This is a genomic window from Pseudomonas sp. QE6 (assembly GCF_041379005.1).
Taxonomy (GTDB): domain Bacteria; phylum Pseudomonadota; class Gammaproteobacteria; order Pseudomonadales; family Pseudomonadaceae; genus Pseudomonas.
The window spans coordinates 3,452,315-3,565,041 of the sequence record NZ_CP166873.1 but is presented as its reverse complement, the minus strand read 5'-3'; the positions used below and the strand labels follow the sequence as shown (position 1 = coordinate 3,565,041).

Annotated in this window: 102 protein-coding genes and 3 tRNA genes (1 of these 105 cut by a window edge); 60 read left to right on the top strand and 45 right to left on the bottom strand. The window is 66.6% G+C overall.

Annotated features, from left to right (window positions below):
* The 4 genes from ACAW63_RS16550 to ACAW63_RS16535 all read right to left on the bottom strand — a co-directional run.
* A protein-coding gene (locus tag ACAW63_RS16550; RefSeq protein WP_371226891.1) for a non-ribosomal peptide synthase/polyketide synthase crosses the window boundary here: on the bottom strand, positions 1-12,697 show its 5' portion. It extends 77 nt beyond the left edge of the window; only the first 12,697 of its 12,774 coding nucleotides appear in the window; the start codon lies at positions 12,695-12,697; the stop codon falls past the left edge of the window.
* Positions 12,698-12,829: 132 nt separating this feature from the next.
* Positions 12,830-13,816 carry a TauD/TfdA family dioxygenase gene (locus ACAW63_RS16545; RefSeq protein WP_371226889.1) on the bottom strand — a complete coding sequence of 329 codons (987 nt, stop codon included), beginning with the start codon at positions 13,814-13,816 and terminating at the stop codon, positions 12,830-12,832.
* Positions 13,817-13,837: 21 nt separating this feature from the next.
* Complete coding sequence (locus ACAW63_RS16540; RefSeq protein WP_371226887.1) at positions 13,838-14,560, bottom strand: thioesterase II family protein; 723 nt, start codon at positions 14,558-14,560, stop codon at positions 13,838-13,840.
* Positions 14,561-14,563: 3 nt separating this feature from the next.
* Entirely contained in the window at positions 14,564-14,773 is a 210-nt protein-coding gene (locus ACAW63_RS16535; protein ID WP_371226885.1) for an MbtH family protein, read from the bottom strand.
* A gap of 346 nt (positions 14,774-15,119) precedes the next feature.
* On the opposite strand from ACAW63_RS16535, the gene ACAW63_RS16530 reads away from it, so the two are divergent.
* Complete coding sequence (locus ACAW63_RS16530) at positions 15,120-15,656, top strand: RNA polymerase factor sigma-70 (RefSeq protein WP_371226883.1); 537 nt, start codon at positions 15,120-15,122, stop codon at positions 15,654-15,656.
* 139 nt (positions 15,657-15,795) lie between these two features.
* Here the strand turns inward: ACAW63_RS16530 and codA are convergent, their stop codons facing one another.
* The 4 genes from codA to ACAW63_RS16510 all read right to left on the bottom strand — a co-directional run bounded on the left by codA (position 15,796) and on the right by ACAW63_RS16510 (position 20,057).
* Positions 15,796-17,037, bottom strand: coding sequence for a cytosine deaminase (gene codA / locus ACAW63_RS16525; protein ID WP_371226881.1), 1,242 nt, complete (start codon positions 17,035-17,037; stop codon positions 15,796-15,798).
* 21 nt (positions 17,038-17,058) lie between these two features.
* Positions 17,059-18,270 carry a PucR family transcriptional regulator gene (locus tag ACAW63_RS16520; RefSeq protein ID WP_371226879.1) on the bottom strand — a complete coding sequence of 404 codons (1,212 nt, stop codon included), beginning with the start codon at positions 18,268-18,270 and terminating at the stop codon, positions 17,059-17,061.
* On the bottom strand, positions 18,267-19,526 hold the full coding sequence (codB, locus tag ACAW63_RS16515) for a cytosine permease (RefSeq protein WP_371226877.1): 1,260 nt from the start codon (positions 19,524-19,526) through the stop codon (positions 18,267-18,269). The genes ACAW63_RS16520 and codB overlap by 4 nt, the downstream gene beginning before the upstream one ends.
* A gap of 288 nt (positions 19,527-19,814) precedes the next feature.
* A complete protein-coding gene (locus ACAW63_RS16510; protein WP_371226875.1) occupies positions 19,815-20,057 on the bottom strand; it encodes a DUF2790 domain-containing protein in 243 nt (80 codons plus the stop codon).
* A gap of 261 nt (positions 20,058-20,318) precedes the next feature.
* Between ACAW63_RS16510 and ACAW63_RS16505 the strand changes: the two genes are divergently transcribed.
* The gene (locus ACAW63_RS16505; protein WP_371226873.1) at positions 20,319-21,281 is read left to right on the top strand and encodes a GlxA family transcriptional regulator; all 963 of its coding nucleotides are present in this window, start codon (positions 20,319-20,321) and stop codon (positions 21,279-21,281) included.
* Between the two features lie 142 nt (positions 21,282-21,423).
* Here the strand turns inward: ACAW63_RS16505 and ACAW63_RS16500 are convergent, their stop codons facing one another.
* The gene (locus tag ACAW63_RS16500; protein WP_152222911.1) at positions 21,424-21,885 is read right to left on the bottom strand and encodes an Lrp/AsnC family transcriptional regulator; all 462 of its coding nucleotides are present in this window, start codon (positions 21,883-21,885) and stop codon (positions 21,424-21,426) included.
* Between the two features lie 272 nt (positions 21,886-22,157).
* Here ACAW63_RS16500 and ACAW63_RS16495 point away from each other — a divergent pair, with 272 nt between their 5' ends.
* From ACAW63_RS16495 to ACAW63_RS16470, 6 genes are all read left to right on the top strand, one after another.
* On the top strand, positions 22,158-23,390 hold the full coding sequence (locus ACAW63_RS16495) for a 3-methyl-2-oxobutanoate dehydrogenase (2-methylpropanoyl-transferring) subunit alpha (protein ID WP_371226870.1): 1,233 nt from the start codon (positions 22,158-22,160) through the stop codon (positions 23,388-23,390).
* Positions 23,387-24,439, top strand: coding sequence for an alpha-ketoacid dehydrogenase subunit beta (locus ACAW63_RS16490; RefSeq protein ID WP_275607486.1), 1,053 nt, complete (start codon positions 23,387-23,389; stop codon positions 24,437-24,439). The genes ACAW63_RS16495 and ACAW63_RS16490 overlap by 4 nt, the downstream gene beginning before the upstream one ends.
* A complete protein-coding gene (locus ACAW63_RS16485; protein ID WP_371226868.1) occupies positions 24,440-25,723 on the top strand; it encodes a dihydrolipoamide acetyltransferase family protein in 1,284 nt (427 codons plus the stop codon).
* Between the two features lie 16 nt (positions 25,724-25,739).
* Positions 25,740-27,146 carry a dihydrolipoyl dehydrogenase gene (gene lpdA / locus ACAW63_RS16480; protein WP_371226866.1) on the top strand — a complete coding sequence of 469 codons (1,407 nt, stop codon included), beginning with the start codon at positions 25,740-25,742 and terminating at the stop codon, positions 27,144-27,146.
* 603 nt (positions 27,147-27,749) lie between these two features.
* Entirely contained in the window at positions 27,750-28,190 is a 441-nt protein-coding gene (gene aroQ, locus ACAW63_RS16475) for a type II 3-dehydroquinate dehydratase (protein WP_371226864.1), read from the top strand.
* Between the two features lie 5 nt (positions 28,191-28,195).
* On the top strand, positions 28,196-29,044 hold the full coding sequence (locus ACAW63_RS16470; protein WP_371226862.1) for a shikimate dehydrogenase: 849 nt from the start codon (positions 28,196-28,198) through the stop codon (positions 29,042-29,044).
* 302 nt (positions 29,045-29,346) lie between these two features.
* Here ACAW63_RS16470 and ACAW63_RS16465 read toward each other — a convergent pair whose 3' ends face one another.
* Together ACAW63_RS16465 and quiC are read right to left on the bottom strand one after the other, a co-directional pair.
* Complete coding sequence (locus ACAW63_RS16465; protein WP_371226859.1) at positions 29,347-30,012, bottom strand: TetR/AcrR family transcriptional regulator; 666 nt, start codon at positions 30,010-30,012, stop codon at positions 29,347-29,349.
* 103 nt (positions 30,013-30,115) lie between these two features.
* Positions 30,116-32,026: a 3-dehydroshikimate dehydratase QuiC gene (gene quiC / locus ACAW63_RS16460; RefSeq protein WP_371226857.1), complete on the bottom strand. Its 1,911-nt coding sequence runs from the start codon at positions 32,024-32,026 to the stop codon at positions 30,116-30,118.
* Between the two features lie 535 nt (positions 32,027-32,561).
* Here quiC and ACAW63_RS16455 point away from each other — a divergent pair.
* Positions 32,562-33,896, top strand: a complete 1,335-nt coding sequence (locus tag ACAW63_RS16455; protein ID WP_371226855.1) for an MFS transporter — start codon at positions 32,562-32,564, stop codon at positions 33,894-33,896.
* Positions 33,897-33,950: 54 nt separating this feature from the next.
* Here ACAW63_RS16455 and ACAW63_RS16450 read toward each other — a convergent pair whose 3' ends face one another.
* From ACAW63_RS16450 to ACAW63_RS16440, 3 genes are all read right to left on the bottom strand, one after another.
* Complete coding sequence (locus ACAW63_RS16450) at positions 33,951-34,364, bottom strand: cupin domain-containing protein (RefSeq protein ID WP_371226853.1); 414 nt, start codon at positions 34,362-34,364, stop codon at positions 33,951-33,953.
* Between the two features lie 249 nt (positions 34,365-34,613).
* Positions 34,614-35,498 (bottom strand): Dyp-type peroxidase, encoded by an 885-nt coding sequence (locus ACAW63_RS16445; RefSeq protein ID WP_371226852.1) that lies wholly within the window; start codon positions 35,496-35,498, stop codon positions 34,614-34,616.
* 79 nt (positions 35,499-35,577) lie between these two features.
* Entirely contained in the window at positions 35,578-36,174 is a 597-nt protein-coding gene (locus ACAW63_RS16440) for a DedA family protein (protein WP_275607496.1), read from the bottom strand.
* A gap of 383 nt (positions 36,175-36,557) precedes the next feature.
* Between ACAW63_RS16440 and ACAW63_RS16435 the strand changes: the two genes are divergently transcribed.
* Together ACAW63_RS16435 and ACAW63_RS16430 are read left to right on the top strand one after the other, a co-directional pair.
* Positions 36,558-38,015, top strand: coding sequence for a sodium:solute symporter family protein (locus ACAW63_RS16435; RefSeq protein ID WP_331314330.1), 1,458 nt, complete (start codon positions 36,558-36,560; stop codon positions 38,013-38,015).
* A gap of 256 nt (positions 38,016-38,271) precedes the next feature.
* On the top strand, positions 38,272-38,604 hold the full coding sequence (locus ACAW63_RS16430) for a DUF1508 domain-containing protein (protein WP_331314328.1): 333 nt from the start codon (positions 38,272-38,274) through the stop codon (positions 38,602-38,604).
* 552 nt (positions 38,605-39,156) lie between these two features.
* Here ACAW63_RS16430 and ACAW63_RS16425 read toward each other — a convergent pair.
* Positions 39,157-39,525 (bottom strand): GFA family protein, encoded by a 369-nt coding sequence (locus ACAW63_RS16425; RefSeq protein WP_371226849.1) that lies wholly within the window; start codon positions 39,523-39,525, stop codon positions 39,157-39,159.
* A gap of 152 nt (positions 39,526-39,677) precedes the next feature.
* Between ACAW63_RS16425 and ACAW63_RS16420 the strand changes: the two genes are divergently transcribed.
* The 11 genes from ACAW63_RS16420 (at position 39,678) to ACAW63_RS16370 (ending at position 51,402) form a co-directional block, all read left to right on the top strand.
* Entirely contained in the window at positions 39,678-40,877 is a 1,200-nt protein-coding gene (locus tag ACAW63_RS16420) for an MFS transporter (protein ID WP_371226847.1), read from the top strand.
* 21 nt (positions 40,878-40,898) lie between these two features.
* Positions 40,899-41,702: a 2,5-didehydrogluconate reductase DkgB gene (gene dkgB, locus ACAW63_RS16415; protein WP_371226845.1), complete on the top strand. Its 804-nt coding sequence runs from the start codon at positions 40,899-40,901 to the stop codon at positions 41,700-41,702.
* A 59-nt stretch (positions 41,703-41,761) separates the two neighbouring features.
* A complete protein-coding gene (locus tag ACAW63_RS16410) occupies positions 41,762-42,796 on the top strand; it encodes a zinc-binding dehydrogenase (RefSeq protein ID WP_371226843.1) in 1,035 nt (344 codons plus the stop codon).
* Positions 42,797-42,924: 128 nt separating this feature from the next.
* Positions 42,925-43,707 (top strand): SDR family oxidoreductase, encoded by a 783-nt coding sequence (locus ACAW63_RS16405; RefSeq protein ID WP_371226841.1) that lies wholly within the window; start codon positions 42,925-42,927, stop codon positions 43,705-43,707.
* Between the two features lie 287 nt (positions 43,708-43,994).
* Positions 43,995-44,900, top strand: a complete 906-nt coding sequence (locus tag ACAW63_RS16400; RefSeq protein ID WP_371226839.1) for a LysR substrate-binding domain-containing protein — start codon at positions 43,995-43,997, stop codon at positions 44,898-44,900.
* Positions 44,901-45,004: 104 nt separating this feature from the next.
* Positions 45,005-47,170: an FUSC family protein gene (locus tag ACAW63_RS16395; protein ID WP_371226837.1), complete on the top strand. Its 2,166-nt coding sequence runs from the start codon at positions 45,005-45,007 to the stop codon at positions 47,168-47,170.
* A complete protein-coding gene (locus ACAW63_RS16390) occupies positions 47,160-47,366 on the top strand; it encodes a DUF1656 domain-containing protein (protein ID WP_371226835.1) in 207 nt (68 codons plus the stop codon). The genes ACAW63_RS16395 and ACAW63_RS16390 overlap by 11 nt, the downstream gene beginning before the upstream one ends.
* A gap of 1 nt (position 47,367) precedes the next feature.
* On the top strand, positions 47,368-48,354 hold the full coding sequence (locus ACAW63_RS16385) for a biotin/lipoyl-binding protein (RefSeq protein WP_371226833.1): 987 nt from the start codon (positions 47,368-47,370) through the stop codon (positions 48,352-48,354).
* Between the two features lie 59 nt (positions 48,355-48,413).
* Positions 48,414-49,058, top strand: a complete 645-nt coding sequence (locus tag ACAW63_RS16380) for a histidine phosphatase family protein (protein ID WP_371226831.1) — start codon at positions 48,414-48,416, stop codon at positions 49,056-49,058.
* A 61-nt stretch (positions 49,059-49,119) separates the two neighbouring features.
* The gene (locus ACAW63_RS16375) at positions 49,120-50,580 is read left to right on the top strand and encodes a mechanosensitive ion channel domain-containing protein (protein WP_371226829.1); all 1,461 of its coding nucleotides are present in this window, start codon (positions 49,120-49,122) and stop codon (positions 50,578-50,580) included.
* A 66-nt stretch (positions 50,581-50,646) separates the two neighbouring features.
* Positions 50,647-51,402 (top strand): class I SAM-dependent methyltransferase, encoded by a 756-nt coding sequence (locus ACAW63_RS16370; RefSeq protein WP_371226827.1) that lies wholly within the window; start codon positions 50,647-50,649, stop codon positions 51,400-51,402.
* Here the strand turns inward: ACAW63_RS16370 and ACAW63_RS16365 are convergent.
* Positions 51,380-51,751 (bottom strand): SH3 domain-containing protein, encoded by a 372-nt coding sequence (locus tag ACAW63_RS16365; protein WP_371226825.1) that lies wholly within the window; start codon positions 51,749-51,751, stop codon positions 51,380-51,382. The genes ACAW63_RS16370 and ACAW63_RS16365 overlap by 23 nt on opposite strands.
* 41 nt (positions 51,752-51,792) lie before the next feature.
* Positions 51,793-52,503, bottom strand: coding sequence for a 2OG-Fe(II) oxygenase (locus ACAW63_RS16360; RefSeq protein WP_371226823.1), 711 nt, complete (start codon positions 52,501-52,503; stop codon positions 51,793-51,795).
* A gap of 120 nt (positions 52,504-52,623) precedes the next feature.
* Between ACAW63_RS16360 and ACAW63_RS16355 the strand changes: the two genes are divergently transcribed.
* Entirely contained in the window at positions 52,624-53,250 is a 627-nt protein-coding gene (locus ACAW63_RS16355; RefSeq protein WP_371226821.1) for a class I SAM-dependent methyltransferase, read from the top strand.
* Positions 53,251-53,485: 235 nt separating this feature from the next.
* Here ACAW63_RS16355 and ACAW63_RS16350 read toward each other — a convergent pair whose 3' ends face one another.
* Positions 53,486-54,517: an ABC transporter substrate-binding protein gene (locus tag ACAW63_RS16350; RefSeq protein ID WP_371226819.1), complete on the bottom strand. Its 1,032-nt coding sequence runs from the start codon at positions 54,515-54,517 to the stop codon at positions 53,486-53,488.
* Positions 54,518-54,601: 84 nt separating this feature from the next.
* Entirely contained in the window at positions 54,602-55,375 is a 774-nt protein-coding gene (locus ACAW63_RS16345) for a class II aldolase/adducin family protein (RefSeq protein WP_371226817.1), read from the bottom strand.
* A 164-nt stretch (positions 55,376-55,539) separates the two neighbouring features.
* Between ACAW63_RS16345 and ACAW63_RS16340 the strand changes: the two genes are divergently transcribed.
* Together ACAW63_RS16340 and ACAW63_RS16335 are read left to right on the top strand one after the other, a co-directional pair.
* Positions 55,540-56,940: a PLP-dependent aminotransferase family protein gene (locus tag ACAW63_RS16340; protein ID WP_371226815.1), complete on the top strand. Its 1,401-nt coding sequence runs from the start codon at positions 55,540-55,542 to the stop codon at positions 56,938-56,940.
* A gap of 163 nt (positions 56,941-57,103) precedes the next feature.
* Positions 57,104-57,805 carry a YebC/PmpR family DNA-binding transcriptional regulator gene (locus ACAW63_RS16335; RefSeq protein WP_275607516.1) on the top strand — a complete coding sequence of 234 codons (702 nt, stop codon included), beginning with the start codon at positions 57,104-57,106 and terminating at the stop codon, positions 57,803-57,805.
* 69 nt (positions 57,806-57,874) lie between these two features.
* Here ACAW63_RS16335 and ACAW63_RS16330 read toward each other — a convergent pair whose 3' ends face one another.
* The gene (locus tag ACAW63_RS16330; protein ID WP_275607517.1) at positions 57,875-58,771 is read right to left on the bottom strand and encodes a LysR family transcriptional regulator; all 897 of its coding nucleotides are present in this window, start codon (positions 58,769-58,771) and stop codon (positions 57,875-57,877) included.
* Between the two features lie 131 nt (positions 58,772-58,902).
* Between ACAW63_RS16330 and ACAW63_RS16325 the strand changes: the two genes are divergently transcribed.
* The 4 genes from ACAW63_RS16325 to ACAW63_RS16310 all read left to right on the top strand — a co-directional run bounded on the left by ACAW63_RS16325 (position 58,903) and on the right by ACAW63_RS16310 (position 63,044).
* The gene (locus ACAW63_RS16325) at positions 58,903-60,411 is read left to right on the top strand and encodes a CoA-acylating methylmalonate-semialdehyde dehydrogenase (protein WP_371226813.1); all 1,509 of its coding nucleotides are present in this window, start codon (positions 58,903-58,905) and stop codon (positions 60,409-60,411) included.
* A gap of 94 nt (positions 60,412-60,505) precedes the next feature.
* The gene (gene mmsB, locus ACAW63_RS16320) at positions 60,506-61,381 is read left to right on the top strand and encodes a 3-hydroxyisobutyrate dehydrogenase (RefSeq protein ID WP_371226810.1); all 876 of its coding nucleotides are present in this window, start codon (positions 60,506-60,508) and stop codon (positions 61,379-61,381) included.
* A 153-nt stretch (positions 61,382-61,534) separates the two neighbouring features.
* On the top strand, positions 61,535-62,455 hold the full coding sequence (locus tag ACAW63_RS16315; RefSeq protein ID WP_371226808.1) for a bestrophin family protein: 921 nt from the start codon (positions 61,535-61,537) through the stop codon (positions 62,453-62,455).
* A 22-nt stretch (positions 62,456-62,477) separates the two neighbouring features.
* On the top strand, positions 62,478-63,044 hold the full coding sequence (locus ACAW63_RS16310; RefSeq protein WP_371226806.1) for a flavin reductase family protein: 567 nt from the start codon (positions 62,478-62,480) through the stop codon (positions 63,042-63,044).
* 187 nt (positions 63,045-63,231) lie between these two features.
* Here the strand turns inward: ACAW63_RS16310 and ACAW63_RS16305 are convergent, their stop codons facing one another.
* Positions 63,232-63,612, bottom strand: coding sequence for a hypothetical protein (locus ACAW63_RS16305; RefSeq protein ID WP_371226804.1), 381 nt, complete (start codon positions 63,610-63,612; stop codon positions 63,232-63,234).
* A 218-nt stretch (positions 63,613-63,830) separates the two neighbouring features.
* On the opposite strand from ACAW63_RS16305, the gene ACAW63_RS16300 reads away from it, so the two are divergent.
* Positions 63,831-64,136 carry a transcriptional regulator gene (locus ACAW63_RS16300; protein ID WP_275607523.1) on the top strand — a complete coding sequence of 102 codons (306 nt, stop codon included), beginning with the start codon at positions 63,831-63,833 and terminating at the stop codon, positions 64,134-64,136.
* A 93-nt stretch (positions 64,137-64,229) separates the two neighbouring features.
* Positions 64,230-64,415, top strand: coding sequence for a hypothetical protein (locus ACAW63_RS16295; protein ID WP_275607524.1), 186 nt, complete (start codon positions 64,230-64,232; stop codon positions 64,413-64,415).
* 4 nt (positions 64,416-64,419) lie between these two features.
* Here the strand turns inward: ACAW63_RS16295 and ACAW63_RS16290 are convergent, their stop codons facing one another.
* Positions 64,420-64,782 (bottom strand): hypothetical protein, encoded by a 363-nt coding sequence (locus ACAW63_RS16290; protein WP_371226802.1) that lies wholly within the window; start codon positions 64,780-64,782, stop codon positions 64,420-64,422.
* Positions 64,783-65,069: 287 nt separating this feature from the next.
* Here ACAW63_RS16290 and ACAW63_RS16285 point away from each other — a divergent pair, with 287 nt between their 5' ends.
* Both ACAW63_RS16285 and ACAW63_RS16280 read left to right on the top strand, forming a co-directional pair.
* Positions 65,070-65,783, top strand: a complete 714-nt coding sequence (locus ACAW63_RS16285) for an endonuclease (protein ID WP_371226800.1) — start codon at positions 65,070-65,072, stop codon at positions 65,781-65,783.
* Positions 65,784-65,871: 88 nt separating this feature from the next.
* Positions 65,872-66,378 carry a DUF1993 family protein gene (locus tag ACAW63_RS16280; protein WP_371226798.1) on the top strand — a complete coding sequence of 169 codons (507 nt, stop codon included), beginning with the start codon at positions 65,872-65,874 and terminating at the stop codon, positions 66,376-66,378.
* A gap of 30 nt (positions 66,379-66,408) precedes the next feature.
* Here ACAW63_RS16280 and ACAW63_RS16275 read toward each other — a convergent pair whose 3' ends face one another.
* Positions 66,409-66,882, bottom strand: a complete 474-nt coding sequence (locus ACAW63_RS16275; protein ID WP_371226796.1) for an Lrp/AsnC family transcriptional regulator — start codon at positions 66,880-66,882, stop codon at positions 66,409-66,411.
* A 133-nt stretch (positions 66,883-67,015) separates the two neighbouring features.
* Between ACAW63_RS16275 and ACAW63_RS16270 the strand changes: the two genes are divergently transcribed.
* Entirely contained in the window at positions 67,016-67,351 is a 336-nt protein-coding gene (locus ACAW63_RS16270) for a hypothetical protein (RefSeq protein ID WP_371226794.1), read from the top strand.
* A 107-nt stretch (positions 67,352-67,458) separates the two neighbouring features.
* Positions 67,459-68,457, top strand: coding sequence for a bile acid:sodium symporter family protein (locus ACAW63_RS16265; RefSeq protein WP_371226792.1), 999 nt, complete (start codon positions 67,459-67,461; stop codon positions 68,455-68,457).
* Positions 68,458-68,528: 71 nt separating this feature from the next.
* Here ACAW63_RS16265 and gorA read toward each other — a convergent pair whose 3' ends face one another.
* Positions 68,529-69,887 (bottom strand): glutathione-disulfide reductase, encoded by a 1,359-nt coding sequence (gene gorA / locus ACAW63_RS16260; RefSeq protein WP_371226790.1) that lies wholly within the window; start codon positions 69,885-69,887, stop codon positions 68,529-68,531.
* Positions 69,888-69,969: 82 nt separating this feature from the next.
* Here gorA and ACAW63_RS16255 point away from each other — a divergent pair, with 82 nt between their 5' ends.
* Positions 69,970-70,401, top strand: a complete 432-nt coding sequence (locus tag ACAW63_RS16255; RefSeq protein WP_275607531.1) for a VOC family protein — start codon at positions 69,970-69,972, stop codon at positions 70,399-70,401.
* Between the two features lie 79 nt (positions 70,402-70,480).
* Here the strand turns inward: ACAW63_RS16255 and galU are convergent, their stop codons facing one another.
* Together galU and ACAW63_RS16245 are read right to left on the bottom strand one after the other, a co-directional pair.
* Positions 70,481-71,320: a UTP--glucose-1-phosphate uridylyltransferase GalU gene (gene galU / locus ACAW63_RS16250; protein WP_275607532.1), complete on the bottom strand. Its 840-nt coding sequence runs from the start codon at positions 71,318-71,320 to the stop codon at positions 70,481-70,483.
* Between the two features lie 204 nt (positions 71,321-71,524).
* Complete coding sequence (locus tag ACAW63_RS16245) at positions 71,525-71,872, bottom strand: LexA family protein (protein ID WP_371226788.1); 348 nt, start codon at positions 71,870-71,872, stop codon at positions 71,525-71,527.
* Between the two features lie 507 nt (positions 71,873-72,379).
* On the opposite strand from ACAW63_RS16245, the gene ACAW63_RS16240 reads away from it, so the two are divergent.
* Positions 72,380-72,745, top strand: coding sequence for a DUF3509 domain-containing protein (locus tag ACAW63_RS16240; protein ID WP_371226786.1), 366 nt, complete (start codon positions 72,380-72,382; stop codon positions 72,743-72,745).
* A 68-nt stretch (positions 72,746-72,813) separates the two neighbouring features.
* On the opposite strand, the gene ACAW63_RS16235 is transcribed toward ACAW63_RS16240, so the two are convergent.
* The 7 genes from ACAW63_RS16235 to ACAW63_RS16205 form a co-directional block, all read right to left on the bottom strand.
* Positions 72,814-72,900, bottom strand: a tRNA-Leu gene (locus ACAW63_RS16235).
* A gap of 158 nt (positions 72,901-73,058) precedes the next feature.
* Positions 73,059-73,132, bottom strand: a tRNA-Cys gene (locus tag ACAW63_RS16230).
* A 37-nt stretch (positions 73,133-73,169) separates the two neighbouring features.
* Positions 73,170-73,245 (bottom strand) — tRNA-Gly (locus ACAW63_RS16225).
* Positions 73,246-73,310: 65 nt separating this feature from the next.
* Positions 73,311-73,871 carry a CDP-diacylglycerol--glycerol-3-phosphate 3-phosphatidyltransferase gene (pgsA, locus tag ACAW63_RS16220; RefSeq protein WP_371226784.1) on the bottom strand — a complete coding sequence of 187 codons (561 nt, stop codon included), beginning with the start codon at positions 73,869-73,871 and terminating at the stop codon, positions 73,311-73,313.
* Between the two features lie 33 nt (positions 73,872-73,904).
* Positions 73,905-75,731, bottom strand: a complete 1,827-nt coding sequence (gene uvrC, locus ACAW63_RS16215) for an excinuclease ABC subunit UvrC (protein ID WP_371226782.1) — start codon at positions 75,729-75,731, stop codon at positions 73,905-73,907.
* Positions 75,732-75,733: 2 nt separating this feature from the next.
* Positions 75,734-76,378, bottom strand: a complete 645-nt coding sequence (gene uvrY, locus ACAW63_RS16210) for a UvrY/SirA/GacA family response regulator transcription factor (RefSeq protein WP_152222817.1) — start codon at positions 76,376-76,378, stop codon at positions 75,734-75,736.
* A 661-nt stretch (positions 76,379-77,039) separates the two neighbouring features.
* Positions 77,040-77,636, bottom strand: coding sequence for a TetR/AcrR family transcriptional regulator (locus tag ACAW63_RS16205; protein WP_371226779.1), 597 nt, complete (start codon positions 77,634-77,636; stop codon positions 77,040-77,042).
* A gap of 274 nt (positions 77,637-77,910) precedes the next feature.
* Between ACAW63_RS16205 and ACAW63_RS16200 the strand changes: the two genes are divergently transcribed.
* Positions 77,911-78,183, top strand: a complete 273-nt coding sequence (locus tag ACAW63_RS16200; RefSeq protein ID WP_371226777.1) for an FAD-binding protein — start codon at positions 77,911-77,913, stop codon at positions 78,181-78,183.
* Between the two features lie 63 nt (positions 78,184-78,246).
* Here ACAW63_RS16200 and ACAW63_RS16195 read toward each other — a convergent pair whose 3' ends face one another.
* From ACAW63_RS16195 to ACAW63_RS16180, 4 genes are all read right to left on the bottom strand, one after another.
* Positions 78,247-79,044 (bottom strand): SDR family NAD(P)-dependent oxidoreductase, encoded by a 798-nt coding sequence (locus ACAW63_RS16195; RefSeq protein ID WP_371226775.1) that lies wholly within the window; start codon positions 79,042-79,044, stop codon positions 78,247-78,249.
* Positions 79,045-79,053: 9 nt separating this feature from the next.
* The gene (locus ACAW63_RS16190) at positions 79,054-79,581 is read right to left on the bottom strand and encodes a VOC family protein (RefSeq protein ID WP_275607543.1); all 528 of its coding nucleotides are present in this window, start codon (positions 79,579-79,581) and stop codon (positions 79,054-79,056) included.
* A gap of 237 nt (positions 79,582-79,818) precedes the next feature.
* Entirely contained in the window at positions 79,819-80,646 is an 828-nt protein-coding gene (phnX, locus tag ACAW63_RS16185) for a phosphonoacetaldehyde hydrolase (RefSeq protein ID WP_371226773.1), read from the bottom strand.
* A 30-nt stretch (positions 80,647-80,676) separates the two neighbouring features.
* Positions 80,677-81,792, bottom strand: coding sequence for a 2-aminoethylphosphonate--pyruvate transaminase (locus ACAW63_RS16180; RefSeq protein WP_371226771.1), 1,116 nt, complete (start codon positions 81,790-81,792; stop codon positions 80,677-80,679).
* Between the two features lie 148 nt (positions 81,793-81,940).
* Here ACAW63_RS16180 and ACAW63_RS16175 point away from each other — a divergent pair, with 148 nt between their 5' ends.
* Positions 81,941-82,801, top strand: coding sequence for a LysR substrate-binding domain-containing protein (locus tag ACAW63_RS16175; protein ID WP_371226769.1), 861 nt, complete (start codon positions 81,941-81,943; stop codon positions 82,799-82,801).
* A 138-nt stretch (positions 82,802-82,939) separates the two neighbouring features.
* Here ACAW63_RS16175 and ACAW63_RS16170 read toward each other — a convergent pair whose 3' ends face one another.
* A complete protein-coding gene (locus tag ACAW63_RS16170; protein WP_371226767.1) occupies positions 82,940-83,815 on the bottom strand; it encodes a LysR substrate-binding domain-containing protein in 876 nt (291 codons plus the stop codon).
* A 340-nt stretch (positions 83,816-84,155) separates the two neighbouring features.
* Here ACAW63_RS16170 and ACAW63_RS16165 point away from each other — a divergent pair, with 340 nt between their 5' ends.
* The 9 genes from ACAW63_RS16165 to ACAW63_RS16125 all read left to right on the top strand — a co-directional run bounded on the left by ACAW63_RS16165 (position 84,156) and on the right by ACAW63_RS16125 (position 93,409).
* Entirely contained in the window at positions 84,156-85,511 is a 1,356-nt protein-coding gene (locus ACAW63_RS16165; RefSeq protein ID WP_371226765.1) for an MFS transporter, read from the top strand.
* A gap of 43 nt (positions 85,512-85,554) precedes the next feature.
* Entirely contained in the window at positions 85,555-85,911 is a 357-nt protein-coding gene (locus tag ACAW63_RS16160; protein ID WP_371226763.1) for a RidA family protein, read from the top strand.
* A gap of 14 nt (positions 85,912-85,925) precedes the next feature.
* Positions 85,926-87,314 (top strand): FAD-dependent oxidoreductase, encoded by a 1,389-nt coding sequence (locus tag ACAW63_RS16155; RefSeq protein ID WP_371226761.1) that lies wholly within the window; start codon positions 85,926-85,928, stop codon positions 87,312-87,314.
* A 167-nt stretch (positions 87,315-87,481) separates the two neighbouring features.
* Positions 87,482-88,003: an RNA polymerase sigma factor gene (locus tag ACAW63_RS16150; protein ID WP_371226759.1), complete on the top strand. Its 522-nt coding sequence runs from the start codon at positions 87,482-87,484 to the stop codon at positions 88,001-88,003.
* The gene (locus tag ACAW63_RS16145) at positions 88,000-89,019 is read left to right on the top strand and encodes a FecR domain-containing protein (RefSeq protein WP_371226757.1); all 1,020 of its coding nucleotides are present in this window, start codon (positions 88,000-88,002) and stop codon (positions 89,017-89,019) included. The genes ACAW63_RS16150 and ACAW63_RS16145 overlap by 4 nt, the downstream gene beginning before the upstream one ends.
* Positions 89,020-89,142: 123 nt before the next feature.
* Positions 89,143-91,743: a TonB-dependent receptor gene (locus ACAW63_RS16140; protein ID WP_371226755.1), complete on the top strand. Its 2,601-nt coding sequence runs from the start codon at positions 89,143-89,145 to the stop codon at positions 91,741-91,743.
* A 209-nt stretch (positions 91,744-91,952) separates the two neighbouring features.
* A complete protein-coding gene (locus ACAW63_RS16135) occupies positions 91,953-92,552 on the top strand; it encodes a biliverdin-producing heme oxygenase (RefSeq protein WP_371226753.1) in 600 nt (199 codons plus the stop codon).
* An 85-nt stretch (positions 92,553-92,637) separates the two neighbouring features.
* Positions 92,638-92,982 carry a YbaN family protein gene (locus ACAW63_RS16130; protein WP_371234690.1) on the top strand — a complete coding sequence of 115 codons (345 nt, stop codon included), beginning with the start codon at positions 92,638-92,640 and terminating at the stop codon, positions 92,980-92,982.
* 58 nt (positions 92,983-93,040) lie between these two features.
* On the top strand, positions 93,041-93,409 hold the full coding sequence (locus ACAW63_RS16125) for a YajD family HNH nuclease (protein ID WP_371226751.1): 369 nt from the start codon (positions 93,041-93,043) through the stop codon (positions 93,407-93,409).
* A 290-nt stretch (positions 93,410-93,699) separates the two neighbouring features.
* Here ACAW63_RS16125 and ACAW63_RS16120 read toward each other — a convergent pair whose 3' ends face one another.
* The 3 genes from ACAW63_RS16120 to ACAW63_RS16110 form a co-directional block, all read right to left on the bottom strand.
* Positions 93,700-94,695, bottom strand: coding sequence for an LLM class flavin-dependent oxidoreductase (locus ACAW63_RS16120; protein ID WP_371226749.1), 996 nt, complete (start codon positions 94,693-94,695; stop codon positions 93,700-93,702).
* Between the two features lie 280 nt (positions 94,696-94,975).
* Positions 94,976-95,386, bottom strand: a complete 411-nt coding sequence (locus tag ACAW63_RS16115; RefSeq protein ID WP_371226747.1) for an arsenate reductase ArsC — start codon at positions 95,384-95,386, stop codon at positions 94,976-94,978.
* Between the two features lie 88 nt (positions 95,387-95,474).
* Positions 95,475-95,969, bottom strand: coding sequence for a DUF1543 domain-containing protein (locus tag ACAW63_RS16110; protein ID WP_371226745.1), 495 nt, complete (start codon positions 95,967-95,969; stop codon positions 95,475-95,477).
* A gap of 136 nt (positions 95,970-96,105) precedes the next feature.
* Between ACAW63_RS16110 and ACAW63_RS16105 the strand changes: the two genes are divergently transcribed.
* Together ACAW63_RS16105 and ACAW63_RS16100 are read left to right on the top strand one after the other, a co-directional pair.
* Positions 96,106-96,780 (top strand): TetR/AcrR family transcriptional regulator, encoded by a 675-nt coding sequence (locus tag ACAW63_RS16105; protein WP_371226743.1) that lies wholly within the window; start codon positions 96,106-96,108, stop codon positions 96,778-96,780.
* A gap of 76 nt (positions 96,781-96,856) precedes the next feature.
* A complete protein-coding gene (locus ACAW63_RS16100; RefSeq protein ID WP_371226741.1) occupies positions 96,857-97,168 on the top strand; it encodes a hypothetical protein in 312 nt (103 codons plus the stop codon).
* A 7-nt stretch (positions 97,169-97,175) separates the two neighbouring features.
* On the opposite strand, the gene ACAW63_RS16095 is transcribed toward ACAW63_RS16100, so the two are convergent.
* Both ACAW63_RS16095 and ACAW63_RS16090 read right to left on the bottom strand, forming a co-directional pair.
* Positions 97,176-98,324: a DUF1615 domain-containing protein gene (locus ACAW63_RS16095; RefSeq protein ID WP_371226739.1), complete on the bottom strand. Its 1,149-nt coding sequence runs from the start codon at positions 98,322-98,324 to the stop codon at positions 97,176-97,178.
* A gap of 83 nt (positions 98,325-98,407) precedes the next feature.
* On the bottom strand, positions 98,408-99,301 hold the full coding sequence (locus tag ACAW63_RS16090) for a DMT family transporter (protein WP_371226737.1): 894 nt from the start codon (positions 99,299-99,301) through the stop codon (positions 98,408-98,410).
* Positions 99,302-99,431: 130 nt separating this feature from the next.
* On the opposite strand from ACAW63_RS16090, the gene ACAW63_RS16085 reads away from it, so the two are divergent.
* On the top strand, positions 99,432-99,869 hold the full coding sequence (locus tag ACAW63_RS16085) for an Lrp/AsnC family transcriptional regulator (protein WP_371226735.1): 438 nt from the start codon (positions 99,432-99,434) through the stop codon (positions 99,867-99,869).
* 151 nt (positions 99,870-100,020) lie between these two features.
* On the opposite strand, the gene ACAW63_RS16080 is transcribed toward ACAW63_RS16085, so the two are convergent.
* Positions 100,021-102,381 (bottom strand): DNA polymerase II, encoded by a 2,361-nt coding sequence (locus ACAW63_RS16080; RefSeq protein WP_371226733.1) that lies wholly within the window; start codon positions 102,379-102,381, stop codon positions 100,021-100,023.
* A gap of 150 nt (positions 102,382-102,531) precedes the next feature.
* On the opposite strand from ACAW63_RS16080, the gene ACAW63_RS16075 reads away from it, so the two are divergent.
* A complete protein-coding gene (locus ACAW63_RS16075; protein WP_371226731.1) occupies positions 102,532-103,686 on the top strand; it encodes a murein transglycosylase A in 1,155 nt (384 codons plus the stop codon).
* A 17-nt stretch (positions 103,687-103,703) separates the two neighbouring features.
* Here ACAW63_RS16075 and ACAW63_RS16070 read toward each other — a convergent pair whose 3' ends face one another.
* A complete protein-coding gene (locus tag ACAW63_RS16070) occupies positions 103,704-104,666 on the bottom strand; it encodes an AraC family transcriptional regulator (RefSeq protein WP_371226729.1) in 963 nt (320 codons plus the stop codon).
* A 181-nt stretch (positions 104,667-104,847) separates the two neighbouring features.
* On the opposite strand from ACAW63_RS16070, the gene ACAW63_RS16065 reads away from it, so the two are divergent.
* The 8 genes from ACAW63_RS16065 (at position 104,848) to ACAW63_RS16030 (ending at position 112,514) form a co-directional block, all read left to right on the top strand.
* Positions 104,848-105,774 (top strand): bile acid:sodium symporter family protein, encoded by a 927-nt coding sequence (locus ACAW63_RS16065; RefSeq protein WP_275607565.1) that lies wholly within the window; start codon positions 104,848-104,850, stop codon positions 105,772-105,774.
* The gene (locus tag ACAW63_RS16060; RefSeq protein WP_371226726.1) at positions 105,771-106,514 is read left to right on the top strand and encodes a sulfite exporter TauE/SafE family protein; all 744 of its coding nucleotides are present in this window, start codon (positions 105,771-105,773) and stop codon (positions 106,512-106,514) included. Before ACAW63_RS16065 ends, ACAW63_RS16060 begins: the two co-directional genes overlap by 4 nt.
* Positions 106,511-108,304, top strand: a complete 1,794-nt coding sequence (locus tag ACAW63_RS16055; RefSeq protein WP_371226724.1) for an amidohydrolase family protein — start codon at positions 106,511-106,513, stop codon at positions 108,302-108,304. Before ACAW63_RS16060 ends, ACAW63_RS16055 begins: the two co-directional genes overlap by 4 nt.
* Before the next feature lie 202 nt (positions 108,305-108,506).
* On the top strand, positions 108,507-108,647 hold the full coding sequence (locus tag ACAW63_RS16050; protein WP_275607568.1) for a hypothetical protein: 141 nt from the start codon (positions 108,507-108,509) through the stop codon (positions 108,645-108,647).
* Positions 108,648-108,787: 140 nt separating this feature from the next.
* Positions 108,788-109,939: an MFS transporter gene (locus ACAW63_RS16045; RefSeq protein WP_371234688.1), complete on the top strand. Its 1,152-nt coding sequence runs from the start codon at positions 108,788-108,790 to the stop codon at positions 109,937-109,939.
* 122 nt (positions 109,940-110,061) lie between these two features.
* The gene (locus ACAW63_RS16040; RefSeq protein WP_371226722.1) at positions 110,062-111,066 is read left to right on the top strand and encodes a GlxA family transcriptional regulator; all 1,005 of its coding nucleotides are present in this window, start codon (positions 110,062-110,064) and stop codon (positions 111,064-111,066) included.
* 26 nt (positions 111,067-111,092) lie between these two features.
* Positions 111,093-111,335: a DUF1272 domain-containing protein gene (locus ACAW63_RS16035; RefSeq protein WP_371226720.1), complete on the top strand. Its 243-nt coding sequence runs from the start codon at positions 111,093-111,095 to the stop codon at positions 111,333-111,335.
* A 9-nt stretch (positions 111,336-111,344) separates the two neighbouring features.
* Complete coding sequence (locus ACAW63_RS16030; RefSeq protein ID WP_371226718.1) at positions 111,345-112,514, top strand: MFS transporter; 1,170 nt, start codon at positions 111,345-111,347, stop codon at positions 112,512-112,514.
* Positions 112,515-112,727: the final 213 nt, after the last annotated feature.

Sequence of the window (112,727 nt, the reverse complement as noted above, 5' to 3'; positions counted from 1 at the left end):
GGGTTTCGATCCAGGCGGCCAGCGCTGCAATGTTGCTCAGCTCGAACAGGCGGTGCAGCGGCAGTTCCAGGCCCAGGCGCTGACGCAGGGTCAGGCCGACCTGGGTGAGCAGCAGCGAATGGCCGCCCAGTTCGAAGAAGTCGTCGTGCAGGCCGACGCGATCCACCTGCAGCACGTGCTGCCAGATACCGGCCAGCTCGACTTCCAGGTCGCTGCGCGGCGCCACGTACTCGCGCAGGCCGTCGCCCAGCTGCGGGTCCGGCAGGGCCTTGCGGTCCAGCTTGCCGTTGGGCGACAGCGGCATGGCGGGCAGCAGGATGATCCGCGACGGCACCATGTAGTCCGGCAATTCGCCTTGCAGCACCTGGCGCAAGGTTTCGGGTTCGGCGCTGGCTACCACATAGGCCAGCAGCACGCCGTCCTTCGCCACCACCACCGCTTCGCTGACCTGCGGGTGGGCCTGCAGGCGCGACTCGATCTCGCCCAGTTCGATACGCAGGCCGCGAATCTTCACCTGATGATCGAGACGGCCGAGGTATTCGACGGCGCCGTCTTCGCGCTGACGAGCCAGGTCGCCGGTACGGTAGAGACGCTGACCGCTGCCAAACGGATCGGCGACGAAACGCTCGGCGGTCAGGCCGGGACGCGCGTGGTAACCGCGCGCCAGGCCCACGCCGCCGATGTACAGCTCGCCGGCCACGCCTTGCGGCACCGGCTCCAGGCGCTCGTCCAGCAGCACCAGGCGCAGGTTGTCGATGGGCCGGCCGATGGGCACGACGTGCCGCGCGTTGTCCTCATCGCAGGCCCAGAAGCTGACGTCGATCGCCGCCTCGGTCGGGCCGTAGAGGTTGTGCAGCTTCGCGCTGCTGCGCAGGCGGAACTGCTGTTGCAGCTCATGGGGCAGCGCCTCGCCGGAGCACATCACCTGCCGCAGCGACGGGCAGCGTTCCAGCTCGCCGGAAGCGACGAAGGCCTGCAGCATCGAGGGCACGAAGTGCAGCGTGGTGACCTGCCCCACCTCGATCACCTGGCGCAGCGCCGCCGGATCGCGGTGCGCGCCGGGCAAGGCGACCACCAGGGCAGCGCCGGTCATGAGCGGCCAGAAGAACTCCCACACCGAGACGTCGAAGCTGAACGGGGTCTTCTGCAGCACCCGGTCGGAGGCATCCAGCGCGTAGGCCTTCTGCATCCAGTGCAGGCGGTTGACCAGCGCGCGGTGGCTGTTGCCGGCGCCCTTGGGCTTGCCGGTGGAACCGGAGGTGTAGATCAGGTACGCGAGGTTCTGCGGACTGCCGAGAATGGCCGGATTCTGCTCTGACGCCGTGGCGATCTCGCTCCACTGGCTGTCCAGGCAGATCAGTCGGGCGCCAGTCGCCGGCAGGCGATCCCGCAGGTGCTGCTGGGTCAGCAGCAGACCCACGCCGCTATCGCTCAGCATGTGCTGCAGACGGTCCTGCGGGTAGTCCGGGTCCATCGGCACGTAGGCGCCGCCGGCCTTGACGATGCCCAGCAACGCCACCACCAGCTCCAGCGAACGCTCGGCCGCCACTCCGACCAGCACGTCCGGGCCGACGCCCTGGCCACGCAGCCAGTGCGCCAGCTGGTTGGCGCGGGCGTTGAGCTGGGCGTAGCTCAGGCGCTCGTCAGCGCACTGCAGGGCCAGCGCATCCGGGGTCGCGGCAACCTGGCGCTCGATCAGTTCCTGCAGCTGCACGTCGGCCGGGAATATCGCCTCGGTGTCGTTGAAGCGTTGCAGCAGTTCGTAGCGTTCCGCGTCGGCCAGCTGACTGACACGGCCCAGTGGGCGCTCCGCGTCGGCCACCAGGGCCAGCAACAGGCGCTCGAAGTGGCCGCCCAGCTGCTCGATCTGGCTCCCGCTGAAGCGGTCGGCGCGATAGGTGTAGCGCACATCCAGCTGCTCGCCGGCGCTGGCCACCAGGGCCAGGGCGTAGTTGGTGCCGTCCACCGGGCGATGGCCGAGGATGCGCAGGTCATCGTCAACGGGGAACGACAGCGCCGCGTCCATGGGGAAGTTCTCGAACACGATGATGCTGTCGAACAGCGCCTGCCCGCCGCGGCCGGCCCAGCGCTGGATGTCGTACAACGGCGTGTGCTCGAACTCGCGCACGTCGAGGTTGAAGGCCTGCAGCTCGCGCAGCCAGTCGCCGACACGCTGGGCGTCGTCCGGGCTTTGCAGGATCGGCAGCGTGTTGATGAACAGGCCAAGGCTCTCCTCCGCCCCCGGCAAGCTGGCCGGTCGCCCGGCCACGGTGGCGCCGAAGGTGACGCTGCGCTGGCCGCAGTAGCGTTGCAGCAGCAGCGCCCAGGCGCCCTGCACCAGGGTATTGAGGGTGATGCGCTGGGCCTGGGCGAAGCGTTGCAGCGGGGCACTGTCGAGGCGGCTGTGCAGCTCACGCAGCGGCTCCTCGCGGAACCCGGCGTTGCAGGCGGTGGCCAGCAGGGTCGACTCATCGAAGTCTTTCAGGCGTTCACGCCAGAAGGTCTCACCCGCAGCGCCATCCTGGGCATGCAGCCAGGCGATGTAATCGCCGTACTGCACGGTGGGCGCCGGCAGCGACTCGCCACGGTAGAGGGCGAGCACTTCACCGATCAGCCGCGCACTGCTCCAGCCGTCCAGCAGCAGATGGTGGCAGGTCCAGATCAGCTGGTAACGACGCTCACCCAGGCGCACCAGCGCCAGGCGCTGCAGCGGTGGCTTGGCCAGGTCGAAGCCCAGGTTGCGCTGGGCATCGGCGACGCTGTCGAGCTGTTGCTCACTGACGGACTGATCGCGCCAGTCGAAGGACTGCACCGGCAGTTGCACGTCGCCCAGGACGAACTGCAGCGGCGCCGAATCGGCGCTGGCAAGGAAGCCGGTGCGCAGGTTCGCATGGCGGGCGATGACCGCGCGCCAGGCGTCGAGGAAGCGGGCCTCGTCGAGGCCGTCGAGGTCGACGCGCAACTGGTTGACGTAGAGCGAGGAGCCCGGCACGTCGAGCGCATGGAAGAGCATGCCCTGCTGCATCGGCGACAGCGGATAGAGGTCTTCCACTCCGGCCGGCAGCGGCAGTGCGTCGAGCTGTTGCTGGTCCAGCTCGACCAGCGGCACATCCTTTGCGCCAAGCTTGTAGGGATGGCTCAGGCAGTATGCGACCAGCGCTTGCAGCTCGGCGCGCAGCAAGGCTTGCAGCTCGTCGATATCAGCAGCGTCGAACATGAAGCGGCTGTAGGTGACTTCCAGGCTCAGCTCGCCGCCCAGCACACGGCCGACATACACCAGCGCATTGCCCAGCGCAGCATTCAGCGGCTGGCTGCGGCCGACGCCTTCGAAGGCCGGCAGGAAGTCGGCGTCGGCGAAGGCCTGGTCGAGCTGGCCGAGGTAGTTGAAGGTCACCTGCGGCGCCGGCAGGTCACGCAGACTGGCCGCGTGCTGGCTGAGGTAGCGCAGCTGGCCGTAACCGATACCGCCGCGTGGCAGGTTGCGCAGGTGCTCGCAGGTGGCGCGCAGGTCTTCGCCCGGCTCGCCGCCGGCTTGCAGACGAACCGGATACAGGGCGGTGAACCAACCGACGCTGCGGCTCAGGTCCAGCGCGGCGTCGCCGTCCCGGCCATGGCCTTCCATTTCCACCAGCGCGGAGGACTCGCCGGTCCAGGCGCACAGCGCGCGGGCCAGGGCAGTCAGCAGCAGGTCATTGATCTGGATGCGCTGCGCCTTCAGCGCCGGACCGAGCAGTTGGCGGGTGGTTTCGGCGTCCAGGCTGAAGCGCGCGTTGGCGGCTTCCTTCCAGGTTGCCGGAGCGTCGTTGCGGCCACGGTTGAGCAACGGCGCATCGCGCAATTCGGCTTGCCAGTAAGCCAGCTCGGCAGCCACTTCGGCGCTGTGGGCGGCCGCCTGCTGGCGGGCGCTCCAGGCCTGGTAACCATCGGTGCGCGGCAATGCGGCGGGCGTGCGGCCGGCGCGCAGCTCGCGGTAGGCGTACTGCAGGTCTTCCAGCAGGATGCGCCAGGACACACCATCCACCGCGAGGTGGTGGATGACCAGCAACAGGCGCTCGCCGCCCTCTTCCAGGCTGACGAGCATGGCGCGCAGTAGCGGGCCGTTGGCGATATCCAGGCTGGCCTGGGCGTCGTCGCACAGGCGCTCCAGGGTGCCGGCGGCGGCGCGGCGGCGCCACAGCAGGGTCATGTCCAGCGGGCCCTGCTCGGCGTAACGCTGGCGGCTGCCGTCGAAGCGCAGGCGCAGCGCGTCGTGCTGGCCGAGCAGCCAGTGCAGCGCGCGGACCAGGGCGTCGCCGTCCAGTGCTTCGCGCGGTTGCAGCAGCAGCGCCTGGTTCCAGTGGTGACGCTGGGCGCTCGGCACGCGTTCGAAGAAACGCGCCTGCACTGGCGACAGGTCCACCTCGCCGCTGACAGCGGCCAGCGGCGCGGGTGCCGTAGCGGCAGCCGGCGCGCGGCTTTCCAGCCACTGCGCCAGCTGGCGCACGCTCTGGCGTTCGAACAGCTGTTTCGGGCTGAGCTTGAAACCCAGCTTGCGGATGCGCGCGATGATCTGCAGGCTGAGGATGGAGTCGCCACCCAGCTCGAAGAAGTTGTCTTCGGCGCCGATGTGCTCGGCTTTCAGCACGGACTTCCAGATATCGGCAATGCGCTGTTCCAGCTCGCTCAGCGGCGCGCTGTCCAGCGGTTTGGCCACGGCTTCGGCACGTGGCAGGGCCTGGCGATCCACCTTGCCGTTGGCGTTCAGCGGCAGGCGTTCCAGCAGCATCAATTGGGCCGGCAACAGGTACTCCGGCACCTCGGCGGCCAGGGCTTCGCGCAGGCTTTCCACGCTCTGCCCCTCGGCAACAGCCCAGGCCAGCAGCTTCATCGGGCCATCCTTGTCACGCTCGGCCAAGGCCACGGCATCACGCACGCCCGGCAGGCGCTTGAGCGCTTGCGCCAGTTCGCCCGGCTCGATCCGGTAGCCGCGAATCTTCACCTGGTCATCGACGCGGCCGAGGAATTCCACCTCGCCACGGCGGTTCAGGCGCACGCGGTCGCCGCTGCGATACAGGCGCTCGCCCTCGCCGTCTGCAAGATCAGCGACGAAGCGCTCAGCCGTCATTTCCGGCAGGCCGAGGTAGCCCAATGCCAGGCCGGCGCCGCCGATATACAGCTCACCCGGCACGCCCGGCAGCAGGTCGCGGCCGTTCTCGTCGAGCACGCGGATGGCGGTGTTGGCCAGAGGCGTGCCGATGGGCAGGCTGGCGGCCGGCAGATCATCCAGCAGCGACCATTCGTGGGTCAGCACGCCCACGGTGGACTCGCTGGGACCGTAGTGGTTGACGATGCGCAGTCTCGGAGCCAGCTCACGAATCGGCTGCAGCAACGCACCGTCGCAGGCCTCACCGCCCACCACCAGCAGACGGCGCGGCAGCACGGCGGCGGCATTGGGCGCGGCGGCCAGCAGGCCGGCGAGGTGGCTGGGGACGATCTTCAGCACATCCACTTCGCGCATGAACTGCGAGAAGCGTTCGGCGTCGGCCACCGCCTGGGCATCGGCCAGATGCAGACGACCACCGCCGCACAGCGCGCCGAACAGCGTGGTGTGACCGAGGTCGGCAGCTACCGAGGAAACCATCGCCATGCCCAGGCCATGGGCGCGGCCCCGGTCCAGTTGCAGACGTTCGAGCACGGCTTGCACGTAGTTGGCCAGCGCCGCGTGGCTGACGCGCACGCCCTTGGGCTGGCCGGTGGAGCCGGAGGTGAAGATCACATAGGCGGCCTGCTGCGGGTCGATGCGCCGCGCGGGCGCCGCCTCGCCGCCTTGCTGTGGGCCACCGGCGGGGATCAGGACGGCGGCATCGCCGAAGGTTTCCAGCAGCGCGGCATCGCTGACCAGCACGCGGCCAATACCGTTGGCGCTGATCAGTTGGCGCAGACGCTCGGCCGGCTGCGCCGGGTCCAGCGGGACGTAGGTGGCGCCGGCTTTCAGCACGCCCAGCAGCAGGAGCACCCACTGCGCGCTGCGCTCCTGGCAGATCGCTACGCACTCAACTGGCTCCACGCCGCTGTCGATCAGTGCGTTGGCCAGGCGGTTGGTGCGGGCATCCAGTTCGGCGTAGCTGTAGCGCACGTGGTCGTCCTGCACAGCGAGGGCGTCCGGTTGCGCGACGACTTGCGTGGCGAACAGAGCGAGCACGTCCTGCTGCGGCCACTGGCGCGCCTCGCCACGACGACGCGAAGCCATTGGGCGCGGATACTCGCCGAGAGCACGCTGCGGTTCGGCACACAGCTGGCGCAGCAACGCTTCGAACTGCCCGGCGATGGCGGCGACGCTGTCCTCGTCGAACAGGTCGCGGGCGTAGACGAAGCTGCCGCGCAGCTCATCGCCAGGTTGGCCGTTGGCATCCAGCGTCTCGGCCATGTCCAGGGCGAGATCGAAGCGCGCGCCGTACTGTTCCTCGCTGAACAGCGCAAGCTTCAGCGCGCCGGCATCGGGCAGGCGGCTGACGTCGAAGCCGAAGTTGAACTTCACCTGCACCAGTGGGTTGTAGGCCAGGCTGCGCTCGGGTTGCAACGCTTCCACCAGTTGCTCGAACGGCAGGTCCTGGTTCGCTTGCGCACCGAGCGCCAGCGGCTTGAGGCGGGTCAGCAATGCGGCGAAGGATTCGTCATCGGCGACTTGCAATGGCATGACCTGGGTGTTGACGAAGAAGCCGATCAACCCTTCGGTTTCCAGCTGCTGGCGGTTGGCAATCGGCACGGCGATACGCAGGTCGCGCTGGCCGCTGTAGCGCTGCATCAGCACGGCGTAAGCGCCGAGCAGCAGCATGAACAGGGTGACGTCCTGCTCGCGGGCCAGTTGTTTGAGACGCGCACCAAGTCCGGCATCAAGGCTGAAGCCGAGGCTGCCGCCCCGGTAGCTCTGCACCGCCGGGCGTGGACGGTCGGCAGCCAACTCGAGAACGGGCGTATCGCGGCCCAGCTGCTCGGCCCACCAGCTCAGCTGACGCTGGCCCTCCTCGCCCGCCAGCAGCTCGCGCTGCCACTGGGCATAGTCGGCGTACTGCACCGGCAGCGCTGGCAATTGCAGCTTCTCGCCCGCAGCGAAGGCACCGTAGAGACGGCTGAACTCGTCCACCAGCACGCGGATCGACCAGCCGTCGGAGACGATGTGGTGCATGGTCAGCAGCAGCACATGGTCGCTGTCGGCCAGCTTGAGAAGGGTCAGGCGCAGCAGCGGGCCGTGGCGCAGATCGAACGGACGCTGCGCTTCTTCCTCGGCCAGCCGGCGCGCGGCGCCTTCGGCATCGTTTTCGGCGGACAGGTCAACACACGCCAGGTCCAGGGGCTGGGCCGGCTGGATGCGCTGGAAGGCCTGGCCGTCCACTTCATCGACGGTGGTGCGCAGGGTTTCATGGCGCGCCACCAGGGCGTCGAAAGAATGGCGCAGCGCGGACTCGTCCAACTGACCACGCAGGCGCAGCGCGCCTGGCACGTTGTAGGCGGCGCTGGTCGGTTCCATCTGCCAGAAGAACCACAGGCGGCTCTGGGCGGCGGACAGCGGCAGGTCGCCGTCGCGAGCCACGGCGCGCAGTGGCGGACGAACGCTGGACGCCGATGCACTCAGCCGCGCCGCGAATTCATCCAGGCGGCTGGCTTCGAACAGGTCGCGCAGCGGCACCTCGCAGCCCAGGTCGCGGCGCAGGCGGGAGATGACCTGCGTGGCCAGCAGCGAGTGGCCGCCCAGCTCGAAGAAATCGTCCTCGCGACCCACAGCCGGCACGCCAAGCACTTCAGCCCAGACGGCGGCGACGCGGCTTTCCAGTCCATCGCGCGGGGCCTCGGCAGCGCTGGCGGTTTCCTGCGGATCGGGCAGCGCCTTGCGGTCGATCTTGCCGTTGGCGTTGAGCGGCATCTGCGCCAGCACGAGGATGCGCGACGGCACCATGTAGTCCGGCAGTTGTGCGCGCAGAACGGCTTTCAGGGTGTCTTCGGCGACGCCTTCACCCGTCACGTAACCCAGCAGGCGCTTGCCGCGCTCGCTGTCACGGGCGATCATTGCCGCTTCGCGCACACCGGGCAGCGCGCGCAGGCGCGCTTCGATCTCGCCCGGCTCGATACGGAAGCCACGGATCTTCACCTGCTGGTCGACGCGGCCGAGGTAGTCCAGCGCGCCGTCTTCACGCCAGCGCACACGGTCGCCGCTGCGGTACAGGCGAAGGCCGTCCGCGTAGGGGTCAGCGACAAAGCGTTCGGCGGTCATGCCGGCGCGCTGGTGGTAACCACGGGCCAGGCCGTGGCCGCCGATGTACAGCTCGCCGGCCACACCGCGCGGCAGCGGCTGCAGGCGGTCGTCGAGGATGTACAGGCTGCGCTCGCCCACCACTTCGCCAATGGGGGCGTAGGCAGCGCCGCAAGTGGTGCGGGCGTCGGCCTTCCAGAGCAGCGGAGTGACCACGGTTTCAGTCGGGCCGTAGCCGTTGATCAGGTGCTGTGGCTTGAGCGCCTGGTGCGCCAACTGGTAGGCCGCTTCGGGCACCGCGTCACCGCCGAAGCAGTAGATGCGCATGCTCGGCGCGTGGCCGTGAATCATGGCCTGCTCGGCCAACTGTTGCAGGTAGGCCGGCGGGAAGGCGGCCACCGTGACTTGGTGGCGGCGCAACCGGTCGAGCGTCTGCTCGGCGGTCCACAGCGCGTCATGGCGGATCAGCAGGCTGCCGCCGTGGGACAGCGCGGTGAGCCAGCGCTCATGGGCACCGTCGAAGGCGAAGGACATGAAGATCAGTTCGCGATCTTCGCTGGTCATCGCGTAGCGCTGGCCGATGGCGCGGCAGTGCGCGGCGATCTCGCCGTGGGCCACGGCGACCCCTTTGGGCTGGCCGGTAGAGCCGGAGGTGTAGATCAGGTAGGCGAGGTTCTGCGGCTGGATGCGCAGCAGCGGACGCACGGCCAGGGCGTTGGCCAGGTCGGCCTCTTCCAGTACCAGGCGCTCGACACCTTCGGGCAGCGGCAGGCGTTCGGCCAACTCGGCAGTGGTCAGCAGCAGGTCGACGCCGGCGTCCTGCATCAGCCAGGCCAGGCGCTCCTCAGGGTAGTCGACGTCCAGCGGCAGGTAGGCGCCGCCGGCCTTCATCACCGCCAGCAGCGCCAGCGGGATGTCCACCCCACGCGGCAGCGCCACGGCAACCCGGCGCTCCGGGCCGATACCGCGCTGGATAAGGCGCTGCGCCAGGCGGTTGGAGCGATCCTCCAGTTCGGCGAAGTTCACTTCGCGCTGAGCGTCGATCAGCGCGACCTTGGCCGGATGCCGCCGCGCCTTGGCGGCGATGGTCTCGCTCAGCGCCTCGAACGCAGGCGCGTCACCGGCTACGGCGATGCTCCAGTCGCGGGCGGGCAGCCAGTCGCGGGCGTCCAGGGCCACATCGGCATTGAGCTCCGGCAGCGCGCGCAGCAGGTCGAGGAAGTGCTCGACCAGCCGCTGCATGCCGGCGGCGGCGTAGCGCTCGCGGGCATAGCAGAAGCTCAGGCGCAGGGTCTGCTCGCCTTCGCGGACGCGCAGTACCAGGTCGAACGGAGTTTCCAGGTCGATCTGCTCCAGCGCTTCCACGGTCAGGCCCGGCAGGCCGTTGCCGGCGCGCGGTTGCCACTGGTGGTCGAAGGCCACCTGGCACAGCGGATGGCGGCCGTGGCCGCGCTCGGGTTGCAGGGCTTCCACCAGTTGCTCGAACGGCAGGCCCTGGTGCGCCTGGGCTTGCAGCAGGTCGTCGCGCAGTTGGCGGAGCACGCCACGCAGGGTCGCGCCTTCGGGCAGCTCGCTGCGCAGCACCAGCAGGTTGACGAAGAAACCGACCAGACGCTCGCTGTCCAACTGTTCACGGCCAGCCTGGGTCAGGCCGATGCGCAGGTCGTGCTGACCGCTGTAGCGTTGCAGCAACAGGTTGTAGGCGCTGAGCAGGAGCATCGGCAGCGTCGCGCCGTGGGCCTGGGCCAGACCGCGCAGCCGGCGGGTCAGGTCGGCGTCGACTTCGCGTTCGATCAGTGCGGCGCTCTGGCCTTTCCCTCCCGTCGCGAAAGGCAGCTCCAGCGGCGAATGCTGAGTGCCCAGGCGCTCGCTCCACCAATCCAGCAGGCGCGCGCCCTCGCCCGCCTCCAGCCGGGATTGCTGGGCGGCGGCCAGGTCGAGGTATTGGCGCGGCAGCATCGGCAGCACCGGCTCGCGTTGTTCGACGACGGCGCGGTAGCACTCGGCGAACTCGTCCAGCAGCAGGTTCAGCGACCAACCGTCGGCGATGATGTGGTGCACGCACAGCAGCAGCGCCTGGCGGCCGCCGCCGAGGTTCTGCAGGCGCAGGCGCAGCAGCGGGCCGGCGACCAGGTCGAAAGGTTCGGCGGCGAAGGCATCGGCGTCCTCGCGGGCGGCGATGTCGCGGCGGGCATTGCCGAGGGAGCTGAAATCGCTCTCGGTCAGTTCTACCCGATTGTCGTCGGACAGGCTCAGCGTGATGTCGCCATCCGCCTGTTCGATGAAGCGGCTGCGCAGGGTTTCATGGCGGCCCAGCAACACGGCAAAGGCCTGCTCCACCGCCGGACGACGCAACTCACCCCGCAGGTTCATGCGCCCGGCGATGTGGTAGACGGCGCTTTCCGGCTCCAGCTTCCAGAGGAACCACAGGCGACGCTGAGCCGGCGACAGCGGCAGCAGGCCGTCACGCGGGACCTGCGCAATGGTTTCTGCTTCAGTCGTCGGCAGTGCCGCCAGCGCGGCGGCGAAGGCGCCCAGTTCCGGCGCTTCGAACAGCAGGCGCAGCTCCACGGCGCGGCCCAGGCGCTCGCGCAGGCGCGCCATCAGTTGAGTGGCCTTGATGGAGTTGCCGCCCAGGGCGAAGAAGTTGTCGTCGCGGCGGATCGCCGGCAGCTCCAGCACCTCGCTCCACAGCGCGGCGATGGATTCTTCCTCGGCGTTCAATGCGGCGACCGGCCTGGCGCTCGCGCCATCGCTGATCGGCTCGCCGGCACGCTGGATGGCGTAGGCCTGCAGGCTGCCGTCGAGCAGTTGGGCCCGGCAGGCCGAGCGTTGCAGCTTGCCGCTGGAGGTCTTGGGCAGCGCACCCGGTTCCAGCAGCGCCACCACCAGCGGCGCCTCCTGGAAGCTTTCCGCCACGGCGGCGGAAATGGCCTTGGCCAGGGCTTCGGCGGAAATCAGCTTGCGCACGCTGCGCCCGACTTCGGCGGCGATGCCGATGCCGTCGCGGCCCTGGTGTTCGATGGCGAAGGCGGAAACGCGGCCCTTGCGCACCAGGTCCACCTCTTCCTCGACGCAGCGCTCCAGGTCCTGCGGGTAGAGGTTCTGCCCACGGACGATGAGCATGTCCTTGAGGCGGCCGGTGACGAAAAGCTCGCCGTTGTGCAGGAAGCCCAGGTCGCCGGTACGCAGCCAGGTGCGACCGTCCTTCTCGACGAAGGTGCGCGCGCTGGCCTCCGGGTTGCGCCAGTAGCCCAGCGCCACGCTGGGACCGCTGCTCCAGATTTCACCGACGCGATCCGGGCCGAGGGCTTCGCCGCTCAGCGGGTCAACCAGTTGCACGTCGTGGTCCGGCTGGGTGCGCCCGCAGTTGATCAGCGAAGTGCCGCGGCCCGGTCGGGCGACGTTCTCGCCCAGGGCGTTGAGGTCGACTTCCAGTTGGCCGATGCCTTCACCGCGCACACCGCCGGTGACGAACAGGGTCGCCTCGGCGAGACCGTAGCAGGCGTAGAAGGACGAGGCGTCGAACCGGGCCGGGGCGAACCAGGCGGCGAAGCGTTCCAGGGTGTCCGGGCGGATCGGCTCGGAGCCGGAGAAGGCCACGCGCCAGGTGCTCAGGTCGAGGCCTTCCAGCGCGGCCTCGTTGACCCGCTCGCAGCACAGGCGATAGGCGAAGTCGGGGCCGCCGCTGACGGTGCCGCCGAAGCGCGCAATGGCTTCCAGCCAGCGGCGCGGACGTTCAAGAAAATAACGCGGGGACATCAGCACACATTCGATGCCGCTGTAGATCGGCTGCAGCAGCCCGCCGATCAGACCCATGTCGTGGAACAGCGGCAGCCAACTGACCATCACGTCGTCGTCGCCGATACCAAGGCCGTGGCGGATCAGGCGTTCGTTGGCGATCAGGTTGCCATGGCTGACCTGTACGCCCTTGGGCGTCGAGGTGGAGCCGGAGGTGTACTGCAGGAACGCAATGTCGTCGTCGGCCAGCTCGGGCATCTGCCATTCGACGGCCAGCGCCGGGTCGGCCTGGTCCACCGCGAGCAACAGCGGGCTGTCGCCGATCTCGCGCACGCAGGCCGGGCGCAGTGCTTCGATCAGCGTGGAATCGGTGAGCACCAGGCTGGGCTGCGCGTCTTCGAGGATCGAACGCAGGCGCGCCAGGTGCTGCGGGCGCACGGACTCCGGCGGATAGGCCGGCACGGCGATGATCCCCGAATAGAGGCAGGCGAAGAACGCGGTGACGTAGTCCGGCCCGCTGGGCAGCAGGAGCACGGCGCGGTCGCCGCACCGGCCATGGCGCAGCATCCAGGCGGCCATGGCGCGGGCGCGCTCGTCCAGCTCGCGAAAGCTGATAGGCACCTCGATGTTCTCGGCGATGAATCGCAGGGCAGTCTTGCGCGGCATTTCGCAGGCGCGTTGCAGCAGGGCCTCGACCAGGTTTCCTGCGGCTTCGTAGCGGTCGTTCATGACATCACCTGTTCTGGCGGCGAGCGCGTGGGGCCCGCCGGAGGAAATTCGTTGGTTTCGGGGCGCCGAGGCAGGTCGCGCGCGCCGATCAGTCCCCTCTCCGTCTGGGAGAGGGAGTTATCCGTGCGGGCTTCAACGCTCGGCGTCAGCCCCATGCCCCTCAGCCATCGCGACCACGACTTTTCGCGGCCCGCTGAACGGCGAGCGCGCGTGGGCGGCGAGCATGTTGTCGAGCATCAGGACGTCGCCGCTGTACCAGGGGAAGCTCACCTTGGCCTCCTCCAGCACGCCGCGGATTTCGTCGAGCACCGAGGGTTCGATGGGGCTGCCGTCGCCGTAGTAGACGTTGCGCGGCAGGTCTTCCTCGTCGACGATTTCCAGCAGGCTCTCGCGCACGTCCGGCGGCAGGTTGGAGACGTGGAACAGGTGCGCCTGGTTGAACCACACCCAGTCGCGGGTGCGCGGGTGGCGGGCCACCGCCTGGCAGACCTGGCGGGTGCGCAGTTCGCCGTCCTCCTTCCACTCCCAGGCGATCCGGCGGGCCTTGCAGTAGACCTCGACCACCGCCGGGTCATCGCTGTTGAACACCTGCTGCCAGGCCACGTCCAGGCCGTTGCCGAAGTTGCGCGTGTACATCAGCCCGCGTTCGCTGAAGCGGCGGCGGATGCCCTCGTCCACCCGGCGGTAGATCTCGCGGCTGTCGGCGATGGGCGTCTCGCCGCCGCTCTGCGCGGCCTGCACGCAGTAGAACCAGATCTTCATCGGCCATTCGCGGGTGTAGGCCTGCTCGTTATGCAGCGGGATGTGCTGGTGCGGCGGGTACTCGGTGGAGGTGTACACGCCGCTGGTGACGTTGCTGCGCGGCGTCGAACCGAACTCGTAGTTGAGCAGCGGATGACCGAAGCCGGCGGCGAACTCGCGGAAGCGCTCCGGCGCGCCGACCTGGAAGCCACGGAAGAGGATGCCGGCGCAAACCGGCAGGCGTTCAGCCGCCAGCGGGCGCAGGTCGGTCAGGGCGTCGAGCAGGTCGATGCCGTCGCCGCGAGCCTGTACCAGCAGCGGCAGGCCGCCACGGGCCTGGGCCAAAGGAGCAACGTCGAACAGGGTGGAACTGGACATCGGGGTTCTCCGCAAGGTCGCTCAGGCCAGCGCCGCGCTGGTCGCCTGGCCCGGTTGCTGCAGGCGGGCACGCAGCAGTTCGAGCAGGCGCGCCTCGCTGGAATTGAGGAAGAAGTGGCCGCCGTCGAGCATCTCCAGGGAGAAGCCGGCGCAGGTCTCGTCCTGCCAGGCGGACAGCGACTCCACCGAAAGCCGGTCGGCCTTGCCGCCGAACACGTGGATCGGACAGGACAGCGGCGGGCGGCGGCGGTAGTCGTAGAGGCCGCAGAGAAGGAAGTCGGCGCGCATCACCGGCAGGGTCAGGGCGAGCATTTCCGCATCGGCGAAGACCGCCTCGGCGGTGCCGCCCAGGCGGCGCATACGCTCGATCAGCTGTTCGTCGCTCTGCTCCTGCGCCAGCTCGCGGTGGCTGTCGCGGCGCGACGGCGCGGAGGCCGCCGAGGCGAACAGCGCCTGCGGCATCGGCAGACCGCGCTCGCGCAGGGCATGGACCAGCTCGAAGGCCAGCAGGCCGCCGAGGCTGTGGCCAAAGATGGCGTAGGGCTGATCCAGGCGCGCGGCGATTTCGTCGGCCAACTGGCCGGCCAGCACGCGCAGGTCGGTCTGCAGGTTTTCGGCGAAACGCCGGCCACGGCCGGGCAGCTCCACCGGACAGACCTCGATCCAGGCCGGCAACTGGCGCTTCCAGCGTGTGTAGAGCATGGCGCTGGCGCCGGAATACGGCAGGCAGAACAGGCGCAGCATGGGTTACTGCCCCTCGGCCATCTTCTGCCGCAGGCTGAGCGGGCGCATGTCGGTCCAGTTGGCCTCGACGAAGGCCAGGCAGTCGGCCTTGCTCCCCTGCTTGCCGGCATCGCGCCAGCCGGCGGGGACTTCCTTGTAGCCCGGCCACAGCGAGTACTGCTCTTCACCGTTGACCAGCACCTTGTAAACCGCATCTTCGCGATCGAACGCCATCGCTCTTCTCCTTCAGCTGTAGGGGATGCCGGCCACCGGCCATTACCGATTTTTTCCGGCTCTGCCATGAAGACGAAGGAGGCAGGGAAATAGTTAGCTATCGCATATGCGATTAATTCTCATAGGATATGCGCCGGCGCAAAATGCCTGATCTGTTCCGGGCACCCGGGAAGAACTCTCAAGGAAGGATAGGAATGAAAAATCTTCGAACCGCTGTGGGAACCCTATTCCAGAGCGATTGCCGAAGTCTCTCGAATTAATTGATAATAATTATCATTTGATCTAGATTGACCGCCTCAACCCATGTGGACGTCCCCGCCTCCGCCGCCGCATAGGAACACCTTGCATGTCCAAGCCAATGCCCGCCGAGTCGCGCCCCGCTCTCCATGAGCTGTTCGCCACCCACCGGCAGACCTTCATCAATGCGGCCGCACGCATCCTCGGCTGCCGCAGCCATGCCGAAGACGTGGTGCACGATGCGTACATCAAGCTCAACGCCACCGACCTGACCTCCGGCATCCAGTCGCAGAGCGGCTACCTGATGCGCGTGGTACGCAACCTGGCCATCGATCTCTACCGGCGCCAGGCGCTGGAGAAGCGCTATTCGGGGAGCGAGGAGGAAGGCATGCACGTCGCGACGCCGGCTGCCTCGCCGGAGACCGAGCATGAGGGTCGGCAGACGCTCGAAGCCATTTCCAACGCCCTGCTCGCCTTGCCCGAGCGCACGCGCTATGCCTTCGAGATGTACCGCCTGCACGGTCGCTCGCAGAAGGAGATCGCCGAGGAACTGGGGGTTTCCCCGACGCTGGTGAACTTCATGGTGCGCGACGCGCTGGTGCACTGCCGCAAGACCCTCAAGGGCCTGGAAGAAGGTCGCTGCTGAGGGGATCGCAGCCTTGGGTCAGGGCGCGAAAGATCGCTCCGGTGTAGTGCTCGCCAGTCGCCAGAACATGGCAATGAACGCCGAAGGGCTGCAGCAGCCGGGTTGAAGGCAATCTGCTGCAGCCCCCGTGAAACGTCCGTCAGCCTTCGACCAGCTCCACCTGCTCCGGCTCGCGCTTCATCAGCACGCGGCCATTGCGGATCGAATACAGCGCCTTGGTCTGCTGGCGCACCGCCTCGTAATCGCTGTCCACGCCGAGCACCAGCAGATTGGCCGGGCGGCCGGCGGCGATGCCGTAGCGCGCGCCCAGGTTCAGCGCACGGGCGCTGTTGTCGGTGACCAGGTCCAGCGCGCGCTGCAGGTCCTCGAAGCCCATCATGTGACAGATGTGCAGGCCGGCATCCAGCACGCGCAGGATGTTGCCGTTGCCCAGCGGGTACCACGGGTCCTTGATCGAGTCCTGGCCGAAGCAGACGTTCATTCCGGCACGGTCGATCTCGGCCACTCGGGTCACGCCACGGCGTTTCGGGAAGGTGTCGAAGCGCCCCTGCAGATGGATGCTCTCGGTCGGGCAGGAAACGAAGTTGATGCCCGAGCGCTTGAGCAGACGGAACAGCTTGGAGCAGTAGGCGTTGTCGTAGGAGCCCATGGCCGTGGTGTGGCTGGCCGTGACGCGGCCGCCCATGCCGCGCACGCGGGCCTCTTCGGCGAGCACTTCGAGGAAGCGCGAGTTCGGATCGTCGGTCTCGTCGCAGTGCACGTCCACCAGGCAGCCGGTGCGCTCGGCCAGGTCCATCAGGAACTTGATCGAGCTGACGCCCTGCTCGCGGGTGTTCTCGAAGTGCGGGATACCGCCGACCACGTCCGCGCCCAGGCGGACCGCCTCTTCCATCAGCTCGCGGCCACCCTCGTAGGACTCGATGCCCTCCTGCGGGAAGGCGACGATCTGCAGGTCGACCAGGTGCCTGGCCTCTTCCTTCACTTCCAGCATCGCCTTGAGCGCGGCCAGGGTCGGATCGGTCACATCCACATGGGTGCGCACGTGCTGGATGCCATGGGCGGCCAGCATGCGGATGGTGGTGTGGGCGCGGGACTTGGTGTCCTCATGAGTGATGGTTTCCTTGCGCTGGGCCCAGCGCTCGATGCCCTCGAACAGGGTGCCGCTCATGTTCCACTCCGGCTCGCCGGCGGTCAGGGTGGCGTCGAGGTGGATGTGCGGCTCCACCAGCGGGGCGATGGCCAGGTTGCCACGGGCGTCGATGTCGTCGCCGCTGGCGGCCAGGGTGCCGGCTTGCTGGATGACATCGGCGATGACGTCGCCTTCGCAGCGGATGGTGAACAGGCCGGTCTGCTTGCGCAGCGAGGCGTTGATGATCTTCATGGGCTCTTGGTCCTCTTCAGGCTATTCGTGGCGCGGCGCGCTGGACATGCGCCAGATGAGCAGCGCCACGGAGGTATTCAGGCGGAATTGCGCGTCGTCCAGGGACTGGCCGCTCAGGGCCTCGATGCGCGCGATCCGCTGGTTCAGGGTGTTGCGATGGATGCCCAGGCGCTGCGCGGCCTTGAGCGCGTTGCCGTTCTCCTGGACAAGCGCGTCGAGCGTCTCGATCAGCAGGTGCGGCTGTTTGCGCCCGGGCTCCGAGAGCGGGCCGAGGGTGTCTTTCATGAACTGCTCGATCACCGCCCGATCGGGAATCGCCCGCAGCAGGCGCAGCACGCCCAGCTCACGGTAGTCGCAGAATCCGCTGGGCGCCTGCATGCCTTCGGCAACGTCCAGCGCCTGGCGCGCTTCGAGCAATGCGCGGGGGAATTCCGCGCAGGAATCGGCGCGGGCGGACAGCCCGAGGTACGCACGCAACGGCGCCAGCTCCTGCTGCAGCTCGGCGGCCAGCGTGTGCAGCTCGGCGCGCTCCACGTCAGCCAGCAGGAGGACGAACAGGTCACCCTGGATCACCACCGGCAGGCGCTCGGGGCGCGCCTGCTGCCAGTTCTCCAGATGGTCGAGCAGGCGCTGGCGGGTCAGTTGCAGCGCGCGCTCGGCTTCCTCCGGTTCCTGTTGCTGGAACAGCCTGTCGATGCCGGACAATCGCAGCGCCACCAGCCGGCGCGCAGTTTCCAGCGGCAACTCCAGGTGTTGCGCGCGGCGACGGACGATCTCCAGGCTCGGGAAGTCACCACTGAGCAACTGGCCGAGGATGTCGCGGCGAGAGGTCTTCACCTGGGTCATCTGCACCAGTGCCGTGCCGATCAGGTGAGTGACGATGACCATCTTCAGCGCATAGGGCTGCTCGATCAGCGGCAGGCCTTCCAGCTCGGCTAGCCGTACCACGGAGTCGGGGATGCACTGAATGAACTCGTCACCGGTGAGGATAACGATCCCGGCGATGCCGCTGGCGACGCCTTCGCGCACCAGCTGCAGCAGGTTGGCCTCGTTGCGGCTGTGGTTGATGCCGGTGACGAACACCAGTTCGCCGCCCATCACCCAGTCGGCGATGCCGACGTTTTCCGCCACGTAGGACCAGCGCACGCTGCGATGCACATTGCGCGCGCCGGCCCGCAGCGCGAGGCTTTCCAGCCCCGGCAGGCGGAGGATTTCCTCGACGCTCAGGCTCAAGCGCGCGGCTCGGCCACCGGCGCACGGGCGCGGGTGACTTCGGTGAGGACGATGTAGCAGAGCGCGGAGGCGGCGATGCCCACCAGCGGCGCGATCCACGGCGAGGCATAGGCGAGGCCCGCGCCGACCGCGTAGGACGCGAGGCCGGTGACGTTGAACGCCGGAATGTGCGCGCCCACCAGCGCCGGGTATTCACCGCGGTTGCGGTACCAGTAGTCGGCCATGATCACGCCGCCCAGCGGCGGGATGATCGAGCCCAGCAGCACCAGGAACGGGATCAGCCATTCGTACATGCCGCCGATGGCCAGGATGATGCCGATGCCGGCGGCCAGCAGGGTCATGCTCCGGCGACGCTCGCTGCGCACCAGATGGCAGGCGGCGGCGGAGACGTTGTAGATGGTCGGGCCCTGGATGGTCCACAGGTTCAGGCAGAGCATGATCACCGCGGCAAAGGACAGGCCTTGCAGCACCATCACTTCGACGATGTCGGCGTTCTGGTAGACGATAGCGCACCAGGCACCGGCGACGATCATCAGGCCGTTGCCGATGAGGAAGGCGACCACACTGGCGATCACCGCGATGCGCCCGCTGCGGGCCATGCGGGTCCAGTTGGTGGCCTGGGTCGCGCCGCTGGCGAAGGTGCCGAAGACCATGGTCACGGCGGCGGAGAAGGTCAGGCTCTGGCTCGGCTCCTTCGCCAGCAGGCCGCTCCAGCCGCCGGCCGCACCGGTGGCGATGACCATGGAGGCCACCAGCAGGATGAACATCAGCGGCACCGACACGCGGGACATGATGTCCAGACCCTTGAAGCCGATGATCGCGGTGACCGAGAACAGCAGGCCGAACACCACCATCAGCGGGATGTTCAGCCACTCGGGGAGGCCCAGCATCTTCACCAGCACGATGGCCACGGTGGCGGTGCCCCAGGCGTACCAGCCCAGTTCGGCGAAGCCGAGGAGGAAGTCGGACAGCTTGCTGCCGCGCTCGCCGAAGCAGAAGCGGCCCATCAGCACGGTATTCAGACCGCTGCGCGAGGCGATCAGGCCCAGCGCGGCGGCGTAGATAGCGAGCAGCACGTTGCCGATGAAGGCGACCAAGAGCATGTCGACGAAGTCGAAGGCCATGCCGATCTTGCCGCCGGCGAACATGGTGCCGGTGAAGAAGGTGAAGCTGAACAGGACCATGGCGATGGGCAGCAGGCCTTTGCGCCCTTCCCTGGGCGTCGCGCTCAGGGGGAATTCACTGGGGGAACTCATCAGGTGTCTCCGCGAGGATTGGTGAATGTCTCCCGGCCCAACGCAAATAGCGGGCCGGAAAAGCCAATCAGGAACGACGCGGAAATTTTGAGCATGTGGAACATTGTGAACTGTTCACAATGCACACTTCCGGTGGGTGTAACGGCGTTTCAAGATAGCTCAAATGTGCATTGTGCGGATTTTCGGGGCACGATGCAGCTTTTTCGCACCAAATCTGACGAAACCCTGACTTGCGTTCCTACCGTTCAGCGGACTTCGCCAGGCCGTTTCACCCTCTGCGCGAACGTCTCAAACGTCACTGCACCGTGCGGTCTGGCGAAGGTAGCGCAGAGTATGGACCTGCCCCTGGGAGTCCAGGTAGGTCATGGTCGCCAGGCTGACTTCGCAGCGTTCGTTGGGCTGCTCGATGCGCAGCACCTTCGCCACGTCCAGCGGCATGCCGTACTGATAGACCGGCGCCTCGTCGGCGAATGCAGTGATGGAAAGCAGCGCAGCGGAGACGACGAACAGGAAGGAGAGAGTGGATTTCATGGCAGGAACCTCGGGGATCACGCGGGTCGCGTTGATCGTGGCCCACAGCCATTAAATCTAGTCGAGCCGCCGTTCTGGACACAGTGCGACTTCGGCAAAGAATTCATGCAGATCGCGCAACAATAATGTCTTGTAAGGATGCTGCACGTGCAATTGTGACCCTGGTTGTCGCCTGATTGGCAGTATTCGCACTCCTGATGCGTTTACAGCCAGACCGATCCGCCGCAAGAATGAACGCCATCGATCGGATCGGGAGTCGTCATGAAACGCGTGGCCATGCTGCTGTTCCCCGGTGTGCAGGCGCTGGACGTTTCCGGGCCGCTGGATGTGTTCGCCGAGGCCAACGCCTTCGTGCCGCCCGGACAGGGTTACCGGGTCGTCACCCTCGCCGCGTCCCCCCTGCCCTTGCGCGCCTCCAACGGGCAGCTGCTGGGCGCCGACTTCAACCTCGAACCGGGCTTTGCCGCTACCGACATCCTGCTGGTGCCCGGCGGGCCGAAGCTGCCGGAGGAAATGCCCAGCGCCGAACTGCTCGACTGGCTGCACGCGGCCTGTGCCCAGGCGCCGCGCTACGGTTCGATCTGCACCGGCGCCTTTCTCCTCGGCCATGCCGGGCTGCTGGATGGCAAGCGCGTCACCACCCACTGGAACGACGCGCGGCGCCTTGCGGAGCTGTTCCCGCAGGCGCGGGTGGAACCCGATCGCATCCATGTACGCGATGGCGCGCTGGTGACGTCGGCCGGTGTCACGGCCGGCATCGACCTGGCGCTGGCCCTGGTCGCCGAGGACCACGGTGCGGCGGTTGCCCTGGCCGTCGCCAAACGCCTGCTGGTGGTTGCGCAGCGCCAGGGCGGGCAATCGCAGTTCAGCCCCTTCCTGCAGGCGCCGGCAGATGAAGCGTCGCCCGTGGCGCGCATCCAGCGCCATGTCCAGGAACATCTCGACCGACCGCTGGGCGTGCCGCAACTGGCCGCCGAGGTGGCGATGAGCCCACGCAGCTTTGCCCGCGTCTTCGTTCGCGATGCCGGAGTGACGCCGGCGGAGTTCGTCCAGCGCGCCCGCATCGATGCGGCGCGTGGATTGCTGGAGGGCAGCGACCTGGCGCTGAAGGTGATCGCCTGGCGCTGCGGTTTCGGCAGCGCGGCACAGATGCGGCGGGTGTTCGTGCAGCGCCTGGGAGTGACCCCGACGCAGTTTCGAGAACAGTTTCGCCGCGACGCCTGAACCCGTTTTTGTAGGAGCGAGCTTGCTCGCGAACCGATCCCCCCGCTGCGGACTTGAGGATTCCCCGGACAAGGCCCGCTCCCGCTCTCGTAGGAGCGGATCTTATCCGCGAAGGAATCGATGCCGCGCCATCTATTCCCGGCTAGATCGGCGGCGCCGAGCGCAGCATCACCGACTTCAACGCAAACGCCGACTTGATCCCCGCCACCCCGGGAATCTGCGTCAGCGTATTGGTCAGGAACAGCTGGTACGCCGACAGGTCCTTCACCACCACCCGCAGCACGTAATCCGCATCCCCGGTCATCTGGAAGCAGCTCATCACCTGAGGCGCCTGGACGATGCGTTCCTCGAACCGCGCGAGGTAATCGCCGGTCTGTTTTTCCAGGGACACCGAAACGAACACGCTCATGCCTCCGGACAGGCGCTCCTCATCGAGGCGGGCGAAATAGCCCTGGATGTAGTGCTCCTCCTCCAGGCGGCGCACCCGGCGCAGGGTCGGGGTCAGCGACAGGCCGATCTTCTGCGCGAGGTCGCGCCAGGAGAGGCGGCCATCGTCGGCCAGGGCGCGGAGGATTTTCAGGTCGGTGCGGTCGAGATCAGCCATTTCGTCCAGTACTACAAGTGGTTGTTTTTATGGTTCAAACACACTAATCGCTAAGCTCGGAGCTAGTCAATTTGGAGCAAAAAACCAACCGGTCACACCTATACTGAAACCACAACTACAACAACCGAGGACCTCACCATGAGTGATGTCGCCACCCGCCACGCGACCCCGCGCGGCATCCGCACCGTAGCCTTACCCGGCCGGGTGCGTCCGCCAGGCATGGCCTCTTCCGTCTGCTGATCCACATCCACGATCACAACTGGAGACTTGCCATGACCGACTACGCTCCGCTCCGCCTGCACGTCCCGGAACCCACCGGACGCCCGGGCTGCAAGACCGACTTCTCCTACCTACACCTCTCGCCCGCCGGCGAGGTGCGCAAGCCCGCCATCGACGTCGAACCCGCCCAGACCACCGACCTGGCCTTCAGCCTGGTGCGCGTGCTCGACGACCAGGGCAACGCCCTTGGCCCCTGGGCCCCGGACCTGAGCCACGACCAACTGCTACGCGGCATGCGCCTGATGCTCAAGACGCGGATCTTCGACGCGCGCATGCTCACCGCCCAGCGCCAGAAGAAGATGTCCTTCTACATGCAGTGCCTGGGTGAAGAGGCCATCGCCACCGCCCACACCATGGCCCTGCGCGATGGCGACATGACCTTCCCGACCTACCGTCAGCAAGGCATCCTGATCACCCGCGACTACCCGCTCAAGGACATGATCTGCCAGTTGCTCTCCAACGAGCAGGACCCGCTCAAGGGCCGCCAGCTGCCGATCATGTACTCCAGCCGCGAGAAGGGCTTCTTCTCGATCTCCGGCAACCTCGCCACCCAGTTCATCCAGGCCGTCGGCTGGGGCATGGCCTCGGCGATCAAGGGCGACACCAAGATCTCGTCCGCCTGGATCGGCGACGGCGCCACTGCCGAATCCGACTTCCACACCGCCCTCACCTTCGCCCACGTCTACCGCGCGCCGGTGATCCTCAACGTGGTCAACAACCAGTGGGCGATCTCCACCTTCCAGGCCATCGCCGGCGGTGAAGGCACCACCTTCGCCAACCGTGGCGTGGGTTGCGGCATCGCTTCGCTGCGGGTGGACGGCAACGATTTCCTGGCCGTCTACGCCGCCTCGCAATGGGCCGCCGAGCGCGCCCGCCGCGGCCATGGGCCGAGCCTGATCGAGTGGGTCACCTACCGTGCGGGCCCGCACTCCACCTCGGATGACCCGTCCAAGTACCGCCCGGCCGACGACTGGACCAACTTCCCCCTGGGCGACCCGATCGCCCGCCTGAAGCAGCACCTGATCGTGCTCGGCATCTGGTCCGACGAGCAGCAGGAAGCGCTGCAGAAGGAACTGGAAGCCGAAGTGATCGCCGCGCAGAAAGAGGCCGAACGCCACGGCTCGCTGGTGGATGGCCACGTGTTCAGCGCCGCCAACCTGTTCGATGATGTCTACAAGGACCTGCCGGAACACCTGCGCCGGCAGCGCCAGGAGCTCGGGGTATGAATGCCGTGAACCAGCAACACGAGAACGCCCAGGCGGTCACCAGCATGACCATGATCCAGGCCCTGCGCTCGGCCATGGACGTGATGCTCGAGCGTGACGACAACGTGGTGGTGTTCGGCCAGGACGTGGGCTACTTCGGCGGCGTGTTCCGCTGCACCGAAGGCCTGCAGAAGAAGTACGGCACCTCGCGGGTGTTCGATGCACCGATCTCCGAGAGCGGCATCATCGGCGCCGCCGTCGGCATGGGCGCCTACGGCCTGCGCCCGGTGGTGGAAATCCAGTTCGCCGACTACGTCTACCCGGCCACCGACCAGCTGGTGTCCGAGGCGGCGCGCATCCGCTACCGCTCGGTGAACGACTTCACCGTGCCCATGGTGGTGCGCATGCCCTGCGGCGGCGGCATATACGGCGGCCAGACCCACAGCCAGAGCCCGGAGGCGATGTTCACCCAGGTCTGCGGCCTGCGCACCGTCATGCCATCCAACCCGTACGACGCCAAGGGCCTGCTGATCGCCTGCATCGAGAACGACGACCCGGTGATCTTCCTCGAGCCCAAGCGCCTGTATAACGGCCCGTTCGACGGCCACCACGACCGCCCGGTGACGCCCTGGTCCAAGCATCCGGCCAGCCAGGTGCCGGAGGGTTACTACAGCGTGCCGCTGGACAAGGCCGCCATCGCCCGCCCCGGTTCCGAGCTGACCGTGCTGACCTATGGCACCACCGTCTACGTCGCCCAGACCGCCGCCGAGGAAACCGGCATCGATGCCGAGATCATCGACCTGCGCAGCCTCTGGCCGCTGGACCTGGACACCATCGTCGAGTCGGTGAAGAAGACCGGCCGCTGCGTCATCGTCCACGAGGCCACCCGCACCTGCGGCTACGGCGCCGAGCTGATGTCGCTGGTGCAGGAACACTGCTTCCACCACCTCGAAGCGCCGATTGCCCGCGTCACCGGTTGGGACACGCCCTACCCGCACGCCCAGGAATGGGACTACTTCCCCGGCCCCGCCCGCGTCGGCGCGGCCTTCAAACGCGCCATGGAGGTCTGAATGGGCACTCACATCATCAAGATGCCGGACATCGGCGAAGGCATCGCCGAAGTCGAGCTGGTGGAGTGGCACGTAGAGGTGGGCGACGAGGTCCATGAGGACCAGCTGCTGGCCGAGGTCATGACCGACAAGGCCACGGTGGAGATTCCCTCGCCCGTGGCCGGGAAGATCCTCGCCCTGGGCGGGGTGCCGGGCCAGGTGATGGCCGTGGGCGGCGAGCTGATCCGCCTGGAAGTGGAAGGCCAGGGCAACCTCAAGGAAGCCGCGCAACCCAAGGCTCATGAAGAGGCGCCGGCCAAACCGGAAGCCAAGCCCGCACCGGTGGCCGAAGCGCCCAAGCCGGCACCGCGTGCCGAGAACAGGCCGGTCGCCCCGGCTGCCCGCCCTGCCCCGACGCCGGCTCCGCGCCGCGCACCGGGCGAGAAGCCGCTGGCTTCGCCGGCGGTGCGCCAGCGCGCCCGCGACCTGGGCGTGGAACTGCAGTTCGTGCAGGGCAGCGGCCCGGCCGGACGCATCCTCCACGAAGACCTTGAGCACTACCTGGAACATGGTGGTGCCACCATCGCCTCCGGCTATGCCGCGCGCCACGACGAGCACCAGATCCCGGTGATCGGTCTGCGCCGCATGATCGCGAAGAAGATGGCCGAGGCCAAGCGGCGCATCCCGCACTTCAGCTATGTCGAGGAAATCGACGTCACCGATCTGGAAGCGCTGCGCGTCCACCTCAACGCCAAGCACAGCGCCGCACGCGGCAAGCTCACCCTGCTGCCCTTCATCGCCCGCGCCATGGTCGTCGCCCTGCGCGATTTCCCGCAGCTCAACGCACGCTATGACGACGAGGCCGACGTGATCACCCGCTACGGCGCCGTGCACCTGGGCGTCGCCACCCAGAGCGACAACGGCCTGATGGTACCGGTGCTGCGCAACGCCGAGTCCCGCGACCTGTGGGGCAACGCCGCAGAAGTGGCGCGCCTGGCCGAGGCCGCGCGCCACGGCAAGGCCAGCCGCGAGGAGCTGTCCGGCTCGACCATCACCCTGAGCAGCCTCGGCGCCCTGGGCGGCATCGTCAGCACGCCGGTGATCAACCATCCGGAAGTGGCCATCGTCGGCGTCAACCGCATGGTCGAGCGGCCGATGGTGATCAACGGCCAGATCGTGGTGCGCAAGATGATGAACCTGTCCTCGTCCTTCGATCACCGGGTGGTCGACGGCATGGATGCGGCGGCCTTCATCCAGGCCGTGCGTGCCCTGCTCGAACATCCCGCCACCCTGTTCATCGATTGATAGCCGGAGCGCTGACGTGAAACAGAACCAGACTCTCGAAACCACCCTGCTGGTGATCGGCGGCGGCCCCGGCGGCTACGTTGCGGCTATCCGCGCCGGCCAGCTGGGCATCCGTACCGTGCTGGTGGAAGGCGCCTCCCTCGGCGGCACCTGCCTGAACATCGGCTGCATCCCCTCCAAGGCGCTGATCCACGCCGCCGAGGAATACCTCAAGGCCCGCGAGTTCGCCGGCACCTCGCCGCTGGGCATCAGCGTGCAGGCGCCGAGCATCGACATCCAGCGCACCGTGGAATGGAAGGACGGCATCGTCGACCGCCTGACCACCGGCGTCGCCGCGCTGCTGAAGAAGCACGGCGTCACCGTGGTGCACGGCTGGGCGAAGATCGTCGACGGCAAGACCGTGGAAGTGGATCTGGCCGAAGGCGGCACCCAGCACATCCATACCGAACACCTGCTGCTGGCGGCCGGTTCGAAATCCGTCGAGCTGCCCTTCCTGCCGCTGGGCGGCAACGTCATCTCCTCCACCGAGGCCCTGGCGCCCAAGGCGCTGCCCAAGCGCCTGGCGGTGGTCGGCGGCGGCTACATCGGCCTGGAACTGGGCATCGCCTACCGCAAGCTGGGCGTCGAGGTGACAGTGGTGGAAGCGCAGCCGCGCATCCTGCCGACCTATGACGAGGAACTGACCAAACCGGTTGCCAATTCCCTGCGCAAGCTCGGCATCGAGCTGTACCTGGGCCACAGCGTCATGGGCCTGGAGCCGGACGGCAAAGGCCTGCGCGTGCAGGATGGCGCAGGCTCGCAACGGGTCATCGAGACCGACCAGGTGCTGGTCGCCGTCGGCCGCCACCCCAATGCCACGGGCTGGAACCTGGAGAGCCTGAGCCTGGACATGAACGGCCGCGCCGTGAAGATCGACGAGCAGTGCCGCACCTCCATGCGCAACGTCTGGGCCATCGGCGACATCGCCGGCGAGCCCATGCTGGCCCACCGCGCCATGGCCCAGGGCGAGATGGTCGCCGAGATCATCGGCGGCAGGCGCCGCGCCTTCACCCCCACGGCGATTCCGGCGGTGTGCTTCACCGACCCGGAAGTGGTGGTGGTCGGCCTCTCGCCGGAGCAGGCGAAAGCCGCGGGCTATGAAGTGCTGACAGCGAACTTCCCGTTCGCCGCCAACGGCCGCGCCATGACCCTGGAGTCCAACGACGGCTTCGTCCGCGTGGTGGCACGCAAGGACAACCACCTGATCCTCGGCTGGCAGGCCGTGGGCAAGGCGGTCTCGGAGCTGTCCACGGCCTTCGTGCAGTCCCTGGAAATGGGCGCCTGCCTGGAAGACATCGCCGGCACCATCCACGCCCACCCGACCCTGGGCGAGGCGGTGCAGGAAGCGGCGCTACGTGCGCTGGGGCATGCCCTGCACATCTGATCCGACGTCCCCCTCACTGACCCGCCGATTGGCGGGTCTTTTTTGCCCGGTGGATTTACGGCGGACGGAACGCAGGCATGGCACGCGCCCATAGCATCGTAGGGCGCATAACCCGGAACGGGTTATCCGCCGCAGGCTTTGCTGCGGATAACGCTGCGCGTGATTCGCCCTACATCCTGTGAGTGTTGAGTTTGGGCCTCCCCTCACCCCAGCCCTCTCCCCCAGGAGAGGGAGCAGTCCGAGCCGGCTGATACGACGACTTCATCCTGCACCGAACGATCCCCTCTCCCTCAGGAGCGGGGCGCGCAGCCAGGGTCAGGGTGAGGGGCTCTTGATCTCTTAGGAGCGGGCCATGCCCGCGATAGGCGGACAAAGGCCGCCGCCATGGGCGATCACCGCACAGAATGTCGCTCCGATGCCCACTTTCATTACATGCCAACTGACGCCAAATTCGCCGATTTTGGCTGCCTGATGCCGGCTGAATCATCACATACTTCTGAGCTAAACCGCTCAACCCCCTCCATTGACCAAATTAACCATTTGGTACATTTTGCTCCCAAGGCCTTTTATCGCGGCCATATAACAACGGAGCCATCCACCCTCATGCCTCATACCCTCCTCGTGCTCAACGGCCCCAATCTCAATCTGCTGGGCACCCGCGAGCCGGCCACCTACGGCCACGAAACCCTCGACGACATCGCCGCGCTCTGCGAGCGCACCGGCGCCGAGCACGGCCTGGAGATCGACTTCCGCCAGACCAACCACGAAGGCCAGCTGATCGACTGGATTCACCAGGCACGCGGTCGCTGCGCGGGCATCCTGATCAACCCGGCGGCCTGGACCCACACCTCGGTGGCCATCCGCGACGCGCTGGCCGCCGTGGAGCTGCCGGTCATCGAGGTGCACCTGTCCAACGTGCACGCGCGCGAGGAATTCCGGCGTCACTCCTTCGTCTCCGGCATCGCCGTCGGCGTCATCGCCGGGCTGGGCAGCGACGGCTATCGAGCCGGCATCCGGCACTTCTCCAAACTGCTGAAAGGGTGAGCGCCATGAACGAGCAACGCACCGTACTGGCCGGCCTGATCGGCGCCGGCATCCAGGCTTCGCGCACCCCGGCCATGCACGAACGCGAAGGCGACGCCCAGGGCCTGCGCTACCTGTACCGACTGATCGACCTGGACGCGCTGGGCGTCGACGCCGCCGCCCTGCCCGACCTGCTGGCTGCCGCCGAGCGCATGGGCTACACCGGGCTGAACATCACCTTCCCCTGCAAGCAGGCGGTGATTCCGCTGCTCGACGAGCTGTCCGACGAGGCGCGCGGCATCGGCGCGGTGAATACCGTGGTCCTGCGCGATGGCAAGCGCATCGGCCACAACACCGACTGCCTGGGCTTCGCCGAAGGCTTCCGGCGCAATCTCGGCGATGCGCCGCGCGAGCGCGTAGTGCAGCTGGGTGCCGGCGGCGCGGGCGCCGCGGTGGCCCATGCGCTGCTCAGCGAAGGCGTGCAACAACTGACAATCTTCGAAGTGGACCCGGCCCGCGCCCAGGCACTGGTGGACAATCTCAACGCGCACTTCGGCGGCCAGCGTGCCCGCGTTGGCCATGAACTTGCCGACGCGATTGCCGAGGCCGACGGGCTGGTCAACACCACACCGGTGGGCATGGCCAAGCTGCCCGGCGCGCCGCTGCCGCTGGAGCTGCTGCACCCGCGCCTGTGGGTGGCGGAAATTATCTACTTCCCGCTGGAAACCGAACTGCTGAAACACGCCCGCAGCCTCGGCTGCCGCACGCTGGATGGCGGCAACATGGCAGTGTTCCAGGCGGTGAAGGCGTTCGAGCTGTTCAGTGGCGTCGCGGCGGATGCCCAGCGGATGTTGGCGCATTTCGCTGTGATGTAATTCCGCACCCTGCGTAGGGCGTACAACCGTTCACGGTTGTACGCCGCTTCACCATCAGTTGCAGTGGGCGCCCATAGTTCGAGTCTTGCGCGAGCTGAGCCCGCGATTAAACGGCGTATAACCTTGAAGGTTATGCGCCCTACGGTGTTGGCCGGTGGTTTCGCAGTGCGCTGAAGGATTTCGCGGACAAGGTCCGCTCCTACAGTTGCCATCGGTGCGCGCTCTCGTAGGAGCGGATCTTATCCGCGATCCGCCGGCAGGGCCGGCGCAAATCCTGGTCCGCGAACAATCCCCGATCCGACCTACGGCCGCACGTACCGCAACACCGCCTCGCAGATCATTTCCTTGTGCCGCGCCTTCACCGCCGAATCTTCCAGCTCGATCTGGAACAGCGAGCCGACGGTGTGCCGGTTGGAGACGCGATAGAAGCAGAACGAGCTGATCAGCATGTGCACGTCGATGGCCTGCAGCCCCTCGCGGATAACGCCGCTGGCAGCGCCGCGACGGAGGATGTCCTCGATGGTGCGCAGGATGTTGCTGCTCATCGAGCGGATGGTTTCCGAGCCCGAGGCGAACTGGCCGTAGTGGATGTTCTCGATGCAGACGATGCGCACGAAGTCGACGTTGCGGTCGTGGTGGTCGAAGGTGAAGTCCACCAGCCGGCGCATCGCCTCCAGCGGTTCCAGCTCGGCCAGGTGCAGGGTCTGTTCGGTGCCGCGGATGTCGCCGTAGAGCTTCTCCAGCACCGCCTGGTAGAGCTGCTCCTTGCTGCCGAAGTAGTAGTAGATCATCCGCTTGGAGGTGTTCATCCGCTCGGCGATGGCGTCCACTCGCGCGCCGGAAAGGCCCTGCTGGACGAACTCGACGATGGCCGCCTGGAGGATGTCTTCGCGGGTCTTCTCCGGGTTGTTCTTGCGCCCCCGGCGTGCGGTGTCGGCGGGGGTCGGCTGGGCGGCGCTGTCGGTCATGGGCTCGGATGTCGTTGGGCCGGCGCCAAAGGCGCCGGCTGTAAGCGGGTGGGTGCGCGGATTATGCGACCCAAGCCCGCCCGAGGCCAAGCGCGATGCCGACCTAAGCGCGCGGCCGGCGCGTGGTGCCGTTGCGTGCCTGGGCCATGGCCGCCAGGCGCACGGCAACGTTGGCCGCGCCATAGCCTGCATAGCCGCCGCGGCGCTGGATGATCTCGAAGAAGAAGCGCTCCTCGAAGGGCTCGGTGTAGACGTGGAACAGCTCGCCGCCACTGGCGTCGCGGTCGTAGAGCACGTTGAAGTAGGCCAGCTCGCTCAAGAACTCGTCGTCGAAGTCGAAGCGCGCGGCCAGGTCGTCGTAGTAGTTGAGGGGGATTTCCAGCAGCGGCACCCCGGCATCCTTCGCCCGCTCCACCTCGGCGAAGATGTCGTCGCAGGCGAAGGCGATGTGGTGGACGCCGGAGCCGCGATAGCTGGACAGCGCGTGGGAGATCGCGGTGTTGCGGTTCTCCGAAATGTTCAGCGGCAGGCGCACGCTGCCGTTGGCGCTGCGCAGGGCGCGGCTCTTCACCAGGCCATAGGGGTCGGGCAGCACCACTTCGTCGTCGGCCTCGAAATCGAACAGCCCCTTGTAGAACAGCACCCAGTTGTCCAGACCGTCCGCCGGCAACGCCATGGCCATGTGGTCGATGCGCTGCAGCTTGCCGCCGGGCTGGACATCGGGGTCAAGGCGGAAGTCCACGTCATAGATGGTCTGTCCGGCGGCGCGCTCTTCCACCAGGTAGATCAGGCTGCCGTCCGGCGCGCGCACGGCAGGAATCTCCCGCTCGTTGGGGCCGACCAACCCGCGATACGGCTGACCCTTGTAGGCCTGCGCCCGCTCCAGGGCGCTGCCGGCATCGCGCACGCGCAACGCGGTGGCGCACAGCGACGGGCCGTGAGCCTCGAAGAAGCTGTGGCCAAAGGAATACGGCTCGGCATTGAGCACGATGTTGATGTCGCCCTGGCGCAGCAGGCTCACCGCCTTGGAACGGTGTTCGCCGGCGCGGGCGAAGCCCAGGCGTTCCAGCCAGTTGCCCAGGCGCGCACCCAGGGCTTCGTCCACGGCGAATTCGAGGAACTCCACGCCCTCCAGCTGACTGGCCGACGGTGGCGCGAACAGGCAGTCCAGCTGTTCCGGGGGCATGCCTTCGGCGTGCAGGCGCTCGCGGGTCTTCTCTTCGAGATAGAGCAACGAGCGCAGGCCGTCGGCGGCATTGGCGCGCGGCGGCGCGGCGCGGAAGCCGTCGTTGAAGACCTCCAGCGACAGCGGTCCGCGGTAGCCGCTCCTGAGGATTGGCGCGAGAAAACCCGGCAGGTCGAACTCGCCCTGGCCGGGGAAGTTGCGGAAATGCCGGCTCCACTCCAGCACGTCCATGGCCAGGATCGGCGCGTCGGCCATCTGCACGAAGAAGATCTTCTCTCCCGGAATCAGCGCGATGCCGGCCGGATCGCCCTTGAGCGAGAGGGTGTGGAAGCTGTCGAGGATCACGCCCAGAGCCGGATGGTTCACTTCCCGCACCAGGTCCCAGACCTGCTGCCAGGTGTTCACGTGGCGGCCCCAGGCCAGGGCTTCGTAGCCCACGCGCAGGCCACGGGCGCCGGCGCGTTCGGCGGCGAGCCCGAGGTCTTCGAGGAGGAATTCGCGCTCGCCCAGGGAATCGGCGGCGACGTTGCTGCACATCAGCACCAGGTCCGTGCCCAGCTCCTGCATCAGGTCGAACTTGCGCTCCAGTCGGTCAAGGTTGCGCGGCAGGCGGTCGCGGCGGCAACCCTCGAAGTCGCGGAACGGCTGGAACAGGGTGATCGCCAGGCCCAGGTCGGCGCAGAGCCGGCGCACGTCGCGCGGGCTGCCGCCGTAGTAGAGGAGATCGTTCTCGAAGATTTCCACACCGTCGAACCCGGCGGCGGCGATGGCTTCGAGCTTGTCCGGCAGGGTTCCGCTGAGGGAAACGGTGGCGATCGAACGCTGCATCTCATGACTCCTGCCGGGACTGGTTAGGGGTCTTATCGGAAGGCTCCCCGGCTAGGCTCGATTATTCTGGCGGCCGGGGCTCGCAGCAATTTAAAGTGTACTAACTGGTTAGTTTTGTGTTCGATTACCGAACGGAAGGCCGTTTATCGAATTGACGCTGTTCCGGCCGCTGCTCAAGATTTAGCCACGTCGACGCATTCCGGCAGCCTCCCCAGGCACCTGCCTCTGCCCTGGAGAAGCCCCTGAGCCGCTGCGAGATGGCCTGCGTGTCATCCATAACAATTTCAAGAACGGGTAACTGCTCATGTACGTACCTCACCTTCGCCCCGCCGCTTCCATTCCCTCTCCGCAAACCCGCCTGGCCCGCCTGATGCCAGGTCTGTGCCCGTTGCTCGGCCGCCGCCGCACGCACTGATTTCCGCCAGCCAACGCAAGCCTTTTCGCCCTCCCCGCCGCCCGGCGGCGACGCACACGGCTTGCGACACAACAATAATTCCCAAGGCTGCTCGCCAGCCTCAAACGGATGGCCCCGATCATGATCCATACGCAATCCGCTCCCCTCGCCGCCGTCGCTCCGCACGGCTCCTCCTTCTTCGGCAAGGTGCGTGGCGCCATGGCCGTCGGCAAGGTGCGCTGGGGCATGCTCGCCCTGGTGTTCTTCGCCACCACCCTGAACTACATCGACCGCGCCGCCCTCGGCGTGATGCAGCCGCTGCTCGCCGAGAAAATGGCCTGGACGGCCATGGACTACGCCAACATCAACTTCTGGTTCCAGGTCGGCTACGCCATCGGCTTCGTCCTGCAGGGCCGGCTGATCGACCGCATCGGCGTGAAGCGTGCGTTCTTCTTTGCCGTGCTGCTGTGGAGCTTCGCCACCGGCGCCCATGGCCTGGCCAGTTCGGCGGCGGGCTTCATGGTCTGCCGCTTCATCCTCGGCCTGACCGAGGCGGCCAACTACCCGGCCTGCGTGAAGACCACGCGCCTGTGGTTCCCCGCCGGCGAGCGGGCCATGGCCACCGGCATCTTCAACGCAGGCACCAACGTCGGCGCCATGCTCACCCCGGCCCTGCTGCCGCTGATCCTCGCAGCCTGGGGCTGGCAGGCGGCCTTCCTCTGCATGAGCGCGCTGGGCTTCGTCTGGGTGGTGCTGTGGGGCCTGAAGTACTTCAATCCCGAAGAGCACCCGACGGTGAAGCAGAGCGAGCTGGACTACATCCAGGCAGCCGACGAGCCGCCAGCCAAGCGCGTGCCCTTCTCCGCCATCCTGCGCATGCGCGGCACCTGGGCCTTCGCCGTGGCCCTTTCGCTCACCGCGCCGGTGTTCTGGTTCTACCTGTACTGGCTGCCGCCCTTCCTCAACCAGCAGTACGGCCTGGGGATCAGCGTCACCCAGATGGGCATCCCGCTGATGCTGATCTGGCTGACCGCGGACTTCGGCAGCATCGGTGGCGGCATCCTGTCGTCCTGGCTGATCGGCCGCGGCATGAAGGCCATCCATGCGCGCCTGCTGTCGATGCTCATCTGTGCCTGCGCGATTATCGGCGTGGTCTTCGCCGCCAAGGCCAGCGGCCTGTGGATCGCCGTGGCCGCCATCGCCCTGGGCGTGGGTGCGCACCAGGCCTGGACGGCGAACATCTGGAGCCTGGTGATGGACTACACACCCAAGCACATGATGAGCACGGTGTTCGGCTTCGGCGGCATGTGCGCGGCGATTGGCGGCATGTTCATGACCCAGATCGTCGGCTACATCCTCACCGTCACCCACAACAACTACGCGGTGCTCTTCACCTTGATCCCGACCATGTACTTCCTGGCGCTGGCCTGGATGTTCTTCATGGCGCCGCGCAAGATCTCCGGCGCGGCGGAGTGATCCTGAGGCCGTAACGAAGAACCCCGCGAATCCGCGGGGTTCTTTTTTGTCCGCTCACTTCTTCAACGGTGTCAGCACCGGGGCGTTCTCGTCCAGCAGCATCCACACCAGCAGCTTGGCCGGCTTCTGGTTGCTGGCATTGCGCGAGACCAGATGCGGCGTGTTGGGCGCCTCGTACCAGGACTGGCCGGCCTGGTAGGTCACCGGTTTCTGCCCTTCCAGCTGGGAGATCACCGCGCCTTCAAGCACATAGGCGAACACCGAGCCGCTGTGCACGTGGGGGCCGGAGGACTGCCCCGGCTCGTAGGAGACGGTGATCATCAGCCCCTTCTTGCCCGCAGCATCGGGAAGCTTGTGTTCCTGCTGGGTGGTGACCGTCTCTTCGCCGGTGCCATGGGCGAAGACCGGCAGGCACAGGGCCAGGCCAAGGCCAGCGAACAGGAGTTTCAGGGAAGTGGCTGCAGGCATGGCGCTTTCCTCGGACAGTGGGGAGATGAGTCCACGCTACGCCCCGAGGTGGTGAGGGCCAACAGCCAATTCGGTGGAAGACCGGGGGGCCATTGGCGAAGTCTGTGCCGTGCGGTTCGCGAGCAAGCTCGCTCCTACGAAGAGCGCGCCGGAGTTCCCTTTGTAGGAGCGAGCTTGCTCGCGAACCGGCGCGCAGCGCCCACAAAAAAGCCCCGCTCAGTGGCGGGGCTTCCGGCGGGCGGCGACAGATCAGCCGAGCAGCGCGCGCAGGTCCAGCACACCATCCTTGCGCGGCGGGCACCAGTAGTAGCCGCCGGTCAGCGGGCGGCTGAAGCGGTACAGGGCGTCGGTAATGCCGTCTTCCAGGCCGCTCATGCGGCGCAGTTGCACCTCGAAGGCGTCGAGGGTGCAACCGAAGGCGAGGAACATCAGGCCGGCATCCTGGTCGTGGGTCCAGGGCATGGAGCGGCGCACGATGAAGGCCTCGGGGTCGAAGCTCTCCTGGGCGGTGCGCTTGACGTGGGCGGACACCGGCGCGTCCTCCAGTTCCTCGTTGTCGCTCAGGCGGCGGCCCATGATGTCGTCGCGCTCGGCCTGGGGCAGCGCGGCGAAATCCTGCAACTGGTGACGCCACTGCTGGATGGCGGCGAAGCTGCCACCCGCCAGGCCTTCCACGCCATTGTCAACGATGGCGGCGGCGATCGCGTCGTCATCCTGCGGGTTCTCGGTGCCGTCCTCGTAACCGGTCAGGTCATGGCCATCGCCGTGGCGGAAGGCTTCGGTCAGCGTGGCCAGCTCCAGCGCCGGCGCCAGCAGCGCCTGCACCTGCTGGGTGCGCAGCAGCAGTTCGCCGCGCTCCTCGCCGCGCAGCCAGACCCACAGGGCATGCGGGGTGGACGGGTTGTCCACGCCAACGCCGGCGATTGCCGGGAACTCGCGCAAACCCTCGATACCGCGACCCAGCGCGCGCACCAGCGACTCGCCGAAACCGACGACGGCCGCCTCGCCATCGGCGAACTGCACCAGGCGGTCCAGGGCGGCCGGCAGGTCCTGCAGCGAGGTCAGGTCGAAGAAAAGGTGGCGGGCGTGGGCGGGAACCGGGGTGGCGAGAATGCCGGGCTGGTAGAGGCTCATGGCTGCATCCTTGAACAAAAGAGCGGCAATTCTAATCGCCATGGGCGCGAATCCAAACCGCTCTACATCAAGGCACGGCTCACTGCCTGGGTTTACCGGCGGAAGACGGCGCGCGACGGCCGCGCCGACGCCGCCAGAGCTCGAAGCCACCGCCCAGCAGCACGACGCCGACCAGGATCGGCAGCCGGTAGGGTTTCAGATCGCCCAGCCAGCTCTCCAGCATCTGCCCGGCCCAGTAGCCGGCGCTGGCGAACACCAGCGCCCAGCAGAACGCACCGAACAGGTTGATCAGCAAGAAGCGCAGCGGCGCCACCCGGCTGGCGCCGATCAGCAGCGGCCCAGCCAGGCGCATGCCGTAGAGGAAGCGCACGGCGAAGATCGCCAGCAGCGGATGACGCTCGATCAGCCCGGTCACCCGCTCCACCGCCAGGCCGCGCCGCTGCAGCCAGGGCAGCGCCCGCCCTCCTGCGCGGCGGCCGGCCCAGTAGAGCAACTGGTCGCCGCAGGTGCCGCCGACACAGCCCCAGAACAGCACCGGCGCGAAGCCCATCAGCCCCTGGTGCGCCGCGAGGCCGGCCAGCAGGAGCATGGTCTCGCCCTCCAGCAGGCAGCCGACGAACAGCGCCAGATAGCCGTAGCTGGAAAGCAATTGCGCGAGGTCGGGGTGATCGAACATGAGTGTCCTTCGGCAATGCCCTGAGCCAAGAGCCTAGCGCCTTGGAAGATGTTCTGCTTATCAAACAGGGGTCGTAAAAAATAATCGACTATTGGGTCATCCAGAATCGTTAGCAGTCAATCAAATCAATCCTTTAAGAGCACCATCCGTCCGGAGTTGTAATTTTTTTTACTCATGAGCGATTCAAGTGTTTGACATATTTGACGGATTTGGCAGACTGCGGCCCGTTGACGCAACTGGTTACGTTTCTCCGGCTCCCCCTGCCTGGTGCACCGGATAACCCGCTGCCGCGCAACACAACAAAAACAACTTGTCAGTCGCGGCACCTCTGCCCGGGTTCGTCCCCGGCGGCGCGGTTCGCGGCGAGCCAACGGAACGAACAAATGCTGATCTGGTTTGTAGCGGTGTATCTGCTGATCACCGTAGCTGTCGGTTTCTACGCTACCACCCGCGTACACAATTCCTCGGACTACGCGGCTGCCGGCCGAAGCATGTCCTTCCCCCTCGTCGTCACCATGGTCTTCGCCACCTGGTTCGGCTCCGAAGCCGTCCTGGGCATTCCGGCCACCTTCCTCGAAGAAGGCTTCGCCGGGATCATCGAAGACCCGTTCGGCTCGTTCGGCTGCCTGATGCTGGTGGGCATGATCTTCGCCCGCCCGCTCTATCGCCTGAACCTGCTGACCATCGGTGACTTCTTCCGCAAGCGCTTCGGCCAGCACGTGGAAATCTTCACCAGCCTGGTGATCATCATTTCCTACATGGGCTGGGTCGCCGCGCAGATCACCGCGCTGGGCGTGGTCTTCAGCGTGCTCTCCGACGGCGGCATCACCACCACCCAGGGCATGATCATCGGCACCGTGATCGTCCTGCTGCACACCCTGTTCGGCGGTATGTGGTCCGTGGCACTGACCGATTTCCTGCAGATGATCATCATCGTCGCCGGCCTGTTCTACCTGGTCTGGCTGATCGGCGGCATGGCCGGTGGCCCGGTCAACGTGATCAGCCACGCCGCCAGCGAAGGCAAGTTCACCTTCCTGCACGGCACCTCGGCCAAGGACATCGTCGCCTTCCTCGGCGCCGCGGTGACCATGATGTTCGGCTCGATCCCGCAGCAGGACGTGTATGCTCGCGTGATGTCGGCCAAGACCGAGAAGATCGCCTCGCGCGCCACCATGACCGGTGCCTGCTGCTACCTGACCTTCTGCATGCTGCCGATCTTCCTGATCTACGCCGCGCAGATGATCGATCCGGAGATGGTCAAGCACTGGCTGGCCGAAGACTCCCAGCAGATCCTGCCGCACCTGATCATGGAACGCACCCCGCTGTTCGCCCAGATCATGTTCTTCGGCGCCCTGCTCTCGGCCATCATGTCCTCCGCCTCGGGCGCCCTGCTGGCCCCGTCGGTGACCCTGACCGAGAACATCGTCAAGCACTTCCTGCCCAACATGACTGACCGTCAGGCCCTGCTGGCCATGCGTTGCAGCGTGCTGGCAATGACCGTCGCCACCTGTGTGTTCGCGCTGTTCTCCAACGCCAGCATCTACGAGATGGTCGGCAACGCCTACAAGGTGACCCTGGTCGCCGCCGTGGTACCGCTGTTCTTCGGCCTGTTCTGGAAGCGCGCCACCACCCAGGGTGCCCTGACCGCCATCGCCTGCGGCCTGATCGGCTGGGTGTCGCTGGAGCTGGGCTACCAGGAAGGCGACTTCTGGCCGCCGCAGCTGGTCGGCCTGATCTGCAGCGCCATCGGCATGATCGTCGGCTCCCTGGCTCCGCAGTTCAGCCAGCACCGTGGCGAGAGCGTGTCGGACATGACCGCCGCCGCTGCTGCGGGCAACTGATAGCCCGCCAGCTCGGTAGATAAGGAAGAAGCCCCGCCCAGCGCGGGGCTTTTTCTTGCCCGCGATTTCCCGCCTCCCAAACCGTCGCTGCAGCCTGGTGCCCGGCGCACCGGCGAGCTGCGGAGACAAATTGATACAGTAACCCTCTGATTCGTAGGACTTTTCCTATACAAATAGAACGTCCGTCCTCCTAAACTGGCCTGTCACCCTGCGGGAGCACCCGCAGGTCGTTGACACCGGATATATGGAGCAACACATGCCCGGTTGGTATGAAATCAAGGAACTCAGCAGCGGCAACCACCGTTTTCTTCTCAAGAACAGCGCCCACGGCACCCTGCTGGAAAGTCTCGCCTACCCGACACAGGAGGCAGCCGAGCAGGCTATCGGCAGCCTCCGCAGCTGCTGCGGCAGCGTCGATCGCTTCAAGCGGCAGATGTCGCCGGGTGGCAAGAATTTCTTCGTGATCCGCGATAACACCGGTGCAGAACTGCTGAAGAGCAAGCTGTACGACTCCGAGGCCGCACGTGAACAGGCGATTGCAACGATCGCCCAGGCCGGCCTGAGCACCGAGCTGCGTCCGCACGCTTGAGTGACGAGTGAATGAAAGAGCCCCGCGCAATGCGGGGCTTTTTTGTGGGCGGTTGGTTTGCGCCGGGATAGGAACGGAGTTTGTCCGCGATGCTTTGAGTTTGGGTATTTCTGCGCCGCTTTGGCGTGTGTTGATAGTCCTTGTTTCGCCCCCTCGGGCGAGTCACTTTCTCAAACGACAGAAAGTAACCAAAGGTCTTTGCCCCTCCATCCGGGTCCCGCTTCGCGGGACTCCCCTCGCTCCATCGGAGTTTCAGGGGCACGCGTCGACGGGCCATCCATGGCCCAACGACGCTCTCGCGGCATCCATGCCGCTCAACCCCTGAAACTCCGATTCCACTCGGCCTCCTGAAGGGGCGCTCCGGTGCGTGCGGAGATTTCTCTGGAAGCCTTAGAGAGCCAGAGCGGAGCTGCGCTCCCGTAGGAGCGACGGGGGCGCCTAGCCCTTGTCCGCGAAATCCACAGCGGAGGAATTCGAGGCCCCCGGGAGTGACTGTTGCCAGGCGCCGGCATAGGAGCGGACTTCGTCCGCGATCGCGGGCATGGCCCGCTCCTACAATTTCTTCTGCTCCGCAACGGTGCTCATGCTCCTGCCATCCACCCGCCGCACCGGCAGCGACTCCGGATCGAATCCATCGATACAGCAGGCGTTCACACTCAGCATCGCCGGATTGCTGCGCCGCTGGTGATAGACATAGATTCCGCACGTCCCACAGAAGTAATGCATCGCCACCCCGCTGTTCCAGCGATACAGGCACAACGCCTGCTCGCCGCGAGTAATGCTGAACTGGCCTTTCGGCACAGTCGCCATCAACGCATTGCGTTTCGCGCACAGCGAACAGTCGCAGCGCACCCGTTCATCCAGTTCCGCCTCGAAGGCGAAGGCCACCGCGCCGCAGTGACAGGTGCCGGTGTAATGCATGGCTGAATCCTCGTCATGGATCGTTCCAGCTTAGACGGACGATCAATTTGTGACTTGAGATCAACTATCCTTTGCCGTTCGCCGCGTTTTTCTCAAGGGACCGAATCGGGAGAATGCCCTCCATCGCATTCCACTATCCGGAGTCCCACCCCATGCCCCTCGCACTCCTGGCGCTGACCCTGAGCGCCTTCGCCATCGGCACGACGGAGTTCGTCATCGTCGGCCTGATCCCCACCATCGCCGGCGACCTGGGCGTCACCCTGCCCTCCGCCGGCCTGCTGGTCAGCCTTTACGCCCTCAGCGTGGCCATCGGCGCCCCGCTGCTCACCGCCCTCACAGGCCGCATCCCGCGCAAGGCGCTGCTGGTCGGCCTGATGGCGCTGTTCACCGTTGGCAACCTGGTGGCCTGGCAGGCGCCGAGTTATGAATCGCTGATCATCGCGCGCATCCTCACCGGCCTCGCCCACGGCGTGTTCTTCTCGGTCGGCTCAATCATCGCCACCAACCTGGTGAGCAAGGACAAGGCCGCCAGCGCCATCGCCACCATGTTCAGCGGCATGACCGTGGCCTTCGTCACCGGCATCCCGCTGGGCACCTTCATCGGCCAGCACCTGGGCTGGCGCGTGACTTTCCTCGCGGTCGCCGCCTTCGGCGTGATCGCCCTGCTCGGCAGCCTGCTGTTCGTGCCGAAGAACATCCAGCACACCCCGCCGGCGCCGCTGCTGCGCCAGGCCCGCGTACTGCTGCAGCCGCGCCTGTTGCTGGTCTACGCGATGACCGCCGTGGGTTACGGCGGCTCGCTGATCGCCTTCACCTTCCTCGCACCCATCCTCCAGGACCTGGCCGGTTTCAGCCCGAACATGGTCGGCGCCGTCCTCCTGGCCTACGGTGTCTCGGTGGCCATCGGCAATATCTGGGGCGGTCGCCTGGCCGACAAACGCGGCCCGGTGAGCGCGCTGAAGATCATCTTCGGCCTGCTGGCGGCGGTGCTGCTGGTGCTGACCTTCACTGCCGGCAACCCGTGGCTGGTGGTACTGACCGTGCTGGCCTGGGGCGCCGTGGCCTTCGGCAACGTGCCCGGCCTGCAGGTCTACGTAGTGCAGCAGGCCGAGCGCGTGGCGCCGGAAGCGGTGGACGTGGCCGCCGGCTTCAATATCGCCGCGTTCAACCTCGGCGTGGCCGGCGGTTCCTGGGCCGGCGGCCTGGTGGTGAGCCACCTGGGCCTGGGCCATACGCCCTGGATCGCCGCGGTGGTGACCCTCGCCGCCTTCGGCCTGACTGCCCTGAGCGGCCGTCTGGACCGTCGCATTTCCATGGAACCGACCGCCCCTGGCGCGGTTCCCACTCACTGATCGACCACAAGGAGTTCCTCCATGAGCGTCCCCGCCTTCGGCCTCGGCACCTTCCGCCTCAAGGGCCAGACCGTCATCGACTCGATCCGTACCGCCATCGACCTGGGCTACCGCGCCATCGACACCGCGCAGATCTACGGCAACGAAGCCGACGTCGGCGAAGCCATCGCAGGCGCCAGGGTCAAGCGTGACGAGCTGTACCTGACCACCAAGATCTGGACCGAGAACTACGCCGCCGACAAGCTGATCCCCAGCCTCAAGGACAGCCTGCACAAGCTGCGCACCGACCGCGTCGAGCTGACCCTGATCCACTGGCCCTCGCCCAAGGGGCAGGTGCCGGTCGCCGAGTTCATGGGCGCCCTGGCCGAAGCCAAGGCCCAGGGCCTGACCGGCGAGATCGGCGTGTCCAACTTCACCATCGCGCTGATGCAGGAAGCCATCGCCGCCGTCGGCGCCGGGCAGATCGCCACCAACCAGGTGGAACTGCATCCCTACCTGCAGAACCGCAAGGTGGCGGAGTTCGCCCGAAGCCAGGGCATCCACCTCACCTCCTACATGACCCTGGGCTACGGCAAGGTGCTCAACGACCCGGTGATCGGCGAAATCGCCGGACGCCACGGTGCCACCCCGGCGCAGGTCACCCTGGCCTGGGCGATGCAGCTCGGCTACTCGGTGATCCCGTCGTCCACCAGGCGTGAAAACCTGGAAAGCAATCTGCGCTCCGTCGACCTGCGTCTGACCGACGCCGACATGGCCGCCATCGCCGCGCTGGAGCGCAACGAGCGCATCACCAGCCCGGAAAGCCTGGCCCCGGCCTGGGATTGATCGACCACCCGCAGTCAGCCGCCCCTTCCGGGCGGCGTTCCCGTTCCCAAGGAATCTTCATGAGTGCAACCGGCTACCTCAATGACTATGCCCTCAACGACTATGCCGCCTGGACCTGGACGCCCGGCGCCAGCCTCGACGGCCTGAAGCTGGCGCGCCTGCCGCTGCCCGTCCCCGGCCCGGACGAGGTGCTGGTGGCCAACACCGCCATCGCGCTGAACCCGGTGGACTGGAAGATGATCGACTGGGGCCGTGACGACTGGCAGCAAGGCCAGGTGCCCGGCGTGGATGGCGTTGGCCTGGTCGTAGCTGCCGGCAGCGCAGTGAACCTGCGGGTCGGCACCCGTGTCGCCTACCACCAGGCGCTGCCCCGTGGCGGCAGCTTCGCCGAATACACCCTGCTGCGCGCCCACGCGGTGTACCCGGTGCCGGACGCCCTGGACGACGCCACCGCCGCCAGCCTGCCTTGCCCGGGCCTCACCGCCTGGCAGGCGCTGGACAAGCTGCCGGCCTGCGGCAACCGTGACGTATTGGTGACCGGCGCCGGTGGCGCAGTCGGCTATCTGCTCGCGCAACTGGCCGCGCAGCGCGGCTTGCGCGTGTGGGTGACGGCCGCGCCGAAGCACCGTGAACACCTGCTGCAACTGGGCATCGCCGGCGTTTTCGACTACCGCGACGCGCAATGGTCCGCACGCCTGCGCGAAGCCCTCGGCCCGCGCCGCCTGCACGGGGTGTTCGACACCGTCAGCGACAGCCACGCCGCCAGCCTCGCTCCGCTGCTGGGCTACAACGGCCACCTGGTGTGCATCCAGGACCGCCAGGAAAATGCCCCGCTGCCGGCCTTCAGCACCGCTGTCTCGCTGCACGAAGTGGCGCTCAACAGCATCCATGCCCATGGCGATGCGCGGGACTGGCAGGAGCTGCGCCACGCTGCCGCCAGCCTGATGCAGGGCGTCACCGACGGGCGCTTGCAGCCGCCGGCGAAGCAGTTCTTCGCGTTCGCCGAGTTGCCCGAAGCGCTGCGCCGCTTGAAGTCCGGCGAAGGCGGCGGTAAATGGATCAGTCTGCTGCCCGCGCCGATGGTCGTTGCCTGACAGCGCCGATGGGCTCTGAATTGCGCTTTTCGTAGGAGCGAGCTTGCTCGCGAACCGCATTGCAGCAGGAGTTGGTTCGCGAGCAAGCTCGCTCCTACAGGATTAGCTACCTATATCAGGAGAACAACATGGATCTAGGCATCAAGGGCCGCTGGGCCGTGGTCTGCGCCGCCAGCAAGGGCCTGGGCAAGGGCTGCGCCCTGGCACTGGCCCGCGAAGGCGTGAACCTGGCGATCAACGCCCGCGACGTCGCCCCCCTCGCCGCCACCGCCGCCGAACTGCGCCAGCTGGGCGTGGAAGTGCGCGAGGTGGCCGGCGACATCAGCGACCCGGATGTACGCGCCGCGCTGTTGGCCGCCTGTCCGCAGGTGGACATCCTGGTCAACAACGCCGGCGGCCCGCCACCCGGCGACTTCCGCAACTGGGAACGCGAGGACTGGCTGCGCGCCCTGGACCTGAACATGCTCACCCCCATCGAGCTGATCAAGGCCACGGTGGACGGCATGGCCGCGCGCGGCTTCGGACGCATCGTCAACATCACCTCCGGCGCGGTGAAGGCGCCGATCGACACGCTCGGCCTGTCCAACGGCGCACGCAGCGGCCTGACCGGTTTCGTCGCCGGCCTCGCCCGTCAGCCTCGGGTGGCCGGCTGCAACGTCACCATCAACGGCCTGCTGCCCGGCTCCTTCGATACCGATCGTTTGCGCAGCGGCCTCCAGCGTGCCGCCGAACTCAGCGGGCGTGACGAGGGTGAACTGGTGGATGCCGAGCGCAAGGCGATTCCCGCCGGCCGCTTCGGCACCGCCGAGGAATTCGGCGCGTTCTGCGCCTTCCTGTGCAGCGCGCAGGCGGGCTATCTGACCGGACAGAACCTGTTGCTCGATGGCGGGGCTTATCCGGGGACGTTCTGATTGCTGAAGGGCAGGGCTGGCGCCGAGCGCACTTGCGCGGGCGCTGGACGGCTCTTCGTAGGAGCGAGCTTGCTCGCGAACAACCCCCTGTTGCGATGCGGTTCGCGAGCAAGCTCGCTCCTACAATACGTGCCACCACGACCGGCCCTGGCACCAGAATCTCTTGCAGGAGCGGGCCATGACCGTGATCGCGGACAAGGTCCGCTCCTACAGGGGACATCAAACCTTCAATCCAACGCACCGATCACACTCTTACAATCCACCCCGCCGCCCCTACAGGCCCGCCGATGAAAGCCCACTCCGACGAACTCAAGACCTTCGCCACGGTGATCGACTGCGGCTCCATCACCGCCGCCGCCGAGCAGCTGGGGCTGACCCCCTCGGCGGTCAGCCGCGCGCTGTCGAAGCTGGAGGAAAAGCTCGGCACCACCCTGCTCAACCGCACCACGCGGCGGATGAAGCTCACCGAGGAAGGCGAGTTCTTCCTCGAACACGCGCGGCACATCCTCGAACAGATGGATGCCCTCGAAGAACGCCTCGCGCTGCGCCAGCAATCCCCCGCAGGGCGCTTGCGGATCAATGCCGCCTCGCCCTTCATGCTGCACGCCGTGGTGCCGCACATCGGCGCCTTCCGCGAGCGCTACCCGGACATCGAACTGCAGCTCAACACCAACGACCTGAACATCGACCTGCTGGAACAGAGCACCGACATCGCCATCCGCATCGGCCAGCTCGCCGACTCCAGCCTGCACGCCCGCCCACTGGGCAGCAGCCGGCTGAACCTGCTGGCCTCGCCGGAGTACCTGGAACGCCACGGCATGCCGGCCGACCTGGACGAACTGCTGGGCCGCACGCTGCTCGGCTTCACCCAGCCCGAGGCGCTGAACGTCTGGCCGCTGCGCCATGCCGGCGGCGACACCCTGGCGATCACCCCGACGCTCTCCGCCTCCAGCGGCGAGACCCTGCGCCAACTGGCCCTGAGCGGCCAGGGCATCGCCTGCCTGGCAGGCTTCATGACGGGCGCCGATATCCGCGCCGGACGTCTGGTGCGGGTGCTGCCGGAACTGACCAGCGAACGCCGCCAGCCGATCCACGCGGTGTACTACCGCAACTCGCAGCTGGCCCTGCGCATCCAGTGCTTCCTCGACTTCATCCAGGAGCGCCTGGTGCAGTCGCAGGACAACACCGGCTGAGGCACGAAGAAATCCCGCAATCTCGGCAATCCTCGACCACACTGTTTTGACCAGCCCCGGCCCTGCGCCGCGGGGTTCGTCAGGTCGACATGAGGGGTGCCGGCATGCCATCGCTGCTGCTGTATCTGCGCGCTGTCATTCATCCGGGCAGGGATACTCTGCTGTTCGCCCTGCGCACCGTGCTCGCCGGGCTGTTGACCCTGTACCTGGCATTCCTGCTGGACCTGGAGCAGCCCAAGTGGGCGACCATGACGGTGGTGATCATCAGCACCCCGCTGGCCGGCATGACCCTGCAGAAAAGCTTCTCCCAGGTGATCGGCACCACCATCGGCGCCATCGTCGCCGTGGCGATCATGGCGCTGTTCCCGCAGGCGCCGCTGCCCTTCATCGTCACCCTGGCGGCCTGGCTGGCGATCTGCACCGCCGGCGGCACCCTGTTGCGCTTCACCCATTCCCACGCCTTCGTCCTCAGCGGTTTCACCGCGGTGATCGTCGCGCTGCTGGCCCAGCCGGCCCCCGACTCCACCTACACCCTGGCCATCACCCGGGTCACCGAGACCCTGCTCGGGGTGGCCTGCGTGACCCTGGTCAGCCTGTTCTTCGCCCGTCCGCAGAGCGTGGCGCGGGGTTACTTCGCCAAGGTCGACCAGTTGATCCGGCTGATCGCCGTGCATGCCGCGGCGGTGATCCGCGGCGAGGAAGCCGAAGAGGATTTCCAGCAACGGCAGATCCAGTTGCTGGGCGAAATCTCCGCACTGGAAATGCTGCGCCGCCACCTCTATTTCGATGCACCGCGCCTGCGCGGGGCCGACGAACTGGTGCAACTGCTGGCCAACCAGCTGGTGCTGATGACCTCGCGGCTGGCCATCCTGCGCCGGCAGCGCAAGCTGATCCAGGCCCGCCTCAGGGGGCCGATCCCGGAGTCGGTACAGCGTCTGCGCGAGGATGAACTGGCCTGCCTGGAAGAACTGGCCGAATACGGCCGCGCCCTGCCCGCCCCGGTGCGCAAGCGGATCACCCGCCTGCGCCAGCGCTTCGACGCCGCCGCGCGCCAGGCCGAGGAGCTGGCCGACGGCCTGCCGACCTCACTGCGTTCCCTGGCCTGGGCGCTGCGCTTCGAGCAGGCGCGGCTGATGCAGCAGCTGGACGAGATGATCGAACTGAGCGATGCGATCCAGGACGGTCGGCCGGGCAACCGTATTTCCCACCGCGGCCAGGCCCATTCCCTCCATCTGGACTTCCACCTCGCGGCGATGAACGCCAGCCGCGCCTTCATCGCCCTGTGCTGCGCCGGCTGGATCTGGGTGGAAACCGCCTGGGACGGCGCCCGCGCCGGGATGATCCTGGTGGGCATCCTCTGTTCCATGCTGGCGACCTTCCCGCGTCCACTGCTGGCCAGCCAGGCGTACCTGCGCGGGCTGGCCCTGGCACTGGTGGCCGCAGCGCTGCTGCAATTCCTGCTGCTGCCCAGCGTCGGCGACTTCGAGATGCTCGCGCTGTTCCTCACCCCGCTGCTCTACGTGATCGCCGTCGGCCTGGCCAACCCGCAGACCGCCGGGATCGGCATCGGCCTGGGACTGTCCACCTTCCTGCTGGTGGGTCCGCAGAACCAGGGCGCCTGGATCAACACCTCGTTGCAATGGTTCGAGTTCGCCGGCGGCTACGTCTGCGCTGGCGTACTGGCGTTGCTGGTATACGCCTGGGTCTTCCCGTTCGACGCCGACGCGCGCCTGCGCCGCCAGTCGCGGCGCACCCGTGCCGAGGTGCGCGCGGTGCTGCTGTCCAAGCCCAGCGAGTCGCGCCGCTTCCTGTTCGAAAGCCGCATGGTCGACCGCCTGGCGATCATGCTCGGGTTGCTGCCGGCGGCCCGCGACAGCCAGTCCGGCGAGCGTTTCCAGTGCAGCCTGGCGAGCATGACCCTGGGCGTGGTGCTGCACCAGTTGCGGCGCGAGAGCCTCAACTCCGACGGCCTGCCGGAGGCCCTGCGCGAACGCCTGTCACTGGTGCTCGACGAACTCGCCGCCTGCCTCGACCAGCCCCCCGCGGCGCCCCTGCAGCGGGTATTGCCGGCCATGCGCGAGCTGGGCACGGAGCTGGACGAGCTGCAATGCCAGAGCGCACCGCTCGGCGGCGAAGCCATGCGCCCGGTATTCGTCAGCGGCGTGGCACTGCTGGTGGCCGCCGCCCTGCTGGAGCGCTTCCGCGACCTCTACAGCGAAGCCGCCCGCTTCCACGACGACCACGGGGAACAGCCGCTCCATGCCCGTTGATATCGAACTGGGCGGCGTCTACCTGCCGCCACTGGCCCAGGCCCTGCTCCTCGCCCTGCCGATCTTCCTGCTGCTGGACTGGACGCTGCGCCGCCTCGGCGTGCTGCGCCTGGTCTGGCACGAGGCGCTGTTCGAGGGCGCGCTCTACAGCTGTATCTGCGCCAGCCTGATCCTGCTCATGGGGGCACTGCACTGACATGCTCGACGTCCGCAAGGCAATCCCGCCGCTGATCACCCTCGCCGTGGTGGCGCTCGCCCTGGTGCTGGGCAGCTACGCCTGGGTCTATTACACCCGCGCGCCCTGGACCCGCGACGCCCGTGTGCGGGCCGACGTGGTGTCGCTGTCGGCGGATGTCACCGGGCGCATCGTCGAGCTGCGCGTACAGGACAACCAGCACGTGAACAAGGGCGACCTGCTGCTGCAGATCGACCCCGCCCGCTACGAACTGGCGGTGCAGCATGCTGAGCGCGCGGTGGAAGTGGCGCGGGCGGCGCTGGGCCAGTCGCAGGCATCCATCGTCGCCAACCAGGCGCTGCTGCGCCAGCGCAGGAGCGAGGAGGTCCGCCGGCGGGAGCTGAAGGCACGCTCGGCGATCTCCAACGAGGAATGGGAAAAGGCCAGTACCGATGTATCCGTGGCCGAGGCCCAGCTGCTGCGCGAACAGGCCAACCTGGGCCTGGCCCAGGCCAACGTCAGCCTGGCCGAAGCGGCGCTGCGCCAGGCACGCCTGGACCTGGAGCGCACCCGCGTGCTGGCGCCAGTCAATGGCTACGTGACCAACCTGCTGACCCGCGCCGGCGACTACGCCACCGCCGGCAGCGCGCTGGTCGCGGTGGTGGACAGCGACTCCTTCCACGTCAGCGGCTACTTCGAGGAAACCAAGCTGCCGCGCATTCACGAAGGCGACCGGGTCCGCATCGAACTGATGAGCGGCGAGCGCTTCGACGGCACCGTGCAAAGCATCGCCTTCGCCATCACCGACCGCGAGAACCTGCCCGGCAGCCGCCTGCTGGCCAACATCAACCCGACCTACACCTGGGTCAAGCTCGCCCAGCGCATCCCGGTGCGCATCGCCATCGACCCCACCTACGCCGGGCGCGACCGCCTGCGCGCCGGGACTACGGCGACCGTCAGCGTGGTGGAGTCCGAGCCCTCGAAAACCGTCGAATCACCGGTTCCGTAGCACGTTTGTCATCCCCGCCGGTCAACATGAGCCCATTCGCACTCTGACCCGGGATCGCTGTGAACCCCACACACGCCGTACGATCCATCGCCAGAACCCCCTACCTGGCCCTCCTGTTGCTGACCGGCATCACCCTGGCGTTGTGCGCCTGGCGTTCGGTCCTCCCCGAATCACTGGACAACCCCAGCGGCAGCGCCTTTCAGCAACGCTGGATGCAGGGCCGGGTGATCCTGCTGATCCGCCACCTGGAGCGCTGCGACCGGACCAGCGCCCCCTGCCTGGGCGCGGCCGATGGCATCACCGTGCGCGCCGCGGAGCTGGCCAAGGGGCTCGGCCGGGCCATCGCCCATTACGGTCTGGCCGCCACCGACATCTACAGCAGCCCGTTGACCCGCACCGCGCAGACGGCGGACCTGATGTTCGACCACACCGTGGCCCGCCAGGACTGGCTCTTCACCTGCAAGAACGACGACCTGCTGGGCCAGATCCGCCAGCACAAGGCCGCCCACCGCAACCTGGTGCTGGTAACCCACAGCGAATGTTTCGACCGTCTGATGCACAACCTCGACAAGCCCGAAGGCGAAACGCCCGAGTACGGCGAGACCCTGGTGCTGTTCGACAACGACAGCGTCTCGCCATGGATCGCGGGCGAGATCGAAGTGCCTGACTGGACGGAGCTGGCGCATCGGCCGAACGCCGGTTGATACGGCTGCCAGAAGCGCTTTTCTGTGCCATCTTTTGCGCATCGTCCCACGGAGAGGCGCGATGCCCGCCCTGCTCAGCCAACACCCCCTGTTCGCCGCCCCGGCGCTGCTGTTGATCGACCTGCTGCTCTGGCGCCTGCTCGGCATGGCCCATCCGCACTGGCGTCTGACCGCGCGCGTGCTCTGCTTCCTGCTGTTCAGCCTGCTGCTGTTCAACGCCGGGATTAACCCGCTGCGCGCCGCGCCCTGGCCCGAGGACCTGCCCAGCCACATGGTCGCCACCGGCGTGCAGATCATCTGGTGGCTGTTCGCCGCGCGCTGCCTGACGGTGGTGCTCGGCTTCCTCCTGGTGCAGCGCGTCGGCCATGCCGGACGGCTGCTGCAGGATGTGGTCGGCGCGCTGATCTTCCTGATCGCCAGCATCGCCGCCGCCGGCTATGTGCTGGAGCTGCCGGTGAAGGGCCTCCTGGCCACCTCCGGGGTGGTCGCCATCGTCCTCGGTCTTGCGTTGCAGAGCACGCTGAGCGACGTGTTCTCCGGCATCGTGCTCAACACCACCAAGCCGTACCAGCTGGACGACTGGATCTCCATCGACGGCATCGAAGGCCGGGTCACCGAGATCGACTGGCGCTCCACCTACCTGCAGACCGCCCAGGGCACCCTGGCGGTGGTGCCCAACTCCCTGGCGGCCAAGGCCAAGCTGCTCAACCTCAGCCGGCCGGCGAATCTCTACGGCTTGAGCCTGAGCCTGACCCTCAGCCCGCGAGTCCGCCCGCGCAAGGCCATCGAGGCGCTGGAGCGCGCCCTGGGCGGCTGCCGCACGCTGCTGGCCAGTCCGGCGCCGACGGTGAGCGTGCGCAAGTCATCGCCCGAGGGCGTGGAGTACGAACTCAGCGGCTTCGTCGCCGCCATGGGCGAGAAGCGCGAGGCGCGCAACCAGCTTTACGATCTGGCCTTCCGCCACTTGCAGGCCGCCGGCATCGAGCTGCTCAGCGATGTCGATATCCCGGCCCGCGAGCATGCCTCCCGCGCCCGCGCGCTGCTGGTGCGTTCCGGCCTGTTCGATGCCCTGGCCGATGCCGAGCGCGACGAGCTGGCGGCCACCATGCAGCGCCAGCCGTTCAAGTCCGGCGACGTACTGCTGGCCGTCGGCGATGTCAGCGACCAGTTGCTGATCATCGACACCGGGGTGGTCAGCGTGACCCTGCCCCATGGCGGACAAACCCTCGAAGCCGGCCGCATGGGGCCCGGCGAGGTGATCGGCGAAGCCGGCGTACTCACCGGCTCCGCCTGGCAGGCGCAGTTCACCGCCCTGAGCGATGGCGCGGTCTATCGCCTCGACAAGGCCGTGCTGGGGCCCTGCCTGGAAGCGCGCCAGGAGATCGCCGAGGCCATGACCCGGCTGCTCGACTTCCGCCAGAAGGCCAGCGCCGCCCTGCTGGTGGAGCAACCGGTGGCCGCACCGCAGCGCGGCCTGGTGGCCTGGCTGAAGCAGTACGCCGGGCGCCGCTACAAGACCTGAGTCGCACTGGCCTCAACGCGGATGGCGGAGCAAGATGGAGCCCCGTCCACCGCGCCGAGGCCCGCCATGCCGACCTGCACCGACACGCGCTCGCTGTTCACCGCCCAGTCCGACGCCTACCGCGCCAATCGCCCGACCTACGACCCGGCTTTCTTCGCCTGGCTGGCCCAGGTCGCGCCCGGCGCGACACGCGCCTGGGACTGCGGCTGCGGTTCGGGCCAGGCCACCGAAGACCTGGCGAAGCACTTCGAGTGGGTCGTCGCCACCGACATCAACGCCACACAGCTGGACAAGGCGCCGCGCCTGCCCAACGTCGACTACCGCTGCGAACCGGCGGAAAGCACCTCGCTGGCGCCGGCCAGCGTCGACCTCACCCTGGTAGCCCAGGCCCTGCACTGGTTCGACGTGCCGCGCTTCTACGAGGAGGTGCGCCGCGTCTCCCGGCCCGAGGCACTGCTGGCGGTGATCTCCTACAACATGCTGAACATCACCCCGGAACTGGACACCCTGGTGAGCCATCTCTACCACGACGTCGTCGGCCCCTACTGGGCGCCCGAGCGCAAGCACGTGGAAACCGGCTACGAAACCATCGCCTTCCCCTTCGAGCAGGTGCCGACGCCGGCCTTCGCCCTGGAGGCGACCTGGGACCTGGCGCGCCTGCTGGGCTACTTCGAAAGCTGGTCCGCCGTCGCCAGCTACCGCGCGGCGACCGGGCTGGACCCGGTGGAGCCGCTGCGCGAGCAGTTCGCCCAGGCCTGGGGCGATGCACCGGAGCGCGCCGTGAGCTGGCCGCTGACCATCAAGCTCGGCCGGGTCCGCTGAGACCGGCTTCGCGCAGGCAGGCCAGCGGCACCCAGCCGGACTCGCCGCCGCCCCGGCTGCACCAGCGCCAGCCGCCCAGTTCCCGGCCGCCTTCCAGCCGCTCGCCGACCTCGACATCGAGTTCGCGGGCGGTGTAGTCCTCCGCTGCGATTCCGGCGCCCGGAGCCGTCAACTGGAAGACCTGCGCCGGCACCCAGCCATCCTTCTGCCCGGCCGTCGAACAGAAGTACCAGTCCTGCCAGCCTTCCTCACCTTCATAGCGCTCGCCCACCGTCAGTGCCGTCCCCTTGCTGAGCGTGATCGGCTCGGGATATTCGCTGCGGTGGGGCCGGATGACCTCGTACCGCATGGGCGTACTCCTGGCTCCATGGAAAGCGCCGATGGTAACGCTCAGAGCGCGTCGTGGAAGATCACCCCGAGGGTGTAGCGCTCGCCGCTGTGCAGGCGGCTGACGCCGTGGCGCAGGTTTACCCGGTGGTAGCCGCGCACGCCCCGCACCGGCCGCTGGGCCACGACGAACACCACGGCATCGCCTTGCCTCAGCGGCACCACCTCCACCCGCGACTGCATGCGCGGGCGCTGCTCGGTGAGGACGAACTCGCCACCCTCGAACTCCTCGCCGGGCCGCGACAGCAGGATCGCCACCTGCAACGGGAAGGCCAGCTCGCCGTAGAGGTCCTGGTGCAGGCAGTTGTAGTCGCCGGCGCCGTAACGCAGCAGCAAGGGCGTCGGGCGCAACTGGCCGGCGGCGTGGCATTGGGCCAGGAAGTCGGCGTGTGTTTCCGGATAGCTGATCCCGGTATCCATGCGTTCGTGCCAGGTATTGGCGATGCTCCGCAGCGGCGGGTAGAAGGCTTCGCGAAGCGCCTGCACCCGCGCTGGCAAGGGATAGGCGAAGTAGCGGTATTCGCCCAGACCGAAATTGTATCGCGCCATCACCACGCGGCTGCGGAACGGCTTGTCCTGCGCGTAGAGCGCACGCAATGCCTCGCACTGGGCCGCGTCGAGCAGGCCGGGAATCAGCGCCTGGCCGCTGGCGTCGAGCTGCGAGGCCAGGGCCGGCCAGTCCAGTTCGGCAATCTGTCGTGCGAGGGTGGTCATGGCTGTGCTCCGGTCAGTCTTGCCGCCAGTCTAGGCCTGCACATGGGTCGCCGTTTGCCGCGGCTGACTTTCAAAGTCGCGTTAAGATGACAGCTCCGATGAATCATCCCCGTGCCCGCAATGAGCCTCGACGACCAGACCCTGCGCGATATTTCCCGGCTGACCCTGGAGCACTACCAGGCCAACGCCGACACCTTCCGCGAAGGCACCTGGGAGCACGATGTCAGCCAGAACATCGCCGCCCTGCTGCGCCATATCCAGGCCGAACCGCCCTTCGCCCTGCTCGACTTCGGCTGCGGCCCCGGCCGCGACCTGTGCGTGTTCCGCTCCATGGGGCACCAGCCGGTCGGGCTGGACGGCTGTCCGAACTTCGTCGCCATGGCCCGAGAGAGCAGCGGTTGCGAGGTCTGGCAGCAGGACTTCCTCGCCCTCGACCTGCCCGCCGAGCGCTTCGACGGCATCTACGCCAACGCCAGCCTGTTCCATGTGCCGCGCCAGGAACTGCCGCGCGTGCTCGGCCAGCTGCGCGACGCGCTGAAGCTAGGCGGCGTGCTGTTCGCCTCCAACCCGCGCGGCGAGAACGCCGAGGGCTGGAACGGCCCGCGCTACGGTTCCTATCACGATTGGGAGAACTGGAAGCAGCTGCTGGAGGCCGCCGGCTTCGTGGAGCTGGAGCATTACTACCGGCCGGCCGGGCTGCCGCGGGAGCAGCAGCCGTGGTTGGCGAGTGTTTGGCGGCGGGTGTAGGGGCGATTTTTGTGCAATGCTTGCTCGCGAACCCGGCGCATCTCGAGCTCGCGGTGATGACGTACGCAGCAAGCCATCCCCACGTCAGCGCCCCGTAGGATGGGTGGAGCGAAGCGATACCCATGCTGTCAGTGCACCGTATTGATGGGTTTCGCTTCGCTCTACGCCATCCTACGAGTATGCAGAAGACCGCGACTCCTACCGGGAGCTAGCGGCCATCACCCGCGGCGCCGGATCAAGGCGCCTTCGCCGCCCAGGCATTGAAGCGCTGCTCCAGATCCTCCCCGTGATCCACCCAGAACGCGAAGTTCACCGGCACCGCCTGCTCCAGGTTCGCCGGCGCCGTGTTCAGGCGCTCGACCAGTTTCGGATCGAGCAACGCGGTGGTGCCCAGGTTGACCGAGCCGTAGCCCAGCTTCAGGGTGTGGATCTTCTGCTGCTCGGGCTTGAGCGAGAAAGCGATGAAGTCCTCGGCGGCCTTCTTGTTCGGGCTGCCCTTGGGGATCGCCCAGGAATCGATGGCATACAGACTGCCGTTCCACACCACCTTCATCGGCGCGCCCTCCTCCTGGGCGGCAAACACGCGGCCGTTGTAGGCGGTGCTCATCACCACGTCGCCGCTGGCGAGGAACTGCATCGGCTGCGCGCCGGATTCCCACCACTGGATCGACGGCTTGATCTGGTCGAGCTTCCTGAACGCGCGGTCCACGCCCTCTTTCGTCGCCAGTACCTGGTACAGGTCTTCCTTCTTCACCCCGTCAGCCAGCAGGGCGATTTCCAGGGTGTACTTGGCGCCCTTGCGCAACGAGCGCTTGCCGGGGAATTTCCGGGTGTCCCAGAAATCCGCCCAGCCGGTCGGGCCATTGGGCAGGCGCTTGGCGTCGTAGGCCATGGCCATCGACCACACCAGCAGGCCGGCGCCGCAGTCGGAGACGGTGCCGGGCACATAATCCGCGGTATTGCCCAGCTTCGCCGGGTCGAGCGTCTCGAAAAGGCCTTCGTCGCAGCCGCGCAGCAGCTCCGGCCCCTCGACCTGCACCACGTCCCAGTTGACGCTGCCGGTATCGACCATGGCCTTGATCTTGCCCATTTCGCCGTTGTACTCGCCGGCGATCACCTTCGCTCCTTCCTTCTTCTCGAAGGGCTTGTAGAAGGCTTCGGTCTGCACGTCCTTGCTGGTGCCGCCGAAGGAGATCACGGTCAGGTCCGCGGCCATGGCGCCGGACGCCACGCCCATGAGCAGGGCTCCCAGAATCGGGTTCTTCATTTCCACCTCTTGGCTTTGTTGTTGGCAGATGGTTAAAGCACGCAGGCGCCCGGCCTCTGCGGGCCGGAGCACGGTGACAGCGGGTCAGCTGCGGTAGTCGGCCTCGCCGTCGGCGATCAGGCGCAGCGCCGACTCCCAGGCGAGCAGGTGCAAGCCGTCGGCCAGGGCTTCCTCTTCCTGCACGGCGACGCGTTCGCACACCGCCTGCGGCGGGTAGCGCAGCTGGCGGCCGCCGGCCAGCGCCTGGATCTGCGCCTGGCAGGCGCGCTCGAGGAAGTAGATCTGGTTGAAGGCTTCGGCGATGCAGCGCCCGGTCGCCAGCAGGCCGTGGTTGCGCAGGATCATCACCATATGGCTGCCCAGGTCGTGCACCAGACGGGAGCGCTCGTCCGGGTCCAGGGCGATGCCCTCGTAGTCGTGGTAGCCCAGGCGGTTATAGAACTTCAGCGCGTGCTGGCTGATCGGCAGCAGGCCTTCTTCCTGGGCGGACACGGCGATGCCGGCGGCGGTGTGGGTATGGATCACGCAGGCCACGTCCTCACGGGCGGCATGCACGGCCGAGTGGATGTTGAAGCCGGCGCGATTGACGCTTTTCGGGCCGAAGCGCGGGTCGATGACGTCGCCGGCGTGGTCGACCTTCACCAGGTCCGAGGCACGCATTTCGTGGAACAGCACGCCGTAGCGGTTGATCAGGTAATGCCCCGGCTCGCCCGGCACCCGCGCGGAGATATGGGTGTCGATGTGGTCGGTCCAGCGGAAATGGGCGATCAGCCGGTACAGCGCGGCGAGGTCGCAACGCGCCTGCCACTCTTCGGTGGAAATACTGGACGGATCGATGTTGTAAGCTGTGTCACGCATGGCGGTTCCTTGTTATCAGGCCGGTGCGGCGCGCTGCCGCATCACCGGGCCGATAGTGCTGGCCCGCGCCACGGCGCACCATGCACAGGAACAAGGCCCCCTCTGCAGTGCTGTTATGGTCGCCGGACCTGTACAGATTTCCCCCTACGTGAACGGACCTTCGGATGCTGTTGCTCGACCCCACCTCGGACATTCCCCTGGTCACCCAGATCGTCGACGGCATCGCCCAGGCCATCGACGAGCAGCGCCTGCGCCCCGGCGCCAAGCTGCCCTCGATCCGCAAGTTCGCCCAGGCCAACGGCGTCAGCCACTTCACCGTGGTCGAGGCCTATGACCGGCTGGTGGCGCGCGGCTGCCTGAACGCCGTACCCAACGCCGGTTTCTACGTGCGCGGCCCGGTGGTCGAAGACAGCGCCGGCAGCGAGGCGCCGCCGGAGTTCGACTTCGACGCTCACCTGCTGCTGCACAAGGTCTTCCAGCCACTGGGCATGGAGATCCGCCCCGGCGTCGGCCTGCTGCCCGAGCACTGGCTCGACGGTGAAGGCCTGCTGCGCGGGTTGCGCAGCCTGGCGCGGGAGGAGCCCACGCAGTTCGGCAACTACGGCCACAGCAAGGGCAACCCGAAGCTGCGCGGCAAGCTGGCCGACCGCCTGGCCGATGCCGGCGTTGCCGCCAGCCCCGAGCAGATCCTGCTGACCGCCGGCGCCAGCCAGGCCCTGGACCTGACGGTGCGCTACCTGGTGCAGCGCGGCGACCCGGTGCTGGTGGACGAGCCCGGTTACCACAACCTGTTCCTCAACCTGCGCCTGCAGGGCGCGCAGCTCCTGGGCGTGCCGCGCAGCGCCGATGGCCTGGACCTCGACCGCCTGGAGCAACTGGCCCGCGAGCATCGGCCCAAGGTCTACTTCACCCAGGCGCGACTGCAGAGCCCCACCGGTGGCAGCCTGTCCCTTGCGGCCAGCCACCGCCTGCTGCAACTGGCGGAGAAGTACGATTTCCTCATCGTCGAGAACGACATCTACGCCGACCTCGATCCCGCCGGGCAGATGCTGCTGGCCAACCTCGACCAACTGGCGCGGGTGATCTACATCGGCAGCCTGTCCAAGGTCATCGCCCCGGCGCTGCGCACGGGCTTCATCGCCGCCCACCCGGAGCTGATCGAGGAGCTGGTGCCGCTGAAGATGGTCAGCGGCCTGACCAGCTCGGAGCTCACCGAGACCCTGGCGCTGGACATCCTCCTGCAGGGCCGCCACCGCAAGCATGTGAAGCAGTTGCGCGACCAGCTCAGCGAGGCCCACGACAGCGTGGCGCGGCGATTGGAGGCGGCCGGCCTGGAAATCTTCCACGAGCCCCGCGCCGGGCTGTTCCTCTGGGCCCGCCACCGCGCGGTGGATGACGCCACCCTGCTCGCCGGCCGAGCCAAGGAGGCGAAGATCCTGCTGTTCCCCGGCCAGCTGTTCATGCCCGACGGGCGCAGCGTGCCGTGGATGCGCTTCAACGTCGCGCATTCGCTGGATGAGCGGCTGTACGACTTCCTCTCCGCCCAGGGCGATCAACCCCTGTAGGAGCGAGCTTGCTCGCGAACGGACCTCCCGGCGACTCCATACATGGACGGTTCGCGAGCAAGCTCGCGCCTACCAAAAGCCTCGCCGGTCCGCCAGATATCGCCAGCGGCCGCGCCAGCCCTTAGACTTGCCGCCTATCAGTCACCGCCAGCTAGAGATCACTATGGGCGCCCAGTGGAAAGCCAAACACAAAGAAGCCGCAGCCAACGCCAAGGGCCGCATCTTCGGCAAACTGTCCAAGGAAATCATGATCGCCGCGCGTAACGGCGCCGATCCGGACATGAACCCGAAACTGCGCCTGGTCGTCGAGCAGGCCAAGAAGGCCTCGATGCCCCGCGACACCCTGGAGCGCGCCATCAAGAAGGGCGCCGGCCTGCTGGACGGCGGCGCCAGCTTCGAGCGCGTGGTCTACGAAGGCTTCGCCCCGCACCGCGTGCCGGTGATCGTCGAATGCCTGACCGACAACGTGAACCGCACCGTCGCGGAAATCCGCGTGCTGTTCCGCAAGGGCCAGCTGGGCGCTTCCGGCTCGGTAGCCTGGGACTTCGATTACCTGGGCATGGTCGAGGCCACCCCGGCCAGCGCCGATGCCGATCCGGAACTGGCCGCCATCGAAGCCGGCGCCCAGGACTTCGAACCGGGCGAGGAAGACGGCGACACCCTGTTCCTCACCGACTCCACCGACCTGGATGCCGTCTGCCGCGCCCTGCCGGAGCACGGTTTCACCGTCGCCTCGGCCAAGCTGGGCTACAAGGCGAAGAACCCGGTCAGCCTGTCCGGCACGGAGCTGGAAGAGGTCGAAGCCTTCCTCGATGCCCTGGATGGCAACGACGACGTGCAGAACCTCTACGTCGGCCTGGCGTAACGCAAACGGGCGGCCAATGGGCCGCCCGTTTTCTTTTGAGGCATGCATCGCATGCTCGATACGTCCGCATTAGCCACTGCGCCCCATCAGTGCATCCTGGCTTCCCTCCGCCTTCTCCCGCAGGAAATCCCAGGTCGTACGCATCCGCGCGATGTCCTTGAGTTCGGTCGGCATCAGCATCCAGAAGGTCCGCACGAATTCGATTTCCCCCGCCAGCACCGGCTGCAATGACGGGTCCTCGGCTGCCGCGAACGCCGGCAGGATCGCCAGCCCGGCGCCTTCCGCCACCGCCCGCTGCTGGGCGAGGATGCTGGTGCACCGCAGCGCCATGTGCAGCGGCCGGCCGATCTCGTCGAGGTATTGCAGCTCCTTGCTGTACAGCAGGTCGTCGACGTAGCCCACCAGCGCGTGATCGCGCAGGTCATCGCGGTTGCGGATCGGTCCGCGTTCGGCCAGATAGTCCTTCGAGGCGTAGAGCCGTAGCACATAGTCGGTCAGCCGGGTGATCAGGTAGGGGCCGCGTCCCGGCCGTTCCAGGGTGATCACGATGTCCGCCTCGTGGCGCGACAGCTGCAACGCCCGTGGCACCGCCAGCAGGTCCACTCCCAGGTGCGGGTGGCGGCGGTTCAGCTCCACCAGTTGCGAGGTCAGCAGGGTCGATCCGTAGCCTTCGGTGGCGCCGATGCGCACCTTGCCGGAGAGGTTGTCCTCGGCCCCCGCCAGGCGCTTCTCGATCACCTTGCAGGCGCTTTCCATCGCCTCAGCCTGGGGCAGCAGGCCGTGGCCGGCCTCGGTCAGCCGGTAGCCGCCCGGCTCGCGCACCAGCAGTTGCGCACCGATACTCTTCTCCAGCGCCTGCAGGCGGCGCGCGACCGTGGTGTGGTCCACGCCCAGGCGGCGGGCCGCGACGGTGAGCTTGCCGGCGCGTGAGAGTTCGAGGAAGAAACGCAGGTTATCCCAATCCATGAATCGCCCCACTTTGCGGCAATTGTGCAAAAACGCAGACCATACTTGCACATCACCGCATTGAGAACATCAAAAATGCACTGTTAGGATCGGTTCAGACAACAAGAAAGCCTCAGGCTGGGAGAATCCCGATGACCGCAACTGCCGTCCCTACCGTCAAACTGTTCCTCGACGGCAAGCCCGTCGAGTCCACCACCTCCGAATGGCGCGATGTGATCAACCCCGCCACCCAGGAAGTCCTCGCCCGCGTGCCCTTCGCCACGCAAGAGGAAGTCGACCGCGCCGTGGCCAGCGCCAAGGCCGCGTTCAAGACCTGGAAGAAAACCCCCATCGGTGCCCGCGCGCGCATCTTCCTCAAGTACCAGCAGCTGATCCGCGAGAACATGAAGGAGCTGGCGGCGATCCTCACCGCCGAACAGGGCAAGACCCTGCCCGACGCCGAAGGCGATGTATTCCGCGGCCTGGAAGTGGTCGAGCACGCGGCCGGTATCGGCAACCTGCAGTTGGGCGAGCTGGCCAACAACGTGGCCGGCGGCGTGGATACCTTCACCCTGCTGCAACCCATCGGCGTCTGCGCCGGCATCACCCCCTTCAACTTCCCGGCGATGATCCCGCTGTGGATGTTCCCGATGGCGATCGCCACCGGCAACACCTTCGTCCTCAAGCCCTCCGAGCAGGACCCGATGGTGACCATGCGCCTGGTCGAACTGGCCCATGAGGCCGGCGTGCCGCCGGGCGTGCTCAACGTCATCCATGGCGGCCCGGACGTGGTGAACGCGATCTGCGACCACCCCGACATCAAGGCCGTTTCCTTCGTCGGCTCGACCCGCGTCGGCACCCACGTCTACAACCGCGCCTCGCAGGCCGGCAAGCGCGTGCAGTGCATGATGGGTGCGAAGAACCACGCCATCGTGCTGCCCGACGCCAACAAGGAGCAGACCCTCAATGCCATCGCCGGCGCCGCCTTCGGTGCCGCTGGGCAGCGCTGCATGGCCCTGTCGGTGGCGATTCTCGTCGGCGAGGCCAACGAATGGATTCCCGAGCTGGTGGCCAAGGCCAGGAGCCTCAAGGTCAGCGGCGGCACCGAAGCCAATACCGACGTCGGCCCGCTGGTTTCCTGCGCCGCGCTGGACCGCGTCAGCGGCCTGATCGAACGCGGCGTCCAGGAAGGCGCCAAGCTGGAGCTGGACGGCCGCAACCCGCAGGTCGCCGGCTACGCCAAGGGCAACTTCGTCGGCCCGACCGTATTCTCCGGCGTCACCCCGCTGATGACCATCTACCGCGAAGAAATCTTCGGCCCGGTACTTTGCGTGGTGTCGGCGAAGACCTTCGACGAGGCCATCGAGCTGATCAACGCCAACCCCAACGGTAACGGCACCGCCCTGTTCACCCGCTCCGGCGCCGCCGCACGGCACTTCAAGGAAGAGATCGACGTGGGCCAGGTCGGCATCAACGTGCCGATCCCGGTGCCGGTGCCGATGTTCTCCTTCACCGGCTCGCGCGGCTCCAAGCTGGGTGATCTCGGCCCGTACGGCAAGCAGGTGGTGCAGTTCTACACCCAGACCAAGACCGTCACCGAACGCTGGTTCGACGAGAACGAAGTCGGTGGCGCGGTGAATACCACCATCCACCTCAAGTAAGCCCTTCCCGCCCCAACCGCTCCGGACGCCAGCCAGGATGCTGGCGGGCCGGGGCCCGTTTCCTGTCCGACCATCAGAACAAGAGGACAACCCCATGCGCATCGGCTTCATCGGACTCGGCAACATGGGCGGCCCCATGGCCGCCAACCTGCTCAAGGCCGGCTTCGACCTGAGCGTCTTCGACCTCTCCGCCAAGGCCGTGGAAGCGGCCGTCACCCTCGGCGCCCGCGCGCTTGCCTCGCCCGCCGAAGTGGCCCGCGACGACGTCGAGGTGATCATCACCATGCTGCCCGCCGCCGCCCACGTGAAGCAGGTCTTCCTCGGCGACGACGGTCTGCTGGCCAACGTGCAGTCCGGCGTGCTGCTGATCGACTCGTCCACCATCGACCCGCTGAACGCTCGCGAGGTCTCCGCCGCCGCCCAGGCCCACGGCAACCCGATGCTGGATGCGCCGGTCTCCGGCGGCACCGCCGGCGCTGCGGCGGGCACCCTGACCTTCATGGTCGGTGGCGAGCAGGCCGACTTCGAACGCGCGCGCCCGGTGCTGGCGGCCATGGGCAAGAACATCGTGCACTGCGGCGGCGCCGGCAACGGCCAGGTGGCCAAGGTGGCGAACAACCTGCTGCTGGGCATTTCCATGATCGGCGTGGCCGAAGCCATGTCCCTGGGCGTGAAGCTGGGGATGGACGCGGAAGTGCTGGCCGGCATCATCAACACCTCCAGTGGCCGCTGCTGGAGCTCGGAGGTGAACAACCCGCTCACCGGCGCGCCGGCGGCGCGCGGCTACAGCGGCGGCTTCGGCACCGACCTGATGCTCAAGGACCTGGGCCTGGCCAGCGAGGCCGCCCGCCAGGTGCGCCAGCCGGTGCTGCTCGGCGCGCTGGCCCAGCAGCTGTTCCAGACCTTCAGCAACCAGGGCAACGGCCAGCTGGACTTCTCGGCGATCGTGAAGCTTTACCAGCAGGGCTAAGCCGCTTCTCACTAGGCGCTTTTCGTAGGAGCGAGCTTGCTCGCGAACCTCCTCGCTGCGGGGTTTTTCGCGAGCAAGCTCGCTCCTACAAGGGCCGCCGCAACCTACCTATCTCGGCTATCATGCGCGCTCCGCCCCACCGGATACCGCCGCATGATCCTCCGCCCGCAAACCCCGACACTCTGGGTCCTGCTGTTCTCGCTGAAGGGCTCGATCATCCCGGCCATCTGGCGCAAGGTGCTCTACACGGTGCTGCTCAGCTCGCTGGTGGTAGCCACCCACGGCACGCTCTACCACTACAAGGTGGTCATCACCTCCACGCCCTTCACCCTCTGGGGCCTGACGCTGGCCATCTTCCTGGGCTTTCGCAACAACGTGGCCTACCAGCGCTTCTGGGAGGCGCGCACCCTGTGGGGCGAGCTGCTGATCGTGACGCGCAACCTCGCCCGCCAGACCCGCTCGCTGCTGCCGGACCTCGACCCGGAAGCTCGCCGCAGCCTGTGCAACCCGCTGATCGCCTTCGCCTACGTGCTACGCGACCAACTGCGCGGCAACCCGCAGAGCGAGGACGTGCGCCGCCTGCTCGGCACAGAAGAAGCGGCCGCGCTGGACACCACCGCTTCCCCAACCAACGCCCTGCTGGCCAGCCTCGGCCAGCGCTTTGCCGAGCGCGCCCGGCAGGCCGGTGCCGGCGACGTTACCCTGGCCGCCATCGACCAGCAGATGACCCGGCTCTCCTACGTGCTCGGCGGCTGCGAGCGCATCCGCAACACCCCGATTCCCTACCCCTACATCCTGATGCTGCACCGCATCGTGCACGTCTACTGCTTCCTGCTGCCGTTCTGCCTGGTCGACAGCATCGGCTGGTTCACCCCGCTGGCGGTGTGCGTGCTGGCCTACACCTTCTTCGGCCTGGATGCCCTGGGCGACCAGATCGCCGACCCGTTCGACACCCAACCCAACGACCTGCCGCTGGACGCCATGAGTCGCAACCTGGAAATCGCCGTGCTGGAAATCCTCGGCGAGACGCCCCTGCCCGAACCGCTGAAGCCGGTGGACGGCCTGCTGCTCTGAGCCCAGCCCCGAGGACCACACCATGAGTCACCTGAAAGACGTGCCGCTGGCAAAGGCCTACCTGCTGCTCAACCACGGCCCGAGCACCCTGGTCACCAGCGAACACGACGGCGTCGCCAACGTCATGGCCGCCGCCTGGGTCATGCCGCTGGACTTCGACCCGCCCAAGCTGCTGCTGGTGCTCGACCGCAACACCTGGTCGCGTCACCTGGTGGAAGGCGCCGGGGCCTTCGTCATCCAGCTGCCCTCGCGCCAGCAGGCGGAACTGACCCTGGCGGTCGGCTCCAGCAACGGCGGCGAGATGAACAAGTTCGAGCAACTGGATATCCGCACCGCGCGGGCACGCCAGATCGAAGCGCCGATCGTCGAAGGCTGCGTGGCCTATCTGGAATGCAAGGTGATCAGCGAGCCGAACAACCAGGAAAAGTACGACCTGTTCATCGCCGAGGTGGTGGCCGCCTACGCGGACGAGCGCGCCTTCTCCAACGGCCGCTGGCACTTCCCCAGCGACGAGTTGCGCACCATTCACTACCAGGCCGGCGGCGCCTTCTTCGCCACCGGCGAGGCCTTCCAGGTCGCGCGCAACTGAGCGTTTTCAGCCATCGCTGACGGCTGCGCCCGGCCAGATGACAGGCATAAAAAAGCCCGCTCGTATGCGGGCTTTTTCATGGGGAGCTAATCCTTTAGCTGGGATTCATACTCCCCTCACTCTCGTGAAAAAATCGTGAAGACTTCATGAGCATTTGCAACAAATTTCGTCGCCCGACGAGACGCCGTCAGCTCGAATAATCCAGGGCCGTCCACACCCGGCTGAGGCCGCCGCTGATCCGGCAGGCGGACAGGTCCTGCTCATCGTCACCGGGCGTCAGACGCACCACGGAATCACCTTCCGCCTCGGTCAGCCACTGCAGCCGGCCGCAGTTGGGCGTGTCGATCACATAACTGGCGGCGATGCTGGAGCGCGCCTTCGGCAGGCGGATGGCGTCATGCACCGTGCCGCGCTCTTCGATGCGCTTGCCGTCGGCGATCAACACCGCCCAGGCCTCACGCCCCTCTATGATCAGATAGGCGCCATTGGCCCTGGGCACGTCCATCGGCGGTTCCGCGCAGCCAGCCAGTACCGCCAGCATCAAGCACGCCATCAGTTTCCCCAGCATTGCTACACCCTCCTCATTCGTCGACGGACCCCGGACGCCATTTCGGCGGTCTGTGGGCTCTCCATGGATTCGGTCAGACAGCGAGGCAATAGTAATCACAAAATACTGTTCATGCATACAGTATTTTGAGAACATTCCTTCAACGACGACAAAGGCGCGACGAACCGGCATCACGGAGCGCCGCATTACGAGGGTCGGTCCCTCTCAAGGAGCGAGCGATGGTGAGCATCCATCAGCTGAAGTACACCGTGAATCACATGGCCATCGATGAAGTGCGCGAAGCCGTCGAGGAGCTGCTCCTCGAAGGGCTGGTCACCGAAGGCAAGACCCCCTTCAGCCGCACGCACTTCAACGCCTGCTTCGCCGAGATCGAGGCGCTGCTGCAACGCGCCGGCTACCATCGCCCGCTGGACGTGGTCGGCTACCAGGGACAGGCCTATGCAATGTTCGACCCCAGCCGCTGGGACGCCGTGGAGGTGCTGCGCTGGCTCAAGGAATACGTCGAGGAGGCGGCGGCCAGCTGACCGCCGAACTGTGCGCGGGAGCGGAGACTTGCGCAGGCCCGTCCTGCGCACTAACGTCCTTGTACTTCCGCTTTTCGAATCAAGGACGATTCCATGGGCGACTCCTCGAATGCCGACAGCTGGCACTGGGCCTACCGCAAACTGCGCAGCTGGGACGTCGGCCGTATCAGCTCCGCCTTCCTTGCCACACTCTTCCACTGGCGCGGCGACACCGGGCTGTTCTACAGCCACGGCGGCCTGCGCAAATCCCGCCTGACCCGCGACGACCAGCGCGACTGACCCGTCAGGGCCGCGTCACCGGGTACACCGCGCCATTGGGGTATTCGATGCTCTGTCGGATGCCCCCTCCGGACTGATCGATGATCACCGTGCTCGAACGCGACTCACCGTAGCCGCGCGGTACCTGCACACCGCCATATCCGTCATTGCGCTGCCACCTCGACGAACTGTCCACGCTGCCGCTGGCCCCCGGGCTGACATAGATGCGCTGGATCACCGGCGGCGATTGCTGCCACTGCGACGAGGACGGGGATTGCCGCTGGTATTGGGGCTGGGGCTCTACATGACCGGAGAACCTCTGCTGCGCCAGCACCGGTGTCGCCAGAGCGCAGCAGGCGATGAGCGCCAGGCTTCCGAGACTCTTCATGGGATGCTCCGGGATATCTGGAAAGGTTTCAGGATACCAATCCATCCCGGGGTTGTGCAGGCCAGACGTCGAATATCGACAAACAATATAAATCATTAAATTTCATATAGTTACATAATAAATATAATCCTGAATATAAAGAAATTCCGCTGATCGCCACCCCCGCCACGGCAAAACCCCGTTCCAACCTGGTCCGCCAGGCTCCAGACAGCCTTGCCATTCGATTGCCACGATTGGCAATTCTTTCTCAATCAGTAAGATGCAGCGACTTTCGTAAGGAATACCTCATGTTCCGACGCTGCCTGTCCCTGCTGCTGATTCTCGCCATTCCCGCCGTTGCCTCCGCCGCCGCACCGCGTACCTTCGAGGAAGCCAAGAAGGTCGGTCGCAAGCTCTATGCCCGGCAATCGGTGGAGTTCTATTGCGGCTGCCGCTACAGCGGCAACACGGTGGACCTCAAGAGTTGCGGCTACACCCCGCGCAAGAACGCCAAGCGTGCCTCGCGCATCGAGTGGGAGCACATCGTCCCGGCCTGGGTGATCGGCCACCAGCGCCAGTGCTGGCAGAGCGGCGGACGCAGCAACTGCTCGCGGCACGACCGCGTCTACCAGAAGGCGGAGGCCGACCTGTTCAACCTGGTGCCGAGCATCGGCGAGGTCAACGGCGACCGAAGCAACTTCAGCTATGGCTGGCTGCCGAAGCAGCCCCCGCAGTACGGCGCCTGCCCGATGGTCATCGACTTCAAGGCGAAGAAGGCCATGCCCCGCCCGCAGATCCGCGGGATGATCGCCCGCACCTACTTCTACATGAGCGACCGCTACGGCCTGAAGCTGTCCAAGCAGGACCGCCAGCTGTTCACCGCCTGGAGCAAGCAGTACCCGGTGGAAACCTGGGAGCATCAGCGCAACCAGATGGTCGGCTGCGTGATGGGCTGGGGCAATCCCTACGTCGGCGAGGTCGATTCCAGCCGCTGTCCGTCACCCCGTGTCGCCGGGCGCTGAAGCCAGGCGACAGCACGCCGGCCCGGCAGTAGACTCCGACAGCCGTCCCCCGCGACGAGCGCCCTTTTCCCTGTCTGGAGTACGCAGCATGTCCTTCTCGATCTACCAGGCCTCCGTTCCCGTCTTCATCCGCATGCTCGGCAACCTCTCGGCGATCCTCGCCAAGGCCCAAGCCCATGCCGAAGCCAAGTCCATCGACCCATCCGTCCTGATCAACGCCCGCCTCGCCCCGGACATGTTCCCGCTGGCGCGCCAGGTGCAGATCGCCAGTGATTCCGCCAAGGGCGCCGGCGCGCGCCTGGCCGGCGTCGAGGTGCCGAGCTTCGCCGACGAGGAAACCACCTTTGCCGAGCTGCAGGCGCGGATCAGCAAGACCGTCGATTTTCTCAAGACCCTGAAGCCCGAGCAGTTCGACGGAGCGGAGAACCGCACCATCGAGCTGAAGCTGCGCACCCGCGAAATCAGCTTCACGGGCGCCGACTTCCTGCTCGGCTTCGTCAACCCGAACTTCTATTTCCACATCACCACCGCCTACGACATCCTGCGCCACAACGGCGTGGAAGTCGGCAAGATGGATTACCTCGGCGGCGTGTGACCGCCCGGGCGCCGGCCACACCGGCGCCCTTCAGCCGCGCGGCAGCGGCAGGCTGGTGGTGGACTTGATCTCGGACAGGGCAACGATGGAGTTGATTTCCTGCACGCCCGGCACCTGGGACAGCCGCTCGAAGAAGAAGCGCTCGTACGCCTCCACGTCCTCCGTGACGATGCGCAGCATGAAGTCCACCGCGCCCATCAGCACATGACACTCGAGCACCTCGGGGAACTCACCGATGGCCTGGGCGAAATCCGTCAGGTGGTTGCGCCCGTGGGCATTGAGCTTAACCTGGGCGAATATCTGGGTGTTCAGGCCGATCTTCTTGCGATCCAGCAGGGTCACCTGCTTGCGGATCACGCCCTCGTCCTTCAAGCGCTGAATCCGGCGCCAGCACGGCGACTGCGACAAACCGATGCGTTCGGCGATCTCGGCGGTGGAGAGCGTCGCCTCCTCCTGCAGCAGGGCGAGGATCTTCCTGTCTTGGGCATCCAAAGAAACTGGCATTAATAATTCCCGAATCTAGTCCATAGAGAATCATTAATGCACAAATTCATCCAGCCATGCAGGAAACAGGCAAATAAATCCTCCCGGCAGTCCGCACAATCTCCTTAACTTCCCTCCCGAACGGCCGGCTGCCATGACCCTTCTCGCGCTCCCCCTTCCCGACTTCCCGCTGGATCGACAGGATCGTCCGGTTCCGGCCGAAACCGCTGCCGACGTTCGCTACCTGATTCGCGCCGAGATCGACGCCGATATCCTCTGCCGGCTGCTGAACCAGTTCGCCTTGCAGGGCCACGTACCAATGGAGGTCGAGGCGTCGCGGCGGGAGGACTGGCTGGACATCGCCTTGCGGGTGAACACCCTGCCCCGGTACCGCGCCGAGGTGATCGCTCAGCGCATGCGCGGGATGGTCAGCGTCTGCTCGGTCGATCTGCATGTCGATGAGCCACGGGCTGTCCGTTCAGCGACATAATCTGGCTCTCTGGCGTTAGCCGGCACATCCCGTCGTGACTAGAGTGCAAGCTACCGCCCGCCTCCGCCGGGCGCGGTCACTTACACAACAACACGAGAGATGTGCCCATGGCTCGCCCACGCCTGCTTCCCGACAACTTCACCCTGGCGCTGATCGCCACCGTGACGGTCGCCAGCCTGTTGCCCTGCGAAGGCACGGCGGCGGTGATCTTCGGCTGGACCACCAACCTGGGCATCGCGCTGCTGTTCTTCCTCCACGGCGCCAAGCTGTCGCGCCAGGCGATCATCGCCGGTGCCACCCACTGGCGCCTGCACCTGCTGATATTCGCCTGCACCTTCATGCTCTTCCCGATCCTCGGTGTTGCACTCAAGCCGGTGCTGTCGCCGCTGGTCACTCCGGACCTGTACCTGGGCATGCTCTACCTGTGCGCCCTGCCCGCCACCGTGCAATCGGCGATCGCCTTCACCTCGCTGGCACGCGGCAACATCCCGGCGGCGATCTGCAGCGCCTCCGCCTCCAGCCTGCTGGGCGTTTTCGTCACTCCGCTGCTGGTGCAGTTGCTGCTCGGCACCCAGGGCGAGACCGGCATGTCGACCCTCGACGCCATCGGCAAGATCACCCTGCAACTGCTGGTGCCCTTCATGGCCGGCCAACTGCTGCGCCCCTGGATCGGCGCCTGGGTCGACCGCCACAAGCCGGTGCTGCGCTACGTCGACCAGGGATCGATCCTGCTGGTGGTCTACACCGCCTTCAGCGCCGCGGTGATCCAGGGGCTCTGGCACCAGATCCCGCTGCCCGCACTGGCCGGACTGACGGTCGCCTGCTGCGTGCTGCTGGCCCTGGTGCTCATCGCCACCAACCTGCTTGGTCGCTACCTCGGCTTCTCCGTGGAAGACCGAATCACCATCGTCTTCTGCGGCTCGAAGAAGAGCCTGGCGACCGGCGTGCCCATGGCCTCGGTGCTGTTCGCCAGCAGCAGCGTGGGCGTGATCCTGCTGCCGCTGATGCTGTTCCACCAGATCCAGCTGATGGTCTGCGCGGTGCTCGCCCAGCGCTACTCCCAGCGGCAGGAAACTGCCCATGGCCCGCTGGAGCGCGCCAACTGAGGGGCAGTTCAGACCCACAAAAAAGCCGGTGCAATGCACCGGCTTTTTCGTTTCCGCCGTGACGATCTGGGTCAGGCGCCGACCGGCGTCCGCAGGGTGACGAACTCTTCCGCCGCCGTCGGGTGGATACCGATGGTTTCGTCGAATATCCGCTTGGTCGCCCCGGCCTTCAGCGCAATGGCGATCCCCTGGAGGATTTCCCCGGCATCCGGGCCGACCATATGGCAGCCCAGCACCTTGTCGCTCTCGGCATCGACGATCAGCTTCATCAGGGTCCGCTCCTGGCACTCGGTCAGGGTCAGCTTCATCGGACGGAAGCGGCTCTCGAAGAGCTTGACCTTGTGGCCGGCGGCGCGCGCTTCATCCTCGGTCAGCCCGACGGTGCCGATGGTGGGCAGGCTGAACACGGCCGTCGGGATCAACTTGTAGTCCACTGGGCGGTACTCCTCCGGGCGGAACAGGTGCCGCGCCACCGCCATGCCCTCGGCCAGCGCGACCGGAGTCAGCTGCACCTTGCCGATCACATCGCCGATGGCATGGATGGACGGCTCGCTGGTGCGATACGCCTCGTCCACCTTGATGAAGCCACGCTCATCCAACTCGACCGCAACGTTCTCCAGCCCCAGGCTGTCCAGCATCGGACGGCGGCCGGTGGCGTAGAACACGCAATCCGCCTCCAGCACACGGCCATCCTTGAGGGTGGCCAGCAGCGTGCCGTCGGCCTGCTTGTCGATGCGGGCGATATCGGCATTGAACTGCAGGTCGACGCCCTTCTTGGTCAACTCGTCGCGCAGGTGTTCGCGCACGCTGCGGTCGAAGCCGCGCAGGAACAGCTCACGGCGGTACAGCAAGGTGGTCTGGACGCCCAGGCCGTGGAAGATCGAAGCGAACTCCACCGAGATATAACCGCCCCCCGCTACCAGCACGCGACGCGGCAGTTGCTCGAGGAAGAACGCCTCGTTGGAGGTGATGGCGTGCTCCTTGCCGGGGATATCCGGCAACTGCGGCCAGCCGCCGGTGGCAAGCAGGATGTGCTTGGCCGTGAAGCGCTGCCCGTCGACCTCGACGGTGTGCGCGTCACGCAGTTGCGCATGGCCTTCCAGCAGCGTTACACCACTGTTGACCAGGAGATTGCGGTAAATGCCGTTGAGGCGATGGATTTCGCGGTTCTTGTTGGCAATCAGGGTCGGCCAATCGAATTTCGCGCCCTCGGTTGTCCAGCCGAAACCCGCGGCCTGCTCGAAGTCTTCATGGTAGTGAGCCCCATAGACCAGCAGCTTCTTGGGCACGCAGCCGACGTTCACGCAGGTGCCGCCCAGGTAGCGGCTCTCCGCGACGCCGACCCGCGCACCGAAGCCCGCCGCGAAACGCGCGGCGCGCACACCGCCGGAACCGGCGCCGATGACGAACAGGTCAAAATCGAAAGACATCATGCTTCTCCGCGTGGATATGCCAGGCAGCATACCTTATACGCCCTGACCTATCCTGCCAGGAACCGAAGGAGGTATTCCCATGCGACCGAGCCTGACCCACCTCGCCCTGCACGTTCCCGACCTGGACGCCTGCATCGCCTTCTACGAGCGCTTCTGCGGCATGCGCATCATCCATCAGCGCGAGGGCAAGGGCTCGCGGATAGTCTGGATGGCCGAACCGGGCAAGGAACACAGCTTCATCTTCGTCATCATGCCCGGCGGCGAGGCACGCCATCTGGCCAGCGACGACTACAGCCACTTCGGCTTTGCCGTCGACAGCCATGCGGAAGTGGACCGGATCGCCCAGGAAGCGCAGGACGCGGGCTGCCTGATCTGGGCGCCGCGGGAGGAGCCCTACCCGGTGGGCTATTACTGCGGCCTGCGCGACCCGGCCGGCAACTACGTCGAATTCAGCTACGGGCAACCGCTGGGGCCCGGCTCGGAGGCCATGCCAATCCCGCCCTCGATGTGATGGCGCCAAGCCCCAAAGCCAGGAAACGAAAAAGCCACCCGAAGGTGGCTTTTTCGACGAACCGGGAAGAACCCTGGACTTACCAGGCCTTGCCGGTCTTGTAGAGGTTCTCGTAGCAGAAGTTGGTCGCCTCGATGTAACCCTCGGCGCTACCGCAGTCGAAACGCTTGCCCTTGAACTTGTACGCCAGCACGCAACCGTCCTGGGCCTGCTTCATCAGGGCGTCGGTGATCTGGATTTCACCGCCCTTGCCCGGCTCGGTCTGTTCGATCAGGTCGAAGATGTCCGGAGTCAGGATGTAACGGCCGATGATCGCCAGGTTCGACGGAGCCTCTTCCGGCTTCGGCTTCTCGACCATGGTGTTCACCCGGTAGATGTCGTCGCGGATCATCTCGCCGGCGATCACGCCGTACTTGTTGGTCTCTTCCGGCGGCACTTCCTGGATCGCCACGATGGAGCAGCGGAACTGGTTGTACAGCTTGACCATCTGCTTGAGGACGCTGTCGCCTTCCAGGTTCAGGCACAGGTCGTCCGCCAGGACGACGGCGAACGGCTCATCGCCGATCAGCGGGCGGCCGGTCAGGATGGCGTGACCCAGGCCCTTCATCTCGATCTGGCGGGTGTAGGAGAAGGTGCACTCGTCGATCAGGCGACGGATGCCGACCAGGTACTTTTCCTTGTCGGTGTTGCGAATCTGATGTTCCAGCTCATAGCTGATGTCGAAGTGGTCTTCGAGGGAACGCTTGCCACGGCCGGTCACGATGCCGATTTCGCCGAGGCCGGCTTCCAGGGCCTCTTCCACCGCGTACTGGATCAGCGGCTTGTTCACCACCGGCAGCATTTCCTTGGGCATGGCCTTGGTGGCCGGGAGGAAGCGGGTGCCGTAGCCAGCGGCCGGGAACAGACATTTCTTGATCATGGGAGTCCTTCGAGGGGGACAGGGGTGCGAGTTGCGCGCAGTCTAATCAGGCTGCAGCCACCTTACAATGCCCCGGCATGCGGCGAACCGTGCTCTCATGAGCAGTTGCGATCCGTCTCTGAAACCGGTGGCAGCGCATCTGACCATAACCCCGGCGTCGAGTTCGCCACTAATGGCAAAAAGTCAGCATCGCTACCCGCCCCTTCAGACTGCCACACCCTGCCCCGACAGACGCCGCCGCACCACACCCCAGATCGTCAGCTCATCGCCGTCGCCAACCCTGATGGACGGATAGCGATCGCTCGCCGGCAACAGAGCGAAAGCACCTTCGATGATCGCCAGGCGCCGAATCAAGGCTTCTCCGTTGAGCTCCGCAACGACGATCTCACCCTCCGCCGCCAACTCGGAACGGTCGACCAGCAGCAGGTCGTCGTGGTGGATCCCCGCGCCCGTCATGCCATCGCCATGTGCACGCACTATGTATGTGTGAGACGGCATCCACTGCGGGTGCATGAATGCGGCATTGTGGACGGATTCCGATGGCTGATGCATGGCTCACCTCATATACTGTATATATATACAGATAACAGGTAGACGCCTGGCTTTCAAGCCTTCATCGGAAGCTCGAACGCCACGGCCACTCCATTGAGAAGGCGCAGCGCGATCCGTGGTGGTCTACCCTTAACCAGGGGCGAGGACTTTCGATATGAATCCGGGCACGTTCGTGACTCTCATGATTCTGGGCTGGCTGCTGCTGGCCGTGGTGACCCTGTGGGCGATCCTGCGAGTCCCCATGCGGCGGGCCCGACTGCAGAAGCCCAAGGCAAAACCCGACACTACAAGAGGGCGGAACCCGCTTCCTCATTGATGCCGGGGATCGTGCAAATTGCCTTGTGATTGCGGCTGCCTCCTGCAAGCTGCACGACGCACTTTCCAATGAAGTCTTGTAAATCCATGATCTGAAAGGATCTTCTCAAGCCTTAACGCTGGTACGCCCCCTGCAATGATCCTTGCAAAGAGTACGGATGGATTTCGCCACTCATTGCCGAGGACAGCGACATGAAGATCGAACGACTTCCTGCCACCCAATATCTCTGCCGCCGGTTTCCGGAGTTCGAGGTGGAGTTCGCCTCGCGGCCGGATGGCAATCTGGTCATGACACTCAGTGATGCCGGAGGAGCCGCAGTGGCCTGCCGCGTGGTCCAGTTGGACGAACAGCAGGATGCGCATCTGCTCGATAGCCTGGTAGGCCGCATCCGCAGGGATCTGGCGACCGAAGAAGGCCCACTGCAGCCGGCCGACGTGGATCATTTCAGGGAGCCGGTTCAGCTGCAGAACTTCCATGAGTCATCCGAGCCGCTACGCAAACGTCGCGTCGTGAATGCCGGGCAAAAACTGCGAGCCTTGGCGCACCTGGGGGCATAGGCCAGCCGATGGCGCATCGACCTGTGATCGACGGTAGCGAACGAATAGCTCAAAGAAGAGAGGGAAGATGGTGCCCGGAGCCGGGGTCGAACCGGCACGCCCTTGCGGACGAGGGATTTTAAGTCCCTTGCGTCTACCGATTTCGCCATCCGGGCGGTAGCGCTGTTCAGCGGTGAGAGGCTCTGGCGAGCCGGAAGCGGGCTGGACTGTGCGTTAGCCCCTTCGATAATTGCAACCTGCGGATCTTATCGCAGGCGCAATTGTCTGCTAAAGAAAAAGCCCTGTAAATCTTGGATTTACAGGGCTTTTCTATTGGAGGCTGAGGTCGGAATCGAACCGGCGTTCACGGATTTGCAATCCGGTGCATAACCACTCTGCTACTCAGCCATGAAACAAACGGTTCACATTGCAAACCGTCAAAATTTGGAGCGGGAAACGAGACTCGAACTCGCGACCCCGACCTTGGCAAGGTCGTGCTCTACCAACTGAGCTATTCCCGCGTCGTGTTGACGGGCGCCATTCTATCGATTCGAAAAGCCCTGTCAACTCTTTGATTCAAAAAAACTTATTTCTCTTTCGGGGTGGTATTGAGATGGGGCCAGGCAGCGAGCAGATAGTGCAGCATCGACCACAGGGTCAGCACGGCGGCAACGATCAGCAGCACATAACCCACTACCACCCAGAAACTCATCACCGGCGAATTGGCCAGCAGGATGATCAGCGCCAGCATCTGGGCCGCCGTTTTCCATTTGCCGAGGTTGGAAACGGCCACATGCGCCCTCGCCCCCAGTTCAGCCATCCATTCGCGCAACGCCGAGACCACGATTTCACGGCCGATGATGATCACCGCGGGCAGGGTCAGCCACAGGTTCGCGTGCGCTTCCACCAGCAGCACCAGCGCGGTCGCCACCATCAGCTTGTCCGCCACCGGATCGAGGAATGCCCCGAACGGCGTGCTCTGCCCGAGGCGACGCGCCAGGTAGCCATCCAGCCAGTCGGTGGCGGCTGCCAGGGCGAACACGGCGCTGGCTACCAGATGACTGGCAGGGAACGAGGAATAGAACAGCAGGATGAAGATCGGGATGAGAACGACGCGAAGCAGGGTGAGCAGGTTCGGGATATTCATCGGGTCAGGAAGTCTGCGAGTTGAGCCGGCATTCTACTCGCTGTGAAGAACCGCATAAATCTGCTCAGCCAGCTTTTTACTGATACCGGGGGACTTGGCAATCTCTTCGATACTGGCCCGCGACAGTTCCTGCAACCCACCGAAATGCTTGAGCAGGTCTCGACGGCGCTTGGGCCCTACGCCTGGCACATCCTCGAGGGTGGAGGTACGCCGCGCTTTTCCTCGACGAGCACGGTGGCCAGTGATTGCGAAACGGTGCGCTTCGTCACGGATCTGCTGGATAAGGTGCAGCGCCGGGGAATCCGCCGGCAGCGTGAATTCATGTTCGGCGTCGTTCAGATAAAGGGTTTCCAGCCCCGGCTTGCGCGTCACGCCCTTGGCCACGCCGAGCAGGGTCAGGCCAACCACCGCCAGCTCCTGGAGCACCTCCTGCGCCATCGCCAACTGCCCCTTGCCACCGTCGACCAGAAGGATGTCCGGCATCTTGCCCTCGCCCTCCTTCAGGCGACTGAAGCGCCGGGTCAACGCCTGATGCATCGCGGCATAGTCATCGCCCGCGGTGATGCCCTCGATATTGAAGCGGCGGTAGTCCGACTTCAGCGCCCCCTCCGGCCCGAACACCACGCAGGAGGCAACAGTCGCCTCGCCACTGGAATGGCTGATGTCGAAGCACTCGAGGCGTTGCGGCGGCTCGGCGAGGTCCAGCGCCTCGCCCAGTGCATCGAATCGGGCGGCCATGTGCTGTCGATTGGCCAGGCGCGCCGCCAGAGCCTGCTCGGCGTTGGTCACGGCCAGTTGTTGCCAGCGCGCACGGGTGCCGCGCACGCGATGAGTGATTTCCAGCGATTTGCCCCGGGACTCCTCGATGGCCGACACCAGCACCGGGAAATCCTCGTGCACGGCGTTGACGATCAGCTCCGTGGGCAGGTCGCGTTCGTGATGGCTGAGGTAGTACTGCCCGAGGAAGGCCAGCAGTACGTCGCCCACCTCCTCCTCGATCGCCACCTGCGGGAAGAAGTTCTTGCTGCCCAGCACGCGTCCGCCGCGCACGCTGATCAGGTGCACGCAGGCGCCGCCCGGCGTGACGATGGCGGCGACCACGTCGACGTTGCCGCTTCCACCCTCCATGCTCTGCTGGTCCTGCACGCGGCGCAGGATGGCCACCTGGTCGCGCAGTTCGGCGGCCTTCTCGAAGTCCAGGCGCATGGCGGCCTGTTCCATGCTGGTGGTGAGTTCGTCCGCCAGCACATTGCTGCGCCCTTCGAGGAACATGATCGAGTGGCGTACGTCTTCGGCGTACTCCTCTTCGCTGACCAGCCCGACGCAGGGCGCCTTGCAGCGCTTGATCTGGTATTGCAGACAAGGCCGCGTGCGATTGCGGAAGTAGCTGTCCTCGCACTGCCGCACGAAGAAGGCCTTCTGCAGCAGCGCCAGGCTTTCGCGGATGGCGCCCGCGCTGGGGTACGGGCCGAAGTAGCGTCCCTTCTGCTTCTTCGCGCCGCGGTGGATGGTCAGCCGGGGATACTTGTCCTCGCTGGAGAGAAACACATAGGGATAGGACTTATCGTCCCGCAGCAGGATGTTGTAGGGCGGCCGCCACTCCTTGATCAGCGTCTGCTCCAGCAGCAGCGCCTCGGTTTCGTTGGCGGTGATGGTGGTTTCGACCTGGGCGATCCGCGCCACCAACGCAGCGGTCTTCGGCGCAAGGCCGGATTTGCGGAAATAGCTGGAAAGCCGCTTCTTGAGGTCCTTCGCCTTGCCGACATAGAGCAGCTTGGCGTCCGCATCGAACATGCGGTAGACGCCCGGCCGCCCGCTGCAGGTGGCCAGGAATGCCGCCGAATCGAATGCCGCGGTCATCGTCAGTTGCTGGTATCGACCATGCCGTGCCGAACGGCCAGCAACGCCAGTTCCACGTCGCTGGTGATCGAGAGCTTCTCGAAGATGCGGTAACGGTAGGTGTTGACGGTCTTGGGCGACAGGCAGAGCTTGTCCGAGATGCTCTGCACCTTGTGGCAGTTGGCGATCATCAGGGCGATCTGGATCTCCCGTTCGGACAGGGTGTCGAAGGGAGACGCGTTCTTCTCGGGCTCGAAGGACTTCAGCGCCAGGCTCTGGGCGATCTGCGGGCTGATGTAGCGCTGGCCGGCGAATACCTGGCGGATCGCCTGGACCATCTCCTCCAGCGCCGCGCCCTTGGTGAGGTAGCCGGCAGCGCCGGCCTGCATCAGACGCGTCGGGAAGGGGTCTTCCTCGCACACTGTGACCACCACCACGCGCACATCGGGCTGGCTGCGCAGCAGCTTGCGGGTTGCCTCCAGCCCGCCGATGCCGGGCATCTTCACATCCATCAGCACGACATCGGGCTTGAGTTCCCTGGCCAGCTGCAACCCCCGCTCGCCAGAGTCCGCCTGACCGACGACCTGCAGGCCGTCGATATCGGCCAGCATGCGGGTAATTCCGGTGCGCACCAGATCGTGGTCATCGACCACCAGCACCTTGATCACGCAGCACCCCTTTGCACAAAAATGGAATAGTGAAGACCCAGCGAGAGCTTCGTGGAATTCACGAACCTTAACAGAAAGCACCGTCTCGACCTAGCTTGGTGCAGGCTCGTCAAAATGCAAACGCCAGAGAATCGCCCAGCGCAGCCGCGAATGCTGACAGACCGGCATCAGAACGTCTAGGACGGTCCTTCCACGCAGAAAAACAGAGGGAGAAAGATGTACCCCAACTCAGGGTCTGAACCTTCCATGCCTGACCGCCCTGCGCCCCATCCAGGCAACTGCAAGCGCTCCATGCCTTAGAGAGCACCCCACCTCAGAATTCGAATCAGCCAGAGCAGCGCCAGCAGCGCCAGCAGCGCCGGATAGTAGAGCAGCATGCCGGCAAGGCAGATCAACGCCAGCGAGAGGCGGGGCCAGGAGCGCTGGGTTCAACCGCACGACCCGCTTGTCGAAGACGCCCCGCTTCAGATGATCCAGTGCCGCCGGCGGATCCGCGAAGGCATATTCGTGCTCGACAACCGGCTTGAGCGCCAGCCAATCCACCGCCCGTACCGGGTCTTCCAGCGTGCGGCGGTGCGATACACCGACGCCATCTGCCCTGCCCGCTGCAGGAGGCCATCCCGCCCGCTGCTGGCTCAGGACTGAGCGGCCGCCCACTCCGTCAGCGTCGGCGAACCGGCTGGAGAATGGCCATCTGCGCGCGGATCGCCACCTCATCGGCAGGCACCAGGCAGTACGCGAGCCCGACCCGGCTGATCAACGCGATGACATCTTCCAGCGCCACGACGGCCGCGCCGTGGCGCTCGGCATAGCGCCGATAGGGCTCTTCCAGCACGCCGTACCACATCGGCGCAATGCTCTCGAGGATGTAGCTGAAGACCTCCGAGGTCGAACTCTTCGCAAGATAGCTGTGGTGGAAGCCCCCGTTGTGCCGATCCAGGTAGCGCACGGAGAAGCACACGCACTCCTCCAGATAACGCTCGAAGTCATCCTCGAATGGCCGCACGCTGCGCTGCATTTCCTCGAAGAACGCACCGTTCTCCGCACTGATGACCGCCTGGATCAGCTCCTTCTTGTTGCTGAAATAGCGGTACAGGGTGCGTCGCGAAATGTTCGCCCGCTGGGCCACATCATCGATCGAAAAGCTCTCGGCGCCCTCCTCGATCATGACCTCCAGTGCCGCCCGCAGGATCAGCGAACGGCCGTCACTGGCATTTCCCATCCGGCTGGCGCCACCCCAGCGTAACTGTCGACTCATGTGCACCTTCGTCGCTCAGGGGCCCACCTTCTTGGTACAGCCCGGGTACATCCGAGCCGCATTCTCGCACGCAATGGCACAAAAAAATAATTTGCGCCGCAAGTATCACAATTTGTGGTTTGTGTGACATTGCTCGACACACCCGAGCCATTTGCCCCCGAGGCGACGTACTCGGGCACCTCAACCTGGCGCGACATCGGAAACCTCTTCCAGGGAGAGATGCCGCCATGACCAGCCGTCAGCCGATGCGAAATGGGGCCATGAGTACGACGGGGTGCTCGTCGAATCCGGCGCAGGCGCGCTGACGGCGGCATTGCGCGCCCACGACAACGACCTCTCGGTCCTGATGATCGACAAGAGCGACGTCTACAGCGGCACTACCGCCGTCCCCGGTGGCGGCGTGTGGATTCCCCGCAACAGCCGGATCGCCTTGCGCGGCGGCAGTGACTCCCATGAAGAGGCAATCACCTACCTTCGCGACGTGGTCGGCAAGGAGTTCGATCAGACCCACATTGACGCCTACCTGGCCACCGCCCATCGTCGATAGGGAGAGGCTCCCCTGGAGACGCCAGCGGCTGGCAATGCCGGCCGCGGGTTCCAGGCTGTCGCTTCAGTGGGTCCCGGCAGCTCCCATGGCAGCGGCATGGACCTCGGCGAGCGACGGGTTGCGCCGCAGCGTCTGGCCACCGCTGACATGGATGAGCTGGCCGGTAACGAAGCTGGACTCATCGCTCGCCAGCCAGAGGGCGGCATCGGCGACCTCTGCCGCAACACCGCTGCGCCCCAGCGGAATCTCGCGGTGGTAAAGCGCGGCGATGCCAGGATGCATCAGCCCGCCTCCCGACATCGGCGCATCCGCCACGCCCCCCGGCGCAATGGAATTGGCGCGGATGCCCTGGTGACCGAACTCATGGGCAATGCAGCGGATGACATGGTCGATACCCGCCTTGGTGCCCATGTAGGCGGCATGGTTGTCGAACATGATGCTGGCGGTCACCGACGAAACCTGGATGATCGAGCCACCCTTCGGCATGTGCCGCAACAACGCCTGGAAATACTGGAAAGGCCCGGTGAACTGGACCGCATTCATCGTATCCAGATCCTCCTGGCTGTGCTCCAGGAAGGGCTTCAGCAGCCCCCAGCCCGTCGCATTGACCCCGATATCGAGCCCGCCCAGGCGCTTCACACTCTGGGCAACCAGCTCCGCCACCTCGCTCTGCGACCTGATATCGCAAGCCAGCCAGGCTACGCCCAGGTTGTCGGCTACGGCCGCCAGCGCATCGGGACGGCGCCCGGCCACCAGCACCCGCGCGCCCTGCTCGACATAACGCCGGGCGATGGCTTCGCCGATATTCCCCGGCGCGACGCCGAGCACCAGTGCCGCCTTATCTTTCAATCGATTCGACATGCCGAACTCTCACGCAGAAACGTCAATGACGTGAATGGGAGTGGCGCCGTCCCAGGCCCTGGCGGCTTCGATGCCCTGCGCGATCATCTCGCGCATGCCAATACCGTGGATGACCTCGTAGAGCACTCCGGGCTCCGCCTCGTTCTCGAAATAGGCAACGCGGGTCGAAGGGTTGCTCGCTTCGAACACGACCCGTAGTCCCGTGGACGTCAGCCGCGCAATCGCCTGGTCAATGTCATCGACCACCCAGGCGATATGGTGCATGCCCCGGAGCGCACGGCCCTGATCGTCCCGATAGGGCGATTTCGACGCATTGGTCGCCTGGATCAATTCGATCTGCATCCCGCCTTGATAACCGAGGCCGACATCCATGGTGACGGTCACCGGTTCACCGCGGTATTTCCCCTCCAGGGTCACGTTCCGAAAGACCGTCCATGGCCCCACACCGAAGTGCCGTTGCCAACGCCCGATGCTCTGTTCCAGGTCATCAACGAGATAGCCGATCTGGTCCATGGGACCGAGCCAAGCAGTACTCATGACAATTCCTTGCGAAGGTTCTCAGTGGGAAAAGAATCGCCGGCAGTTCATGGCGATCGCTATGACACAAATAGAAAGATTTGCGACGCAGAGTTTGGCACATAATTTATATTTTGTGCCAATTCCTGCAGAAGCGACTCAAGGCGGAAGACAGCGGTTTGTCCGAGGGGAAAATGAAATCTGCACACCATGAAAAAGGCCCGCACGGATGCGGGCCTTTTCGTGACTGAGCGACGATCAGCTGCTCTGCGGCATCTCGCCCCGAGCCAGGCGGGCGTTGATGTCAGTGATCACCGCCGGCAGATCGGCGATGGTGTCGATCAGATAGTGCGGACGCGAGCCTTCGAAGATCTGGCCGATGCGGCGGCGTTCCTGCTCCAGCTTGTCCGCCGGCAGCGCCTTGTACTGCTCATAGGTCAGACCCAGGGCGTTGCCCGAGCAGGTCAGCGCCACGGTCCACATCCCGGCGCTGCGGCCTTCGAGGATGCCTGGCCAGGTGTCGTCGACCTTCACGCAGGCCGCCACATCGTTGATGCCCAGGGCGATCACGTTGGCCAGTGCCTGTGCCGGGTGCGGGCGGCCGTTGGGCACTTCGTCGGTGGCGACCACGTGGTCGGCGACATAGCCGTTGGTCCTGGCCAGGGCCACCACCTTCTCCATCACCACCGCCGGGTAGCCGGAGCAGGAGCCGATCTTCAGGCCCTGCTTGCGCAGCGCGGCGATGGCGTCCAGGGCGCCGGGGATCAGTGCGGAATGCTCGGCGATCTTCTCGATCTGCAGCGGCATGAAGCGCTCGTAGATGGCGGTGACGTCGTCGTCGGTCGGCGCGCGGCCGAACTTGGCCTTGTAGCGCTCGGCGATGGCGGGGATGTCGCACAGGGTGCGGATGTGGTCCCACTTGCCCATGCCCATCGGGCCGCGGGCCTCTTCCAGGCTGACCTGGACACCGAACTCGGCGAAGGCTTCGACGAAGATCTGGGTCGGCGCGAAGGAGCCGAAGTCGACCACGGTGCCGGCCCAGTCGAGGATGACTGCTTGCAGTTGCTTGGGTTGTTCGTAGTTCATGAGATTCAATCCTGTGGCAATCGGCCGGGGTCAGATTTCGAAGACTTCCATCTCTTTTAGGGTCTCGGCGATGGCCGCGACCGCTGCACGCATGCCGCTGCCATCGACCTGGCCGATGCAGCCGACACGGAAGGTTTCCACCTGGGTCAGCTTGCCCGGATAGAGGATGAAGCCCTTCTCGCGCACCCGGTTGTAGAACTCGGTGAAGCTGTAGCGGGGATCACGCGGGGCATGGAAGGTGACGATGATCGGCGCCTGGATCTGCGCCGGCAGGAAGCTGCGGAAGCCCAGCTTGCCCATCTCCGCCAGCAGAGTCTGGCAGTTGTTTGCGTAGCGCTGATGACGGGCCGCGAGACCGCCCTCCTCCTCGTACTGGCTCAGCGCTTCGTGCAGCGCGGCCACCACGTGGGTCGGCGGGGTGAAGCGCCACTGGCCGGTCTTGGCCATGTAGGCCTGCTGGTCCTGCAGGTCCATGGACAGCGAATGGCAGTTGCCGGCGCTGGCGTTCAGCGCAGAGGTACGGGCGAAGACGAAGCCCATGCCCGGCACACCTTCCAGGCACTTGCCGGAGGCGGCGATCAGCGCGTCGAAGGGGACGTTACGGGCGTCGATGTCCAGCGCCCCGAAGGAGCTCATGGCGTCGATGATCAGGCGCTTGCCGTGGGACTCGATGACCTTGGCGATGTCCTGCAACGGGTTGAGGATGCCGGTGCTGGTCTCGCAGTGGATCAGTGCGACGTGGGTGACGCTGGGGTCCGCGCTGAGCAGACGATCGACGTCGGCGGCGGTGGTCGGCACGTCTTCTTCGGTTTCGAAGGTGCTGAACTCGCGGCCGATCACCTGGCAGATCTTCGCCAGGCGCTTGCCGTAGGCGCCGTTGATCAGCACCAGCACCTTGCCGTCACGCGGCACCAGGGTGCCGACGGCGGCTTCCACGGAGAAGGTGCCGCTGCCCTGCAGGGGCACGCAGGTGTGGGTCGCCTCACCATGGATGATCGCCAGCAGGCGCTTGCAGACATCCGCGGTCAGGGCGTTGAAGTCGCTGTCCCAGGAGCCCCAGTCGACCATCATGGCGCGACGGGTGCGGGGGGACGTGGTCAGCGGACCGGGAGTCAGCAGGATGGGGGCTCGCTCGGCAGTGCTCATGCTCGATTCCTCTTTCTTGGGAACGTCGTCAGGGCGTAATTCGGTTGGGCCGGGCGTCATCGCCGCGGCCTGGGCATAACTTGCCGGCGCCCCTGATATCGTTCAAATTGTTTATCACGATGCACCACATAAGCCGGACATATACCTCATGAACCTCTTCCAGCTCCGCGCCTTCGACGCGGTCGCCCGCGAACGCAGTTTCACCCGTGCCGCCGAACGCCTGTTCATCAGCCAGCCCGCGGTGACCGGGCACGTCAAAGCCCTGGAGGAGCACTACCAGGTCAACCTGTTCCGCCGTACCGCGCGGGGCGTGGAGCTGACCGAGGACGGCGTGCGCCTGTCGGCCATCAGCCGCACCCTGTTCGCCCTGGAGGAAGAAGCCGAGGCCATGCTCGACGCCAGCCGCGAGCTGGTGACCGGACGCATCGAAGTGGCCGCCGACGGCCCGCACCTGGTGATGCCGATGCTCGCGCGGCTGCGCGCGCGCTACCCCGGCATCACCGTCAACCTGCGCCTGGGCAATGCCCAGGAGACTCTGGCTGCGCTGCTCGACGAGCACGTCGACATTGCCGTCCTCACTGAGGTGGAGCCGCGCACTGGCCTGTATCTGCGGGAGCTGGTGGAGTCGCATATCTGTGCACTGGTGCCGGCAAGCCATCCCTGGAGCACCGGCATGGAAGAGCTGGCCCTGAGCGAGCTGGACCAGCAGATCATGGTGCTGCGCGAACCCGACTCCATCACCCGCCGGACCTTCGATACGGCCTGTGCGGCGTGCTCGGTGCAACCGCGCGTCCTGCTCGAACTGGACAGTCGCGAAGCGGTGACCGAGGCGGTGGCGGCAGAGCTGGGGATCGGCATCGTATCGTCGATGGAGGTGAGCCCGGACCCACGGGTGAAAGCCATCCCCCTGGTCGGTGACGGGCTGCAGAACCGCCACGCCATCGGCTGCCTGGAACGGCGCCGCGGGTTGCGGGTGGTGAGTGCCTTTCTGGAGCTGGCGGAAGGTTGAGGCACGGCTGGCCGCACGGCGTATGACGCTCCACGTTCATACGCCGTTTGACCTTGGCCCCCGCGCGCTCCGAGCTCAACCCCGGAGCCGCCGACGACGCACGGCAAGCCGGCGTACAACCGCGAACGGTTGTACGTCCTACGCCGGCAGATCCTCGCGCACCAGGTCGAGAAAGGTCGCCACGATCCGCCGCGTGCTCTGCTCGCGCAGGCACACCAGGGTCTCGCTCATGTGTCGCTCGCAATCGATGATGGGCAGGGCGTGCACGCGGTTGTCCGAGCCGAACTCGGCGGCCGACACCACGCCGACGCCGATTCCCGCGACCACCGCCTCGCGCGCCGCCTCGCGGCCCTCCACCTCGATAGCGGCACGAATCCGCAGGCCGGCGCTGCGCATTTCCTCTTCCAGGGTCTGGCGCGTGACGGAACCATGCTCGCGCAATACCAGCGGCGCATCGTCCAGATCAGCCAGGCGAATCGACTCGCGCCCCGCCCAGGGATGACTGCTGGCGACGAAAGCGACGATGGGATCGCGGCGCAGGGTGAAGGACACCAGGCGCTCGTCTTCCACGGCCCGCCCCAGCAATGCCAGGTCAGCGCGGTAGGCGAACAGTGCCTGCAGGGACTCGTCGGTGTTGCCGGTTTCTATGCGCACGCGGATGCCGGGATGCCGCTGGCAGAACGACGCCACCTGGGGCAGCAGGTGTACCGCCGCGTCCACCGCCAGCACCAGACTGCCAGTCTGCAGGGCGCGGGACTCCTGCAGCAGCTCCTGCGCCTCGGCCTCGATGACGAACAGCCGCTGGGTCACCGCCAGCAGGCGCTCGCCCAGTTCCGTCAGGCGCACCGAGCGCTTGTTGCGATGGAACAGCAGCACCCCGTAGCGCTCTTCCAGCTTGCGGACCTGGTCGGACACCGCCGGCTGGGTCAGGAACAGACGCTCGGCGGCACGGGTGAAACTGCCGTGCACGGCGACCGCATGGAACGCCTTGAGCTGGGCATGGGACACGGACATCGCGGTGATCCTCGCAGGCGATTCTGACTGTTGCGCTCCACTCCGACAGAAAGCGACTTCCCGGTCACAGGGGAGGTTCGCCACCCTCTCACGCAGACTTACTACAAGGAAAACTTATTTTCGAAATTTGATAAATCGATTTCAGTTATTTGTTCGGAATTGTTTCCATCCCTCCACCGTCACCCCATGGCAACGGCACCACGACAATTCCTGCGCTTCTGACCCGCACCGCAAGGACGGTGCGACGTGCTCCTTCTCTTGAAACAAGAACGACAAGAACAAGAAAGGCGTTACCTCACTGACTGCCGGCACAGCACAACTACAACAACGAGGTCGGAACATGCTTACCCCACAAGGCAACGCAACACCCCGCTCACCTCTGGCGTCGATCCAGCGCTGGCGCTGGCAGATCTTCGCCATCACCTGGCTGGCCTATGCGGCCTTCTACTTCACCCGCAAAGCCTTTTCGGTAGCCAAGCTCGGCATCGCCGAAGACCCCAGTTTTCATCTCGACAAGGCCATGATGGCCAACCTCGACGCGACCTACCTCGCCGCCTACGCCGTCGGCCAGTTCACCTGGGGCGTGCTGGCCGATCGCTTCGGCCCGCGGGTGGTCGTGCTCGGCGGGCTGCTGATCTCAGCCGGCGCGGCCATCGTCATGGGCACCTGGGCGACGCTGCCGGTGTTCGCCACCTGCATGGTCGTCCAGGGCCTGGCGCAATCCACCGGCTGGTCAGGGTTGTGCAAGAACATCGGGAGCTTCTTCGCCACCCATGAACGCGGCCGCATTCTCGGCCTGTGGAGCACCTGCTATGCCTTCGGCGGCCTGGTGGCCTCGCCGTTCGCCGGCTGGTGGGCCTACTCCATCTTCGGCACCTGGCACGCGGCGTTCTACTCCAGTGCCGCCGTGGTGGGCGGCGTGGCGCTGCTGTTCCTCCTGCTGCAACGCAATCGCCCGCAGGATGTCGGTCTGCCGCCCGTGGAAGACGAACCCGAAGCGGTTCGCTACGCCGGTTTCAAACCCGAGGGACAGAACCCCGGCGTCGGCGAAACCCTGCGCCTGGTGCTGGGCAACCGTACCGTACTGACCCTCGGGCTGGCCTACTTCCTGCTCAAGCCGGCGCGCTACGCCATCCTGCTCTGGGGACCGGTGATCGTGTACGAACGCATGCCCGGCCTGGGCAAGGTTGGCGCGGCCATCCTGCCGACCTCCTTCGAGATCGCCGGCCTGCTCGGTCCGATCCTGATCGGCCTGGCCTCGGACAAGCTCTTCGGCGCGCGGCGCATGCCGGCCTGCGTGATCAGCCTGATCGGCCTGACCGCCTGCCTCGCACTGTTCGTCCCGGCCATGCAGACCGGCAGCAGCCTGCTGGTGTTCGGCCTGCTGTTCATGATGGGCCTGACCCTCTACGGACCGGATTCGATGATCAGCGGCGCCGCCGCCATCGACTTCGGCACCGGCAAGGCCGCCGCCACCGCCGCCGGCTTCGTCAACGGTTGCGGCTCGGTCGGCGCAATCCTCGGCGGCCTGCTGCCGGGCTACTTCGATACCTACACGGTGTTCATCGGCTTCACCGTCGCCGCCCTGGTGTCGGCCGGCATCCTGCTGCCGCACTGGAACAGCCTGCCCGAAGGTACGGCGACCAAGGCACGCGTACCCAACCGCTCCGTCAAGGTGCGCATGGCGCGCTCCTGATTCCCCGGCACAGGGAAGTGCCCCAGCCCTACAAGGTCACCCCATGAACATAGAACGCTTTGGTGTGGTACAGCGCCGCGCCGAAATGGTCCTGCACGCCCACACCCTCTACATCGGTGGACAGGTCGCCAGCGACACCAGCGCCGATATCGAAGGCCAGACCCGCGAGGTCCTGCTGGGCATTGAACGACTGCTGGAAAGTGTCGGCGGCGACCGCACCCATCTGCTGACGGTACGCATCCTGCTGGCCCGCCGCGAGGACTACGCCGGGCTCAATCGCGTGTGGGACGCCTTCTTCCCCTTCGGCCACGCCCCGGCCCGCGCCTGCACCCTGGCAGAACTGATCGATCCGGCGTGGCGCGTCGAGATGATCGCCACCGCCGCCCTGCCCAATCGCTGAACACGGAGAATCCCATGCGTCCCTTCTGGCTCGAACAGGCCCTGCAGCACGATCAGGAGCGCGCTGCGCCGCTCCAGGAGAACACCCGCGCCGATGTCTGCATCGTCGGCGGCGGCTACACCGGTCTGTGGACCGCGATCATGCTCAAGGAGCAAAACCCGGAGCTCGACGTGGTGATCGTCGAAGCCGACATCTGCGGCGCCGGCGCCAGCGGCCGCAACGGTGGCTGCGCGCTGTCCTGGTCGGCCAAGTTCTTTACCCTCGAGCGGCTGTTCGGCCTGGCGGAAGCGATCCGCCTGGTGCAGGCGTCCGAACGCAGCATCCACGCCATCGGCGAGTTCTGCCAGCGCTACGGCGTGGATGCCGACTACCGCCTCGACGGCACGCTGTATACCGCCACCAACGCCGCCCAGGTCGGCGCCACCGACGGCGTGATCACGGCGCTGGAAAAGCATGGCATCAACTCCTTCAGCAAGCGTCCTCTGGCAGATGTGCAGCGTATGGCCGGTTCGCGCAAGCACCTGGAGGGCTGGTTCTCCCCCGCCGCCGCCAGCGTGCAGCCGGGCAAGCTGGTGCGCGGCCTGCGGCGCGTAGCGCTGCAACTGGGCGTGCGGCTGTACGAGGGCAGCCCGATGATCGGCCTGGACCACGGCCGGCCCGCCACCGTGCGGACCACCCGGGGAGCGGTGAGCGCCGACCGCGTGGTGCTGGCGATCAATGCCTGGATGGCGCGCGCGTTTCCGCAATTCGAACGCAGTGTGGCGATCGTCTCCAGCGACATGGTGATTACCGAGCCGAGGCCGGACCTGCTGGCAGAGATCGGCCTGACCTCCGGCGTCACCGTGCTGGATTCGCGCATTTTCGTGCACTACTACCACAACACCCCGGACGGCCGGATCATGCTTGGCAAGGGCGGCAATACCTTCGCCTACGGCGGACGCATGCTGCCGGTGTTTGATCGGCCGTCGCCCTATCTGGGGCTGCTCAGGGAAAGCCTCAATGAATTCTTCCCGGCCTTCGCCGAGGTTCCCATCGCCGCCAGCTGGAACGGGCCGTCCGACCGCTCGGTGACCGGCCTACCGTTCTTCGGCCGGCTGGGCGAGCCGGGCAACGTGTTCTACGGCTTCGGCTACTCGGGCAGCGGTGTCGGGCCCTGCCACATGGGCGGGCAGATTCTCAGCTCGCTGGTGCTGGGCCAGGACAACGACTGGACGCGCTCGCCACTGACCCAGGGCCCGCTGGGACATTTCCCGCCGGAACCGATCCGCTACGTTGGCTCGCTGATGGTGCGCAACGCGATCCGCCGCAAGGAGCATGCGGAGGATCGCGGCGACCGGCCGCGCCGCCTGGACGTAAGGCTGGCGCGCTTCGCCGCGGCGGCTGGCAAGGCCGACAAGGCCTGACGCGTTGCCCTCACCTGCCGGCTGAGGGAATGGGCGAGGCACGCCGCGTGCCTCGTCCTTTTTTCAGAGCCGCCCGCAGCGCACCGGACACATGGCGGTCTTGTGCCCTTCGCCTTGCACGAATAATAATAATTATCATTTGTAAATTATTCCTGCTGGACGTCCCTGTGAGCACTTCCAACCTCGACGCGGTCTTCCTGGCACAGCGCCTGCCGCTGCTGCGCACGCTGGTACGGATGGTGAACAACCCGAGCATTGCCGAAGACCTGGTGCAGGAAACCTACCTGCGCGTCGCCCGCACCCTGCTCGAACGCCGCATCGACCACCTCGAACCCTTCCTCTTCCAGACCGGCCGCAACCTCGCGCTGGACCACCTGCGTCACCTGCGCATGCAATCGCGGACCCTGCTTGACGACGTTCCCGCCGAGGTGCTGCAAGCCGTGCCGGCGCCCGGCTCCAGCGCCGAAGACCAGCTGCACGCGGAGAAACTGCTGGAGCGCCTGGGCGCCACCCTCGGCCAGCTCAGCGCGCGCCAGCAGCGCATCTTCATCCTCAGCCGCCTGCATGGCTGCGGCTACGCGGAAATCGCCGAGCAGCTCGGCGTCTCGCCCAGCACGGTGCAGAAGGAGCTGAAGCTGATCATGGCGATCTGCGTCGGCCTGGTCAGCCGCCTCGAGGAGACGGAATGACGGACTACCGTTCGCCTGCCGATTCGACAAGAATACGCGGCCCTCAATCCCAGGATCATGCCGAGGAATGCCCCGTGTCCCACGCCACGCCGCCCGACGACCCGCAGATGGCCGAAGCCCTCGACTGGTTGATGCTGGAGGACGACATGGACGTCGCGACGCGCCAGCGCTTCGAGGCCTGGCTTGCCGTCAGCGAAGGCAACGCGCGGGCCTACCAGCGGGTACGCGATGCCTGGCAGTCACCGCTGCTGACCACCGCGGCGGCGCGCCTGGAGCAACGACTGGCGACACCACTTCGCCGACGCCCTCTGTGGAAGCCGCTGGCGACCGCCGCGGCGCTGGTCCTGGCGGTCGGCGTCGCACTGCAGAGCGACCTGCTGCTGCGTCTGCGCGCCGATCACCTGACCGCCGTAGGCGAACGGCAGAATGTCAATCTGGCGGACGGCTCCCGGGTCCTGCTCAATACCGACACCGCCCTCTCCAGCCGCATCGACGAGCAACAGCGCGTCGCCCGCCTGTACCGCGGCGAGGCGTACTTCGACGTCGCTCATGACCGCGACCGTCCCTTCGAGGTGGAAGCCGGGCCGGTTCAGGTAACGGTGCGCGGCACCGCCTTCGCCGTGCGCTACCTGGGCAACGAGGCGGAAGTCAGCGTGCAGCGCGGCGAAGTGGACCTGCGCACGCCGCTGGACGACGCCCGCGTCAGCCTCGGCGCCGGCGACAGCATCCGCGTCGGTCCGCAGGGCTTCGGCGAGCGCCAGCACAGCGCCGAGGGGCAGGCACAGCTGGCCTGGGTCAAGGGCCGCATGGTGTTCGAGAACTGCCCGCTCAGCCAGGTGCTGGCCGAGCTGCGGCGCTACTACCCCGGCTGGATCGTCAATACCAACGAGCGCCTGGCGAACGTCAGCGTCACCGGCAACTGGCGCCTGGACGACCCGCTGGGCGTGGCGCGCTCACTGGCCCGGATCGCCTCCGCGCAACTGCACGAATACCCGAAACTGCTGGTCCTCGACTGATCGTCCCCTCCTGAACTGAAAGTTTTTTTACGCCGTCGCGCCGGCTCGTTCGTTTAGTCAGAAGCCAATGCAATAGATTCGCATTTACGAATGCGAACAAAGACTGACTAAGAGAGCCCTTCGATGCCCATCGCTTCTTCGCGTGCCCCTCTGCGCCATCCCGCCCGCATCTCCCTGCTGGCCCTGTCCATCGGTCTGGCCAGTCTGCCGGCAGCTTCCGTCCTCGCGGCGGACACGGCAGGCCGCCAGGCCCAGGCCGGCTACCGTTTCGACATCCCCCGCCAACCGCTGGCCCAGGCGCTGAACGCCTTCAGCGCGGTGACCGGCTGGCAGGTGGGCGTCGCCGGCGAGCTGGCCGAAGGCATCGAGTCGCCCGGCATCAACGGCCGCCTACCGGCCGACCAGGCATTGAAGGGCCTGCTCGCCGGTACCGGCCTGGGCGCCCGCACCCTGGGCCCGCGCAACGTGGTGCTGGAGCGCAACCTGTCGAGCGTGGCGGAAATGCAGCCGCTGACCATCACCGCCACCCGCCAGGCGCAGAGCGTGACCCTGGTGCCGAGCACGGTGAACGTGGTCGACCGCAGCGAACTGGACCGCAAGAACGTCAACACCATCAAGGAGCTGGTGCGCGACATGCCCGGCGTCTCCGTCGGCGGCACCGGCAACCGCGCCGGCATCACTGGCTACAACATCCGCGGCATCGACGGCGACCGCGTACTGACGCAGATCGACGGCGTCGAGATTCCCAGCAGCTTCTTCAACGGCCCCTATGCGCAGACCGAGCGCAACTACGTCGACCCGGAAATCGTCAAGCGCGTCGAAGTGCTGCGCGGCCCGGCCTCGGCGCTCTATGGCAGCAACGCCATCGGCGGCGCGGTGAGCTACTTCACCCTGGATGCGGACGACATCATCAAGGACGGCCAGGACGCGGGGGCGCGCCTGAAGACCGGCTACAGCTCCGCCGACGACAGCTGGCTGACCTCCGGCACCGTGGCCGCTCGCTCCGACAGCTTCGACGGCCTGCTGCACCTGAGCCAGCGCAATGGCCACGAGACCGAATCCTACGGCAGCACCGGCGGCAGCGGCCTGTCGCGCACCGAGGCCAACCCGCAGGACGTGCGCACCACCAACGTGCTCGCCAAGCTGGGCTGGAAGTACGGCGAGGGCGAGCGCTTCGGCCTGGTCTACGAGAAGTACAAGGACGACCGCGACACCGACCAGAAGAGCGCCTATGGCGGCCCCTACTACGGCGGCAAGCCGACCATCCCGGACAGCGTGCTGCCCGGCGGCATGTACCAGTGGCGCACCGGCAACGACACCATCACCCGCGAGCGCTTCGGCCTGGAGCACCAGCTGCTGCCGGGCAGCGCGGTGGCAGACCACGCCCGCTGGACCTTCAACTACCAGACCGCCAAGACCGACCAGAGCACCGAAGAGTTCTACTACCCCATCACCCGCCAGGTACTGCGCACCCGCGACACGCTGTACAAGGATCGCCAGTGGGTGTTCGACCTGCAGCTGGACAAGGCCTTCCTCGTCGGCGAGACCGACCACCTGCTGACCTACGGCACCACCCTGAAACGGCAGAAGGTCACCGGCTACCGCGAGGGTGACGCCACGTGCCTGGCGGTCGGCCGCGGCTGCACGGCCGTTGGCGCGCCCAGCTCCGTCGCCAGCGACAGCCTGGCGCGCAGCAGCGACTTCCCCGACCCCACCATCGATACCTATGGCCTGTTCGCCCAGGACGAGATCCGCTGGAACGCCTGGACCTTCCTGCCCGGCATGCGCTACGACTACACGCGCCTGAAGCCGCACATCACCGAGGAATTCCTCAATACCGTGGACCAGAGCGGCGAAGGCGAAGTCAGCCGCGAAGACAAGACCTGGCACCAGCTCTCGCCCAAGCTCGGCGTGACCTACGCCTTCAACGACAACTACCTGTGGTACGGCCAGTACGCCCAGGGCTTCCGCACCCCGACCGCGAAGGCGCTGTACGGTCGCTTCGACAACCCCGGCATCGGCTACCGCGTCGAGCCCAACCCCGACCTCGACCCGGAACGCAGCCAGAGCTACGAGACCGGCCTGCGCGGCAACTTCGAGGAAGGCTCCTTCGACGTCGCGGTGTTCTACAACAAGTACCGCGACTTCATTAACGAGGACGCCATCACCCCCGGCTACAGCGAGCCGACCTTCCAGAGCAACAACATCAAGAACGCCATCATCAAGGGCGTGGAGCTCAAGGGCCGCCTGGAACTGGGCGCCTTCGGCGCGCCGCAGGGCCTCTACACCAAGGGTGCGGTGGCCTACGCCTACGGTCGCAACCAGGACACCGGCGAGCCGATCAACAGCGTCAACCCGCTCACCGGCGTGTTCGGCCTGGGCTACGACGAACAGGCCGGCCGCTACGGCGCCCTGCTCGACTGGACCCTGGTCAAGCGCAAAGACCGCGTCGACGACAGCAGCTTCAAGGCCCCCGACGGCACCAGCAGCCAGTTCAAGACCCCGGGCTTCGGCGTCCTCGACCTGACCGGCTACTACAAGCTGACCGACGACCTGACCGTCAACGCCGGCCTCTACAACCTCACCGACAAGAAGTACTGGCTGTGGGACGACGTGCGCGGCTACGACAGCGTCGGCGAAGCCTCGGTGCTGGCCCCGGCCAACCTCGACCGCCTGACTCAGCCGGGCCGCAACTTCGCGGTCAACCTGGTGTGGGATATCTGATGGGCGGATTCACGGACGCGGGGTTCACCCCGCTTTCTGTGATGTTCGCGAGCAAGCTCGCTCCTACAGGTTGGCGTCACGCTCTTCGTAGGAGCGAACTTGCTCGCGAACCCGCCCGACTCCAGAAGCATCCGGTAACGACAACCTTTACGCGATCCCCAAGCTGATTCGTCTCGTCAATAAAGCCCAGAAATTTCAAGGAATTGGACATGACCACCGTGGAACTCCCCACCCTGCGCTCGCAGCGCCTGAACACGCTGACCCATGCTGCGCACGAGCGCCTCGACCATGCAGTGAAGGCCCGCGAGCCCTTCTCCAACCGCGAGAATTTCGCTCGCTTCGTGGTCGCCCAGTACCTGTTCCAGTCCGAGCTGCAGGCGCTCTACCAGGACGCCGAGCTCGGCACGATCTTCCCCGACCTGCCGCAGCGCTGCCGCGCCGAACAGGCCCGCCTGGACCTGGCCGACCTGGACGCCGAGGTACCCGCCCCGGTAGCCGGCGCGCTGGCAAAGCCCAGCCAGGCACACGCCCTGGGCTGGCTGTTCGTGTCCGAAGGCTCCAAGCTCGGCGCCGCCTTCCTGATCAAGCGCGTGGCCGCCCTGGGCCTGGACGAGAACACCAGCGCCCGTCACCTGGGCGAGCCGGAAGGCGGCCGCGCCGAAGGCTGGAAGCGCTTCACCCGCACCCTCGACGCCCTGCAACTCAGCGAGGCCGAAGAACGTGAAGCCGAGGCCGGCGCCATCGCCGCTTTCGAGCGCTTCGCCCACCTGCTGCAGCACAGCTACGACCGTGCTCCCGCCACCGTCTGACGCGGCCCCGCGCGTGCCCGCCGAAGCGGCGCGCACCACCGCGCCCGGCCCTGCCCGCTCGCGTCTGGCGCGCATCGCGTTCGCGCTGCTCGCCTACACCAGTCTGGGCGTGGGCATGGTCGGGCTGGTGGTGCCAGGGTTGCCGACCACCGAGTTCGTCCTGCTCGCCGCCTGGGCCGCCGCGAAAAGCTCGCCGCGCCTCGCCGCCTGGCTGGCGAATCACCGGCTGTTCGGCCCGATCCTGCACAACTGGCGCAATGGCCGCGCCGTCGCCCGCCGCGCCAAGATCGGTGCCAGCGTCGCGATGCTCGCGGCCCTGGCGATCATGCTGGTCAGCCTGCCCCATGGCCTGTGGCTGTACGCGGTGATCCTCGGCATGGCTATTGGCAATCTGTGGATCTGGTCGCGCCCTGACATGCCCAAGCCGTAGTCAGCACGCGGGCGCGGGCCTATGCTGGAAGTCCGATCCACACTGCCAAGCCAGAGCCATGAGCCAACCCACCAGCAAAGTCGACGCCGTCCTCGCCGAAGCGCAACGCCGCCGCGAAAGCAGCTACCGCGAAAAGGCCCTGAAGATGTACCCCTGGATCTGCGGCCGCTGCGGCCGCGAGTTCAGCGGCAAGCGCCTGAGCGAACTGACCGTCCACCACCGCGACCACAACCACGACAACAACCCCGAGGACGGCTCCAACTGGGAGCTGCTGTGCCTCTATTGCCACGACAACGAGCACCAGCGGCAGGTGGACTTGCATTACCAGAACGGCAACGACGCCGGCGCCAAGGGCCCGAAGGTCACCCACAAGGGGCTGGCCGGACTGGCGGACCTGCTGAAGAAGAAGGAAGACGGGCAGGCCTGACGGCCGCCCAGTCCCTCGTACCAGCGGGTTTATCCGCGATCCGGCTGCAAGGCCGGCCACGTCAATCGCGGACGGAGTCCGCTCCTACGGGTGCCCTGTCATTACGCCGACGGTCGGTTTGCCTGTAGGAGCGAGCTTGCTCGCGAATGACTCCGCAGCGGGGCTCGTTCGCGAGCAAGCTCGCTCCTACAAAAGGCCGATCAGGCGCTTCGAACTCAACCGCGAAGCTGCCGGTCAGCCGACGTGTATCGGCGCACAACCGCGAACGGCTGTACGCCCTACCCAAGCCCTCAGCGCAAGCCGGCAACGATCTCCAGCGAACGCAGCCGCAGCTCGTGGTCGTAGATGTCGCTGGTGAAGATGATCTCGTCCACCCCGGTCTGCTCCAGCAGGATTTCCAGGCGGCTGCGCACCTTCTCCGGACCGCCGATCACCGCCAGGCCGAAGAAGTTGCCCACCGCATCCTGCTCGTGAGGCAACCACAGCCCGGCCATGCTCTTCACCGGTGGTTTCTGCTTCAGGCTGTCGCCACGGATCAACGCCAGCACGCGCTGGAAGGCGGTGGTCGCCAGGTACTCGGCTTCCTCGTCGGTGGGCGCGGCGATCAGCGGCACGCCGATCATGGCGTAGGGCTTGTCGAGCACCGCCGAGGGCTGGAAGTTATCGCGGTAGATGCGCAGCGCATCGTGCAGGTAGCGCGGCGCGAAGTGCGAGGCGAAGGCATAGGGCAGGCCCTTCTGCGCCGCCAGGTGGGCACTGAACAGGCTGGAGCCCAGCAGCCAGATCGGCACATTGGTGCCCTCCCCCGGAATCGCCAGCAGCGACTGCTGCGAACGACGCGGGCCGAGGAGCATTTCCAGCTCGGCGACCTGCTCGGGGAAGTCGGCGCCGTCGCCCAGGCGGTCGCGACGCAGCGCGCGCATGGTGGCCTGGTCGGCGCCCGGCGCGCGGCCCAGGCCGAGGTCGATGCGGCCCGGATAAAGGGTTTCCAGGGTGCCGAAGTTCTCCGCCACCACCAGCGGCGGATGGTTCGGCAGCATCACCCCGCCGGAGCCGACGCGGATGCGCTCGGTCTTGCCGGCGATGTGGCCGATCAGCACGGCGGTGGCCGAGCTGGCGATGCCGTCCATGTTGTGATGCTCCGCCAGCCAGTAGCGGGTAAAGCCCAGGCGCTCGACGTGGCGGGCGACCTCGACGGCGTTGTGCAACGCCTCGGCTGCGCTGCCCTGGTCGCGCACGGGCACCAGGTCGAGCATGGAGAAAGCGATATCGGACAGGGACTTCATAGGTACTCCGCTTCGGGTCACGCAGGCGCCGCGCGGACGGGGCGTCGCGGACATGACTTTGAGCGTGACTCTATCGGCCACCTCCCCCGCTGACCACTCGTCGGGATCGATAGTGCTCATGAAGGCCAGTGATAGAGAAATGGCTCGATGCCATCATCGCTTCACGCAACCGTCACCAGGCTGTCATGGGCAGCCCGCAGAATGCCTCCCAGCTGAAGGACCAGCGCCCATCCAACAGAAAGCCCGCGATCAGCGGGCTTTTTGCTTTGTGGCACGGGCCTCAACGGTTCTTCACCATCTCGAACAGCTTCAGGCGATCGCTCAGCTCCTGCAGGGTATGGCGGAACGGGTCGTGCTGCTCGCTGGTGGTCGGGTCGGCGAAATTCCACACGATCACCTCGCTGGAGCTGGGCAGCTCCTCGCCTTCGCGGCTGGACTTGTCGCACAGGTCGATCAGGTAATCGAAGTGCTGGCCACTGAACTCGTCGATGGATTTGCTGCGCAGCCCCTCGGTGGAAATGCCGGCGTGCTCCAGCACCTCGCGGGCGCGCGGATCGATGGCACTGGGGCGGATACCGGCGCTGAAGGCTTCGAAGTGCTCGGCATCGGAATGTCGCAGCAGCGCTTCGGCCATCGGCGAACGGGCATCGTTGGCGACGCAGACGAACAGGACTCGGCGTTTCTCGGTCATCACTACCTCGGCACGGGACGCGGGTTCGGCCCCCTTATACGCCAGGTTTTGTGACAGTGCCGTGTCGAATCGATGAAGGCGCCCGGATTCAACCCAGTACGATGTAGTCGCTGCGTTGCACCACCCCGCGATGCTCGCCGGCCAGCAGGTGGACGTAACGGCCGCCGACCCGGTCGATGGGAAGGCAATCGTCGACGTCCAGCAAGGCATCGGTATGCGGCTTGTCCCAGCCGCGCGGCAGGCGATGCTTGCCCAGCGCCTTGGCCTGCGCCGTATCTCGGGCGACCACCAGCAGGTAGTGGTGCGCCTCGCCGAACTGGCCGGGTTCGTAACCGCCCAGGTTGATGAAGAACAGCCGTGGCTCGCCCGGCGCCGGCTGCTGGTCGCTGAAGGCCAGGCGATAGCCGTCGATGCCATCGACCTCCAGCCAGGAGTCGATATGCAGGCCCCGCGGGCTGCCGAACCAGGCGTCGCGCAATTGCGGGTAGCTGGCTTCCAGGCTGTCCGCCACGGCGAACACCACGTCGTGCACCTCGATCTTCGCGCGCGGATGGCGCCCGCCCAGCATTACCACCAACAACATCGCACCCACTCCTTTCGACTGCGGCCACTCTGCGACGGCCATTTCCCGCTAACGGAACGCATCCTAGGAAAAAAACGCCCCATTCGCTATATAGATTTGTATATTTTGGATCCCCCGTATCTGTCCGAACCGATCCATGAACACAGGCAACGCCAGCAAGCGCTCCCGCAGCACGCGTCCCAGCATCCGCGACCGCAATCGCCAGCGCATTCTCCTCGCCGCCGGCGAAGAGTTCGCCGACAAGGGTTTCAGCGCCGCCAAGACCCTGGACATCGCCCTCCGCGCCGAGGTGCCCAAGTCCAACGTCTACTACTACTTCCAGACCAAGGAAAACCTCTACCTGCGCCTGCTGGAAAACGTGGTGGACGCGGTGCTGGAAGCCTCCGCCCTGCTGCGCGAATGCGACGACCCGGCCTGGGCGCTGCCCGCGCATATCCGCGCGCGCCTGCACATCGCCCGCCAGTGGCCGCAGGCCTACAAGGTCTTCGCCAGCGAAATGCTCCACGGCGCACCGCACCTGCCGCGGGAGTGGCTGCAGCGCCTGCGCGCGGAATCCGCCCGCAGCCTGGAGTGCATCGCCGCCTGGATCGACCGCGGCCTGCTCGCCCCCGTGGACCCGCAACACCTGCTGCTGAGCATTTCCGCGGCCACCCGTACCTACGTGGATTTCGACTGGCAGATCGCGATGATCACCGGCAAGCCACAACCTGATGCCGGCGACTTCGAAGCGGCGGCGGCGACCATCATCCGCCTGGTCCTGCGCGGCACCGAGCCCGAGCCGGCGACCCGGCTGCGCCCCTTGCCGCTGTAACACGCGGCGGAGGCTGCACTAAGCTTGGGATGTCCGCACGGCCGCGCGCCGTGCCCACATTCGCCTGGGAGCCGCCATGAAATCGCTAACGACCGCCGCCTCGCTGCTGATTTTCACCTCGCTCGGCGTGGTGCAGCCCGCTGCCGCCGCCATCCCCATGCTCAATTACGACTGCCCGAACGACATCCAGGTCCACACCGACGAGGGCGGGCCGGTCTACATCAACGGCAAGGAAGCCAAGGTCAAGCAGAGCAACGACAAGTACATCGAGGCCAAGGGCGAAGGCGTGACCGTCTCCATCAGCCTCAACGACGACGGCACCGCCACCGTTTCCTATACCGGGCCCAAAGGCGCCAACGGGGTCTGCGAGCCCGCCGAAGGCGACTGAATCCGGCTCAGGGCTTTTTCGGCGCCCGCGCCAGGCAGCGCTTGTAGCGCTCATCCACGCGCTGGGCGAACCAGGCGGTGGTCAGCTGGCGGGTGATCTTCGGGCTGTGCAGGGTGATGCCCGGCAGGATGGCCCGCGGCAATGGCTTGCCGGCGGCGCGCTCGCCCAGCGCGAAGACCTTGGTGTAAAGCGTCGACTTGGCGAACTCCGGCGTATCGCCCTTCTCCAGATCGCGACGGATGTCCCGCTCGCTCATCCCCAGGCGCGGCGCCAGGGTGCGTACCGCCTTTTCCGTACTACCGGCGTCGTAGCTGCCCGGAAGGATCAGGTCACCGTCCAGTGCCAGGGTGATGCCGCTGGCCTCGCTCACCGCACGCTGGAAAGCCGCGTTGCGGCTGGCGTACCAGCCGGCGTTGAAGTCGGCGAAACGGTACAGCGGCTGCGAATAGTCCACCGGGTAACCGAGCAGGTGGGCGATGCCGAAGTACATGCCGCCGCGCCGGCTGAACACCTCGCGACGGATGCTGCCGTCCACCGGATACGGGTAATTCTCGGCGTGAGCCTGGGCGAAGGCGATGCTGACCTGCATCGGCCCGCCGGTATGTACCGGGTTGAAGCGACCGAAGAGTTGCTGGCCGAGCGGTACGCCGCCGATGAAGTCATCGAAGATCGCGCTCAGTTCCTTCTCCGTGCGCACCGCCGCCAGGCGCTGGCTGTAGCTGCGTCCGTTGGGCGACTTGAGGCTCAGCGCGGCGTCGATCAGGATGCCCGGCACATGCAGCTTGCCGGCGCGCCGGTCGATCTCGCCACGGGCGATCTTGCCCAGCCCGGGCACGGCGGGGTCTGCCGTGTAGTTGGATTCCTGCTCGGTCACCGCCAGCACCGAGCAGAGGTTCTGGGTGGTTGGCGCGATGCGCTGGGCGCTGAACGCAACCTGGATGTCCCGCGCCCAACCGGGACGGTCGGCGACGCTCGCCGGCATCAGCTTCGCCACCGTGGCGCGCACTTCTTCCGGGGTCGCCTCCGGCGCGCTCGGCCGGGTGCCGCAACCGGCCAGCGCCAGCAGCGCGGCCAGGCCCAGCAGGTGTAGAGATCTGATTCGAGGGAGAGGCCAGTCCAGGCCGGGGGTATCTGCCGTCGGGGCAGCCGCGTTCATAGTCCGTTCCTTGCTTGGAGACCGCCTACAGGACCTTCGCCGGGCGGCGCAGGTTCCCGAGCATTGTCAGCCAAGCAGGGATTTCAGCGCCAGGCCAGCCGCCGCAGGTCGAAGCTCCAGCCCCGCTGCATGCCGGCGGCGGCCAGCAGGATGGCGACCACGCCAAGCCACTGCAGCGCCGTCAGGCGGTGGCCGAAGGCGAACCAGTCGACGAGGATCGCCGCGATCGGATAGATGAACGACAGCGCCCCAGTCAGCGCCGTCGGCAGCTTCTGGATGGCGCCGTAGAGCAGCACGTACATGATGCCGGTATGCACGATGCCCAGGGTCGCGAGGCTCGCCCAGGCGGTGCTGGCCTGTGGCAGCGGCGAGAGGTTGGCCCAGGGCGCCAGCAGCAGCACGCCGGTTACCGCCTGGATCAGCGCGATCAGGTGCGGCGGCACCCCGCTCAGGCGCTTGATGATCAGCGCCGCCAGCGCATACAGCGCCGCCGCACCGAGGGCCAGGGCGATACCACCGAGGTAGTCACTGCCCACCTGCCCTTCACCGCCATGCGCGCTGACGATGGCCAGCATGCCGAGGAAGGAAACGCCCAGCCAGGCCATCTTCTGTGCACTCAACCGCTCGCCGAGGAACAGCGCGCCCAGCAGCACCAGCAGAAACGGCTGTACGTTGTACACCGCCGTACCGATGGCGATGGACGCCCGCGAATAGGAACCGAACAACAGCACCCAGTTACCGACGATGGCCACGCCGCTGAGCAGCGCCAGGCCGAAGGTGGCGCGGGTGAGGATGCCCGGCCGCAGGAAGCCCATCAGGCCGCAGACCAGCAGCAGGGTCGCGGCGCCGAACACGCAGCGCCAGAACACCACATCCAGCACCGGTTGCCCGGAGATCACCACCAGCCAGCCGATGGTGCCGCAGATCAGCATGGCGCTGACCATTTCCAGGGTGCCGCGTCGAATCTGCTCGTTCATGGTTCACCTCCTTTGGTTGGCGCTCAGTATGAACGGGGGATTCGACGCACTCCATCGCCTAGCAGAGGCAAAACCCAAGGTTCACCTTTACTATCAAGGCAACTTCCGCCATTTACCTTTCGAGGCCACCATGACCGACGAAATCGACCAGTTGCTGATCGCCGCGCTGATGGAAGACTCCCGCCTCTCGCTCAAGGCCCTGGCCCAGGTCAGCGGCCTGAGCGCCCCCAGCGTGGCCGAACGGCTGCGCAAGCTGGAGGAACGCCAGGTGATCACCGGCTACACGGTGAACGTCGACCCGCGCGCCTTCGGCTACCAGTTGCAGGCCATCGTCCGCGTGCGGCCGCTGCCGGGGCGGCTGCAGGAGGTGGAGAAGCAGATCATGGCGATTCCCGAGTTCACCGAATGCGACAAGGTGACCGGCGAAGACTGCTTCTATGCGCGGCTGTGCGTGCGCTCGATGGAGCAGCTCGATGAGTTGCTGGATCACCTGAACGGCTTCGCCGAGACCAACACGGCGATCGTCAAGAAGACCCCGGTGAAGCGGCGGTTGCCGCCGATGGCTTAGGGCATAAATCGGAACTCTTTATCCGCCAGTCACATCCATGGCGGATTATGTTCCATGCGCCGAGTTGCTGTTTGTAGGGGGCGGCGCGCGGCTCTTCGTAGGACCTAGGGGGACGCCCAGTCCTTTCTCGCAAACGAATCTCCAGGCGGCCTCAGAACAACCCCATCTGCCGATCGATCAGCGAACTGAAATCATCCTCCACAAATGGCAGGATGGCATCGGCGATCGGCTGCAATTGCCGGCTGACGTAGTGGTCGTAGTCGATGGGCGAGCTGCGGGTCTCCAGCGGCTCCGGGCCGTTGACCGTGATCAGGTAGCTGATCCAGCCACCGTTCTGGTATTGGCGCGGACGCCCCTGGCGCTGGTTGAACTCATCGGCGATCCGCGCAGCGCGCACATGGGGCGGGACGTTGCGCTCGTAGTCACCCAGCTGCCGACGCAGGCGCTTGCGGAAGATCAGCAGCTCATCCTGCTCGCCGGCCAGGGTGCGGTTCACGTAGTCGCGGACGAACTCGCGGTACGGCTGGCGCTGGAAGATGCGCAGGTAAAGCTCCTGCTGGAACTGCTGGGCCAGCGGCGACCAGTCGGTGCGCACGGTTTCCAGTCCTTTGAAGACCATCTCGTCGCTGCCGTCGGCGCGCCGCACCAGGCCGGCATAGCGCTTCTTGCTGCCCTCCTCCGCGCCCCGGATCGTGGGCATGAGGAAACGCCGGAAGTGTCGCTCGAACTGAATCTCCAGCACACTTTCCAGTCCGTACTCCTCGCGCAGATGTTCACCCCACCACTGGTTGACGTGGCGCACCAGCGCGCGGCCGATCTCCGCCGCCTCGTCCTCACCATGGGCGCGGCCGAGCCAGACGAAGGTGGAGTCGGTGTCGCCGTAGATTACCCGATGCCCCTGCGCCTCGATCAGCTCGCGGGTACGGCGCATGATCTCGTGGCCGCGCAGGGTGATCGACGACGCCAGGCGCGGGTCGAAGAAGCGGCAGCCGCTGGAGCCGAGCACGCCGTAGAAGGCGTTCATGATGATCTTCAGGGCCTGGGACAGCGGCGCGTTGCCCTCGCGCTTGGCGGCGTCGCGGCCCTGCCAGACGCGCTCGACGATGGCCGGCAGGCAGTGTTGGGTGCGGGAGAAGCGCCCGCCACGGAAGCCGGGAATCGAGGCTTCATCGGAGGGATCGCTCAAGCCCTCCACCAGTCCCACCGGGTCGATCAGGAAGGTGCGGATGATAGAGGGGTACAGGCTCTTGTAGTCCAGCACCAGCACCGACTCGTAGAGCCCCGGCCGCGAGTCCATGACGAAGCCGCCGGGGCTGGCCTCCGGCGCCTTGCCGCCGAGGTTCGGCGCGACGTAGCCCAGGCGGTGCATCGGTGGCAGGTACAGGTGGGTGAAGGCCGCCACCGAGCCGCCGCTGCGGTCCGCCGGCAGGCCGGTGACGCTGGCGCGTTCGAGCAGGAAGTCGAGGATGCGGGTCTTGTCGAAGATGCGCGTGACCAGTTCGCAGTCCTTGAGGTTGTATTTCGCCAGCGCCGGCTTGTCCTCGGCGAAGCGGCGGTCGATCTCGGCCATGCGGTCGTAGGGGTTGTCGATCGACTTGCCTTCGCCCAGCAGATTCTGCGCGACGCTTTCCAGGCTGAACGAGGGGAAGCTCCAGAACGCCGAACGCAGCGCCTCGATGCCGTCGATGATCAGCCGCCCGGCCGCCGCGGCGAAGTAGTGGTTGCCGGAGGCATGCTGCCGCCAGCCCATCTCGTCGCCGCCGCGGCCCAGGCGCAGCGGGACGTCCAGGCGCTTGGCGTGTTCCTGCAGCACGCGCAGGTCGAACTGCACCAGGTTCCAGCCGATGATGGCGTCCGGGTCGTGCTCGGCCAGCCACTGGTTCAGGCGCTCCAGGATTTCCGCCCGGCTGTCGCAGTACTCCAGTTCGAAGTCGCGTTCGCCATCGACGCCATTGGCCGGGCCGAGCATGTAGACCTGACGCTGGCCGCAGCCTTCCAGGGCGATGGAATAAAGGTCGCCACGGATATTGGTTTCGATGTCCAGCGAGACCAGTTTCAGTTTCGGCCGATAGTCCGGCGCCGGGCGCAGTTGCGCTTCGGTGACGCTGCCGGTGTCGCCCGCCTTGCCGCTGAAGGTCACGGGCGCGGTGATGAAGCGCTCCATCAGGTAGCGCTCGGGCGGGCGGATGTCCGCCTCGAACACCTCGACGCCGGCCTCGCGCAGGCGCTTCTCCAGGTTCATCAGCTGGCGATGCTGCTGGCAATAGAGGCCCAGCACCGGGCGCTGCTGGAAGTCGCGCAGCCCCAGCGGGCGCAGCTCGGCGCCGCGCTCGCCGGCCAGCAGTTTCTCGGCGCGGGCGCGCTGCTCGGCCGGCACGAAGGCCACCGATGTCTGTGGCGGCAGTAGCACGTGCCGGGGGCCTTCTTCGGTGGCCAGCCAGAAGCCCACCTCGGTGCCTTCGGGCGTATCCCGCCAATGTCGGGTCAGGACGAAACCCTGCCTTGCCTCCACGCTCTAACCATCCGTCTGTCGAATCACGCCCCATTCTACCGGTCCGCCCGCGGATTCGTTGCAAGGCGTGTAAATCCGACCGATGCGTTTGACGCACGCCCCGCGTCTGCCCAAGCTAGCGGGCTTTCGTTTGCCTGCCAGGATTCGCCTGTGACCGTTTCGCCCCGCCACTGGACCCGCCCTCTCCTCGCCTCCCTCTGCATCGCCACCCTGCTTTCGGGCTGCGGCCTGTTCGGCAAAAAGCCCGAAGAAGCCAAGGCGCCGACCTATTCCAAGGCCGACTGGTCGGACCTGCCGAAAACCGCCGACAGCGACGTCGTGGAGGGCTTCAACGCCTGGCGCTCGGCCTGCGCGGTGCGCCTGAAGAAGGATGAAATCTGGGCTGCCACCTGCACCCAGGCGCTGGGTGTGCCCGCCTCGCCAGCCGCGATCCGCCAGTTCATGCAGGACCACCTGCAGCCCTACCAGCTGCGTGCAGGCAGTGGCAGCGAGACCGGCCTGATCACCGGCTACTACGAACCGGTCTACCGCGGCAGCCTGGAACGCAGTGCGCAGCACGGCGTACCGGTATACGGCGTGCCGTCCGACCTGGTGGTGGTGGCGCTGGACAGCGTCTACCCCGAACTCAAGGGCAAGCGCCTGCGCGGCAAGCTCGACGGCAATACCTTGAAGCCCTACGCGGATGCCGCCGGCATCCGTCGCGAAGGCGTCGACGCGCCGGTGCTGGCCTGGCTGGGCGACCCGATGGACCTGCAGTTCCTGCAGATCCAGGGCTCGGGCCGCATACAGCTGGACTCCGGGCGCCAGTTGCGCCTGGGCTACGCCGAGCAGAACGGCCGCCCCTACAAGCCGGTGGGCCGCTGGCTGGTGGAACAGGGTGAGCTGAGCAAGGACGAAGTGAGCATGCCGCGCATCCGCGACTGGGCCCGCGCCCACCCGCAGCGAGTCGACGAACTGCTGGCGAGCAATCCCAGCTACGTGTTCTTCAGCCAGCGCCCGGACAGCAACGAAGGTCCTCGCGGCTCGCTGAACGTGCCGCTGACCCCCGGCTACAGCGTGGCCATCGACCGCAAGGTAATCCCCCTGGGCAGCCTGATGTGGCTCTCCACCACCCGCCCCGACGGCGCGCCGGTAGTGCGCCCGGTGGCGGCGCAGGATACCGGCGGCGCGATCGTCGGCGAGGTACGCGCGGACCTGTTCTGGGGCACCGGCGATGCCGCCGGCGACCTGGCCGGGCACATGAAGCAGGAAGGCCAGCTGTGGCTGCTCTGGCCAAAGGGCGCGGAGCTGCCGGGGGCGTCCTGATCACCGGAGTCTGCTTTCTATAGGCCAGTCTGGCCCTGGCGGAACTGCCCCGGCGTCATCCCGCTCCAGCGGCGGAAGGCCTTGGCGAATGCGCTCTCATCGGAGAAGCCGAGCTTTTCTGCGACTTCGGCCAGGCGCGGCGACTCACGCAGCAACTGCTCGGCCATGCCGTGCAACACCTGCTCGCGCAGCAGCTTGAAGCTGGTGCCTTCGTCGGCCAGTTTGCGGTTGAGATGACGGCCACTGAGCGCCAGTTGTTCGGCGACCCGTTCCTTGCCCCAGCGCGGCTGCTGGCGCAGCAGGTGCTGCACCTGGGCCGCCAGGCTCTGCGCGCCCAGGCGCTGGAGTTGTGCGTCGGCCAGCGCGCGCAGGTGCTCACGCATCAGGGCGTTGGCCTGGATCAGCGGCACGTCGAGGTCCGCCAGGGTAAAGCCCAGGGCGTTCTCCGCTGCGGCAAATTCAACGGGGCAACCCAGCGCCTGATCGTAACGGGAACGCTCCGCCCGCGCCCGGTGCCCCAGCGTCAGGCGCGCCGGGGTCACCCGCTCGCCAGTGATCCAGCGGGTCAGGTGCACCAGGCTGGCCAGTGCTGCTTCCACCCGCTCCTCCCGCCGCACCTCGTAGCTGGGCCGATAGAGCAGAAGCACCCCGACGCCATCGCGCTCAAGCTGGAATTCGCTGCCCTCGGCGATGATCGGGTAGTACTCCAGCAAGGCTTCCAACGCCTCGCCGAAATGCTCGCAACTCATCAGCAGCGCGCCGACCATGTCCAGGTGGCCGACCTGCAGGGCACTGCCCAGGCGCAGCCCCACCAAGGGGTCGTCGGAGGCCGCGCACAGGCCCTCCCAGAACCGGTCCTGCATGGCCAGCGGGATGCGCGCCTCCACGGGCAGTTCGGTGGGCACCGGCAGGCCCAGGCGCTGTGCGGCCTGGAGGATGCCCTGGGCATAATGGACAGTGATCGAAGGGTTGTGGGGCATGGTCCCGAATTAACCGCGCGAAGTCTCGAAAGAGCCATTACCCAAGGGTAAGGGTTCCCTATGCTTGCCAATTACAACGATAAATACAAACAAGAGTCGCCTTGCATGCACGCCAACAACGAAGCCGCGCCCCGAGCGCCGGCCACTGCTTCGTCCGCCCCTGCTCGACAGGAGGCCGGCGATGCCTGACGTCCACCTCGAGTTCTCCGGCGGCTCGATGATCGCGCTGAACGCCATCATCGCCCTGATGATGTTCGGCGTATCGCTGGAACTGCGCCGCGACGACTTCACTCGCATCCTGCGCCAACCCAAGGCTCCGGTGATCGGCATGCTGGTGCAGTTCCTGCTGCTGCCCGCCGCCACCTGCCTGCTGACCATCGTTCTGCCTATCGATCCGGAACTGGCACTGGGCATGATCCTTGTCGCCACCTGCCCCAGCGGCACCTTCTCCAACATCATGACCTGGATGGCCCGCGGCAACGTCGCGGTGTCGGCCAGCGTCACCGCCGTGTCGGGCCTCAGCGCCGGGATCTTCACGCCGCTGAACTTTGCCCTCTATGCCGGCCTCAACCCGGCCACCCGCGAGCGCCTCACGCAAATCCACCTCGACCCGGTGGAGCTGGTCGGCATGGTGCTGCTGGTGCTGATCCTGCCGATGCTCGCCGGCATGGCCCTGGGCCGGCAGAAGCCACAACTGGCGCGCAGGCTGGAGAAGCCGCTGCGGCAGCTGTCGTTGCTGGTGATGCTCGGCTTCGTCGGCATGGCCTTCGCCAAGAACTTCCAGCAGTTCATCGGCTACTTCCACCTGTTCTTCTGGCTGGTGCTGCTGCTCAACGGCATGGCCCTGCTGCTCGGCTACACCTGCGCACGCCTGTGGAAGCTGCCGGACGCCGACGTGCGCGCCGTAACCCTGGAAAGCGGCATCCACAACTCGGCGCTGGGCATGGCGCTGATCCTCACCTTCTTCCCGCAGGCCGGCGGCATGCTGCTGATCGCGGCGTTCTGGGGCTGCTGGCAGCTGTTCTCCGGCCTCGTGCTGGCGCAGTGGTGGGCACGCCGCGAGCCGCGGGACGCGGCCCTCATCGCCGCCAGCGAGGGCAACCGGTGAACGCGCCCGCCATCGCCCTGGGCGGTTTCATCCTGCTGGCCTACACCCTGGAAGCCATCACGGGCTTCGGCAGCGTGGTGATCGCCCTCTCCCTCGGCGCGCTGCTGATGCCCATCGAGACGCTGCTGCCGATCCTGGTGCCGCTGAACATCGGCATGACCGGCTACCTGTGCTGGCGGCATCGGCGGCTGATCGACACAGGCCTGCTGCTGCGCACCGTGCTGCCGGGCATGCTGGTGGGCATGCTGGTCGGCTACTTGTTGCTGCCGCACCTGGACCCGCAGCCGCTCAAGCGCGGCCTGGGCGTACTGATCCTCTGGTTCGCCGGCCGCGAACTGTGGCGCCTGCGCGCCAGCGCACCGAAACGCGGCCATACGCCGACCTGGGTGGTGCGCCTGGCCACCGGCGCGGCGGGCATCTGTCATGGTCTGTTCGCCTCGGGCGGCCCGCTGCTGGTCTACGCCATGGCCAGCCGCCCGCTGGACAAGACCCGCCTGCGCGCCACCCTGGTCTGCGTCTGGTTCACCCTGAACGGGCTGCTGACCATCGCCTTCCTCCTCGACGGCCGCCTGCGCCCGGCGCTGCCCCAGGTGCTCGCCTACGCGCCCTTGCTGCTGCTCGGCGTATGGCTGGGCGAGCGCCTGCACCACCGTTTCGAGGAACGCCACTTCCGTCTCGCCATCCACTGCCTGCTGCTGGTCAGCGGCGTCCTGCTGCTGTCGCCCTGGAGTTTCCTGTGAGCTACGACATCATCATCAAGAACGGCCTGTACTTCGACGGCAGCGATGCCCCCGGCAGCCTGCGCCACGTCGGCATCAAGGACGGCCGCATCGACACCCTGAGCCTCAGCCCGCTGGACGAAAGCGGCTGCCCGGAAGTGATCGACGCCGCCGGCAAGTGGGTCACCCCCGGCTTCCTGGAAATCCACTCGCACTACGACGCCGAGGTGATCGCCGCGCCGGCGCTGAAGGAGTCGGTGCGCCACGGCGTGACCACCGTGTCGGTGGGCTCCTGCTCCATCAGCATGGTGCTGGGCGAGGCGGAAGACTGCTCCGACCTGTTCACCCGCGTCGAGGCCGTGCCGCGCGAGCAGGTGCTGCCGATCCTGCGCGAAAAGCGCACCTGGAAGGACGCCCGGGGCTACCGCGCCTTCTACGAGCAGCAGCCGTTGGGGCCGAACCTGTGTTCCTTCCTCGGCCACTCCGAACTGCGCGTGGCGGTGATGGGCCTGGAGCGCGCCATCAGCGGCGCCAAGCCCACCGAAGCGGAACTTGCGCGCATGGAGGAGCTGCTGGAGCAGGCGCTGGACGCCGGCTGCTTCGGCCTGTCGGTGATGACGACACGGCTGGACAAGATGGATGGCGACCGCGCCTGGTCCAGCCCGCTGCCTTCCACCTTCGCCAGCTGGAAGGAGTTCTCCCGGCTGTTCGCCGTACTGCGACGGCGCAACGCGCTGATGCAGGGCGCACCCAATGCGGTCACCAAGATCAACGTGTTCGCCTTCCTCTACCAGGCCCACGGCTGGTTCCGCCGCCCGCTCAAGTGCTCGATGCTCACCGCACTGGACCTGAAATCCCAGCCCTTCATGCACCGCATCACCCGCGCTTCCGGCTGGGTCGCCAACCGCGTGCTGCGCGGCCGGTATCGCTGGCAGACCCTGCCCGCGCCCTTCGTGGTGCGCATCGAGGGGCTGAACATGAATGGCTTCGAGGAGTTCGGCGCGGGTGAAGTGCTGCGCGACATCAAGGATCCGGACGAACTCTACACCCGCATCCAGGACCCGGCCTTCCGCGAGCGCTTCAAGAAGGACATCAAGGCCACCCTCAGCCTCGGCCTTTGGCACCGCAACCTGTCCGACTGCTGGGTGCGCGAATGCCCGGATGCGTCGCTGGTCGGGCGCAACTTCGAGGATATCGGCCGCGAGCGCGGCATGGACGCGGTGGACGCCTTCTTCGAGCTGGCCGGCCAGTACCGCAACGCGCTGAAGTGGACCACCTGCTACGGCAACCACCGCCCGCAGGTCATGCGCAAGCTGCTGGCCAGCCCCTGGACCCAGCCGGGCTTCGCCGATTCCGGCGCGCACCTGGCCTCCCACGCGCAGTACAACTTCCCGCTGCGCTTCCTCAAGTACGTGCGCGACGCCGAGCTGGCCGGCGAAGGCTTCATGGAGACCGGTCGCGCGGTGCACCGGCTGACCGGGGAACTGGCGGATTTCGCCGGGATCGATGCGGGTTACATCCGCGTGGGCGACCGCGCGGATCTGGTAGTGGTCAATCCCGCCGGCCTGACCGATGAGCTGGACGAGGTCAGCGAGGCGCCCATGGAAGGCCTTGGCCTGACGCGGCTGGTGAAGCGCAATGACGATGCGGTGGACGCTACGCTGATCAATGGGCGTGTGGCCTATCGGCGCGAAAACGGCTTCCCGGAAGCGCTGGGCAAGGAGCGTGGTTTCGGGTGCTTCCTGCCGGGGCGGGATGTACTGAGCCGGCCGCAGGAGGTTTCGGCGGGAGCGCCGGAATTCAGCCGATAGTGTCGGCGTGTTCGGTGGTTCGCGAGCAAGCTCGCTCCTACAAAGAGCGCGCATGCTCTGCCTGTAGGAGCTTGCTTGCGAACCTGATCGACGCCAGCCATGCCAGCGTTCAACGCAATACCACGCGGCCGGTCGAGATTGACGCCCCGGCGCGCACTCACTAGAGTGCGCGCCTTCCTACGTTCTCCGCTGTACCCGTACCATGTCCCCGATTCACCGTTGCGCCGACCCATTCTTCGCCCTGCTGCGAGAGCCCCCGCGCGTACGCAAAGTTGATACCGTGCTGCGCCGTCGCCGCAGCGTGCTGTTCGCCTTCACCTTCTCCCCTCCCGCTGGCTTCTGAGCCGGACGCCGCGCGCTTTCGCGCAGGCTTTTCCGCATTCCGATTCCGCTCACCGGCGCCGGCCGGCGGGCTCGTTCGCATGTGTTGGCCCCGCCGCTGGAACGCCGGGGCCGGAGAAGGTTTCCATGAACAATCCATCCCTGAACAAGCCACTGCTGGCGGTGCTGCTGTTTGCCGTCTCCATCGTCGGCCTGAGCCTGGGCGCCACCCTGCCGCTGGTGGCGCTGCGTCTGCTCGACAACGGCGCCAGCGCGCTGCAGATCGGCATCCTTTCGGCCGTGCCGGCAGCCGGCATGATCCTCGCCGCCACCCTGGTCGACCGCCTCTGCCAGCGGATGAGCCGGCGCCGCCTGTACCTGCTGTGCTTCGTGCTCTGCACCGCGAGCACTGCCGCCATCGAATTCAGCGGCCACTCCCTGTGGCTGCTGGGCGCGGCACGCCTGGCCCTGGGCGTCGGCATGGGCATCGCGATCATCCTCGGTGAAGCCTGGGTCAACGAGCTGTGCGGCGAGAACAATCGCGGCACCATAGTCGCGTTGTACGCCACCAGCTTCACCGCCTTCCAGCTGCTCGGCCCGACCCTGGTGGCCGTGCTCGGCGCGCAGACGCCCTGGGTGGTGCTGCTGGTCAGCGCCGGGCACCTGATCGCGCTCGCCACCGTGGCATTGGCGATGCCGGAGGAAGGCATCCACGAGCACGTCGAGGAACCGCGCAGCTTTTCCCTCGCCGGCTTCCTGCGGGTGGCACCGGCGCTGTGCATGGGCGTGCTGTTCTTCTCCTTCTTCGACAGCGTGGTGCTGTCGCTCTTCCCGGTCTACGCCTCCAGCCACGGCTACGCGGTGGGTATCGCCGCCTTCATGGCCACGGTGATCCTGCTCGGCGACATGATCTGCCAGTTGCCGCTGGGCTGGCTCTCCGACCGCCTGGACCGTCCCACCCTGCACCTGGCCTGCGGAGTGGCCGCCACGCTGATCGGCCTCGCCCTGCCCTGGCTGATCACCCAGCCTTCGTTGCTGTGGCCGGCGCTGATGCTGCTGGGCGCAGTGGCCGGCGGTGTCTACACCCTGGCCCTGGTGCTGATCGGCCAGCGTTTCCGTGGCCGCGACCTGGTCACCGCCAACGCCGCCGCCGGCATGCTCTGGGGCGTCGGCAGCCTGCTCGGCCCGCTGCTCAGCGGCAGCCTGATGGACCTCGGTCCGCAGGGCGTCCCAGTGGCCCTGGCGCTGGCGGCCGGGCTGTTCGTGGCCACCGCGGCGGCCTCGCTGCGGCGCACGGTGGCGCGGCACGCCTGACGGCAGGGTTTCTCTCAGGCCTGAGGCAACACAGGCAAAATGGCAAGATTTGTGCGATGACTGACATTGCAGCCAAGGTCAGCCACCGCCACACTCGTTCTATTACCTGAACGAGGCCCAGCATGGAATCGACGCGCCAGATCGCTTGCCTGATCTACCCCGAGGTCATGAGCCTGGACGTCACCGGGCCGCTGCAAGTGTTCGCCTCCGCCAATGTCGAGCGGCAGCGCCAGGGCCTGGCGCCCGCCTACGAATTGCTGGTGCTGGGCGAACAGCCCGGACCGGTGGCGACCTCCGCCGGGCTGCGCATCTGCGCCGATATGGCGTGGCGCGACATCGATCCGGCAACCCTGGATACCCTGCTGGTGCCCGGCGGGCTTGGCGTGGAGGCCCAGTGCCGGAATGCCGACCTGCTGCACTGGCTGGCCGCTGCCGAACCCCGGGTGCGCCGGCTCGGTTCGGTGTGTTCCGGCGCGCTGATCCTCGCCGCCTCCGGTGTGCTCGACGGACGCCCGGCCACCACCCACTGGGCCGACGTCGATACGCTATGCGCCGACTTCCCCGCAGTGCGGGTCCTGGGTGACCGCCTGCACACCTACGATCCGCAGCGGCGCGACGGTGACGATCACGTCTTCACCTCAGCCGGCGTCACCGCGGGCATCGACCTCGCCCTGGCGCTGGTGGAAGCCGATCTCGGTCGTGTGCTGGCGCTGGCGGTGGCACGGCGGCTGGTGATGTTTCTCAAGCGTCCCGGTGGACAGGCGCAGTTCAGCCACTGGCTGACCCCGGAGCCAAGCCGCACGCCGCGCCTGGCGGCGCTGCTGGAGTGGATTCCGGCCAACCTCGGGGCCGACCTTTCGCTGGAAGCCCTGGCCGAACAGGCCTGCATGAGCCCGCGCACGCTCTCGCGGGTGTTCATCAATGAACTGGGCATGGGCCCCGGCCGCTACGTCGAACGGGTGCGCCTGGAAGCGGCCCGCGCGCTGCTGCAGGACGCCCAGGCGTCGATCAGTACGGTGTCGCGACTCTGTGGTTTCGGCCATCCGGAAAACCTGCGCCGCACCTTCCACAAGCACCTGGCGATCAGCCCCCAGGAATACGCCGAGCGCTTCGGCCAGTTGCACTGACTCCAACCACTGCAAAGGACTTTGCCATGCTCGAACTTCGCCCCAGCTGCGAATGCTGCAACCGCGATCTGCCCGGCGACAGCGCCGATGCGCGCATCTGCAGCTTCGAATGCACCTTCTGCACCGACTGCGCCGAGCAGGTGCTGCACGGCCGCTGCCCGAACTGCGGCGGCGAACTGGTGCCGCGCCCACGCCGTCCGGCGGAGAAACTGGCGGCCAATCCGGCCTCCACCCAGCGGGTGCTCAAGCCCGCCGGCTGCCAGGGCTGAGGGCGCGCCATGCTGCTGCGCATCCCGGCGATCCGCCTGCTGTTCGCCAGCCAGGCGCTGTACTGGTCCTGCTCGCTGATCGGCATCACCCTTACCTCGCTGGTCGGCGCCCAGCTCACGCCGCTCAGCAGCCTGGCCACCCTGCCCTTGGCGATCCTGGTGCTGGGCAACCTGCTGGCGGTGCAACCGCTGTCGCTGTTCATGCAACGCCATGGCCGCCGTCGCGGCCTGCTGCTGGGAGCTGCCTGCGGCGTGCTCGGCGGGCTGCTTTGTGCGCTGGGCGTCTGGCTGGCGGACTTCCTGCTGTTCTGCCTCGGTGCGCTGCCGATTGGCGCTTATCAGGCGTCGGCCATGTATTACCGCTTCGCCGCGCTGGAAGCGGTGGACGAGACCCACAAGGGTCGCGCCACGGCCTATGTAATCGGCGGCGGCGTGCTGGCCGCGTTGCTCGCGCCGAGTCTGGCGCTGTGGTCGCGCAACGCGCTGCCGGCGCCCTTCGTGGGCTCCTACCTGGCGATCGCCGGGCTGGCGTTGCTGGCCATCGCCGTGCTCAGCCGGCTGCCGGAAGGCGCGGCGCCCGCACCGTCCACCGGTGGCTGGAAGGTGATGCGCGGCTTGCTGTCCCGTCCGGCGATCCGCGCGGCCATGGCCTGTACCGCCGCCGGCCACGGGCTGATGATCCTGATCATGAACGCTACGCCGCTGGCCATGAGCTTCTGCGGGTTGCCGCTGGAGCACTCGGTCAGCGTGATCCAGTGGCACGTGCTGGGCATGTTCCTCCCCGCCTTCGTCGCCGGCCCGCTGGTGGACCGGCTTGGCGGGCGCCGCGTGGCCTGGCTGGGCATGGTAGTGCTGGCGGTAAGCGCGGCGGTGGCGCTGAGCGGGCAGTCGGTGGCGCAGTTCCTGGCCAGCTCGCTGCTGCTGGGCATGGGCTGGAACCTGATGCTGATCGCCGGCACCACCCTGCTCGCCTTCGGCCATTCCCCCCAGGAGCGTGGCCATGCGCAGGGCCTGATGGAACTGGGCAACGGCAGCCTGGCGGCGCTGATGTCCTTCAGCTCCGGCGCGCTGATCACCAGCATCGGCTGGAACGCGGTGAACCTGCTGGTGTGGCCGGTGCTGCTGATGGCGCTAGTGATGCTCTGGTCGGGGCGCAAGGAGTTGGCGGTCAACCTGTGAAGCACGGCGCGCGCCGGGTGGATTTCGCGGATAAGATCCGCTTGTATGGCGATCCCCGGAAAGCATGGTGCGTGGCGCGATGCCCGCTCTCGTAGGAGCGGATTCTATCCGCGATCAGGCCAGCGAGGTTCGCGAGCAAGCTCGCTCCTACGAAGAGCACCGGGGCCGACCTGCAGGAGCGAGCTTGCTCGCGAACCATGCCCAAACGAAAAA

What these genes read in the sequence shown, in the direction of transcription:
- ACAW63_RS16545 (WP_371226889.1), bottom strand. Translation starts at nt 13,816, where the DNA reads ATGTCCAGTTCCACCCTGTTCGACGTTGCTCCTTTGGCCCAGGCCCGT.
- ACAW63_RS16540 (WP_371226887.1), bottom strand. Translation starts at nt 14,560, where the DNA reads ATGCTGCGCCTGTTCTGCCTGCCGTATTCCGGCGCCAGCGCCATGCTC.
- ACAW63_RS16535 (WP_371226885.1), bottom strand. Translation starts at nt 14,773, where the DNA reads ATGGCGTTCGATCGCGAAGATGCGGTTTACAAGGTGCTGGTCAACGGT.
- ACAW63_RS16530 (WP_371226883.1), top strand. Translation starts at nt 15,120, where the DNA reads ATGTCCAAGCCAATGCCCGCCGAGTCGCGCCCCGCTCTCCATGAGCTG.
- codA (WP_371226881.1), bottom strand. Translation starts at nt 17,037, where the DNA reads ATGAAGATCATCAACGCCTCGCTGCGCAAGCAGACCGGCCTGTTCACC.
- codB (WP_371226877.1), bottom strand. Translation starts at nt 19,526, where the DNA reads ATGAGTTCCCCCAGTGAATTCCCCCTGAGCGCGACGCCCAGGGAAGGG.
- ACAW63_RS16510 (WP_371226875.1), bottom strand. Translation starts at nt 20,057, where the DNA reads ATGAAATCCACTCTCTCCTTCCTGTTCGTCGTCTCCGCTGCGCTGCTT.
- ACAW63_RS16505 (WP_371226873.1), top strand. Translation starts at nt 20,319, where the DNA reads ATGAAACGCGTGGCCATGCTGCTGTTCCCCGGTGTGCAGGCGCTGGAC.
- ACAW63_RS16500 (WP_152222911.1), bottom strand. Translation starts at nt 21,885, where the DNA reads ATGGCTGATCTCGACCGCACCGACCTGAAAATCCTCCGCGCCCTGGCC.
- ACAW63_RS16495 (WP_371226870.1), top strand. Translation starts at nt 22,158, where the DNA reads ATGACCGACTACGCTCCGCTCCGCCTGCACGTCCCGGAACCCACCGGA.
- ACAW63_RS16490 (WP_275607486.1), top strand. Translation starts at nt 23,387, where the DNA reads ATGAATGCCGTGAACCAGCAACACGAGAACGCCCAGGCGGTCACCAGC.
- ACAW63_RS16485 (WP_371226868.1), top strand. Translation starts at nt 24,440, where the DNA reads ATGGGCACTCACATCATCAAGATGCCGGACATCGGCGAAGGCATCGCC.
- aroQ (WP_371226864.1), top strand. Translation starts at nt 27,750, where the DNA reads ATGCCTCATACCCTCCTCGTGCTCAACGGCCCCAATCTCAATCTGCTG.
- ACAW63_RS16470 (WP_371226862.1), top strand. Translation starts at nt 28,196, where the DNA reads ATGAACGAGCAACGCACCGTACTGGCCGGCCTGATCGGCGCCGGCATC.
- ACAW63_RS16465 (WP_371226859.1), bottom strand. Translation starts at nt 30,012, where the DNA reads ATGACCGACAGCGCCGCCCAGCCGACCCCCGCCGACACCGCACGCCGG.
- quiC (WP_371226857.1), bottom strand. Translation starts at nt 32,026, where the DNA reads ATGCAGCGTTCGATCGCCACCGTTTCCCTCAGCGGAACCCTGCCGGAC.
- ACAW63_RS16455 (WP_371226855.1), top strand. Translation starts at nt 32,562, where the DNA reads ATGATCCATACGCAATCCGCTCCCCTCGCCGCCGTCGCTCCGCACGGC.
- ACAW63_RS16450 (WP_371226853.1), bottom strand. Translation starts at nt 34,364, where the DNA reads ATGCCTGCAGCCACTTCCCTGAAACTCCTGTTCGCTGGCCTTGGCCTG.
- ACAW63_RS16445 (WP_371226852.1), bottom strand. Translation starts at nt 35,498, where the DNA reads ATGAGCCTCTACCAGCCCGGCATTCTCGCCACCCCGGTTCCCGCCCAC.
- ACAW63_RS16440 (WP_275607496.1), bottom strand. Translation starts at nt 36,174, where the DNA reads ATGTTCGATCACCCCGACCTCGCGCAATTGCTTTCCAGCTACGGCTAT.
- ACAW63_RS16435 (WP_331314330.1), top strand. Translation starts at nt 36,558, where the DNA reads ATGCTGATCTGGTTTGTAGCGGTGTATCTGCTGATCACCGTAGCTGTC.
- ACAW63_RS16430 (WP_331314328.1), top strand. Translation starts at nt 38,272, where the DNA reads ATGCCCGGTTGGTATGAAATCAAGGAACTCAGCAGCGGCAACCACCGT.
- ACAW63_RS16425 (WP_371226849.1), bottom strand. Translation starts at nt 39,525, where the DNA reads ATGCATTACACCGGCACCTGTCACTGCGGCGCGGTGGCCTTCGCCTTC.
- ACAW63_RS16420 (WP_371226847.1), top strand. Translation starts at nt 39,678, where the DNA reads ATGCCCCTCGCACTCCTGGCGCTGACCCTGAGCGCCTTCGCCATCGGC.
- dkgB (WP_371226845.1), top strand. Translation starts at nt 40,899, where the DNA reads ATGAGCGTCCCCGCCTTCGGCCTCGGCACCTTCCGCCTCAAGGGCCAG.
- ACAW63_RS16410 (WP_371226843.1), top strand. Translation starts at nt 41,762, where the DNA reads ATGAGTGCAACCGGCTACCTCAATGACTATGCCCTCAACGACTATGCC.
- ACAW63_RS16405 (WP_371226841.1), top strand. Translation starts at nt 42,925, where the DNA reads ATGGATCTAGGCATCAAGGGCCGCTGGGCCGTGGTCTGCGCCGCCAGC.
- ACAW63_RS16400 (WP_371226839.1), top strand. Translation starts at nt 43,995, where the DNA reads ATGAAAGCCCACTCCGACGAACTCAAGACCTTCGCCACGGTGATCGAC.
- ACAW63_RS16395 (WP_371226837.1), top strand. Translation starts at nt 45,005, where the DNA reads ATGCCATCGCTGCTGCTGTATCTGCGCGCTGTCATTCATCCGGGCAGG.
- ACAW63_RS16390 (WP_371226835.1), top strand. Translation starts at nt 47,160, where the DNA reads ATGCCCGTTGATATCGAACTGGGCGGCGTCTACCTGCCGCCACTGGCC.
- ACAW63_RS16385 (WP_371226833.1), top strand. Translation starts at nt 47,368, where the DNA reads ATGCTCGACGTCCGCAAGGCAATCCCGCCGCTGATCACCCTCGCCGTG.
- ACAW63_RS16375 (WP_371226829.1), top strand. Translation starts at nt 49,120, where the DNA reads ATGCCCGCCCTGCTCAGCCAACACCCCCTGTTCGCCGCCCCGGCGCTG.
- ACAW63_RS16370 (WP_371226827.1), top strand. Translation starts at nt 50,647, where the DNA reads ATGCCGACCTGCACCGACACGCGCTCGCTGTTCACCGCCCAGTCCGAC.
- ACAW63_RS16365 (WP_371226825.1), bottom strand. Translation starts at nt 51,751, where the DNA reads ATGCGGTACGAGGTCATCCGGCCCCACCGCAGCGAATATCCCGAGCCG.
- ACAW63_RS16360 (WP_371226823.1), bottom strand. Translation starts at nt 52,503, where the DNA reads ATGACCACCCTCGCACGACAGATTGCCGAACTGGACTGGCCGGCCCTG.
- ACAW63_RS16355 (WP_371226821.1), top strand. Translation starts at nt 52,624, where the DNA reads ATGAGCCTCGACGACCAGACCCTGCGCGATATTTCCCGGCTGACCCTG.
- ACAW63_RS16350 (WP_371226819.1), bottom strand. Translation starts at nt 54,517, where the DNA reads ATGAAGAACCCGATTCTGGGAGCCCTGCTCATGGGCGTGGCGTCCGGC.
- ACAW63_RS16345 (WP_371226817.1), bottom strand. Translation starts at nt 55,375, where the DNA reads ATGCGTGACACAGCTTACAACATCGATCCGTCCAGTATTTCCACCGAA.
- ACAW63_RS16340 (WP_371226815.1), top strand. Translation starts at nt 55,540, where the DNA reads ATGCTGTTGCTCGACCCCACCTCGGACATTCCCCTGGTCACCCAGATC.
- ACAW63_RS16335 (WP_275607516.1), top strand. Translation starts at nt 57,104, where the DNA reads ATGGGCGCCCAGTGGAAAGCCAAACACAAAGAAGCCGCAGCCAACGCC.
- ACAW63_RS16330 (WP_275607517.1), bottom strand. Translation starts at nt 58,771, where the DNA reads ATGGATTGGGATAACCTGCGTTTCTTCCTCGAACTCTCACGCGCCGGC.
- ACAW63_RS16325 (WP_371226813.1), top strand. Translation starts at nt 58,903, where the DNA reads ATGACCGCAACTGCCGTCCCTACCGTCAAACTGTTCCTCGACGGCAAG.
- mmsB (WP_371226810.1), top strand. Translation starts at nt 60,506, where the DNA reads ATGCGCATCGGCTTCATCGGACTCGGCAACATGGGCGGCCCCATGGCC.
- ACAW63_RS16315 (WP_371226808.1), top strand. Translation starts at nt 61,535, where the DNA reads ATGATCCTCCGCCCGCAAACCCCGACACTCTGGGTCCTGCTGTTCTCG.
- ACAW63_RS16310 (WP_371226806.1), top strand. Translation starts at nt 62,478, where the DNA reads ATGAGTCACCTGAAAGACGTGCCGCTGGCAAAGGCCTACCTGCTGCTC.
- ACAW63_RS16305 (WP_371226804.1), bottom strand. Translation starts at nt 63,612, where the DNA reads ATGCTGGGGAAACTGATGGCGTGCTTGATGCTGGCGGTACTGGCTGGC.
- ACAW63_RS16300 (WP_275607523.1), top strand. Translation starts at nt 63,831, where the DNA reads ATGGTGAGCATCCATCAGCTGAAGTACACCGTGAATCACATGGCCATC.
- ACAW63_RS16295 (WP_275607524.1), top strand. Translation starts at nt 64,230, where the DNA reads ATGGGCGACTCCTCGAATGCCGACAGCTGGCACTGGGCCTACCGCAAA.
- ACAW63_RS16290 (WP_371226802.1), bottom strand. Translation starts at nt 64,782, where the DNA reads ATGAAGAGTCTCGGAAGCCTGGCGCTCATCGCCTGCTGCGCTCTGGCG.
- ACAW63_RS16285 (WP_371226800.1), top strand. Translation starts at nt 65,070, where the DNA reads ATGTTCCGACGCTGCCTGTCCCTGCTGCTGATTCTCGCCATTCCCGCC.
- ACAW63_RS16280 (WP_371226798.1), top strand. Translation starts at nt 65,872, where the DNA reads ATGTCCTTCTCGATCTACCAGGCCTCCGTTCCCGTCTTCATCCGCATG.
- ACAW63_RS16275 (WP_371226796.1), bottom strand. Translation starts at nt 66,882, where the DNA reads ATGCCAGTTTCTTTGGATGCCCAAGACAGGAAGATCCTCGCCCTGCTG.
- ACAW63_RS16270 (WP_371226794.1), top strand. Translation starts at nt 67,016, where the DNA reads ATGACCCTTCTCGCGCTCCCCCTTCCCGACTTCCCGCTGGATCGACAG.
- ACAW63_RS16265 (WP_371226792.1), top strand. Translation starts at nt 67,459, where the DNA reads ATGGCTCGCCCACGCCTGCTTCCCGACAACTTCACCCTGGCGCTGATC.
- gorA (WP_371226790.1), bottom strand. Translation starts at nt 69,887, where the DNA reads ATGTCTTTCGATTTTGACCTGTTCGTCATCGGCGCCGGTTCCGGCGGT.
- ACAW63_RS16255 (WP_275607531.1), top strand. Translation starts at nt 69,970, where the DNA reads ATGCGACCGAGCCTGACCCACCTCGCCCTGCACGTTCCCGACCTGGAC.
- galU (WP_275607532.1), bottom strand. Translation starts at nt 71,320, where the DNA reads ATGATCAAGAAATGTCTGTTCCCGGCCGCTGGCTACGGCACCCGCTTC.
- ACAW63_RS16245 (WP_371226788.1), bottom strand. Translation starts at nt 71,872, where the DNA reads ATGCATCAGCCATCGGAATCCGTCCACAATGCCGCATTCATGCACCCG.
- ACAW63_RS16240 (WP_371226786.1), top strand. Translation starts at nt 72,380, where the DNA reads ATGAAGATCGAACGACTTCCTGCCACCCAATATCTCTGCCGCCGGTTT.
- pgsA (WP_371226784.1), bottom strand. Translation starts at nt 73,871, where the DNA reads ATGAATATCCCGAACCTGCTCACCCTGCTTCGCGTCGTTCTCATCCCG.
- uvrC (WP_371226782.1), bottom strand. Translation starts at nt 75,731, where the DNA reads ATGACCGCGGCATTCGATTCGGCGGCATTCCTGGCCACCTGCAGCGGG.
- ACAW63_RS16205 (WP_371226779.1), bottom strand. Translation starts at nt 77,636, where the DNA reads ATGAGTCGACAGTTACGCTGGGGTGGCGCCAGCCGGATGGGAAATGCC.
- ACAW63_RS16195 (WP_371226775.1), bottom strand. Translation starts at nt 79,044, where the DNA reads ATGTCGAATCGATTGAAAGATAAGGCGGCACTGGTGCTCGGCGTCGCG.
- ACAW63_RS16190 (WP_275607543.1), bottom strand. Translation starts at nt 79,581, where the DNA reads ATGAGTACTGCTTGGCTCGGTCCCATGGACCAGATCGGCTATCTCGTT.
- phnX (WP_371226773.1), bottom strand. Translation starts at nt 80,646, where the DNA reads ATGAACTACGAACAACCCAAGCAACTGCAAGCAGTCATCCTCGACTGG.
- ACAW63_RS16180 (WP_371226771.1), bottom strand. Translation starts at nt 81,792, where the DNA reads ATGAGCACTGCCGAGCGAGCCCCCATCCTGCTGACTCCCGGTCCGCTG.
- ACAW63_RS16175 (WP_371226769.1), top strand. Translation starts at nt 81,941, where the DNA reads ATGAACCTCTTCCAGCTCCGCGCCTTCGACGCGGTCGCCCGCGAACGC.
- ACAW63_RS16170 (WP_371226767.1), bottom strand. Translation starts at nt 83,815, where the DNA reads ATGTCCGTGTCCCATGCCCAGCTCAAGGCGTTCCATGCGGTCGCCGTG.
- ACAW63_RS16165 (WP_371226765.1), top strand. Translation starts at nt 84,156, where the DNA reads ATGCTTACCCCACAAGGCAACGCAACACCCCGCTCACCTCTGGCGTCG.
- ACAW63_RS16160 (WP_371226763.1), top strand. Translation starts at nt 85,555, where the DNA reads ATGAACATAGAACGCTTTGGTGTGGTACAGCGCCGCGCCGAAATGGTC.
- ACAW63_RS16155 (WP_371226761.1), top strand. Translation starts at nt 85,926, where the DNA reads ATGCGTCCCTTCTGGCTCGAACAGGCCCTGCAGCACGATCAGGAGCGC.
- ACAW63_RS16145 (WP_371226757.1), top strand. Translation starts at nt 88,000, where the DNA reads ATGACGGACTACCGTTCGCCTGCCGATTCGACAAGAATACGCGGCCCT.
- ACAW63_RS16140 (WP_371226755.1), top strand. Translation starts at nt 89,143, where the DNA reads ATGCCCATCGCTTCTTCGCGTGCCCCTCTGCGCCATCCCGCCCGCATC.
- ACAW63_RS16135 (WP_371226753.1), top strand. Translation starts at nt 91,953, where the DNA reads ATGACCACCGTGGAACTCCCCACCCTGCGCTCGCAGCGCCTGAACACG.
- ACAW63_RS16125 (WP_371226751.1), top strand. Translation starts at nt 93,041, where the DNA reads ATGAGCCAACCCACCAGCAAAGTCGACGCCGTCCTCGCCGAAGCGCAA.
- ACAW63_RS16120 (WP_371226749.1), bottom strand. Translation starts at nt 94,695, where the DNA reads ATGAAGTCCCTGTCCGATATCGCTTTCTCCATGCTCGACCTGGTGCCC.
- ACAW63_RS16115 (WP_371226747.1), bottom strand. Translation starts at nt 95,386, where the DNA reads ATGACCGAGAAACGCCGAGTCCTGTTCGTCTGCGTCGCCAACGATGCC.
- ACAW63_RS16110 (WP_371226745.1), bottom strand. Translation starts at nt 95,969, where the DNA reads ATGTTGTTGGTGGTAATGCTGGGCGGGCGCCATCCGCGCGCGAAGATC.
- ACAW63_RS16105 (WP_371226743.1), top strand. Translation starts at nt 96,106, where the DNA reads ATGAACACAGGCAACGCCAGCAAGCGCTCCCGCAGCACGCGTCCCAGC.
- ACAW63_RS16100 (WP_371226741.1), top strand. Translation starts at nt 96,857, where the DNA reads ATGAAATCGCTAACGACCGCCGCCTCGCTGCTGATTTTCACCTCGCTC.
- ACAW63_RS16095 (WP_371226739.1), bottom strand. Translation starts at nt 98,324, where the DNA reads ATGAACGCGGCTGCCCCGACGGCAGATACCCCCGGCCTGGACTGGCCT.
- ACAW63_RS16090 (WP_371226737.1), bottom strand. Translation starts at nt 99,301, where the DNA reads ATGAACGAGCAGATTCGACGCGGCACCCTGGAAATGGTCAGCGCCATG.
- ACAW63_RS16085 (WP_371226735.1), top strand. Translation starts at nt 99,432, where the DNA reads ATGACCGACGAAATCGACCAGTTGCTGATCGCCGCGCTGATGGAAGAC.
- ACAW63_RS16070 (WP_371226729.1), bottom strand. Translation starts at nt 104,666, where the DNA reads ATGCCCCACAACCCTTCGATCACTGTCCATTATGCCCAGGGCATCCTC.
- ACAW63_RS16065 (WP_275607565.1), top strand. Translation starts at nt 104,848, where the DNA reads ATGCCTGACGTCCACCTCGAGTTCTCCGGCGGCTCGATGATCGCGCTG.
- ACAW63_RS16050 (WP_275607568.1), top strand. Translation starts at nt 108,507, where the DNA reads ATGTCCCCGATTCACCGTTGCGCCGACCCATTCTTCGCCCTGCTGCGA.
- ACAW63_RS16040 (WP_371226722.1), top strand. Translation starts at nt 110,062, where the DNA reads ATGGAATCGACGCGCCAGATCGCTTGCCTGATCTACCCCGAGGTCATG.
- ACAW63_RS16035 (WP_371226720.1), top strand. Translation starts at nt 111,093, where the DNA reads ATGCTCGAACTTCGCCCCAGCTGCGAATGCTGCAACCGCGATCTGCCC.
- ACAW63_RS16030 (WP_371226718.1), top strand. Translation starts at nt 111,345, where the DNA reads ATGCTGCTGCGCATCCCGGCGATCCGCCTGCTGTTCGCCAGCCAGGCG.